General features: G+C 64.9%; 116 protein-coding genes and 1 tRNA gene (1 of these 117 only partly in view). 67 read left to right on the forward strand and 50 right to left on the reverse strand.

What is annotated here, in order from left to right:
• Positions 1-114: 114 nt before the first annotated feature.
• The 3 genes from zapE to AAFG13_RS25615 form a co-directional block, all read right to left on the reverse strand.
• Entirely contained in the window at positions 115-1,302 is a 1,188-nt protein-coding gene (zapE, locus tag AAFG13_RS25605; RefSeq protein WP_092121598.1) for a cell division protein ZapE, read from the reverse strand.
• Between the two features lie 140 nt (positions 1,303-1,442).
• Entirely contained in the window at positions 1,443-1,979 is a 537-nt protein-coding gene (thpR, locus tag AAFG13_RS25610; protein WP_092121595.1) for an RNA 2',3'-cyclic phosphodiesterase, read from the reverse strand.
• Between the two features lie 166 nt (positions 1,980-2,145).
• Positions 2,146-2,775 carry an arylesterase gene (locus AAFG13_RS25615; RefSeq protein ID WP_342713397.1) on the reverse strand — a complete coding sequence of 210 codons (630 nt, stop codon included), beginning with the start codon at positions 2,773-2,775 and terminating at the stop codon, positions 2,146-2,148.
• 85 nt (positions 2,776-2,860) lie between these two features.
• Here AAFG13_RS25615 and AAFG13_RS25620 point away from each other — a divergent pair, with 85 nt between their 5' ends.
• The 4 genes from AAFG13_RS25620 (at position 2,861) to AAFG13_RS25635 (ending at position 7,808) form a co-directional block, all read left to right on the forward strand.
• Positions 2,861-3,580, forward strand: coding sequence for an ABC transporter ATP-binding protein (locus AAFG13_RS25620; protein ID WP_212318910.1), 720 nt, complete (start codon positions 2,861-2,863; stop codon positions 3,578-3,580).
• Positions 3,577-6,147 (forward strand): FtsX-like permease family protein, encoded by a 2,571-nt coding sequence (locus AAFG13_RS25625; protein WP_342708592.1) that lies wholly within the window; start codon positions 3,577-3,579, stop codon positions 6,145-6,147. The genes AAFG13_RS25620 and AAFG13_RS25625 overlap by 4 nt, the downstream gene beginning before the upstream one ends.
• Before the next feature lie 234 nt (positions 6,148-6,381).
• Entirely contained in the window at positions 6,382-7,173 is a 792-nt protein-coding gene (locus tag AAFG13_RS25630; RefSeq protein ID WP_342708593.1) for a Bax inhibitor-1/YccA family protein, read from the forward strand.
• An 89-nt stretch (positions 7,174-7,262) separates the two neighbouring features.
• Complete coding sequence (locus AAFG13_RS25635; RefSeq protein ID WP_212318906.1) at positions 7,263-7,808, forward strand: GNAT family N-acetyltransferase; 546 nt, start codon at positions 7,263-7,265, stop codon at positions 7,806-7,808.
• A gap of 116 nt (positions 7,809-7,924) precedes the next feature.
• On the opposite strand, the gene AAFG13_RS25640 is transcribed toward AAFG13_RS25635, so the two are convergent.
• The 3 genes from AAFG13_RS25640 to acnA form a co-directional block, all read right to left on the reverse strand.
• Entirely contained in the window at positions 7,925-8,296 is a 372-nt protein-coding gene (locus AAFG13_RS25640; RefSeq protein ID WP_092121561.1) for a DUF2794 domain-containing protein, read from the reverse strand.
• Positions 8,297-8,938: 642 nt separating this feature from the next.
• Positions 8,939-9,700, reverse strand: coding sequence for a DUF1223 domain-containing protein (locus tag AAFG13_RS25645; protein WP_342708594.1), 762 nt, complete (start codon positions 9,698-9,700; stop codon positions 8,939-8,941).
• Positions 9,701-9,861: 161 nt separating this feature from the next.
• A complete protein-coding gene (acnA, locus tag AAFG13_RS25650) occupies positions 9,862-12,582 on the reverse strand; it encodes an aconitate hydratase AcnA (protein ID WP_342708595.1) in 2,721 nt (906 codons plus the stop codon).
• A 240-nt stretch (positions 12,583-12,822) separates the two neighbouring features.
• Between acnA and ccmA the strand changes: the two genes are divergently transcribed.
• The 6 genes from ccmA (at position 12,823) to AAFG13_RS25680 (ending at position 16,305) form a co-directional block, all read left to right on the forward strand.
• Positions 12,823-13,425: a heme ABC exporter ATP-binding protein CcmA gene (ccmA, locus tag AAFG13_RS25655; RefSeq protein WP_342708596.1), complete on the forward strand. Its 603-nt coding sequence runs from the start codon at positions 12,823-12,825 to the stop codon at positions 13,423-13,425.
• A complete protein-coding gene (ccmB, locus tag AAFG13_RS25660; RefSeq protein WP_212318902.1) occupies positions 13,422-14,090 on the forward strand; it encodes a heme exporter protein CcmB in 669 nt (222 codons plus the stop codon). Before ccmA ends, ccmB begins: the two co-directional genes overlap by 4 nt.
• 88 nt (positions 14,091-14,178) lie before the next feature.
• Positions 14,179-14,982: a heme ABC transporter permease gene (locus AAFG13_RS25665; protein ID WP_342708597.1), complete on the forward strand. Its 804-nt coding sequence runs from the start codon at positions 14,179-14,181 to the stop codon at positions 14,980-14,982.
• A gap of 4 nt (positions 14,983-14,986) precedes the next feature.
• The gene (ccmD, locus tag AAFG13_RS25670) at positions 14,987-15,166 is read left to right on the forward strand and encodes a heme exporter protein CcmD (protein ID WP_212318898.1); all 180 of its coding nucleotides are present in this window, start codon (positions 14,987-14,989) and stop codon (positions 15,164-15,166) included.
• Complete coding sequence (locus tag AAFG13_RS25675; protein WP_342708598.1) at positions 15,163-15,756, forward strand: DsbE family thiol:disulfide interchange protein; 594 nt, start codon at positions 15,163-15,165, stop codon at positions 15,754-15,756. Before ccmD ends, AAFG13_RS25675 begins: the two co-directional genes overlap by 4 nt.
• A 174-nt stretch (positions 15,757-15,930) precedes the next feature.
• Positions 15,931-16,305: a helix-hairpin-helix domain-containing protein gene (locus tag AAFG13_RS25680; protein ID WP_212318894.1), complete on the forward strand. Its 375-nt coding sequence runs from the start codon at positions 15,931-15,933 to the stop codon at positions 16,303-16,305.
• Positions 16,306-16,372: 67 nt separating this feature from the next.
• Here AAFG13_RS25680 and AAFG13_RS25685 read toward each other — a convergent pair whose 3' ends face one another.
• Both AAFG13_RS25685 and ftsY read right to left on the reverse strand, forming a co-directional pair.
• Positions 16,373-16,972 (reverse strand): septation protein A, encoded by a 600-nt coding sequence (locus AAFG13_RS25685; protein WP_173639649.1) that lies wholly within the window; start codon positions 16,970-16,972, stop codon positions 16,373-16,375.
• Between the two features lie 158 nt (positions 16,973-17,130).
• Positions 17,131-18,075, reverse strand: coding sequence for a signal recognition particle-docking protein FtsY (gene ftsY, locus AAFG13_RS25690; RefSeq protein ID WP_342708599.1), 945 nt, complete (start codon positions 18,073-18,075; stop codon positions 17,131-17,133).
• A gap of 49 nt (positions 18,076-18,124) precedes the next feature.
• Here ftsY and AAFG13_RS25695 point away from each other — a divergent pair, with 49 nt between their 5' ends.
• Together AAFG13_RS25695 and AAFG13_RS25700 are read left to right on the forward strand one after the other, a co-directional pair.
• The gene (locus AAFG13_RS25695) at positions 18,125-18,826 is read left to right on the forward strand and encodes an RNA pseudouridine synthase (protein ID WP_207833999.1); all 702 of its coding nucleotides are present in this window, start codon (positions 18,125-18,127) and stop codon (positions 18,824-18,826) included.
• A gap of 191 nt (positions 18,827-19,017) precedes the next feature.
• Positions 19,018-20,157, forward strand: coding sequence for a DUF2336 domain-containing protein (locus AAFG13_RS25700; RefSeq protein ID WP_212318890.1), 1,140 nt, complete (start codon positions 19,018-19,020; stop codon positions 20,155-20,157).
• Positions 20,158-20,456: 299 nt separating this feature from the next.
• Here AAFG13_RS25700 and AAFG13_RS25705 read toward each other — a convergent pair whose 3' ends face one another.
• From AAFG13_RS25705 to dapF, 3 genes are all read right to left on the reverse strand, one after another.
• Positions 20,457-21,002, reverse strand: coding sequence for a GNAT family N-acetyltransferase (locus tag AAFG13_RS25705; RefSeq protein ID WP_212318888.1), 546 nt, complete (start codon positions 21,000-21,002; stop codon positions 20,457-20,459).
• A gap of 87 nt (positions 21,003-21,089) precedes the next feature.
• Complete coding sequence (gene mtaB, locus AAFG13_RS25710) at positions 21,090-22,373, reverse strand: tRNA (N(6)-L-threonylcarbamoyladenosine(37)-C(2))-methylthiotransferase MtaB (RefSeq protein ID WP_212318886.1); 1,284 nt, start codon at positions 22,371-22,373, stop codon at positions 21,090-21,092.
• 4 nt (positions 22,374-22,377) lie between these two features.
• Positions 22,378-23,253 carry a diaminopimelate epimerase gene (dapF, locus tag AAFG13_RS25715; protein ID WP_212318884.1) on the reverse strand — a complete coding sequence of 292 codons (876 nt, stop codon included), beginning with the start codon at positions 23,251-23,253 and terminating at the stop codon, positions 22,378-22,380.
• Positions 23,254-23,439: 186 nt separating this feature from the next.
• Between dapF and AAFG13_RS25720 the strand changes: the two genes are divergently transcribed.
• Positions 23,440-24,150, forward strand: a complete 711-nt coding sequence (locus tag AAFG13_RS25720) for a GyrI-like domain-containing protein (RefSeq protein WP_342708600.1) — start codon at positions 23,440-23,442, stop codon at positions 24,148-24,150.
• 5 nt (positions 24,151-24,155) lie between these two features.
• Positions 24,156-24,896, forward strand: coding sequence for an SIMPL domain-containing protein (locus tag AAFG13_RS25725; protein ID WP_342708601.1), 741 nt, complete (start codon positions 24,156-24,158; stop codon positions 24,894-24,896).
• A gap of 144 nt (positions 24,897-25,040) precedes the next feature.
• Here AAFG13_RS25725 and AAFG13_RS25730 read toward each other — a convergent pair whose 3' ends face one another.
• On the reverse strand, positions 25,041-26,021 hold the full coding sequence (locus AAFG13_RS25730; protein WP_342708602.1) for an MBL fold metallo-hydrolase: 981 nt from the start codon (positions 26,019-26,021) through the stop codon (positions 25,041-25,043).
• A 549-nt stretch (positions 26,022-26,570) separates the two neighbouring features.
• Here AAFG13_RS25730 and ffh point away from each other — a divergent pair.
• The 3 genes from ffh to rimM all read left to right on the forward strand — a co-directional run bounded on the left by ffh (position 26,571) and on the right by rimM (position 29,075).
• Positions 26,571-28,118, forward strand: a complete 1,548-nt coding sequence (gene ffh, locus AAFG13_RS25735; protein WP_342708603.1) for a signal recognition particle protein — start codon at positions 26,571-26,573, stop codon at positions 28,116-28,118.
• A gap of 85 nt (positions 28,119-28,203) precedes the next feature.
• Positions 28,204-28,536: a 30S ribosomal protein S16 gene (gene rpsP, locus AAFG13_RS25740; RefSeq protein ID WP_050402543.1), complete on the forward strand. Its 333-nt coding sequence runs from the start codon at positions 28,204-28,206 to the stop codon at positions 28,534-28,536.
• Between the two features lie 17 nt (positions 28,537-28,553).
• Positions 28,554-29,075: a ribosome maturation factor RimM gene (gene rimM / locus AAFG13_RS25745; protein WP_342708604.1), complete on the forward strand. Its 522-nt coding sequence runs from the start codon at positions 28,554-28,556 to the stop codon at positions 29,073-29,075.
• A gap of 15 nt (positions 29,076-29,090) precedes the next feature.
• On the opposite strand, the gene gcvA is transcribed toward rimM, so the two are convergent.
• Complete coding sequence (gene gcvA / locus AAFG13_RS25750) at positions 29,091-30,002, reverse strand: transcriptional regulator GcvA (RefSeq protein ID WP_212318872.1); 912 nt, start codon at positions 30,000-30,002, stop codon at positions 29,091-29,093.
• 171 nt (positions 30,003-30,173) lie between these two features.
• Here gcvA and AAFG13_RS25755 point away from each other — a divergent pair, with 171 nt between their 5' ends.
• The 4 genes from AAFG13_RS25755 to rplS all read left to right on the forward strand — a co-directional run bounded on the left by AAFG13_RS25755 (position 30,174) and on the right by rplS (position 33,824).
• Positions 30,174-31,373, forward strand: coding sequence for an MFS transporter (locus AAFG13_RS25755; protein ID WP_342708605.1), 1,200 nt, complete (start codon positions 30,174-30,176; stop codon positions 31,371-31,373).
• A 120-nt stretch (positions 31,374-31,493) separates the two neighbouring features.
• Positions 31,494-32,576 (forward strand): zinc-binding alcohol dehydrogenase family protein, encoded by a 1,083-nt coding sequence (locus AAFG13_RS25760; protein WP_342708606.1) that lies wholly within the window; start codon positions 31,494-31,496, stop codon positions 32,574-32,576.
• Positions 32,577-32,585: 9 nt separating this feature from the next.
• Positions 32,586-33,335 carry a tRNA (guanosine(37)-N1)-methyltransferase TrmD gene (gene trmD / locus AAFG13_RS25765; protein ID WP_342708607.1) on the forward strand — a complete coding sequence of 250 codons (750 nt, stop codon included), beginning with the start codon at positions 32,586-32,588 and terminating at the stop codon, positions 33,333-33,335.
• A gap of 108 nt (positions 33,336-33,443) precedes the next feature.
• A complete protein-coding gene (rplS, locus tag AAFG13_RS25770) occupies positions 33,444-33,824 on the forward strand; it encodes a 50S ribosomal protein L19 (protein ID WP_092126446.1) in 381 nt (126 codons plus the stop codon).
• Between the two features lie 211 nt (positions 33,825-34,035).
• On the opposite strand, the gene AAFG13_RS25775 is transcribed toward rplS, so the two are convergent.
• Complete coding sequence (locus AAFG13_RS25775) at positions 34,036-34,200, reverse strand: hypothetical protein (protein ID WP_342708608.1); 165 nt, start codon at positions 34,198-34,200, stop codon at positions 34,036-34,038.
• A gap of 25 nt (positions 34,201-34,225) precedes the next feature.
• Here AAFG13_RS25775 and leuC point away from each other — a divergent pair, with 25 nt between their 5' ends.
• Both leuC and AAFG13_RS25785 read left to right on the forward strand, forming a co-directional pair.
• Positions 34,226-35,632 (forward strand): 3-isopropylmalate dehydratase large subunit, encoded by a 1,407-nt coding sequence (gene leuC / locus AAFG13_RS25780; RefSeq protein ID WP_212318862.1) that lies wholly within the window; start codon positions 34,226-34,228, stop codon positions 35,630-35,632.
• A gap of 107 nt (positions 35,633-35,739) precedes the next feature.
• Positions 35,740-35,949: a hypothetical protein gene (locus tag AAFG13_RS25785; RefSeq protein WP_092121493.1), complete on the forward strand. Its 210-nt coding sequence runs from the start codon at positions 35,740-35,742 to the stop codon at positions 35,947-35,949.
• Between the two features lie 66 nt (positions 35,950-36,015).
• Here AAFG13_RS25785 and AAFG13_RS25790 read toward each other — a convergent pair whose 3' ends face one another.
• The 3 genes from AAFG13_RS25790 to AAFG13_RS25800 form a co-directional block, all read right to left on the reverse strand.
• Positions 36,016-36,552, reverse strand: coding sequence for a hypothetical protein (locus tag AAFG13_RS25790; protein ID WP_342708609.1), 537 nt, complete (start codon positions 36,550-36,552; stop codon positions 36,016-36,018).
• 201 nt (positions 36,553-36,753) lie between these two features.
• On the reverse strand, positions 36,754-37,107 hold the full coding sequence (locus AAFG13_RS25795) for a hypothetical protein (RefSeq protein WP_212319050.1): 354 nt from the start codon (positions 37,105-37,107) through the stop codon (positions 36,754-36,756).
• Between the two features lie 127 nt (positions 37,108-37,234).
• A complete protein-coding gene (locus tag AAFG13_RS25800; RefSeq protein ID WP_342708610.1) occupies positions 37,235-37,477 on the reverse strand; it encodes a hypothetical protein in 243 nt (80 codons plus the stop codon).
• A gap of 311 nt (positions 37,478-37,788) precedes the next feature.
• Between AAFG13_RS25800 and AAFG13_RS25805 the strand changes: the two genes are divergently transcribed.
• The gene (locus AAFG13_RS25805; RefSeq protein ID WP_249132611.1) at positions 37,789-38,010 is read left to right on the forward strand and encodes a hypothetical protein; all 222 of its coding nucleotides are present in this window, start codon (positions 37,789-37,791) and stop codon (positions 38,008-38,010) included.
• Positions 38,011-38,033: 23 nt separating this feature from the next.
• On the opposite strand, the gene AAFG13_RS25810 is transcribed toward AAFG13_RS25805, so the two are convergent.
• Complete coding sequence (locus AAFG13_RS25810) at positions 38,034-38,360, reverse strand: hypothetical protein (RefSeq protein WP_212318858.1); 327 nt, start codon at positions 38,358-38,360, stop codon at positions 38,034-38,036.
• 114 nt (positions 38,361-38,474) lie between these two features.
• Between AAFG13_RS25810 and AAFG13_RS25815 the strand changes: the two genes are divergently transcribed.
• From AAFG13_RS25815 to AAFG13_RS25835, 5 genes are all read left to right on the forward strand, one after another.
• Positions 38,475-38,873 (forward strand): metallopeptidase family protein, encoded by a 399-nt coding sequence (locus tag AAFG13_RS25815; protein ID WP_342708611.1) that lies wholly within the window; start codon positions 38,475-38,477, stop codon positions 38,871-38,873.
• Positions 38,874-39,061: 188 nt separating this feature from the next.
• Positions 39,062-39,664 carry a 3-isopropylmalate dehydratase small subunit gene (gene leuD / locus AAFG13_RS25820; RefSeq protein ID WP_092121464.1) on the forward strand — a complete coding sequence of 201 codons (603 nt, stop codon included), beginning with the start codon at positions 39,062-39,064 and terminating at the stop codon, positions 39,662-39,664.
• 93 nt (positions 39,665-39,757) lie between these two features.
• Positions 39,758-40,549 carry a hypothetical protein gene (locus AAFG13_RS25825; RefSeq protein ID WP_212318854.1) on the forward strand — a complete coding sequence of 264 codons (792 nt, stop codon included), beginning with the start codon at positions 39,758-39,760 and terminating at the stop codon, positions 40,547-40,549.
• 71 nt (positions 40,550-40,620) lie between these two features.
• Positions 40,621-41,031: a DUF6455 family protein gene (locus AAFG13_RS25830; protein WP_342708612.1), complete on the forward strand. Its 411-nt coding sequence runs from the start codon at positions 40,621-40,623 to the stop codon at positions 41,029-41,031.
• 30 nt (positions 41,032-41,061) lie between these two features.
• A complete protein-coding gene (locus AAFG13_RS25835) occupies positions 41,062-41,421 on the forward strand; it encodes a cytochrome c (RefSeq protein ID WP_212318849.1) in 360 nt (119 codons plus the stop codon).
• A 25-nt stretch (positions 41,422-41,446) separates the two neighbouring features.
• Here AAFG13_RS25835 and AAFG13_RS25840 read toward each other — a convergent pair whose 3' ends face one another.
• Positions 41,447-42,325 carry a CoA ester lyase gene (locus tag AAFG13_RS25840; RefSeq protein WP_342708613.1) on the reverse strand — a complete coding sequence of 293 codons (879 nt, stop codon included), beginning with the start codon at positions 42,323-42,325 and terminating at the stop codon, positions 41,447-41,449.
• Positions 42,326-42,464: 139 nt separating this feature from the next.
• On the opposite strand from AAFG13_RS25840, the gene AAFG13_RS25845 reads away from it, so the two are divergent.
• On the forward strand, positions 42,465-43,121 hold the full coding sequence (locus AAFG13_RS25845; protein WP_342708615.1) for a carbonic anhydrase: 657 nt from the start codon (positions 42,465-42,467) through the stop codon (positions 43,119-43,121).
• An 8-nt stretch (positions 43,122-43,129) separates the two neighbouring features.
• Here AAFG13_RS25845 and AAFG13_RS25850 read toward each other — a convergent pair whose 3' ends face one another.
• A complete protein-coding gene (locus tag AAFG13_RS25850) occupies positions 43,130-43,681 on the reverse strand; it encodes a TIGR00645 family protein (protein ID WP_212318843.1) in 552 nt (183 codons plus the stop codon).
• Between the two features lie 26 nt (positions 43,682-43,707).
• Positions 43,708-44,742, reverse strand: a complete 1,035-nt coding sequence (locus AAFG13_RS25855; protein ID WP_092121443.1) for an aspartate-semialdehyde dehydrogenase — start codon at positions 44,740-44,742, stop codon at positions 43,708-43,710.
• A gap of 116 nt (positions 44,743-44,858) precedes the next feature.
• Between AAFG13_RS25855 and AAFG13_RS25860 the strand changes: the two genes are divergently transcribed.
• Together AAFG13_RS25860 and AAFG13_RS25865 are read left to right on the forward strand one after the other, a co-directional pair.
• The gene (locus AAFG13_RS25860) at positions 44,859-45,653 is read left to right on the forward strand and encodes a hypothetical protein (RefSeq protein WP_342708616.1); all 795 of its coding nucleotides are present in this window, start codon (positions 44,859-44,861) and stop codon (positions 45,651-45,653) included.
• A 178-nt stretch (positions 45,654-45,831) separates the two neighbouring features.
• Positions 45,832-46,239 (forward strand): hypothetical protein, encoded by a 408-nt coding sequence (locus AAFG13_RS25865; RefSeq protein ID WP_342708617.1) that lies wholly within the window; start codon positions 45,832-45,834, stop codon positions 46,237-46,239.
• 157 nt (positions 46,240-46,396) lie between these two features.
• Here AAFG13_RS25865 and leuB read toward each other — a convergent pair whose 3' ends face one another.
• Positions 46,397-47,509: a 3-isopropylmalate dehydrogenase gene (gene leuB, locus AAFG13_RS25870; protein WP_342708618.1), complete on the reverse strand. Its 1,113-nt coding sequence runs from the start codon at positions 47,507-47,509 to the stop codon at positions 46,397-46,399.
• 233 nt (positions 47,510-47,742) lie between these two features.
• On the opposite strand from leuB, the gene AAFG13_RS25875 reads away from it, so the two are divergent.
• Both AAFG13_RS25875 and AAFG13_RS25880 read left to right on the forward strand, forming a co-directional pair.
• Complete coding sequence (locus AAFG13_RS25875; protein WP_342708619.1) at positions 47,743-48,606, forward strand: EamA family transporter; 864 nt, start codon at positions 47,743-47,745, stop codon at positions 48,604-48,606.
• Positions 48,607-48,695: 89 nt separating this feature from the next.
• Positions 48,696-49,874 (forward strand): YbfB/YjiJ family MFS transporter, encoded by a 1,179-nt coding sequence (locus AAFG13_RS25880; RefSeq protein WP_342708620.1) that lies wholly within the window; start codon positions 48,696-48,698, stop codon positions 49,872-49,874.
• A 128-nt stretch (positions 49,875-50,002) separates the two neighbouring features.
• On the opposite strand, the gene AAFG13_RS25885 is transcribed toward AAFG13_RS25880, so the two are convergent.
• From AAFG13_RS25885 to AAFG13_RS25895, 3 genes are all read right to left on the reverse strand, one after another.
• Positions 50,003-50,788, reverse strand: a complete 786-nt coding sequence (locus AAFG13_RS25885; protein WP_212318835.1) for a molybdopterin-binding protein — start codon at positions 50,786-50,788, stop codon at positions 50,003-50,005.
• A gap of 11 nt (positions 50,789-50,799) precedes the next feature.
• Positions 50,800-51,432, reverse strand: coding sequence for a cytochrome b/b6 domain-containing protein (locus AAFG13_RS25890; RefSeq protein WP_342708621.1), 633 nt, complete (start codon positions 51,430-51,432; stop codon positions 50,800-50,802).
• A 180-nt stretch (positions 51,433-51,612) separates the two neighbouring features.
• Positions 51,613-52,164, reverse strand: a complete 552-nt coding sequence (locus AAFG13_RS25895; protein WP_342708622.1) for a fasciclin domain-containing protein — start codon at positions 52,162-52,164, stop codon at positions 51,613-51,615.
• Positions 52,165-52,492: 328 nt separating this feature from the next.
• On the opposite strand from AAFG13_RS25895, the gene AAFG13_RS25900 reads away from it, so the two are divergent.
• The gene (locus AAFG13_RS25900; RefSeq protein WP_342708623.1) at positions 52,493-53,893 is read left to right on the forward strand and encodes an MFS transporter; all 1,401 of its coding nucleotides are present in this window, start codon (positions 52,493-52,495) and stop codon (positions 53,891-53,893) included.
• A 258-nt stretch (positions 53,894-54,151) separates the two neighbouring features.
• On the opposite strand, the gene AAFG13_RS25905 is transcribed toward AAFG13_RS25900, so the two are convergent.
• Positions 54,152-54,913 (reverse strand): SDR family oxidoreductase, encoded by a 762-nt coding sequence (locus AAFG13_RS25905; RefSeq protein ID WP_342708624.1) that lies wholly within the window; start codon positions 54,911-54,913, stop codon positions 54,152-54,154.
• Between the two features lie 87 nt (positions 54,914-55,000).
• Between AAFG13_RS25905 and AAFG13_RS25910 the strand changes: the two genes are divergently transcribed.
• Both AAFG13_RS25910 and AAFG13_RS25915 read left to right on the forward strand, forming a co-directional pair.
• Positions 55,001-56,530: a malonyl-CoA synthase gene (locus tag AAFG13_RS25910; RefSeq protein ID WP_342708625.1), complete on the forward strand. Its 1,530-nt coding sequence runs from the start codon at positions 55,001-55,003 to the stop codon at positions 56,528-56,530.
• A 26-nt stretch (positions 56,531-56,556) separates the two neighbouring features.
• A complete protein-coding gene (locus AAFG13_RS25915) occupies positions 56,557-57,081 on the forward strand; it encodes a DUF3658 domain-containing protein (protein ID WP_342708626.1) in 525 nt (174 codons plus the stop codon).
• Here the strand turns inward: AAFG13_RS25915 and AAFG13_RS25920 are convergent.
• Positions 57,059-57,919 (reverse strand): sulfite exporter TauE/SafE family protein, encoded by an 861-nt coding sequence (locus tag AAFG13_RS25920; RefSeq protein WP_342713398.1) that lies wholly within the window; start codon positions 57,917-57,919, stop codon positions 57,059-57,061. The two genes, AAFG13_RS25915 and AAFG13_RS25920, sit on opposite strands and share 23 nt — an antisense overlap.
• A 130-nt stretch (positions 57,920-58,049) precedes the next feature.
• Here AAFG13_RS25920 and AAFG13_RS25925 point away from each other — a divergent pair, with 130 nt between their 5' ends.
• The 5 genes from AAFG13_RS25925 to AAFG13_RS25945 all read left to right on the forward strand — a co-directional run bounded on the left by AAFG13_RS25925 (position 58,050) and on the right by AAFG13_RS25945 (position 62,635).
• Positions 58,050-58,970 carry a LysR family transcriptional regulator gene (locus AAFG13_RS25925; RefSeq protein ID WP_342708627.1) on the forward strand — a complete coding sequence of 307 codons (921 nt, stop codon included), beginning with the start codon at positions 58,050-58,052 and terminating at the stop codon, positions 58,968-58,970.
• 228 nt (positions 58,971-59,198) lie between these two features.
• Positions 59,199-59,597, forward strand: a complete 399-nt coding sequence (gene sdhC, locus AAFG13_RS25930) for a succinate dehydrogenase, cytochrome b556 subunit (RefSeq protein ID WP_092121389.1) — start codon at positions 59,199-59,201, stop codon at positions 59,595-59,597.
• A 14-nt stretch (positions 59,598-59,611) separates the two neighbouring features.
• Complete coding sequence (gene sdhD / locus AAFG13_RS25935; RefSeq protein WP_176535291.1) at positions 59,612-59,986, forward strand: succinate dehydrogenase, hydrophobic membrane anchor protein; 375 nt, start codon at positions 59,612-59,614, stop codon at positions 59,984-59,986.
• Between the two features lie 3 nt (positions 59,987-59,989).
• Positions 59,990-61,831 carry a succinate dehydrogenase flavoprotein subunit gene (gene sdhA, locus AAFG13_RS25940; RefSeq protein WP_212318817.1) on the forward strand — a complete coding sequence of 614 codons (1,842 nt, stop codon included), beginning with the start codon at positions 59,990-59,992 and terminating at the stop codon, positions 61,829-61,831.
• Between the two features lie 18 nt (positions 61,832-61,849).
• Positions 61,850-62,635, forward strand: coding sequence for a succinate dehydrogenase iron-sulfur subunit (locus tag AAFG13_RS25945; RefSeq protein ID WP_050402509.1), 786 nt, complete (start codon positions 61,850-61,852; stop codon positions 62,633-62,635).
• Between the two features lie 22 nt (positions 62,636-62,657).
• On the opposite strand, the gene AAFG13_RS25950 is transcribed toward AAFG13_RS25945, so the two are convergent.
• From AAFG13_RS25950 to AAFG13_RS25960, 3 genes are all read right to left on the reverse strand, one after another.
• Complete coding sequence (locus AAFG13_RS25950) at positions 62,658-65,414, reverse strand: bifunctional acetate--CoA ligase family protein/GNAT family N-acetyltransferase (RefSeq protein WP_342708628.1); 2,757 nt, start codon at positions 65,412-65,414, stop codon at positions 62,658-62,660.
• A gap of 113 nt (positions 65,415-65,527) precedes the next feature.
• Positions 65,528-67,402, reverse strand: coding sequence for a ferrous iron transporter B (locus AAFG13_RS25955; protein ID WP_342708630.1), 1,875 nt, complete (start codon positions 67,400-67,402; stop codon positions 65,528-65,530).
• Positions 67,399-67,686: a FeoA family protein gene (locus tag AAFG13_RS25960; protein WP_173639959.1), complete on the reverse strand. Its 288-nt coding sequence runs from the start codon at positions 67,684-67,686 to the stop codon at positions 67,399-67,401. Before AAFG13_RS25960 ends, AAFG13_RS25955 begins: the two co-directional genes overlap by 4 nt.
• Before the next feature lie 366 nt (positions 67,687-68,052).
• Between AAFG13_RS25960 and AAFG13_RS25965 the strand changes: the two genes are divergently transcribed.
• From AAFG13_RS25965 to AAFG13_RS25985, 5 genes are all read left to right on the forward strand, one after another.
• Positions 68,053-70,197 (forward strand): hybrid sensor histidine kinase/response regulator, encoded by a 2,145-nt coding sequence (locus AAFG13_RS25965; protein ID WP_212318809.1) that lies wholly within the window; start codon positions 68,053-68,055, stop codon positions 70,195-70,197.
• Between the two features lie 252 nt (positions 70,198-70,449).
• Positions 70,450-72,513, forward strand: coding sequence for an ABC transporter ATP-binding protein/permease (locus AAFG13_RS25970; RefSeq protein ID WP_212318807.1), 2,064 nt, complete (start codon positions 70,450-70,452; stop codon positions 72,511-72,513).
• Between the two features lie 30 nt (positions 72,514-72,543).
• The gene (locus tag AAFG13_RS25975) at positions 72,544-73,401 is read left to right on the forward strand and encodes an FkbM family methyltransferase (protein ID WP_342708631.1); all 858 of its coding nucleotides are present in this window, start codon (positions 72,544-72,546) and stop codon (positions 73,399-73,401) included.
• A 238-nt stretch (positions 73,402-73,639) separates the two neighbouring features.
• Entirely contained in the window at positions 73,640-74,026 is a 387-nt protein-coding gene (locus tag AAFG13_RS25980; protein WP_212318803.1) for a VOC family protein, read from the forward strand.
• 105 nt (positions 74,027-74,131) lie between these two features.
• Entirely contained in the window at positions 74,132-74,422 is a 291-nt protein-coding gene (locus AAFG13_RS25985; protein ID WP_249132609.1) for a hypothetical protein, read from the forward strand.
• A gap of 173 nt (positions 74,423-74,595) precedes the next feature.
• Here AAFG13_RS25985 and AAFG13_RS25990 read toward each other — a convergent pair whose 3' ends face one another.
• Positions 74,596-75,345, reverse strand: a complete 750-nt coding sequence (locus tag AAFG13_RS25990) for a hypothetical protein (protein ID WP_342708632.1) — start codon at positions 75,343-75,345, stop codon at positions 74,596-74,598.
• A gap of 407 nt (positions 75,346-75,752) precedes the next feature.
• Between AAFG13_RS25990 and AAFG13_RS25995 the strand changes: the two genes are divergently transcribed.
• Complete coding sequence (locus tag AAFG13_RS25995) at positions 75,753-76,898, forward strand: OmpA family protein (protein WP_342708633.1); 1,146 nt, start codon at positions 75,753-75,755, stop codon at positions 76,896-76,898.
• 229 nt (positions 76,899-77,127) lie between these two features.
• Here the strand turns inward: AAFG13_RS25995 and AAFG13_RS26000 are convergent, their stop codons facing one another.
• Positions 77,128-77,493 (reverse strand): nuclear transport factor 2 family protein, encoded by a 366-nt coding sequence (locus AAFG13_RS26000; RefSeq protein ID WP_342708634.1) that lies wholly within the window; start codon positions 77,491-77,493, stop codon positions 77,128-77,130.
• A gap of 97 nt (positions 77,494-77,590) precedes the next feature.
• Here AAFG13_RS26000 and AAFG13_RS26005 point away from each other — a divergent pair, with 97 nt between their 5' ends.
• Complete coding sequence (locus AAFG13_RS26005) at positions 77,591-78,178, forward strand: TetR/AcrR family transcriptional regulator (RefSeq protein WP_342708635.1); 588 nt, start codon at positions 77,591-77,593, stop codon at positions 78,176-78,178.
• A gap of 213 nt (positions 78,179-78,391) precedes the next feature.
• Positions 78,392-79,225 carry an IS5 family transposase gene (locus AAFG13_RS26010; protein WP_342708636.1) on the forward strand — a complete coding sequence of 278 codons (834 nt, stop codon included), beginning with the start codon at positions 78,392-78,394 and terminating at the stop codon, positions 79,223-79,225.
• Positions 79,226-79,347: 122 nt separating this feature from the next.
• Here AAFG13_RS26010 and argG read toward each other — a convergent pair whose 3' ends face one another.
• From argG to AAFG13_RS26040, 6 genes are all read right to left on the reverse strand, one after another.
• On the reverse strand, positions 79,348-80,685 hold the full coding sequence (gene argG, locus AAFG13_RS26015) for an argininosuccinate synthase (protein ID WP_212320105.1): 1,338 nt from the start codon (positions 80,683-80,685) through the stop codon (positions 79,348-79,350).
• 79 nt (positions 80,686-80,764) lie between these two features.
• On the reverse strand, positions 80,765-81,547 hold the full coding sequence (locus AAFG13_RS26020; RefSeq protein WP_212320107.1) for a phosphatase PAP2 family protein: 783 nt from the start codon (positions 81,545-81,547) through the stop codon (positions 80,765-80,767).
• A gap of 137 nt (positions 81,548-81,684) precedes the next feature.
• Entirely contained in the window at positions 81,685-82,185 is a 501-nt protein-coding gene (locus tag AAFG13_RS26025; protein ID WP_212320109.1) for a hypothetical protein, read from the reverse strand.
• Positions 82,186-82,310: 125 nt separating this feature from the next.
• A complete protein-coding gene (rlmN, locus tag AAFG13_RS26030; protein WP_212320111.1) occupies positions 82,311-83,525 on the reverse strand; it encodes a 23S rRNA (adenine(2503)-C(2))-methyltransferase RlmN in 1,215 nt (404 codons plus the stop codon).
• A 74-nt stretch (positions 83,526-83,599) separates the two neighbouring features.
• Positions 83,600-84,157 (reverse strand): invasion associated locus B family protein, encoded by a 558-nt coding sequence (locus AAFG13_RS26035; protein WP_229166970.1) that lies wholly within the window; start codon positions 84,155-84,157, stop codon positions 83,600-83,602.
• A gap of 239 nt (positions 84,158-84,396) precedes the next feature.
• Positions 84,397-85,236, reverse strand: a complete 840-nt coding sequence (locus tag AAFG13_RS26040; protein ID WP_342708637.1) for an SDR family oxidoreductase — start codon at positions 85,234-85,236, stop codon at positions 84,397-84,399.
• A gap of 105 nt (positions 85,237-85,341) precedes the next feature.
• Between AAFG13_RS26040 and AAFG13_RS26045 the strand changes: the two genes are divergently transcribed.
• From AAFG13_RS26045 to AAFG13_RS26055, 3 genes are all read left to right on the forward strand, one after another.
• A complete protein-coding gene (locus tag AAFG13_RS26045) occupies positions 85,342-86,322 on the forward strand; it encodes an NADPH:quinone oxidoreductase family protein (RefSeq protein ID WP_342708638.1) in 981 nt (326 codons plus the stop codon).
• Positions 86,323-86,603: 281 nt separating this feature from the next.
• Positions 86,604-87,422 carry a hypothetical protein gene (locus AAFG13_RS26050; protein ID WP_342708639.1) on the forward strand — a complete coding sequence of 273 codons (819 nt, stop codon included), beginning with the start codon at positions 86,604-86,606 and terminating at the stop codon, positions 87,420-87,422.
• 18 nt (positions 87,423-87,440) lie between these two features.
• Positions 87,441-88,613 (forward strand): TAXI family TRAP transporter solute-binding subunit, encoded by a 1,173-nt coding sequence (locus AAFG13_RS26055; protein WP_342708640.1) that lies wholly within the window; start codon positions 87,441-87,443, stop codon positions 88,611-88,613.
• Positions 88,614-88,865: 252 nt separating this feature from the next.
• On the opposite strand, the gene AAFG13_RS26060 is transcribed toward AAFG13_RS26055, so the two are convergent.
• On the reverse strand, positions 88,866-89,255 hold the full coding sequence (locus tag AAFG13_RS26060) for a YkvA family protein (protein WP_342708641.1): 390 nt from the start codon (positions 89,253-89,255) through the stop codon (positions 88,866-88,868).
• Positions 89,256-89,350: 95 nt separating this feature from the next.
• The gene (locus AAFG13_RS26065; protein ID WP_092121323.1) at positions 89,351-89,656 is read right to left on the reverse strand and encodes a 4a-hydroxytetrahydrobiopterin dehydratase; all 306 of its coding nucleotides are present in this window, start codon (positions 89,654-89,656) and stop codon (positions 89,351-89,353) included.
• A 211-nt stretch (positions 89,657-89,867) separates the two neighbouring features.
• On the opposite strand from AAFG13_RS26065, the gene AAFG13_RS26070 reads away from it, so the two are divergent.
• The 3 genes from AAFG13_RS26070 to AAFG13_RS26080 all read left to right on the forward strand — a co-directional run bounded on the left by AAFG13_RS26070 (position 89,868) and on the right by AAFG13_RS26080 (position 94,277).
• The gene (locus tag AAFG13_RS26070; RefSeq protein WP_342708642.1) at positions 89,868-91,274 is read left to right on the forward strand and encodes a TAXI family TRAP transporter solute-binding subunit; all 1,407 of its coding nucleotides are present in this window, start codon (positions 89,868-89,870) and stop codon (positions 91,272-91,274) included.
• 291 nt (positions 91,275-91,565) lie between these two features.
• The gene (locus tag AAFG13_RS26075) at positions 91,566-93,128 is read left to right on the forward strand and encodes an alkaline phosphatase D family protein (RefSeq protein ID WP_342708643.1); all 1,563 of its coding nucleotides are present in this window, start codon (positions 91,566-91,568) and stop codon (positions 93,126-93,128) included.
• A gap of 150 nt (positions 93,129-93,278) precedes the next feature.
• Positions 93,279-94,277 (forward strand): N-acetylmuramoyl-L-alanine amidase, encoded by a 999-nt coding sequence (locus AAFG13_RS26080; RefSeq protein ID WP_342708644.1) that lies wholly within the window; start codon positions 93,279-93,281, stop codon positions 94,275-94,277.
• Positions 94,278-94,303: 26 nt separating this feature from the next.
• Here AAFG13_RS26080 and AAFG13_RS26085 read toward each other — a convergent pair whose 3' ends face one another.
• Positions 94,304-95,464 (reverse strand): hypothetical protein, encoded by a 1,161-nt coding sequence (locus tag AAFG13_RS26085; RefSeq protein WP_342708645.1) that lies wholly within the window; start codon positions 95,462-95,464, stop codon positions 94,304-94,306.
• Between the two features lie 94 nt (positions 95,465-95,558).
• Positions 95,559-95,933, reverse strand: coding sequence for a response regulator (locus tag AAFG13_RS26090; RefSeq protein ID WP_212320126.1), 375 nt, complete (start codon positions 95,931-95,933; stop codon positions 95,559-95,561).
• 200 nt (positions 95,934-96,133) lie between these two features.
• Between AAFG13_RS26090 and AAFG13_RS26095 the strand changes: the two genes are divergently transcribed.
• The 8 genes from AAFG13_RS26095 (at position 96,134) to AAFG13_RS26130 (ending at position 103,588) form a co-directional block, all read left to right on the forward strand.
• Positions 96,134-96,898: a Crp/Fnr family transcriptional regulator gene (locus AAFG13_RS26095; protein WP_212320127.1), complete on the forward strand. Its 765-nt coding sequence runs from the start codon at positions 96,134-96,136 to the stop codon at positions 96,896-96,898.
• A gap of 201 nt (positions 96,899-97,099) precedes the next feature.
• Positions 97,100-97,819, forward strand: coding sequence for a prolipoprotein diacylglyceryl transferase family protein (locus AAFG13_RS26100; RefSeq protein WP_342708646.1), 720 nt, complete (start codon positions 97,100-97,102; stop codon positions 97,817-97,819).
• Entirely contained in the window at positions 97,800-99,248 is a 1,449-nt protein-coding gene (locus AAFG13_RS26105) for a radical SAM protein (protein WP_342708647.1), read from the forward strand. The genes AAFG13_RS26100 and AAFG13_RS26105 overlap by 20 nt, the downstream gene beginning before the upstream one ends.
• Positions 99,245-99,493 carry a hypothetical protein gene (locus tag AAFG13_RS26110; protein WP_342708648.1) on the forward strand — a complete coding sequence of 83 codons (249 nt, stop codon included), beginning with the start codon at positions 99,245-99,247 and terminating at the stop codon, positions 99,491-99,493. Before AAFG13_RS26105 ends, AAFG13_RS26110 begins: the two co-directional genes overlap by 4 nt.
• Before the next feature lie 40 nt (positions 99,494-99,533).
• Entirely contained in the window at positions 99,534-99,797 is a 264-nt protein-coding gene (locus tag AAFG13_RS26115) for a hypothetical protein (protein WP_342708649.1), read from the forward strand.
• 21 nt (positions 99,798-99,818) lie between these two features.
• Complete coding sequence (locus AAFG13_RS26120; protein WP_342708650.1) at positions 99,819-100,052, forward strand: hypothetical protein; 234 nt, start codon at positions 99,819-99,821, stop codon at positions 100,050-100,052.
• Positions 100,053-100,341: 289 nt separating this feature from the next.
• The gene (gene typA / locus AAFG13_RS26125; protein ID WP_212320135.1) at positions 100,342-102,168 is read left to right on the forward strand and encodes a translational GTPase TypA; all 1,827 of its coding nucleotides are present in this window, start codon (positions 100,342-100,344) and stop codon (positions 102,166-102,168) included.
• Between the two features lie 169 nt (positions 102,169-102,337).
• Positions 102,338-103,588: an NAD(P)/FAD-dependent oxidoreductase gene (locus AAFG13_RS26130; RefSeq protein WP_342708651.1), complete on the forward strand. Its 1,251-nt coding sequence runs from the start codon at positions 102,338-102,340 to the stop codon at positions 103,586-103,588.
• A gap of 48 nt (positions 103,589-103,636) precedes the next feature.
• Here AAFG13_RS26130 and AAFG13_RS26135 read toward each other — a convergent pair whose 3' ends face one another.
• The 4 genes from AAFG13_RS26135 to AAFG13_RS26150 form a co-directional block, all read right to left on the reverse strand.
• Positions 103,637-104,509, reverse strand: a complete 873-nt coding sequence (locus tag AAFG13_RS26135; protein WP_342708652.1) for an HNH endonuclease — start codon at positions 104,507-104,509, stop codon at positions 103,637-103,639.
• Positions 104,510-104,597: 88 nt separating this feature from the next.
• Positions 104,598-105,005 (reverse strand): thiol-disulfide oxidoreductase DCC family protein, encoded by a 408-nt coding sequence (locus tag AAFG13_RS26140; protein WP_342708653.1) that lies wholly within the window; start codon positions 105,003-105,005, stop codon positions 104,598-104,600.
• A 59-nt stretch (positions 105,006-105,064) separates the two neighbouring features.
• Positions 105,065-106,393 carry an SDR family oxidoreductase gene (locus tag AAFG13_RS26145; protein ID WP_342708654.1) on the reverse strand — a complete coding sequence of 443 codons (1,329 nt, stop codon included), beginning with the start codon at positions 106,391-106,393 and terminating at the stop codon, positions 105,065-105,067.
• Between the two features lie 17 nt (positions 106,394-106,410).
• Entirely contained in the window at positions 106,411-106,878 is a 468-nt protein-coding gene (locus tag AAFG13_RS26150; RefSeq protein ID WP_212320199.1) for a DUF2269 domain-containing protein, read from the reverse strand.
• A 373-nt stretch (positions 106,879-107,251) separates the two neighbouring features.
• Here AAFG13_RS26150 and AAFG13_RS26155 point away from each other — a divergent pair, with 373 nt between their 5' ends.
• Both AAFG13_RS26155 and ppa read left to right on the forward strand, forming a co-directional pair.
• Complete coding sequence (locus tag AAFG13_RS26155) at positions 107,252-107,761, forward strand: GNAT family N-acetyltransferase (protein ID WP_194457662.1); 510 nt, start codon at positions 107,252-107,254, stop codon at positions 107,759-107,761.
• A 165-nt stretch (positions 107,762-107,926) separates the two neighbouring features.
• On the forward strand, positions 107,927-108,457 hold the full coding sequence (gene ppa, locus AAFG13_RS26160) for an inorganic diphosphatase (protein ID WP_223971112.1): 531 nt from the start codon (positions 107,927-107,929) through the stop codon (positions 108,455-108,457).
• A 185-nt stretch (positions 108,458-108,642) separates the two neighbouring features.
• Here ppa and folD read toward each other — a convergent pair whose 3' ends face one another.
• Genes folD through AAFG13_RS26175 form a run of 3 tightly spaced genes read right to left on the reverse strand, consistent with a single transcriptional unit; the run spans position 108,643 to position 110,179 of the window.
• Positions 108,643-109,527, reverse strand: a complete 885-nt coding sequence (folD, locus tag AAFG13_RS26165; protein WP_212320144.1) for a bifunctional methylenetetrahydrofolate dehydrogenase/methenyltetrahydrofolate cyclohydrolase FolD — start codon at positions 109,525-109,527, stop codon at positions 108,643-108,645.
• 1 nt (position 109,528) lies between these two features.
• On the reverse strand, positions 109,529-109,852 hold the full coding sequence (locus AAFG13_RS26170) for a DUF167 domain-containing protein (protein ID WP_097676855.1): 324 nt from the start codon (positions 109,850-109,852) through the stop codon (positions 109,529-109,531).
• Positions 109,853-109,888: 36 nt separating this feature from the next.
• Positions 109,889-110,179 carry a YggT family protein gene (locus AAFG13_RS26175; RefSeq protein ID WP_212320146.1) on the reverse strand — a complete coding sequence of 97 codons (291 nt, stop codon included), beginning with the start codon at positions 110,177-110,179 and terminating at the stop codon, positions 109,889-109,891.
• Between the two features lie 292 nt (positions 110,180-110,471).
• Here AAFG13_RS26175 and AAFG13_RS26180 point away from each other — a divergent pair.
• Positions 110,472-110,547, forward strand: a tRNA-Ala gene (locus tag AAFG13_RS26180).
• Positions 110,548-110,659: 112 nt separating this feature from the next.
• Here the strand turns inward: AAFG13_RS26180 and AAFG13_RS26185 are convergent.
• A protein-coding gene (locus AAFG13_RS26185; RefSeq protein WP_212320147.1) for an enoyl-CoA hydratase crosses the window boundary here: on the reverse strand, positions 110,660-110,857 show its 3' portion. The gene runs 612 nt beyond the window's last position; only the last 198 of its 810 coding nucleotides appear in the window; its start codon lies beyond the right edge, outside the window; its stop codon occupies positions 110,660-110,662.

Below are 110,857 nucleotides of genomic sequence, written 5' to 3' on the forward strand. Positions count from 1 at the left end.
TTGCCTGGAATTCGATCAGGCATGCCAGCAACATCCGTCCCGGAGACACGAAAGTTGCTCCGAACCGGACCGCGCGCAAGACCGAATTTGGAGGCCGAATTTCAAGGCTGAATTTCAGGTCTCGACCAGGCCGGTCGACGAGCCGCTGGCCGAGGAATCCTTGCGGCCGTGCGGCAGCGCCAGATAGGATTCCGAGCTCATCTCGATCAGGCGCGAGGACGTGCGCTTGAACTCCATCGCCTCGATGCCGTCGGTCGCAAGGTACAACGACACCGGATCGGCCTCAGCCGAGGCCATCAGCTTCACGGCATTGTCATAGAGCGTGTCGATCAGCGAGATGAAGCGCTTGGCGGCGTTGCGCTCGGCGTAGTCCATCACCGGAATATGGTCGATCAGGATCGTGTGGTAGTCGTGCGCAAGCCTGAGGTAATCGGACGCGGCAAGCGGCTTCTCGCAGAGATCGGCGAAGCTGAAGCGCGCGACGCCATGCGACGAGCACGGCACAGTCAGCAAACGCTTTTTGATCTCGATAAGGCGCGCCTTGCACGGCGCGTTGCCGGTCATCTTGCGCCACGCCGCATTGAGCACATCGCGAGCCGCGTCATCCGCGGGCACCAGCCACATCTTCACGCCGACGAGCTTCTCGAGCCGGAAGTCGGTACGTGCATCGAGCCGCAGCACATCCATGTGGTCGGAAATCTGCGCGATGAACGGCAGGAACAGCGCGCGATTGAGACCGCCCTTGTAGAGATCGTCAGGCGCGACGTTCGAGGTCGCGACCACGACGGTGCCGAGATCGAACAGCTTTGCGAACAGCCGCCCGAGGATCATCGCGTCGGCGATGTCGGTGACGTGGAATTCGTCGAAGCAGAGCAGCCACGCTTCGTCGAAGATCGCTTGCGCGGTGAGCGCGATCACGTCGCCGTCTGCGATCTCGCCACGCGCGATCTGCTGGCGGTAGCCGTAGATGCGCTCATGCGCCTCGGCCATGAATTCGTGGAAATGCGCACGGCGCTTGTGCTCGACCGGGCTCTGCTGGAAGAACAGGTCCATCAGCATGGTCTTGCCGCGGCCGACCTCGCCATGGACGTAGAGCCCGCGCGGCGGCTTGTCGTCCTTGTCGCCGCCGAACAGCCGTCCGAGCAGGCTTTGCTTGCGCTGCGGCTTGTAGCTCGCGAGCCGCTCCTCCAGCGCGCCGAACGCCTCGGCAGCTTGCGCCTGCGCCGGATCGGCCTCGATCGCGCCGGAGGCGACCAGGTCGTTGTAGTGCTCGAGAAAGGAACTCGGCGAGGTGGACAGCATGGGCCCACCTTACGGCCCTAGTGCGCGGAAAATTGCAAGCCGTGAATTGTGCCAATGGGGTATGCAAGCGCAAGCCCTTGCATACCACGGCCGACCGCACCGGCCGCTGCCTGACACCTCAAGCCGCGATCTGCGATCCCTCACGCGCAGAGCGCGTAGGAATCCTCGACCACATAGGGGCCGCCGCCCGTCGACGCGCGCGACGAGAACAGCACGAAGCGGTCCGCCATGAAGCTGCGGCTCGGGAAGTAGCCGCGCACCGACAGATAATCCGCGACGTCCTGGCTCGACGCGTCATGCAGACGCGCGAGCGTGACATGGGGTGTGAATTTCCTGCCCTCGGGATCGAGCCCCATCCGCTGCATCATCCGCTCGAGCTCGGCCTGCAGTTCGATCAGCGGCCGACTGGGCTCGACGGCGGCAACCACCGCGCGCGGCTTGCGTCCACCGAAGCTCGACAGGCCCTGCAGTTTGACCTCGAACGGTTTTCGGTTCACCCGAAACAGCATCGTTGCGATCTCGTTGGCCCAGAGGCCATCGATATCGCCGATGAAGCGCAGCGTGACATGATAATTTTCGGGATCGATCCAGCGTGCGCCGGGAAGGCCGCCACGCAAATTGGAAAGTGTCTGGCCGATCTCGGCCGGAATTTCCAGTCCAGTGAAGAGACGCGGCATCGCATTAATCCTCGATGCTTGGCGCGGGTTTTGGGAGCCCGCCCCTGTAACAAGCCCGGCGACGAATCACCGATGCCTATTTGTACCCGAGATATGTGACTCTGCGAAGCACGACCCGTTAACAGCTCGTAAACCTACGGGCACAACTCGGCGCGCTGCCTGCATTTCAACTGCGTTGCCCTGATAATGCGCCGAGAAATGCCTCCACCGTGGGCAGCATATTCTTGACGACGATGTCCACACCTTCCGCCGTCGGATGCATGCCGTCGGCCTGATTGAGCTTGGCATCGGCAGCCACGCCATCGAGGAAGAACGGATAGAGCGGCACGCCAAGGGACTTCGAGAGATCCGGATAGATCGCGTTGAACTTCGCTGCATACTCACTGCCATAGTTCGGTGGCGCGAGCATGCCGCACAAGAGTACGGCGATCTTGCGCCCCTGCAACTTTGTGATGATGTCGGTGAGCGCGGCACGCGTGACCGCGGGATCGATGCCGCGCAGCGCATCGTTGGCGCCGAGCTCGATGATCACGGCGTCAGTTCCGTTAGCCACCGACCAGTCGAGCCGCTCGCGACCCCCTGAGGCGGTGTCGCCGGATACCCCGGCATTGGTCATGCTGACCTTTATCCCCTTGGTCTCCAAGGCTTTTTGCAGCCGGACCGGAAATGCCGCCGCAGCCGGAAGGCCGTACCCGGCGCTCAGGGAATCGCCCAGAACCACCATCTTGATCGGTTTCGCCGAACCTTGCGCCGGGGCATTCTCCGGTGCTGGCGTCTGCGCACTTGCCGCCGTCATCAAGCCCATAAGCAACACGAGTATGTGCACGAAGATTCTCAACCGGCTCTCGACCGCAGCAGCGGAAGTGCCATATGACCGAACCATGGACAGTCTCATCGAATCCTCTTCACTGACCGACGTCGAGCCGGACACCATTGCCGTCAGGAACGTCAATCTCTCGCTCGGCACCGGCGCGGCACGGGTCCATATCCTCAAAGATATCAGCCTTCGTGTGGCAGCGGGTGAGGCCATCGGCCTGATCGGCCCGTCGGGTTCGGGCAAGTCGACCTTGCTGATGGTGATGGCGGGGCTTGAACGTCCTGACAGCGGAGAAGTGGTCGTCAACGGCACGTCGTTCAATGCCCTCGATGAAGATGCGCTGGCGCGCTTCCGCGGCCGCCAGGTCGGCATCGTGTTCCAGTCGTTCCATCTGATCCCGACCATGACGGCGCTGGAGAACGTCGCCGTGCCGCTCGAGCTCGCCGGTAATCCCGATGCCGCCGCGCGCGCCGCGCAGGAGCTGCAATCGGTCGGACTCGGCGAACGGCTGCATCACTACCCGACGCAGCTGTCCGGCGGCGAGCAGCAGCGCGTCGCGATCGCACGTGCGCTCGCGCCCGATCCCGCGATCCTGGTTGCCGACGAGCCGACCGGAAATCTCGACGAGACGACAGGAAAGCAGATCATCGACCTGCTCTTCACCAAGCACACCGAGCGCGGCATGACGCTGGTGCTGGTGACGCACGACCTTTCGCTGGCACAGCGCTGCGATCGTGTGGTGCGGCTGCGCTCCGGCCGCATCGACGGACAATCCACGACATGAGCATCGCGTCCGAAGTCGCGGTGCAGGGCCGCGCGTCGTGGCTTGCCTTCCGCTATGCGCTGCGCGAACTGCGCGGCGGCCTGCGCGGATTCTACGTGTTCATCGCCTGCATCGCGCTCGGCGTGATGGCGATTGCCGGCGTTGGCTCGGTCGCCGCGAGCCTCGGCGACGGCCTGTCGCGCGAGGGCCGCACGCTGCTCGGCGGCGACGTCGCATTCTCGTTGATCTCGCGCGAAGCCAAGCCCGAGGAGGTCGCGTATCTGCGCACCCGCGGCGAGGTTTCGGTGGCAGCCACGCTCCGCGCGATGGCCCGCAGCGGCGACGGCAAGCTGGCGCTGGTCGAGCTCAAGGCGGTCGACGGCAAATATCCGATGCTCGGCGAGCTGACGCTCGAGCCGAACATACCGGTTGCCGATCTGCTCGCCGAACGCGATGGCGTCTATGGCGCGGCCGCCGATTCAACGCTGTTGGCGCGGCTCGACCTGAAGCTCGGCGACCGCGTCAGCATCGGCAGCGCGACCTACCAGATCCGCAGCGTGGTGGCGGCCGAGCCCGACAAGCTTGCCGGCGGCGTCGGCCTCGGCCCGCGCTTCCTGATCAGTGAAGCCAGCCTGCGCGCTACTGATCTCTTGCAGCCGGGCAGCCTGGTGCGCTGGATCTACCGGGTAAAGCTGCCTGACGGCGCCAACGACGATCGCGCCACCACCGCGTTGATCGACGGCGCACGGGCTGCCGCACCGGAGGCCGGCTGGGAAGTCCGCAGCCGCAACAACGCCTCGCCGCAGCTTGAACGCACCATCAACCGCTTCACCCAGTTCCTGACCCTGGTCGGCCTCGCCGCACTGCTGGTCGGCGGCGTCGGCGTCGCCAACGCGGTGAAGAGCCATATCGACCGGCGCCGCGACGTCATCGCCTCGTTCAAGGCGCTCGGCGCCACCGGCCGCGACGTCTTCACGATCTACTGTACGCAGGTGGTGGTGCTGGCCGGGATCGGTTCGGTGATTGGGCTCGTGCTCGGCGCCGCGCTGCCGTTCGTCATCGTCGGCCTGTTCGGCAAGGTGCTGCCGCTGCCGGTGGTGCCGGCGCTGCATCCCGACGAACTCGCGCTCTCCTTCCTCTACGGCCAGCTCACCGCGCTGGCATTCGGACTGTGGCCGCTCGGCCGGGTCCACGACGTGCCGGTCGCCGCGCTGTTCCGCGAGACCGTCGCCAGCGAATGGCACCGCCCGCGCTGGAGCTATCTCGCGCTGATGACGGTGGTGGTCGCACTCCTGATCGGGGTTGCGATCGGGCTTGCCTATGACAAGCGAGTGGCCGCGGTGTTCGTCGCCTCGTCGATCTCGGTGTTCCTGCTGCTGCGCGGGATCGCCGAGATCCTGATGGCGGTGGCGCGGCGGCTGCCACGCAGCCGCATGACTATGCTGCGGCTGGCAATCGCCAACATCCACCGGCCGGGCGCGCTGACGCCGTCGGTCGTGCTGTCGCTGGGGCTCGGGCTCGCGGTGCTCGTCACCATCACCCAGATCGACGGCAATCTGCGCCGGCAATTCCTGGCCGCATTGCCGGAACGGGCGCCGTCGTTCTTTTTCATCGACATCCCCTCCACCGAAGCCGACCGCTTTGCCGCCTTCCTGGCGCAGATCGCCGCTGGTTCGACCGTCGAGGACGTGCCGATGCTGCGCGGCCGCATCGTCGCCGCGCGCGGCGTCAAGGCCGACCAGCTCAAGCCGTCGGTCGATTCGGAATGGGTGCTGCAAAGCGACCGCGGCCTGACCTACACCGGCGAAGTTCCCAAGGGTTCGAAGATCGTCGAGGGTGAATGGTGGGGACCGGACTACAGCGGACCTCCGCTGGTCTCGATGGAGAAGAAGATCGCCGACGGCCTGTCCTTGAAGATCGGCGACGAGATCGTGGTCAACGTGCTTGGCCGCGATGTTCCGGCCAAGATCGCCAATCTGCGCAACATCGACTGGCAGGGCCTCGGCATCAACTTCGTGCTGGTGTTCTCGCCGAATGCCTTCAAGGGCGCTCCGCACAGCCACGTCGCGACCCTGACGGAACCCCATGCCGGCACCACCGACGATGCGCGCATCATCAAGCAGGTCGCCGACGCGTTTCCGATGGTGACCAGCGTCCGGGTCCGCGAGGCGCTTGAGACGGTCGGCACCGTCGTCAGCAATCTGGTGCTGGCGATCCGCGGCGCCAGCGCCGTGACGCTGATCTCGGCGATCCTGGTGCTGGGCGGCGCGCTCGCCGCCGGGCACCGCCACCGCGTCTATGACGCCGTGATCCTCAAGACGCTCGGCGCCACGCGGGTGCGATTGCTCGGCGCCTACGCGCTGGAGTATCTGATGATCGGTTTTGCAACCGCAATCTTCGGGGTGATCGCCGGTTCGGTCGCGGCCTGGCTGATCGTGACGCGGCTGATGACGCTGAGTTTCATCTGGCAGGCCGGCAGCGCCGCGCTGGTCGTGGTCGCCGCGCTGGTCGTCACCGTCGGATTGGGGCTGGCCGGAACGCTGCTCGCGCTGAACCAGAAGCCGGCCTCGGTGTTGCGGAATTTGTGACAATTTGTAGCGGCGGCAGCGCCGTTTTGCCTATAAATGCTAGGCTAGAGCGACATTCGGCCGCGCGTGGAAGCTTGCGTCGGATGTGTTAATTTCCCACATACCACTCGGGTCGGATAGTCGGTTTGAATGACACGCAATTAATGTTCCGCAAACCGAGCCATCTGAGATAGATTTAGAACCGGCGCCGCAAATCCCTTGCGCTCCACCGGGACCAACCACGGGAATTCGACCATGTCGGACCTAGACCGCAACTACGCTTCTCCTTTCGGCCGGGCCGCCGGGCGCATTGACGCTGCGGCCGTCGACGCCGGTCTGCGCGCCTACATGCTGCGCATCTACAACTACATGAGCATCGGCCTCGCCATCACAGGCTTGGCCGCGCTCGGTGTCTACATGGGTGCGGTGACCAGCGACCAGTCCGCCGCCGTTGCCAAGTTCGGCAACGCCTATCTGACGCAGTTCGGCTACGCGATGTTCGTGAGCCCGCTGAAGTGGCTGTTCATCCTCGCCCCTCTGGCGATGGTGTTCGTCATCTCGGCCGGCATCAACCGCCTGCAGCCTGCGACCGCCCAGCTGCTGTTCTGGGTGTTCTCGGCGCTGATGGGCCTGTCGCTGTCGTCGATCTTCCTGGTGTACACGCACACCTCGATCGTGCGCGTGTTCTTCATCACCGCGGCGACGTTCGGTGCGCTGAGCCTCTATGGCTACACCACCAAGCGTGACATGAGCGGCATGGGCTCGTTCCTGTTCATGGGCTTGATCGGCATCATCATCGCGAGCCTGGTCAACCTGTTCCTGGCGAGCTCGGCGCTGCAGTTCATCGTCTCGGTGGTCGGCGTGCTGGTGTTCGCGGGCCTCACCGCCTGGGATACCCAGCGGCTGAAGGACGACTACATCTACGGCTACGCCTCGCAGGGTGGTGTCATGGCAGAGCGTGCGGCGATCACTGGTGCGCTGTCGCTCTACCTGAACTTCATCAACCTGTTCACGCTGCTCCTGCAGCTGCTCGGCCAGCGCGACTAAGCGCATCGAGCCAAGCGATCGATCCAATCCAAGCCCCGGCCTTGCGGCCGGGGCTTTTCTTTTGCGCGGGGCAAAATACTGTCGTGCCCATGTCCAATTCCGCGGGATCCAATCCGGAAATCAGGCCGACCGCCGAGGCGGACCTGCCCTCGATCACCGCGATCTACGAGCACGCGGTGCGCTTCGGCACCGCGACCTTCGAGCTGATCCCGCCCGACCTTGCCGAAATGACCCGCCGCTACAGGGCGGTGGTCGATGGCGGCTTCCCCTATTTCGTCGCCGTGCTCGATGGCCGCGTCGCCGGCTATGCCTATGCCGGTCCCTACCGGCCGCGGCCGGCCTATCGCTTCACCGTCGAGAACTCGGTCTATCTGGACCCTGCGGTGCATCGCCGCGGCATCGGCCTCCGGCTGATGGAGCGCCTGATCGCCGAATGCGACGCGCGCGGCTTCCGGCAGATGATCGCGGTGATCGGGGACTCGGCCAATGCCGGCTCGATCGGGCTGCACCGCCGCTGCGGATTTCAGATGATCGGGACGCACCCGAATGTCGGCCTGAAATTCGGCCGCTGGCTCGACACCGTGATGATGCAGCGCGCGCTCGGCGAAGGCGCGGCGACGGTGCCGGCGGATTAGGTGGGATACGTAGCCCGGATGGAGCGCAGCGCAATCCGCGGCAAGTTCATCCGCGCTCTCGGCGGCCCCGGATTTCGCTGCGCTTTATCCGGGCTACGGCAGTGAATTTGCCGCGCCTACACCAGCGATAGCTTGCGATCGATCACGAACAGCACCCGTTCGAGTTCGTGGCCGCGGCGCAGGATCAGACCGGTCGCCGAAATTACGCTGTACATGCCCTGCTTGCGCGCCAGCCGGGGATCCTTCTCGATCCGGTAGATCGGTATTTCGGATGCGCGCCGGAACACCGAGAACACAGCGCGGTCCTTCAGGAAGTCGATCGCATAATCGCGCCACTCGCCATCGGCGACCATGCGGCCGTAGAGATTGAGAATGCGATTGAGCTCAAGTCGATTGAATGTCACGCGGTTGGGCTGAGGGGTCGCGGCGGCGGGACGCGCCGCGGCACGATTCCCACTCGGATCACTATCCTCCGAGATCAAACTCATCGAGCGCCTCCTGTCATCCCGGTGACGATCGGGTTCCGAAGGCCGGTGCCCCCACTTCGGGATCGTCACGAGAGTGACATGATTGCGCTAAGCGACGGAGCCTGCAAGGGGCCATTCGCAATGCAACCAGCCCTTAACCAAGGCCAGGCGCGACCGATTGTCCGGAAAACCGAAGAGTCACGGGAACGTTAGAGGAATCATATTGCTGCCCCACTTCCGCCCATCGCCCGCCCCGCTGCCCTGCGAAAAGAAAATCCTGCGTTGGCCCGGTCCTTTCGGTTCCGGATTCCTCAGCCCCCAGCCCCCCGGGGCCGTCGGGATCGGGCCTGTTCGCAGGGGAATCAAATCCCAACACACTGGGCCAACGAAAGTTGGTCCTTTTTGTTTTTGGGGCCCTGCTCGATTACGCGCGATCAAGACGCGCAACGCCCCGGCGCTTCCCTCTCAGCAGATCACTGGATGCACGCTGCCGCCGCACGGAGCCGCACGACTACATGCGTGCGGCCAATGACGCGACTAGCAGAAGCCAGCGCCGCCCAGCGTTAGAGCGTTTTCGAGTGAAGTGGACACCGGTTCGCGCGAAGAAAACGCGTCAAACAAGAATCTAGAGCTTCGGTTCTGATCAATCAGAACCGAAAGGCTCTAGTGAAGCGAGGTGAATGCGGCGCCCAGCATCGGGCCCGGCTTGTCGCGATTGCCGTCCTGGACGTAGACGGCCGCAGCATCGACGCCATCGCGCGTGATGTTCTCAAGCGGCACGGTCCAGCTCCCGGACGAGCCGTTCCAGTCGCCGACCTTCAGGAGATTGCGCACCACATTATGATAGGTGATCTCGCGGCCGCGGTTCTCGCCGCGCGCGATCGAGATCGGCACCGACTTCGAGATCGAGCAGATCCAGACTTCGCCGCGCGACACCGCGGGCGATTTCGATGCGGCCACCGACACGTTGATCTGTTTGCCGGTCAGCGTCATCGTCACCGGCACCGACATCACGCTGCCGCTCTTCTCGGTGTCCTTGATGGCGTCCTCGATGCTGGCGCGGTCGCTGCCGATCACATGAGCGGAGCCGTTGATCACGGCCTGCGGCGTGTAGACGTCGCGGTCGCCGCGCATATGCGAATAGGCTTTCTGGCGCGCGCTGAAACGTGAATCGGCCAGCGTGTCCTTCCAGCCGAGATAATCCCAATAGTCGATCGGCATACTCAGCGCGATGACGTTGGGGTCCTTGGCGAGGTCACCGATGATCTTGTCCGCGGGAGGACAGGACGAGCATCCCTGCGAGGTGAAGAGTTCGACGACAGCACGCGGGTCGGCGTGAGCGGGGCGGATGATTGCGACGATCGCGCAGAAACCGAGAGCGCTGGACCATCGCGAGATAGAACTATAGGCCATCATCGCTGTCATACTGCGAACCAGTCGTGATGATTTCTATCCGTAATTGTACGGAGCATGAAGCTGTCCCTTGAACTTGCGTGCCCCAGAACGCCAGAAGGCGGCCTTGTCATAGGCCGCCTTCTTTTTAGCCGCTACTCACTAAGCAGTGAGGCACCGATCACAAATCCTCGCTAGGCCGCGAGTTTGCGCAGCACGTAATGCAGGATGCCGCCGTTGCGATAGTAGTCGAGCTCGTCCAGCGTATCGATGCGGCAGAGCAGCGGGACATCCCGCTTGCCGCCGTCGGCGGAGACGATTTCGGCCGTCAGCGTCTGGCGTGGCTTCAAATCGCCCTGCAGCCCGCGGATCGTGACCTTCTCGTCGCCCTTGAGGCCGAGCGAGGACCACGACGTGCCGTCCTGGAAGGTGAGCGGAAGCACGCCCATGCCGACCAGGTTGGAGCGATGGATGCGCTCGAAGCTCTGGCAGATCACCGCGCGCACGCCGAGCAGGCGGGTGCCCTTCGCGGCCCAGTCGCGCGACGAGCCGTTGCCGTATTCGGCGCCGGCGAACACCACCAGCGGCACGTTCTCCTGCTGGTACTTCATCGCGGCGTCGTAGATCGACATCTGCGCGCCGTCGGGCCAGTGCTTGGTCAGACCGCCTTCCGGAATATTGCCGTCGGCGCCCTTCAGCATGAAGTTCTTGATGCGGATGTTGGCGAAGGTGCCGCGCATCATCACTTCATGGTTGCCGCGCCGCGTGCCGTACTGGTTGAAGTCGGCGGGGCGCACCTGGTGCTCGCTGAGGAACTTGCCGGCGGGCGAGGTCAGCTTGATCGAGCCGGCCGGCGAGATGTGGTCGGTGGTGATCTTGTCGCCGAACATCGCAAGGATGCGCGCGTCGACCACGTCGACGATCGGCTCCGGCTGCTTCTTCATGCCTTCGAAGTAGGGCGGGTTCTGCACATAGGTCGAGCTCATGTTCCAGCGATAGGTCTCGCTTTCCGTGGTCTTGATCTTGCGCCAGTTGGTGTCGCCCTTGAACACGTCGGCGTACTTCTTCTTGAAGATCGTCGCGGTGACGTACTTCTTCATGAAGGCATTGATCTCCTTCGTGGTCGGCCAGATGTCCTTGAGGAACACCGGCTTGCCGTCCTTGCCGATGCCGATCGGCTCGACCGCGAGATCCTTGGTCACGGTGCCGGCAAGCGCATGCGCAACCACCAGCGGGGGCGAAGCGAGGTAGTTCGCCTGCACGTCGGGCGAGACGCGGCCTTCGAAGTTGCGGTTGCCCGACAGCACGGCGGCGGCGACGATGCCGTTGTCATTGATCGACTTCGAGATGTCTTCCGGCAGCGGGCCGGAATTGCCGATGCAGGTGGTGCAGCCGAAGCCGACCAGGTTGAAACCGACTTTGTCGAGATCGGCCTGCAGGCCGGAATTGGCGAGATATTCAGCCACCACCTGGCTGCCCGGCGCGAGCGAGGTCTTCACCCACGGCTTGGCCTTCAGGCCCTTGGCGGCCGCCTTGCGCGCCAGCAGGCCGGCGCCGATCAGCACGCTCGGGTTCGAGGTGTTGGTGCAGGAGGTGATCGCGGCGATCACGACGTCGCCATGGCCGAGATCGAAATTGCGGCCCTCGACCGCGAAGCGCTTCTGCTCGCCATCGGGCTTCTTGTACTCGTTGACCAGCGCGGTGGCGAAACCGGTCGAGACCGCCGGCAGCGCGATGCGGCCTTCGGGGCGCTTCGGTCCGGCCATCGACGGCACGACGTCGGCGAGATCGAGCGTCAGCGTGGTGGTGAACACCGGATCGGCCGACTTGGCGGTACGGAACAGGCCCTGCGCCTTGGCATAGGCCTGAACCAGCTTGACGCGATCGGCCTTGCGGCCCGAGGTCTTCAGGTAATCGATGGTCGCGGCATCGACCGGGAAGAAGCCGCAGGTCGCGCCGTATTCGGGCGCCATGTTGCCGATGGTCGCCTTGTCCGCGACCGACAGGAAATCGAGGCCCGGGCCGAAGAACTCGACGAACTTGCCGACCACGCCGAGCTTGCGCAGCATCTGGGTGACGGTCAGCACGAGGTCGGTCGCGGTGACGCCCTCCTTGAGCTGGCCCTTGAGCTTGAAGCCGACCACTTCCGGCAGCAGCATCGACAGCGGCTGGCCGAGCATGCAGGCTTCCGCCTCGATGCCGCCGACGCCCCAGCCGAGCACTGCGAGGCCGTTGACCATCGTGGTGTGCGAGTCGGTGCCGACGAGCGAGTCCGGATAGGCGACATCAAAGGTGCCGGTCTTCTTGCCGACCGTCATCTTCTCCTTCTTGGTCCACACCGTCTGCGCGAGGTATTCGAGATTGACTTGGTGGCAGATGCCGGTACCGGGCGGCACCACCGAGAAGTTCGAGAACGCCTTCTGGCCCCACTTCAGGAACTCGTAGCGCTCCTGGTTCTGCTTGTATTCCTCGGTGACGTTCTTCGCGAACGCCTTGTTGTCACCGAAGAAGTTGACGATCACCGAGTGGTCGATGACGAGATCGACCGGCACCAGCGGGTTGATCTTCTCGGCGTCGCCGCCGAGGTTCTGCATCGCGTTGCGCATCGCTGCGAGGTCGACCACGGCCGGAACGCCGGTGAAATCCTGCATCAGAACGCGCGCCGGGCGGAACGCGATTTCGTGCTCAAGCTGGCGCTTCTTCAGCCACTTCGACACCGCAACGATGTCTTCCTTCTTGACGGTGCGGCCGTCCTCGTTGCGCAGCAGGTTCTCGAGCAGAACCTTCATCGAATACGGCAGCTTCGAAATACCCTTCAGTCCGTTCTTCTCTGCCTGGGGCAGGCTGTAATAGACGTAGGACTTGCCGCCGACCTTCATGGTCTTGCGGCATTTGAAGCTGTCGAGTGAGGTCATGCGGAGGATCCCAATTCTCAGTTATACCCGGCAAGGGTAACTAAACACCGGCGATCGACACGGGCCGAGGGGATGGCCTGGATGGCTTGCGGCCGCCGATTGTGTGTGCTGCATCAAGTTCCGGGCTTATAGAACCTTTCTAGAAGCACCGCCACACCGACAAGCGTGCGACAGCGTTGCGCGACCCAAAAATTCTCACGCGGTAGCGAAAGATTTCAGAGGGCTGTGACAAGACGAACCATGCGGCTCTCGGGACGAAATCTGAAATGCGTGCGCGGCGGACGCGAGGTGTTTTCTGCCCTCGATCTGTCGGCCACGGCCGGTGAGGCGCTTGCCGTCACGGGACCCAATGGCGCGGGCAAGACCTCGCTGCTGCGCGTCCTCGCCGGGCTCCTGGTTCCCGCCGAGGGCTCGATTGCGCTCGAAGGCGGCGACGCCGAGCTCAGCCTGCCCGAACAGGCCCACTATCTTGGCCACCGCGACGCGCTGAAGCCGGCGCTGAGTGTCGCGGAAAATCTTTCCTTCTGGCGGGAATTCCTCGGCGGCGAGACCGTGGACGCCGGCCGCTGCCTTGCCGCCGTGGCGCTCGACCACGCCGCGCATCTGCCGGCCGCCTACCTCTCCGCCGGCCAGCGCCGCCGCCTGTCGATCGCGCGCCTGCTCTCGGTGCGGCGGCCGGTGTGGCTGCTGGACGAGCCGACATCGGCGCTCGATGCGGCCGGACAGGCGCTGTTCGTCGGCCTGATGCGCGATCATCTCGCAAGCGGCGGCCTGATCGTCGCCGCGACGCACCTTCCGCTCGGCATCGATGCGCGCGATTTGCGGATGGGAGGCGCGGCATGAGCGCGCTGGCCGCATTGATCCGCCGCGACATCCGCATTGCGCTGCGCGTCGGCGGCGGGGCGCTGATCGGCGTGCTGTTCTTCCTCACCGTCACGGTGCTGATGCCGTTCGCGGTCGGGCCCGATCTGGCGCTACTGTCGCGACTTGGCCCCGCCATCCTCTGGCTCGGCGCGCTGCTGGCGAGCCTGCTCACCCTCGACCGGCTGTTCACGGCCGATCACGAGGACGGCTCGCTCGACCTGATCGTGATGAGCCGGACGCCGCTGGAACTCGCCTGCGCGGCCAAGGCTCTGGCGCATTGGATCGCCGCGGGGCTGCCGCTGATCATCGCGACGCCGGTCCTCGGCCTGCTGCTCAATCTCGACGGCACCGCGACACTGGCGGTCGCCGCGACCCTGCTGGCGGGAACACCGGCGCTGACCTTCACCGGCATGATCGGCGCCGCCCTGGCGGTGACGCTGCATCGCGGCGGGCTGCTGCTGGCGGTGCTGGTACTGCCGCTGTCGATCCCGGTGCTGATCTTCGGCGTCGCGGCCTCGCAGGCGGCGATATCGGGGTCCCTGCCCTTCGGAACACCGTTCTCGATCCTCTGCGCGCTGTCGCTTGCCAGCCTCGTGATCGGCCCGTTTGCCGCCGCCGCGAGCCTGCGGCACGGGCTGGACTGAAATTGACCGGCAATATGAGCCCGATCAAATCTCGCCAAGAGAAATTCGGCCAATTGCTTGCGACACATTGGGCGACTATCAGGGTGCCATGAAGCTGACTGAGACGCTGACCGACCTCGCCAATCCGACCAGGTTTCTGGCGCTGACCGCGCGCATCCTGCCGTGGCTTGCCGGCGTGACCGCGGTCCTGCTCGCGATCGGGATCTACCAGTCGGCCATGGCGCCCGACGACTACCAGCAGGGCGCCACGGTGAAGATCATGTTCATCCACGTGCCGAATGCATGGCTGTCGATGTTCGTCTGGGGCGTCATGAGCGTGGCCGCGCTCGGCACCCTGGTGTGGCGGCATCCGCTCGCCGACGTCGCCGCCAAAGCCGCAGCGCCGATCGGCGCCGCCTTCACGTTTCTCGCGCTGGTCACCGGCTCGCTGTGGGGCCGGCCGATGTGGGGCACCTATTGGGAGTGGGATGCGCGCCTGACCTCGGTCTTGATCCTGTTCCTGATGTATCTCGGCCTGATGGCGCTGTGGCGCGCGGTGGAGGACCCTTCGCGCGCGGCGCGGGCGGCGGCGGTCCTGACCCTGGTCGGCGCGATCAACATCCCGATTATCAAATTCTCGGTCGACTGGTGGAATACGCTGCATCAGCCGGCCTCGGTGCTCCGCATGGGCGGATCGACCCTCGACAAGGCATTCCTGTGGCCGCTGCTGGTGATGGCGATCGCGTTTTCGCTGCTCTTCATCACCTTGCACCTCGCGGCAATGCGCAACGAGATCCTGCGCCGGCGCGTGCGCAGCTTGCAGATGATGCAAGCTAACCGCATCGCGTTTTCGAGCGACGTGGGCACCGGTTCGCGTGAAGAAAGCGCGTCAAAATCGATTGGGGCGGCGTGACACGATGTCGCTTGGCCCCTACGCCTCCTTCATCGTGACGTCCTATGCGCTGGTCGCGGCGGTCGTGCTGCTGTTGATCGTCTGGATCATCGCCGACTATCGCCGCCAACAGGCGCGCCTGAAGGAGATCGAGGCCAGCGGCATCACCCGCCGCTCCGGCCGCAGCCCGGCGGATATCAGATGAGCGAGCAGGCGACCAACAGTCCGCCGCAAGGCCGCCGCCTGCTGGTGGTGCTGCCGCTGGTGGTTTTCCTCGGGCTTGCCGGGCTGTTCCTGCTGCGGCTCTATGGCGGCGATCCCGCGAAAATTCCGTCGGCCCTGATCGGCCGGCCGGCGCCGCAGACTGCGCTGCCCGCGCTCGACGGCCTCGTGAAGGACGGCGCGCCTATCCCCGGCCTCGATCCCGCAGCCTTCAAAGGCAAGGTCTCAATCGTCAACGTCTGGGCGTCCTGGTGCGTGCCCTGCCATGACGAGGCGCCGCTGCTGACCGAGCTCGGCAAGGACAAGCGCTTCCAGATCATCGGCATCAACTACAAGGACTCGCCCGAGAACGCGCGCCGCTTCCTCGGCCGCTACGGCAATCCGTTCGGCATCGTCGGCGTCGACGGCAACGGCCGCGCCTCCATCGAGTGGGGTGTCTATGGCGTGCCCGAGACCTTCCTGGTCGGACGCGAAGGCACGATCGTCTACAAGCTGGTCGGCCCGGTGACGCCTGATAACGTCAACACCGTGCTCAAGGCCGAGATCGAGAAGGCGCTGCGCGCGAGACCGTAGCCGCATCGGCACGCCGCGACTCGCGAACATGAATCGAGCATGAACGACGCGGGAAAACACCTGCGGCATAATACTTCGACGGGTTTATCTGCGGTTCATTTCACGGCCACGGCGACGCCACGAACGCAACCCTAACTCCATGGCGTGACTTCACTCATTCCTCGGAGAGGACATATGCGCAAGACCACGCTCGCTTCACTTCTTGCTACCGCACTCACGCTCGGCCTGATGACGGCCACGCCGTCGATGGCCCAGTCGCCGCAGCCGGCCGCGCCCGCCGCCAAATCCGAGAGCCACATGGCGCCAGCGCCGAAAGCGGCGGCCCCTGATCTGAAGACGACGGGGATGGCGAAGGACGACCTGCTCGACATCAACAGCGCCAGCTCCGACCAGCTCGATGCGCTGCCTGGTGTCGGCAAGGCCTATTCGGCCGCGATCATCAAGGGCCGCCCCTACAAGGGCAAGGATGAACTGGTGCAGAAGAACATCCTGCCGCAGGCGACCTACGACAAGATCAAGGACAAGATCGTCGCCAAACAGAAGAGCTGAGCTCTGAAGAGTTGATCTCCGAAGCGTCGGACGCAGCGCGGCACAATCACCCGCGCTGCGTTCGGATTTACTTTCGCAGGTCGCCGGCGTCCGCCTCGCTGGTTTCCAGCGAGACCGGCTCCAGATGATAGCGCTTGGTCAGCGGCATCTGGGCGATGGCGAAGACCATGGTCAGCGGCGTCACGCCGAACACCTTGAAGTTCACCCAGAAATCCGTGGTCTGCGTCCGCCAGACGATCTCGTTGAGAATAGCCATGCCGGCAAAGAACAGCGCCCAGCGCATGGTGAGGATGCGCCAGCCCTGCGGCGTCAGATTGAACATCTGGTCGAACATGACGGCGATGAAGGAGCGACCGAACAGCAGCCCGCCGCCGAGCACGGCCGCGAACAGGCCGTAGATGATGGTCGGTTTGACCTTGATGAAGGTCTCGTCGTGCAGCACCAAGGTCAGGGTGCCGAACACCAGCACGACCGCGCCGGTCACCAGCGCCATGATCGGTACGTGCCTGGTCACGACATAGGATGCGATCATGGCAGCTACGATCGCGACCATGAACGCGCCGGTCGCGAAGAACAGATGGTATTTGGCGTTCGCGATGAAGAACACGAGCAGCGGCCCGAGCTCGGTTGCGAGCTTGAACAGCGGATGTGGCTGGGTCTTGTCCATCAATTCAGTCCATTGAACTCGTGTCTTGGCCATCCTTCGAGACGGCGCTCCGCGCCTCCTCAGGATGACGACCTTTCGTATCCCACCGTCATCCCTGCACAACGGCTTTGCCGTTGTTGCTGGAGGAGCGCGCACCAGCGCGCGTCTCGAAGGATGAATTATTCGATCCCGGCAATCGCCTTGGCAAAATCCTTCGCCGTGAAGGGCGCGAGGTCCTCGACGCCTTCGCCGACACCGATGAAATGCACCGGCAGCTTGTGCTTCTCCGACAGCGCGACAAGGATGCCGCCGCGCGCGGTGCCGTCAAGCTTGGTCATCACGAGACCGGTGACGCCTGCCGTACGATGAAACGCCTCGACCTGCGACAGCGCATTTTGTCCCACCGTGGCGTCGAGCACGAGCAGCACAGCATGCGGCGCCGACGCATCGACCTTCTTGATGACGCGCACGACCTTTTCGAGCTCGTTCATCAGTTCGGACTTGTTCTGCAGCCGGCCGGCGGTGTCGATCAGCAGCACGTCGCGCGCCTGCTCCTTGGCCGCGGTCAGCGCGTTAAAGGCGAGGCTCGCCGAATCCGAGCCCTGGGTCCCGGCGATGACAGGAGATTTGGTGCGCTCGCCCCAGACCTTGAGCTGCTCGATCGCCGCGGCGCGGAAGGTGTCTCCCGCGGCCAGCATGACCTTGCGGCCCTCGGCGGAGAATTTCGCGGCCAGCTTGCCGATCGTCGTGGTCTTGCCGGAGCCGTTGACGCCGACCACCAGGATCACGAACGGCTTCAGCGTCGCATCGATCTCAAGCGGCTTGGCCACTGGTGCCAGCACCTTCTCGACCTCGGTCGCAACGACGTCCTTGACCTCGTCGGCGGAGATCGCCTTGTCGTAGCGGCCCTTGCCGACCGCCTCCGCAATCCGGACCGCGACATCGGTGCCGAGGTCGGCGCGCAGCAGCACATCCTCGATGTCATCGAGCATGGCAGAATCGAGCTTGCGCTTGGTGACAAGGTCGGCGACCGCGGTCCCGATCGAACTCGAGGTTCGCTTCAGGCCGCCTTTCAGCCGCTGCCACCAGCTCTGTTTGGGAGTTCCCGCAGTGGTATCGTTCATGGCGGGGGTGTGTTAGCCGTTTCGCCTCACAAACGAAAGTCTCGACGAATTGATCGATGTTCCCCAATTGACCGCGGAGGAAATCCTGGGCCGCGTGCTCCACCGCGACGGGCTGATGCTGGTCATTGACAAGCCGGCGGGCCTGCCGGTGCATCGCGGCCCCAAGGGCGGCCCCAATCTGGAGGCCTCCTTCGACGCGTTGCGGTTCGGCCTGCCGCGGCCGCCGGTGCTGGCGCATCGGCTGGACAAGGACACCTCCGGCTGCCTCGTCCTGGGACGCCACCGCAAGGCGACCGCCTCGCTCGGGCTGTTGTTCAAGCACAGCAAGATCGCAAAGACCTACTGGACCGTGGTCGAGGGCGGCCCCATCGAGGACGAAGGCACCATCGACATGCCGCTCGGCCGGCTCAACGCCGAGCGCGGCTGGTGGCAGAAGCCGGACCCGGATGGCCAGAAGGCCATCACCAACTGGAAGGTGCTGGGACGGGGCGACGGCCTTGCCTGGCTCGCGATGGAGCCGGTCACCGGCCGCACCCATCAGCTCCGGGTGCATTCGGCGGCGATGGGCTGGCCGATCGTCGGCGACAATATCTACGGCAACGGCCCGCGCTTCGGCGAGCCGACCCTGCATCTGCATTCCCGCGAAATCGGCATCCCGATTTCCCGCAACAAGGACCCGGTGCATGTCGTCGCGCCGGCGCCGGCGCACATGCAGGAGCGGCTCAAGGCCTGCGGCTGGAACGGCGAATAGAGCGTTTTCCAGCGAAAGCCTGTCCCGGACTTGATCCGGGATGGATACCGGTTCGCGTAACGAAAACGTGTCAAAATGTAGAGCTTCCTCCGGGATTCTACTGATCATTATCCTTACGAAACGTTCAGGTCCGCCCGATAAAGCTGCAAGCCGGCTTAGAACAAGCAATCGGGACGGGCTCAGGACGAGCAATGCTGACTGCCGGGCAGGCAATTGTCGACGAGGTCGAGGCTGCGATACGCGCCGGCTCCGCCGAAAAATGCATAGCGACGGCGAAGCGCGTCACTGATCTCTTCCTCCACTCCGCCGGCAGCTTCAACAGCGAGCAGATCGAACTGTTCGACAATGTGCTCGAACGGCTGGTCAAGACCATCGAGCTGCGCGCACTCGCCGAGATCAGCGCCCGGATGGCGCTTGCCGAGATCAGCGAGCAGCTCGCCCCGGTCGCGCAGGCACCGCCCGCGATCGTTCGCCGCCTCGCCAGCAACGACGAGATCCGGATCGCGCGGCCGATGCTGCAGGAATCCTCACGCCTCAGTGCCGAGGATCTGGTCGAGATCGCGCAGACCAAGAGCGAACAGCACCTGCTCGCCGTCGCCGGCCGCTGGTGGCTGAAGGACGTCGTCACCGATGCGCTGTTGGCCCGTCGCTTTGCGAGCGTGAGCCACCGCCTCGTCACCAATCCCGGCGCCAAAGTATCGCCGGGCGGATTTGCCGTCATCCTGGCGCAGGCCGAGCACGATCCGACCCTCGCAGTCGAGACCGGCATCCGCGCGGACCTGCCGGCGGAGCTCCGTCTTCAGCTGCTGCGCCGGGCAACGGAAGAGGTTCGCGGCCGTTTGCTGGAACGCGCCCCGCCGTATCTATACGAGGAAATCCGCCACGCGATCGCCGCGGTCGCCGCCGGCGTCGAGCGCGACATGTCGCAGGTCCGCGATTTCACCGCAGCCAAGCGGCACGTCGCGCAGCTGAAGGACAGCGGCGAGCTCGACGAGGCCGCCCTGCTCGGCTTCGCCAGGCAGCGAAGATATGAAGAGACTGTTGTTGCGCTGGCGGATCTCGCGCAGTCGAACATCGAGGTGATCCGCTCCCTGATGCAAAGCCTGCGCAGTGAAGGCCTTTTGGTGCCGTGCCGGGCGGCAGGGCTGAGCTGGGCGACCACCGCCGCGGTGATGGAATGCCGCTATGCGACCGGGTCCATGGGACCCGTTGAGCTCGCCCATGCGAAGAGCCAGTTCACGAAAATGACACGCGGCGATGCCGATCGCCTGCTGCGGTTCTGGCAGGTTCGCGCGTCGCAGTCTCCCAAGCCCGGCGGCCGCGCGCACTGAGTGCATCATGCGCGAGGACGCCACGGATTTCGATTTCAACCTGTCAAACAGCTGGTTCAGCGTCATCACCCGCGCATGCGGTGATGCAGTATACAGGGACGTCGGTGCTTGAGCCGAGAGGCCGCGACTGCTTCTCCCGGCGTCGTCCCTGCGAAAGCAGGGACCCATACTCTGCAGCGGGTATTGTGAACGGGACTCGTCGTTCCGGTACCGACCATCAACAACCATTCGTGGTTATGGGTCCCTGCTTTCGCAGGGACGACATCGAGATTGTTGACGCGCTCGGGGGCAGGACCACGTCAAGACAGCCACACCTCCTGTGTCAATCGATAGAGAGCTTGCCGCCGCAACGCGTCGTTTTCCGGCATGCGAGGGTGGTCAAAGTCCTCTGCGCTATCGTGAGACATCCCAAGCTTCGCCATCACGCGCCTGGATCGCACGTTGCGGATGCTTGCATGCGCCACGATCACCGTAAGACGAATCTCTTCGAAGCCGAATTGAAGAGATACTCGCGCCGCCTCAACCGCAAAGCCCTGCCCCCAGAACTGACTTGCTAGCCGCCAACCGACTTCGATAGCTGGTGTGAAGGGGGCGACGAAGCCGATGCGCAATAGCCCGACAGCGCCCATGAATACCCCAGACTCCTTCGATTCAACGGCCCAAAGGCAGAAGCCGTGAGAGGATTGATGGCTGATTTGAAGGTCGATCCACGCGTCGGATGCATCCTGCGTTGGAAGCGGGCGAAGATATTCCATGACTTGAGCGTCTTGAGACATCTCTGCAAAGGGCAGCCTGTCCGACTCCATCCATGATCGGAGGATGAGCCGCGGCGTCGATAGCTGCATACGACTTCCCCTGGGCTGTGCGATGGCCACTCAGTGGCCGATCATACGCTGGCGGTCTCCATTGTGCGACCTTGTGAATACGCCACCCTAGATAGCCTCGCCGCGCACCCCAACGAGACGCGCACCGTCATGGCCAGTCACGACGAGCCGCCGCACCATGCCCGGCACATCGTCATCGATCGCAACCGGCAGGAAATGCTCGGTGCGGCCCTGCCTGTCGCTCTCGATCAGCACCTCGCGCGTCGCGCCGACTTCCGCAGCCAGCCGCCGCACCAGCGCAGCCTCGCCGGCCGCGCGCAGCCGCCTGGCGCGCTCCCTGATCGCACCGCCCTCGACCTGCGGCATCCGCGCCGCCGGCGTGCCCGGACGCTTCGAATAGGGAAACACGTGCAGAAAGGTGAGATCGCATTCCGCGACCAGATCGAGCGAGCGCGCAAACATCTCCTCAGTTTCGGTCGGGAAGCCCGCGATGATGTCGGCGCCGAGCGCGATGTCCGGCCGCAGCCGGCGCACCTGCGCGCAGAAATCGATCGCGTCCCGGCGTGAATGCCTGCGCTTCATCCGCTTCAGGATCATGTCGTCGCCGGACTGCAGCGACAGATGCAGATGCGGCATCAGCCGCGGATCGTCGGCGATGACGTCAAGCAGGTCGCGATCGGCCTCGATCGAATCGATCGATGAGATGCGCAGCCGCTTCAGCTCGGGCACATGGCGCAGGATCTGCCGGGTCAGCTGGCCGAGCTTCGGCGCGCCCGGCAGGTCGGCGCCATAGCTCGTGAGATCGACACCGGTCAGCACGATCTCGGCGTGGCCGCGCTCGACCAATGTGCGGACCTGATCGACCACCGCGCCCATCGGCACCGAGCGCGAATTGCCGCGGCCGTAGGGGATGATGCAGAAGGTGCAGCGATGATCGCAGCCGTTCTGCACCTGCACGAACACCCGCGGCAGCCCGCGCTCGAAGCCGTCGAGCAGATGCGGCGCCATCTCGGTCACCGCCATGATGTCGGCAACCGCGACCTTCTCGCTCGCATCGATGCCAAACGGCGCATCGAAAGCCGCACGCGTCGCCTGCCAGGCGTCGCCGCGCATCTTCTCGTCATTACCGACGACGCGATCGACCTCGGCCATCTCTGCAAACATGTCGGCTTGCGTCTGCGCCGCGCAGCCGGTGACGACGATGCGCGCCGCGGGGCGTTCGCGTTTCAACTTGCGGATCGACTGCCGGGCCTGCGCCACCGCCTCATTGGTGACGGCGCAGCTGTTGATGACGATGGTGTCGGTGAGCCCCGCCTGTTCCGCCTCGCGGCGGATCACTTCGGATTCGAAAGCGTTGAGGCGGCAGCCAAAGGTGACGACATCGACGCTCATGACGTTAAGCGACGCTGGCGAACAGCGCCGGATCGAAGCGGCCCTCATACTCGAAATCGGCGGTGCCGGTCATCAGCACGTGATCGTCGCGCTCGCGCCACTCGATGCCGAGCTTGCCGCCCGGCAGCGTGATCTCGACAGTCCGGTTGGCACGCTTCAGCCGCGCCGCGGCAACCGCGGTCGCGCAGGCCGCCGAACCGCAGGCCCTGGTGAGACCGGCGCCACGCTCCCAGGTGCGGATCGTGATGTGGTCGCGATCGACGATATGGGCGAGCGTGATGTTGGCGCGCTCCGGGAAGATCGGATGGTTTTCCAGCAGCGGCCCGAAACGTTCGAGGTCGTAGGCATTGACGTCGTCGACCCAGAAGACGGCGTGCGGATTGCCCATCGAGACCACCGACGGCGAATGCAGCACCGGATTGTCGATCGGCCCGACCTGCAACTCGATGTAGCGGGTGTCGCGAAATTCCTCAGCCAGCGGAATATCCTGCCAGCCGAACTTCGGCGCGCCCATGTCGACGGTGTAGAGATCGGGCGCCGGCCCCTGCCAGCAATTGAGCAGGCCGGCGCGGGTCTGGAACGTCGCGGATGTCTGGCCGGTCTTCTCGAAGATGCGCCGCACCACGCAGCGCATGCCGTTGCCGCAGGCCCCGGCCTCCGAGCCGTCATTGTTGTAGATCGAGATGAACGCTTCGGTGCCGTCGAGCCGCGGCGGCTGCAGCACCATCAGCTGGTCATAGGGCACGCCACCGGCCGCCGATGCCACGGCGCGCGCTTCCGCCGCCGACACCTGTGCTTTGGAATCGCGCAGGTCGACGACGACGATCTCGTTGCCGATGCCGTTCATCTTGGCGAATGCGTGATTGGCGAGCGCGCTCATCGATTTTCCTAAATTCTGCCCGGTTATATGGCGAGTGGTGGCTGATTGGCCAGTCAGAATGGCCCTATGACACATCTGTCATGGGACGAATGCAGAACTCGCGTGTTAGGAATATCGCACCTCAAGGACCGCGCGCGCCGGGACAGATCGAGCGGCCGTTTGAGGAAGGGGATGGAGAAATACCGAATGAACCGTATCAACACGCTCCGCGCGGCCCTGCTCGCGCTGCTCCCTTTGGCCGCGATCACCCTGGCAAGCCCGGCGCCTGCCCAGTCGCCGTCAGCCTCGCCCGCTCCGGCGGCAAGCCCGAGCCCAACGCCCGCGCCTGCGCCATCGGCAACGCCGGTGCCCCCGCCAGCCGAGACCAAGTCGCCGGCCGACAGCCCGGCCGCATCGCAGACCCCGGCACCGCCGCCGGCCGCCCCGGTGCAGACCGCCGACCCGTTCGGCGAGCCGTTCACGCTGGAACCGAAGAAGGTCGTGATGCTGAAGGGCACGGCCAATTGGGATTCGGCCTTCGACGCGCTGATCGAGGCGTTCAAGCAGCTCACCGCGCTGCTCGACAAGGACGGCGTCAAGGCATCGGGCAATCCGATGATCGTCTACACCTCGACCGACGACACCGGCTTCACCTTCATCGCCGAAATCCCGGTCGACCAGGACGTCAAGAACCTCGGCAAGAACATGAGCATGGGCAATTCGCCCGACGGCAAGGCGCTGAAATTCGTCCATCGCGGGTCCTACGACAACATGGACAACACCTATGAGGCGATCACCAATCACCTCGACGACAAGAAGCTCGAAGCCAAGGACACCTTTGTCGAGGAATACATCACCGATCCGCTGAAGACCGCCGAAGACAAGCTTGTGATCAACGTCTACGTACCCCTGAAGTGAGCCAGATGACCTATCGCCTCCCCGTCGGCCTCCCCCTGGGCCTCCCCATCGCTGCCACCCTCATCGCGACCACGCTGCTGGCTGCGCCCGCACTCGCCGACAGCGACTTTCCGCCGGCGATCTCGGTCACCGGCGAGGCGACCGTGTCGGCGGCGCCCGACGAGGCGCAGCTCGACGCCGGCGTCACGACCGACGGCAAGACCGCACGCGAGGCCACCGACGCCAACAATACGACGATGGGCAAGGTGCTGGCCGCGCTGAAGGGCGCCGGCATCGCGGAGAAGGACTATCAGACCTCGCGGCTGTCGCTGCAGCCGCAATTCGCCAACCGTCCGCCGTCGTCGCCGAACGCCCCGCCCAGCATCGTCGGCTATCACGCGAGCAATCGCGTCACGATCAAGCTGCACGATGTGAGCAAGGTCGCTGGTGTCATCGATGTGCTGGTGGGCGCCGGTGCCAATGATATCGGCGGGCTCAATTTCTCGGTGTCGCAGGCCTCGAAGCTACTCGATGACGCCCGCGAGCGGGCGATTGCCGACGCCCGGCGCAAGGCGGAGATCTACGCCAAGGCCGCCGGCGTCACGCTCGGCGCGCCCTTGAACATCTCGGAAGTCGGCTCGGCGCCGGTGCCGATGTTCCGCGCCAAGATGGCCACGGCAGGCTTCGCCGCACCGACGCCGGTCGCGCAAGGCGAGGAAACGCTGACGGTCAATGTCAGCGTCTCCTGGGCGATCAAGGAGAAGTAGCGATTGTCGTCCCGGCGCAGGCCGGGACCCATAACCACCGAGTTTGGTGGTGAACGGGATCGTGGCCCCAGCGTCGCGCAACAATCAATATTTGGGTAATGGGTCCCGGCCTTCGCCGGGACGACAACTCATCTCCAACACTTTCTAAATCTCGAACACCTGTCCCGGCTTCAACGCCACAAATTTCTCGCGCGGCACTCTCGCCGCATCGAGCGCGTCACCAAGTGCGGCCGCGGGCGCGTCGATCGCCTCGTCGGTCAATTGGAACGTGCCGTGGTGATGCGCCAGCGCCTGGGCGGCGCCGCAATCGGCCAGCGCCTTCACGGCGTCCTCGGGGTTCATGTGCTGGTCTTGCATGAACCAGCGCGGCTCATAGGCGCCGATCGGCAGGACCGCGAGCCGCAACGGGCCATGCGCCTCGGCCACGCGGCGGAAGTGCCGGCCGTCGCCATAGCCGGAATCGCAGACGATGTAGAGCTTGCCGGCCGGCGTCTCCAGCACGAAGCTCGCCCACAGCGCCTTGTTGCGGTCGAACAGGCCGCGCGCCGACCAGTGCCGCGTCGGCACCAGCGTCACGGCAAGGCCGCCGCCGAGTTCGACGCGCTGATGCCAGTCGAACGCCTCGGCCTTGATCGCGGCATCGGAGGCACGCATCGTGACGTCGTTGCCGAGCGGCGTGATCACGCGCGGCGCAAATGCCGCCGTCAGCCTCGACAGCGTCGCGACATCGAGATGATCGTAATGGCCGTGCGACACCAGCACGACGTCGATGTCAGGCAGCTTCTCGAAAGTGACACCGGGATCATTGTGTCGCTTGGGTCCCGCGAAGCTGAACGGCGAGGCGCGCATCGACCAGACCGGATCGACCAGGATGTTGAGACCCGCGGTCTGGATCAGCCAGCTGGCGTGGCCGACAAAGCAGAGCCGCACCTTGTCGCCGTCGACGCGGGCTGGCGGCGTATCGGCATAGGGGCTCGGCGCCCATTCCGGCCAGACCGCGCGCTGCCGCCTGTCCCCGAACTGCCAGCGCAGCAACTCGCCGAGCGATTTCGGCGGCGCGCCGTCCGGATCGAAGAAGTGCAGGCCGTCGAAGTGATCGGAGACGGGGCCTTCATAGGTTTTCATCAGGGACATCCAGATCGAGGGCACGCCGATCGCGGCAGCGGCTCCGGTCAAGGTTGCGAGAAGGCGGCGGCGGGTGATGGGCTCGCGGGTTCCCAAACAGGAGGCTGGCTCCGCTTATATGGGCGGTGACGACGAATTCGGAACCAACACGGCAAATTGACGCAATTTCAATGGTTTAGGATCTAAGCCGAGCGAATTGCGGCGAAACTTTCCTTGACTTTGCCGCCCCGGCAGCGTTTAACGCCGCGACTTTCTCGGAAAGATCCGTCTTTTCGACCCGCCGACTGGTCCTTGAGGCCAGAGGCCAACGCCCGACAGCGCGATGCGCCCTCGGGCGCGAAAGTGTTTGGACCATCGTCTCGGGCACGCCGTCTTGGCACGGTGCAGAGGCAGACTATCTGGTCATCACCCGCGAAAGCGGGTGATCCAGTATCCCAGAGCCAGCTCGGATTGAACCGGGAGGCCGCGGCGAACTGGATACCTCGCTTTCGCGGGGCATGACGAGAAGCGAGTGAAGCGCGCTTACGGGCGCAACGAAGGACAACGGCATTGTTCGACAATCTGTCGGAACGGCTTGGTGGCATTCTCGATCGTCTGACGGGGCGCGGTGCGCTGACCGAAAAGGACGTCGATGCCGCGATGCGCGAGGTGCGCCGCGCGCTGCTCGAAGCCGACGTCGCGCTCGAGGTCGTCCGCAGCTTCATCGACCGGGTCCGCGAGCAGGCGATCGGCGCCACCGTCGTCAAGTCGGTGACCCCGGGCCAGATGGTGGTGAAGATCGTCCATGACGAGCTGGTCGCCACGCTCGGCTCCGACGGCCAGACCATCGATATCAACTCCGTGCCGCCGGTGCCGATCATGATGGTCGGCCTGCAAGGCTCCGGCAAGACCACCACCACCGCCAAGCTCGCGCGCCGCATGGTCCAGCGCGACAAGCGCAAGGTGCTGATGGCCTCGCTCGACGTCTACCGCCCGGCGGCGATGGAGCAGCTCGCGGTGCTCGGCCGCGACCTCGACATTCCGACACTGCCGATCGTCGCCGGCCAGATGCCGCCGCAGATCGCACGGCGCGCGTTAGAGGCCGGCAAGCTCGGCGGCTATGACGTCGTGCTGCTCGACACCGCCGGCCGCACCACGCTCGACGAAGACATGATGAAGGAGGCGGCCGAGATCAAAGCCGCCGCCAATCCGCATGAAGTGCTGCTGGTCGCGGACTCTCTCACCGGCCAGGACGCGGTCAACCTCGCACGCGCGTTCGACGAGCGCGTCGGCCTCACCGGCATCGTGCTGACGCGCGTCGACGGCGATGGCCGCGGCGGCGCCGCGCTGTCGATGCGCGCGGTCACCGGCAAGCCGATCAAGCTGCTCGGTACCGGTGAAAAGACCGACGCGCTGGAAGACTTCCATCCGAACCGCATCGCCGGCCGCATCCTCGGCATGGGCGACGTCGTCTCGCTGGTCGAGAAGGCCGCGGCGAACATCGACGCCGAGAAGGCCGCGCGCACCGCCGAGCGGATGCGCAAGGGTCAGTTCGACCTCAACGACATGCGCGAACAGCTGCAGCAGATGGCGAATATGGGCGGCATCGGCGGCCTGATGGGCATGATGCCCGGCATCGCCAAGATGAAGAACCAGATCGCGGCGGCCGGCATCGACGACAAGATCATCAAGCGCCAGGTCGCGGTGATCGACTCGATGACGCGGCAGGAGCGCAAGAATCCGGACATCCTGAAGGCGAGCCGCAAGAAGCGCATCGCGGCAGGCGCCGGCCAGAGCGTCGAGCAGGTCAACAAGCTCTTGAAGATGCACCGGAACATGGCCGACATGATGAAGGCCATGGGAAGCGGCAAGCGCGGCCCGCTCGCTGGCATCGCGCAGGCGATGGGCTTTGGCGGCGGCATGAAACCGCCCTCGGCCGAGGAGATGAAGGCGCTCGCCGAGAAGATGCAGGGCGGCGCCGGCGGCGGTCTGCCGAGCCTGCCGAAGGATTTGCCCGTTGGCCTGCGCGGCGGCCTGCCGAATGTGCCGGGCCTGACCGGCCTTTCCGGCAAGCCGACGCTGCCGGGCCTCGGCGGCTTCCCGGGCAAGAAGAAATGAGAAATTCGTCGCGACGGCTCGCATGCAGCCGGCGCGACGCGGAATGCCAATCAATCGAACACATCGACCTTTGAAGGAGAACTAAATGTCCGTTGTTATCCGCCTCGCTCGCGCAGGCACCAAGAAGCGTCCGGTCTATCACGTCGTCGTCGCCGACTCGCGCTTCCCGCGCGATGGCCGCTTCATCGAGCGTCTCGGCCACTTCAATCCGCTGCTGCCGAAGGACAACGAGGCCCGCCTGAAGCTCGACATGGACAAGGTGAAGGCCTGGCTCGCCAAGGGCGCGCAGCCGTCGGATCGCGTGACCCGCTTCCTCGACGCCGCCGGCGTCGTCAAGCGCGCCGCGCGCAACAACCCGGAAAAGGCCGTGCCGCGCAAGGAGCGCAAGGCGCAGGCCGAAGCCGCCGCCAAGGCTTAGACTGAACGGCGACCACGGTGACTGCACCGGTCTGTGTCGCCCGTATCGGCGCTGCGCATGGTGTGCGCGGCGCCGTCCGGCTGTGGACCTTCACCGAAGATCCGCTGGCCGTGAAGGACTACGGCCCGCTGATGACCAAGGACGGCACCCGCCAGTTCGAGGTCACCCATGCGCGCGAGGCCAAGGACCATCTGGTGGTGACGCTGAAGGGGGTCGCCAGCCGCGATGACGCCGAACGGCTCAATGGTCTCGAGCTCTACGTTCCGCGCGACCGGCTGCCGGAAACCGACGACGGCGAATATTACCACACCGACCTGATCGGCCTCGCCGCGGTGACGACGACAGCGCAGCCGCTCGGCAAGGTGATCGCGATCCATAATTTCGGCGCCGGCGACATCATCGAGATCGCCCCGCCGCAGGGCGCGACGATGCTGCTCCCTTTCACCAATGCCGTGGTGCCGACAGTCGATCTCGCTGGCGGCCGCGTCGTGATCGAGCTGCCGCAGGAAATCGACGGCGACGATCCGTCGGTAGCTTGATCAAAACATTTTCCCTCAGCCCGTCATCCGGCCCTGCTGCTCGAGCCAGTCGCAGAACACCGCGCTGTGCGGATCGTTGCTGCGACCTGCCGGAAAATACGCGAAGTAACTTCGCGCCGGCAGGCTAACGTTCGGAAAAGGCGTCACCAGACGCCCGACCGCGAGATCGTCCGAGATCAGCGCGGTCGGACCCATCGCAACGCCGAGGCCATCGAGCGCAGCCTGGATGGTCAGATAGAAATGATCGAAGGTCAGCGAAGCTGCCGGCTCCAGCGCGGAGTGCCCGGCCTCGGTCAGCCAGTCGCGCCAAAGCCTCGGCATCGACGTGACGTGCAGCAGCGTGTGCCTGGAGAGATTCGCAATCTCATGCAGCGGCAGTCGTTCGAGCAGCGACGGACTGCACACCGGCAATCTCCGCTCCGACACCAGGAAGCGCGACGAGAAGCCATGAAACGTATCCGGACCACCGCGGATCACGACGTCGAATGATTCCGGCAACGCGTCCACCGGATCGTTCGACGTGCTCAAGCGCACCTCGATGTCCGGATGCTCGGCGCGAAACCGGCTCATCCGCGGCAGTAGCCAGCGCAGGCTGAAGGTCGCGAGCGCATTGACCCGCAACACCGCCACCGCGGCATCGCCGCGCCGCTCGCGGTGCTGTTGCACGGCGGCCGAGATCCGGTCGAGCGCCGGAGCGAATTCCGCAAGCAGCGCCGCGCCCGCCGGCGTCAGCACCACGCGCCGCACCGATCGCCGGAACAGCGCCGGCGCGCCGAGCCATTCCTCGAGCAGCCGGATCTGCTGGCTGACGGCGCCATGGGTCACGCTGAGCTCGGCGGCGGCTTCCTTGAAGCTGCCGAGCCGCGCGGCGGCCTCGAAGGCGCGAACCGCATTGAGCGGCGGCAGGCTGCGGCGGGGGACGAACATGATGCCTCAATACCAGATTTTCTAACGCATGATCCGATTATTACTGATTTGTGACAGCACCGGTTCGAGCGCATATTGCGCAGCAAGCCACTTACTTATCTTCACTTTTTGAAAGTCTCGTCCGATGCACCGTCGCCCTATCTATAGATTTTCTTGCTCTGGATGGCGCCGATGAGCGTGTCCACGGAAGCCGGCACATCCCGTCCCGCCCAGACCCAGGCAACGCGCACACTCACGGTGACCGGGCTCAACCACGCCCTCCATGACGGCTACACCGACCTGATCTACGTGCTGCTGCCGGTCTGGCAGGCGGAGTTCGCGCTGAGCTACGGGCTGCTGGCGCTGCTGCGCGGGCTCTATGCCGGCGCCATGGCCGGGCTGCAGATTCCGGTCGGACGCATCGCGGAGCGGATCGACGGCAAGATCATCCTGATCGCGGGCACGGCGCTGTCGGCGCTCGGCTATGTGTTCGCCGGATTGTCCGGCGGCGTCATCGGACTTGGCCTGGCGCTCGCGCTCTCCGGCGCCGGTTCGAGCACGCAGCATCCGATCGCATCATCAGCGGTGTCGCGCGCCTATGGCGCGGCGGCGCGCGGCCCGCTCGGCATCTACAATTTCTCCGGCGATCTCGGCAAGGCGGCTATCCCGGCCCTGACCTCGATCCTGCTCGTGATCATGTCGTGGCGGCACACGCTGCTCGTGCTCGCGCTTGCAGGCCTGCTCGTCGCGATCTGCATCGCGCTCTGGATGCCGTCGGTCGGCAAGGGTGCCGAGCACAAGATGGCCGCCGCGGCGCGCCGTGACGGTGCCGGCGGCGGCTTCCACTGGCTGCTTGCGATCGGAATCCTCGACACCGCGGTCAGGATGGGCTTTCTCACCTTCCTGCCGTTCCTGCTGCGCGACAAGGGCGCCTCGCTGCCGACCAATGGCCTCGCGCTGGCGCTGGTCTTCATCGGCGGCGCCGCCGGGAAATTCACCTGCGGCTGGCTCGGCGAACGGGTCGGCACGCTGCGCACCGTGCTGATCACCGAAGGCGGCACGGCGGCGCTGATCGTGGCGGTGCTCGCATTGCCGCTGGCGCCGGCCATCGTGCTGCTGCCGCTGCTCGGCGTGATGCTCAACGGCACCTCCTCGGTGCTCTATGGCACGGTGCCCGAACTCACGCCGCCACATCAGACCGAGCGCGCCTTCGCGCTGTTCTACACGGGGACGATCGGATCGGGCGCGATCGCGCCGGTGCTCTATGGCCTGCTCGGCGACGCGCTCGGTCCGACGCTCGCCACCACGGCGACCGCGCTCACGGCGCTGGCGATCTGCCCGCTCGCAGTGGCGCTTGCGCGGCATCTTGCGGACGATCCAACGACGGCATGAAGTCCGTAGCCCGGATGGAGCGCAGCGAAATCCGGAGCCGCTCCCCGTTGCTTGCATGCTTCCCGGATTGCGCTTCGCTCCATCCGGGCTACCTAAGCAAAGGTGCCACGGAGGACAACAATGACAAGCACGCACAAGGCCTGGCGGCTGCACGCCCACAATGATCTCCGCTTCGAGGATGTCGCAACGCCCGGGCCCGCGCCCGATGGCGTCGTGGTCCGGGTCGAAGCCAGCATGGTGCTGTCCTATACCAACAAGCTGCTCTCCGGCGCGCTGCCATACAGCTTGCCGCCGATGCCGTTCGTGCCGGGCACCAACGCGATCGCGCACGTCGTCGCCACGGGCGAGAACGTCACGCATGTCCGAAGTGGCGACCGCGTGTTCCTCAGCCCGCATCTGCGCGGCGACGTGCCGGATCGCGATCCGCCGCAGATCCTGATCGGCCTCACCGCCACCGTGACGACGCCGGAGGCGCTCGCGCTGCAGGCACGCTGGCGCGACGGCGTGTTCGCGGAGATCGCGCATTGGCCGGCCGCCTGTGTCACGCCCCTTGCCAATCTCGACGACAAGCCGGCGACCGAGCTGATCGGGCTGGCCAAACTGATCGTGCCGTTCGGCGGATTGCAGCGCACCGGCCTGCGCGGCGGGCAGACCATCATCGTCAACGGCGCGACCGGCTATTTCGGCTCGGGCGGCGTGATGCTCGCGGTCGCAATGGGCGCGGGCCGCGTCGTTGCGGTCGGACGCAAAGAGGCCGCGCTCGAGCAGTTGCGCGATGCATTCGGCCCGCGCGTCATTCCCGCCGTCGTCACCGGCGATGCCGCCGCCGATCTTTCGATCATCCGCCGCGCCGCCGGCGGCAGCGCCGATGTCGCGCTCGACCTGCTCGGCGCCGCCAAGAGCACCTCGACGACGCTGTCCTGCCTGCGCGCGCTCCGGCGTGGCGGCCGGATGGTGCTGATGGGCAGCGCCGAGGTGCCGCTCGAGCTGTCGTTCCGCGAGATGCTGGCCAACGACTGGGAGGTGGTCGGGCAGTTCATGTACGATAGGACCGCGCCGGGCCAACTGGCCGGCCTTGCCGCCGAAGGCCTGCTGGATCTGCGCAAGATCAATGTCGCGACCTTCAAGCTTGCCGACTTCAGTCGTGCCGTGGATGCGGCCGCGATGATGCAGAGCCTCGACCTCACGGCCGTGGTGCCGTAACCAGAGGCCATGACGACACCGCAAGAGCCCCCCTGGCGCGCCACCGTGCTGACCCTGTTCCCGGACATGTTTCCGGGACCGCTCGGCGTGAGCCTGGCCGGCAAGGCGCTGGCCATGGGTCTCTGGGCGCTGGAGGCGCGCGACATCAGGGCGTCGGCGACCGACAAGCACCGCAGTGTTGACGACACGCCGGCCGGCGGCGGCCCGGGCATGGTGCTGCGGGCCGATGTGCTGGCGGCGGCGATCGATGCGGCGGGCGTCGCGGCTGACCGCCCGCGCCTCTTGATGAGCCCGCGGGGTCGGCCATTGACCCAGACCCACGTCGCGGAGCTCGCGGCCGGGCCCGGCCCCCTGATCGTCTGCGGCCGCTTCGAGGGCATCGACCAGCGGGTCATCGAGGCGCGCCGGCTCGAGGAGGTCTCGATCGGCGATTATGTGCTGTCCGGCGGCGAAATCGCCGCAATGGCGCTGATCGACGCCTGCGTTCGCCTGTTGCCGGGGGTGATGGGCAAGCTGGCCTCCGGAACCGAGGAGAGCTTCTCCGAAGGACTACTTGAATACCCCCAATATACCCGTCCGCAGGAGTTCGAGGGCCGCCAAATCCCGGAAATCCTGATTTCCGGCGATCACGCCAAGGTCGCGGCCTGGCGGCTGGCCCAGTCCGAGGCCCTGACGGCGGCCCGGCGGCCCGATCTCTGGGCCCGGAAGGCCAGCCAAAAAGCGGCCCGGCGAGGGACAAAAAACACGACAGACGGGTGACAAACCCTGCGCTTTGCCTTATAGGCACGGCCTAATCCGCACACGCGCAGGATAGATGGACGTTTGCGCAGCCCGCACAGGCTGGGCGCGCCGCCGATGGAGATTTCGATGAACCTGATTCAGCAGCTCGAAAAAGAGCAGTTCGACAAGCTCGCCGCCACCAAGACCATTCCGGAATTCGGACCCGGCGATACCGTCATCGTCAACGTGAAGGTGGTCGAAGGCGAACGCACCCGCGTGCAGGCCTATGAAGGCGTCTGCATCGGCCGTTCCGGCCATGGCCTCAACGAGAGCTTCACCGTGCGCAAGATCTCCTACGGCGAAGGCGTCGAGCGCGTCTTCCCGGTGATGTCGCCGATGATCGACTCGATCAAGGTCGTGCGTCGCGGCAAGGTGCGTCGCGCCAAGCTCTATTACCTGCGCAGCCTGCGCGGCAAGTCGGCCCGCATCGTCGAGAAGCAGGACCGCCAGACCGCCGTCGGCGAGTAACGTTTCCCTTCATAGCGTTTCGAGCGAAGTGGGGACCGGTTCGCGTCAAGAAAACGCGTCAAACGACAACCGGATGTGACCAAAAGCGCGGGGCCTGCTCCGCGCTTTTTCGTTGCGGCATACCTATCTGATGGACAGGCCCGCGCATCGATCGATTGTCGCGGGCGCAAGCCCTGTGTTAGAAATTTAGAATGGTTCCGGATCAAGCAAGTCAGACCTGCCAGCGCGTCGTGATCGACGATCGCTCGCGGCTGCCCGGCCGCTTCTTCGGACGCTTTGCGACGTCGGCAACATCAGGGCTTACGCGCGCAGCGTAACGCTGCCTGGACGCTGTCGCCTGCTCGCGCGCCGAGATGCGCTTAACGCCATTCACCACTGAATTTCTTCTGGAGCTGAAGCTCATGTCCAAACCGACCACGCTGTACGACAAGATCTGGAACGACCATCTGGTCCACGAGGCCGAGGACGGCACCTGCCTGCTCTATATCGATCGCCATCTGGTGCACGAGGTGACCTCGCCGCAGGCGTTCGAAGGCCTGCGCGCCGCCGGCCGCAAGGTCCACGCCCCCGAGAAGACGCTCGCCGTCGTCGACCACAACATCCCGACCACCGACCGCTCGAAGCCGAACCCCGATCCGGAAAGCATCGAGCAGATGCGGGTGATGGCGGAGAACGCCAAGGAATTCGGCATCGAGTATTACAACGAGTTCGACAAGCGTCAGGGCATCGTCCACGTCATCGGCCCGGAGCAGGGTTTTACGCTGCCCGGCACCACCATCGTCTGCGGTGACAGCCACACCTCGACGCATGGCGCGTTCGGTGCGCTCGCGCACGGCATCGGCACCTCCGAGGTCGAGCACGTGCTGGCGACACAGACGCTGATCCAGAAGAAGGCCAAGAACATGCGCGCGATCGTCGACGGCAAATTGCCTGAAGGCGTGACCGGCAAGGACATCATCCTGGCGATCATCGGCGAGATCGGCACCGCCGGCGGCACCGGCTATGTGTTGGAATATGCCGGCGAGGCGATCCGTGCGCTTTCGATGGAAGGCCGCATGACGGTTTGCAACATGTCGATCGAAGGCGGCGCGCGCGCCGGCCTGGTTGCGCCCGACCAGAAGGCGTTCGACTTCCTGCGCGATCGCCCGAAGGCGCCGAAGGGCGCCGCCTGGGATGCCGCGATGCGCTACTGGGAGACGCTGCGCTCGGACGAGGGCGCGCATTTCGACCACGAGCTGCGGCTGGACGCCGCAAAACTGCCGCCGATCGTCACCTGGGGCACGAGCCCTGAGGACGTCATCTCGGTGACCGGCTTCGTGCCTGATCCCGACAAGATCGCGGATGAGGCGAAGCGGCTCTCCAAGCACCGCGCGCTGAAATATATGGGCCTGACCGCCGGCACCAAGATCACCGACATCAAGCTCGACCGCGTCTTCATCGGCTCCTGCACGAACGGCCGCATCGAGGACCTGCGTGCCGCCGCGAAGATCGCCGAGGGCAAGACCGTCAACGCCAACGTCAACGCGATGATCGTGCCGGGCTCGGGCATCGTGAAGGAGCAGGCGGAGGCCGAAGGCCTCGACAAGATCTTCCTCAAGGCCGGCTTCGAATGGCGCGAGCCGGGCTGCTCGATGTGCCTGGCGATGAACCCGGACAAGCTGAAGCCGGAGGAACGCTGCGCCTCGACCTCGAACCGCAACTTCGAGGGCCGCCAGGGCTTCAAGGGCCGCACCCATCTGGTGTCGCCCGCGATGGCCGCGGCCGCTGCGATCGCCGGCCACTTCGTCGACGTCCGCGACTGGCGGTAAGGTAAGCGCGGTTTTCGCCTCAAGCTCGAGCCGTTTCGGAAACGGCTCGTTAACGGGGCGCACGCACACTGGCTCCTTGCGAAGACAAGCTTCGTGGGGAGCCGGACGTGGCCGACAAGAGCGAATTCGTCGACATGATCAGTGAGGCGACGCGGCAGAAGCGCCGCCGCGCCGCACCACGCATCATCGATCCACTTCCCGAGGTGAAGGAAACCTCGCGCCTCAGCCACTGGCCGCCGGAGCGCTGGACGCAATGGCGGATGGAAAACCTGACGCCGTGGAAGATAAAGTCCTGGAAGCTTAAGAACTGGGACTAGCGCGCTCTCGAGCGAGAGTGACCTGAAAAAACGGGCGCCGCATGGCGCCCGCTGTCGTTTTAGCCCTTACCAATAGACCCCGTACGGCCGCCAGTAATGGCGGTGATGCCAATACGGCCGGCAGATCCGGCGCGGTCCGTCATAGGTCCAGACCACGCGGCAACGGCGGTGATGATAATAGGCCGGGTAATAGTAAGACGATCCGTAGAAGTAGCGCCGGTGATGGAAGTGCCGGCGGGAGCCGTAGCGATAACCGCCGCCATAGAAGCGGTGGTACCCGCCGTAGTGGCGATGGTAGCCGCCATGGAACGCCGGCGCGGCACGGAAGCCGCCACCATGGAAGCCGCGGAAGCCGCCGCCGTGAAATCCACCGCCGTGAAAGCCGCCACCATGGAAACCACCGCCATGAAAACCTCCACCGCCGTGGCCGCCGCCACCGCCGTGCCGAACCTGGGTCGTCATGGCATCGGCCGCGGACTTTGCCGCAGGCACGGTGCCCGGACTCGCGAGCGACAGCGATTCGGCGCGTTGCTGCGAAGCGATCGACAATGCGAAGACCGCGGCCGCGGCAACACCAAGGCGGCGCAGCGGTCCACGCCGCAAAGAGCTCCCCCTCATCTCGGAACCTACCTGACAACAGCGCTGAGAACCGCGCTGCATGGCAGCCGGTCTCATTGCGTTCATCGCAGTCGCTCCCGGCAGGACGCTAGAAAGCCCTGAGTGAATGCGCCATGAACGCGCGAAACCGTGCGACGAAAAGTCCGAGCGGGAATGTCGGCGACGATCGCAGTGCGGCCAGCTGCATCACCAGAACGGGCCGAACCCGAAGCCAAAGGTGAACGGCGCCGGCACCGCATATGGGTACGGCCGATAGTAGTAAGGCCGTCCGTAATAATAGGAGCCGTACGGCCGGTAATAGGAATAGGGCTGGTAGTCCGGCCGGTAATAAGGCCGGTAGCCTTGGTGATAGTAGCCTTGGTGATAATGGTGACGATGGTAATGGCGATGATGGCGCTGCGCGCTGAAGTCGGTCGCCTGGCCCGCCGGCCGCTGCTGTGCCGCGGCCCGCGGCGTGGCTGATGCCGCGGCGGTTGCCGATGCCGGCGCCGTCAATGCGAACGCACAAGCGACCGCGGCAACACCGATCCATCTCATCATGATCAACTCCTGCAGATTGCGATTGATCTCATCTCGCGCGCGCGAATCTGCCGGTTTGATGGCTGAGAACGACAACAGGCCCGCTGCTCACGGGCCTGTGTCTCAACTGCGCTGATCCGTCGCGCGATCAGCGGCGCCAGTGGCGACGATGGCCCCAGCCCCAGCCACGGTGATGTCCGCGACCCCAGCCACGATGCCAGCCATGACCATGACCATAGCGGACCTGCGTGGTCGTCTGGTTCGCATGGTCCTGAACCGTTGCGGCGGTGCCCGGAGTCGCAAGCGACATCGCGTTCGCGCGCTCCGTTGGCGCCGCCAAAACCAGCACGGCACCGACGGCCGCAAGCCCCAGAACCTTCATCACCTTCATGCGTTTTCTCCTTGATCCCTTGATGTCACGTCTTGCAACGACGACTCGAGCTTCTTGCCTTGACGCGTTTTCTTCGCGCGAAGAACTTCGCTGGAAAACGCTCTGGCATTCGAATCGACCCCCGTTGCCGCGACGCAGATCGCAAGCAGAATGCAGGCGACGTGAATGGGATGTGAATGACTGCGCCACGATGGTGAATGCCGCTGGCGCACGCAGGTTCCAACGCAGCCGCTGGAATTTTCGTGTCTGTGCGTAAAACCGGCATAGACAATGGTCGTATCTTGTGAGGAGCCTCTCGCAGGAGATCGCCGATGACACAACAAGGCCCGCGCAGATGGCTGGCGCTCGGCACGGCAGCGCTCGCTGGTTCCATGATTTCAGTTGATGTCGCGCTCGCCTCGCAAGGACCGGGCGGCGGCATGGGAACGGCGAGCCAGCTCACGCAAATGCTGATGGCGCTCGCGGTCTATGGAACGGTGGGAGTGGTCGTCGCGGCCGGACTGATCGGCGCAGCGCGCCGACATTTGCACTAGCTTCCGCGTCGCGCGAAGCCGCTCTAGCCCGGCCGCCAGAAGCAGTTCATGCGCGGCGTGATCACGGTGCCGCTCGGTCGGTGCTCCTGCACATAGGTCGCGGTGCAATCGCGCACGGCGTTCGGACCGGGATTGTAGCGCGGGATGACATCCGGTTCCCAATGATCGGGCCGCGACCGGTAGATCGGCACCCGCCTGAGCCGGCGGTGCTCGACGACCCGCTCGCGCACGGCCGGCGCCGTCTCACCGATGCGCGCTTCGGCCGCCGCGCTCTGTGCCCGCGCCTCTCCCACCGGAAGCGAAAGCCCGACTGCTACCGCCAACAGCGTTGCCGCCACGATCCGTTTCATCACGCCACCCAAGCCCCGTTCTTGAGCCTCAATCTTGGGCCGCACGGTCTCCCATTGCACCGCCAAGGTCAACTGCGCTGGCGCCGGCTGAGCCACTCGCGCTAAAGGAGTGTCATGTGGACCACAGAAAAAGCCCCCTCGCTCGCCGAGATGGAGGCCATGGCGCACGAGGTTTTCGAGCGCCTGCCGGAGGCGTTCCGGGCCCTCTGCGAGGGCGTGATCATCCGTGTCGACGACTTCCCGACCGACGAGGTGCTCGACGAGATGCAGGCCGAGAGCGAGTTCGACCTGCTCGGCCTGTTTCACGGCATCGGCCTGCCGCAGCAGAGCCATGGCGACGTGGCCCGGCTCCCCAACCTGGTCTGGCTCTACCGGCGGCCGATCCTGGATTACTGGGCGGAGCACGACGAAACCCTCGGCCACATCGTCCGCCACGTCCTGATCCATGAGATTGGGCACCATTTCGGCCTCTCCGACGCCGATATGGAGGCAATTGAGGCCGATGCGGGATGAAGCGTTTTCGAGCGAAGTGGACCCCGGTTCGCGTCAAGAAAACGCGTCAAAACAAGGAAGCTGGAGCCCCCGTTGCCGATCCAATCGGAACGGGGGCTCCAGCTTTGCAGAAATGGCCCTTTTACCGCTGTCACATTCGCGATAAACATCCGGCCCCTATCCCCTATTTTTGCCCGGGAAGAGCACCGATGGACAAGTTCACCACGCTGGAAGGCGTCGCGGCACCGCTGAAGATCATCAATGTCGACACCGACATGATCATTCCGAAGCAGTACCTCAAGACCATCAAGCGCACCGGCCTTGGCAAGGGGCTTTTCTCCGAGCAGCGCTACAAGGATGACGGTAGCGAGAACCCCGATTTCGTCCTCAACCAGTCCGCCTATCGCAACGCGAAGGTGCTGGTCGCCGGCGACAATTTCGGCTGCGGCTCGAGCCGCGAGCACGCGCCCTGGGCGCTGCTCGACTTCGGCATCCGCTGCGTGATCTCGACCTCGTTCGGCGACATCTTCTACAATAACTGTTTCAAGAACGGCATCCTGCCGATCCGCGTGTCGCAGGAGGACCTCGACAAGCTGTTCGACGATGCCGAGCGCGGCGCCAATGCGACGCTGACCATCGATCTCCCCAACCAGGAGATCCGCGGCCCCGACGGCGGCACGGTGAAGTTCGAGATCGATGCGTTCCGCAAGCACTGCCTGATCAACGGCCTCGACGACATCGGCCTGACGATGGAGAAGAAGTCGTCGATCGACACCTACGAGGCCAAGCTCAAGGAGCGCGCCTGGGCTTGAGGCGCAGCCTGTCATCGCGCCCCGGTGCCTTCAGGCGCCGGGGCTTTTCTTTGCGAGATCGTCTTCTCACGAACCTGCTGATGGCTGACGCCCATGCTGCCTGACATCGTCACCTTCTGGCACGGCTCGATGGACGGGCTGCGCCGGACCTGTCTGCGCTCGCAAGTGGCGGCCGGGCACAAGGTCACCGTCTACAGTTTCGATCCAATTCCCGGCCTGCCGGATGGCATCGGCAATGCCGAGGCCGAAGCGGTGCTGCCGCATGCATTCTCGGAGAGGCTGCGCCCGGCCGAGCGCGACGGGTCCTGGCGCGACTGGACCATCCTGCAATTCAGCGACTTCTTCCGCATGCGGCTGATGACACAGCGCGCCGGGCTCTGGCTCGACGCCGATGTGCTTCTCTTGAAGCCGGTCGAGATCGATCCGGCAAAGCCGTATTTTGCCTGGGAACGGCCGCGGCAGCTCGGCAACTCCGTGCTGTACCTGCCGCACAATGATCCGATCGTGCGCGCATTCGAAGCGCTGATGCAGCAGGACGAACTGACGCCGGACTGGCTGGCGCTGCGTCACCGCCTGACCTTTGCGATGCGCAAGCTGCGCGGCAAATCCAATCGCCTGTCCGACATCCGCATCGCGATCTACGGCCCCGCAGCGCTCACCGCGCTCGCGCGCCGCGAAGGCGAGTTGCAGCACGCGCTGCCGAAGCGCTCGTTCTACGCGGTACACGCCGAGCCGGGTCTGTTCTTCGAGCCGTCGGATTTTTCGAGCTACCTGAACGATCCCGAAATTGTCGGCCTTCACATTTCCCCGAAGGGACGCGGCAAGGAGGCGCCGATCCCGGGCAGCCTCTACGCGTGGGCGACGGAGCGCTTTGGCCAGGCCTGAGCCGATTTGATCTGCCGCAAGGTTGGATTGCGCAGAAGGCGTCATATGGGTAGCCATTCCAGGAGGCGCCCATGAGCACCGAAACCCACTACCCTGTCGTCGAGTACCTGGTCGATGTGTTCGGCAACTGGCTGAAGCATCGGCGGGACCTTGATGAACTGCGCGAACTGGACGACGCAAGTTTCAGCCAGATCGCGGGCGACCTGCGGGTCAGCCCCGACGACCTCGCCGCGTTGGTGCGCCAGGGACCGCACAGTGCCGACGAGTTACCCAAGCTGCTCAAGGCACTCGGGATCGATCAGGAGAAGCTGGCGCGCACCGAGCCCCTGGTGTTGCGCGACATGGAGCGGGTCTGCAGCTTGTGCGATCACAAGCGGCAGTGCGACCATGACCTTGCCGCCGGCACCTCCGGCACGCGCTATCAGCAATACTGCCATAACGCTCCGACGATCGAAGCGCTGGGCGAGACAGCACGCCGCTAGCCACGGCGCAGGGGTCATGAGGGTGCATCGATGCTGAATCCGCACGCCGTCTGGCGTCCTGCACTGCCGATCTTCGTGGTCGTGATGGCCGCGCTGTTGCTGCTGCGCCTGCATCAGGCCAACGGTGCGGGGCAGCCCTCGGAGAGCATCGCTGCCGGACATCGGTTGGCTGAAGCCTGGTGCATGGAATGCCACGTCATCGGCGCCATCGCCCGGGGCGCGAAGAAAGCCCCGCCGGACTTCGCCGCCGTCGCAAACCGGCCCTCGACCACCATGCTCTCGCTGAAGGTATTCCTGAAGACCAGTCATCCAACGATGCCGAACATCATCATCGGACCAGGCGAGGCCGATGATCTCGCGAACTACATCATGAGCCTGAAGCGCGAATAGAGCGCAAACACCAGGTCGATGGTCGTCACTGCCCCATCGTCGCGATCGCATCGGCGATCGCGATCGTGCGTCTGGCCATCTCGGCATGCAGGCGCTCCACCATGCGGCCGTCGAGCTGGATCGCGCCGCGCGAGGCGTTCTCCGGCTGCTCGAAGGCGGCGATGATCCTGCGGGCCTCGGTGACCTCGGCCTCGGGCGGCGTGAAGATCGCGTTGCAGGCGTCGATGTGGCTCGGATGGATCAGCGTCTTGCCGTCGAAGCCGAGATCGCGGCCCTGCGCGCATTCCTCCGCGAAGCCGTCGATATTGCTGATGTCGCCGTAGGGTCCGTCGAGGATCTCGAGCCCGTGCGCGCGGGTCACCAGGATGCAATGCGTGATCATCGGGATCATCGCCGCGCGGCCCGGCTTCATCCGGATCCGGGTTTCGCGCGCAATGTCGTTCGGCCCGAACACGAAGCCGGCGAGCCGGACTTCGGAGTCCTTCGATGCCGCGGCGAGCTTGTCGGCGTCGAGCACGGCACGTGCGGTCTCGATCATCGCCCAGACCCGGATCGAGGCAGGGGCATTGATGTCGCTGAGGCGATCAGCGACCGCGTTGAGATCGTCGACAGTGGAAATCTTCGGAACCAGAATCCCGTCCGGCTGCGCCTTGCCGGCCATGCCGATGTCGTCGACCCACCACGGGCTGTCGAGCGCGTTGATGCGGATCAGGACCTCGCGCTTGCCGAAGCCCCTGGCGGCGACCGCCTTGGCAATCTGCTCGCGGGCCACCGCCTTGGCGTCGGGGGCAACGGAATCCTCGAGGTCGAGGATGATGCCGTCCGCCGCCAGCGTACGGGCCTTCTCCAGCGCCCGCGCATTCGATCCCGGCATGAACAACAGGCTGCGGCGCGGACGGGTCATCGGCATTCTCCTGGGGGCTCGGGCTCTGCTGTCCATTGTTTGGGCATTGGGCGGAACCATCTTTCAACGCTGCCGTATCATCTCAGGATGCACACCGAAAGTCTTGTTCCCGTCACCGGCATGTGGTTAGCCAGAGGCCATGAAATCCTTTCCGAAGCAGTTGATCGACGGCTACCGGACCTTCGCGACCCAGCGGTTGCCGACTGAACAGTCGCGATACCGGGACCTGTCCGAGCGCGGCCAGTTTCCCGAGACCATGGTGATCGGCTGCTGCGATTCCCGCGTCTCGCCGGAAGTGATCTTCGATGCCGGCCCCGGCGAGTTGTTCGTGGTCCGCAACATCGCCAATTTGGTTCCGGTCTATCAGCCCGACAGCAATGCCCACGGCGTCTCGGCCGCGCTGGAATATGCCGTGACCGTGCTGAAGGTAAAGAACATCGTGGTGCTGGGCCATGCCCAGTGCGGCGGCATCCGCGCCTTCGTCGACAAGATCAAGCCGCTCACGCCCGGCGACTTCATCGGCAAATGGATGCAGATGTTCATCAAGCCCGGCGAGATCGTCGAGCAGCGCGACCATGAAAGCATGCAGGACTTCGTCATCCGCATCGAGAAGGCCGCGGTGTTCCGCTCGCTGGAGAACCTGATGACGTTCCCGTTCGTGCGCGAGCGGGTCGAGAGCGGCGAGATGCAATTGCACGGCGCCTATTTCGGCGTCGCCGAGGGCTCGCTGTTCGTGCTCGACCGGGTCGCGAAGGAATTCATCAGCGTCGCCGATGCCATGAAGGCCGGCGCGTAGCCGCTCGGCTACTCATCACCGTGATAGCCGCCCCAGCGATCCGAGAGTGCCAGCAACAGCGCTGAGATCACGAACACCAGATGCACGGCGACGAGCCAGGTCATCCGCGTCGCGTCGAACGCGGCATCGATGTTCAGGAACGCTTCCAGCACGTGGATCGCGGAGATCGCGACGATCGACGCCAGCAGCTTCTGCTTCAGCCCGGCAAAATCGATCTTGGTGATCCAGATCGGCCAGTTCGGGTTGCCCGACGTGTCGATGCGCGAGACGAAGTTCTCGTAGCCCGAAAACACCACGATCAGAATGAGGTTGGCGACCAGCGTGACGTCGATCAGCGCCAGCGCGTCGAGGATGACTTCCGTCGATTTGTAGCCGGACGCATGCAGGACGAACTCCCAGAGCATGCGCCCGAATTTCAGCAGCAGCACGGCAAGCGCCACCACCAGGCCGACATAGAACGGCGCCATCAGCCAGCGGCTGTTGAACAGCACATATTCGAAGCCGCGCATGATGCGCGGCGTCGGGGGGCTCGATGGGGTGGGAGCCAGCTGTTCCGACATGGTTGCGCCCCCCGTTGGTCCCGCCTTTAGGCCGCTTTCTTCTTCGCGGTGATCAGCTTGCGGTTGATCAGGACTTCCGCGATCTGGATCGCGTTCAGCGCGGCACCCTTGCGCAGATTGTCCGACACGCACCAGAACGACAGGCCGTTCTCAACGGTCGCATCCTCGCGGATGCGGCTGATATAGGTCGCGTCCTCGCCGGCCGCCTCATAGGGCGTGACATAGCCGCCCGGCTCGTGCTTGTCGATCACGAGGCAACCCGGCGCATTGCGGAGGATGTTGCGCGCCTCGTCCGCCGTGATCGGGTTGGCGAACTCGACGTTCACGGCCTCGGAGTGGCTGACGAAGACCGGCACGCGCACGCAGGTCGCGGTCAGCTTGATCTTGGGATCAAGGATCTTCTTGGTCTCCGCCATCATCTTCCACTCTTCCTTGGTGTAGCCGTCTTCCATGAAGACGTCGATCTGCGGAATGATGTTGAAGGCGATGCGCTTCGGAAACTTCTTATTGATCAGCTCGTCATTGGTGTAGACGGCCTTGGTCTGCGAGAACAGCTCGTCCATCGCATCCTTGCCGGCGCCCGACACCGATTGATAGGTCGCGACCACGACGCGCGTGATCGTCGCCTTGTCGTGCAGCGGCTTCAGCGCCACGACGAGCTGCGCGGTCGAGCAGTTCGGGTTGGCGATGATGTTCTTCTTGGTGAAGCCGGCGGCCGCATCCGCGTTCACCTCCGGCACGATCAGCGGCACGTCGGGGTCCATGCGCCAGGCCGAGGAATTGTCGATCACGACCGCGCCGGCGGCACCGATCCTGGGCGACCATTCCTTGGAGACCGAACCGCCGGCCGACATCAGGCAGATGTCGACATCGGAGAAGTCATAGTGCTCGAGCGCCTTCACCTTGAGTGTGCGGTCGCCATAGGAGACCTCGACGCCGACGCTGCGGCGCGAGGCCAGCACGACGACCTCGTCGGCGGGGAATTTGCGCTCGTCGAGAATGTTGAGCATTTCGCGCCCGACATTGCCGGTCGCTCCGACCACCGCGACTTTGTAACCCATCGTTCACTCTCCGACGAAAAATGCCCGTTCTCCCGCAAGCTGCGGAAAGGGAAGAGGCAGCGCTTCTATGCGAGAAACCCCGTCAAGACAACGTTGCGTAGCTTTTGAGCGTTTTGATGCGTTTATTTCGGGCCGATCCGGCCGCCCCCCATCATACGAGAAATCCGTCAGCACTGACGAGCTTCGTCGACGAGGTCTACGCCACGCTCTCCCGGCTGTTCGCCTATGTCGCCGTGCTTGCGCTGTTCGCCGCCCTCGGCACCTATCTATGGAAGCAACTGCCGGACGCAACCGCGATGGCAGCACCTCCGGCCGCAGGCTGGAGCCTGGCCGTCCGCTCGGCACCGGCTTTTGCCATCAGCCGGCTTGATCCGCGAGATAAAACAGAGACTTACGAAATCATCCGGCATCCCGAGGGCGGCCGCAAGGACGTCTTCCGCTGGACCGACGCCAATGGCACGCCGGCAGCCGAGCTGGAAATCTACCGCCCCGGCGGCGAGGCCATGGGACCTGCGGTCACCGAGATTGCCGGGCGGCTCGACCGGGGCGGCGTCCGCGAGCTCGAGGCCGCCGGGATCGTCGACAGCAAATTCGGCGGCGTCACCCTGCTGCGTCCGGCGCGGCAGGACGGCAGCCGTGCCTGTCTCGGCTTCCTCAAGCAGGCCGACGCCCCCGATCTGCGCATCTCGGGCTGGACCTGCCAGGGCGCCAGCCTGCCGGCCCAGCGCGCCGCGATCATTTGCATGCTGAACCGGCTGACCTTGCTGGCCGCTGGCAACGACCCACGGCTCGCCGCGCTGTTCGCGCATGCCGAGCTGCGGCGCACCGACTGCGTTACCTCCGGCCCGCCCGCCCTGTCGGCCGACTGGGTGATGGGCAGCGAGAACCCGCTTCTGCGCGGCGCGCTTTGATGGCGAGACCGTGGCAAGGCACTGGTTTTCATGAAACTTTTGCGCTTGGACACGCATTATCTCTGCTGGTGTGGCGCAATTGACCTAGTGACGCCCCACCCTCCATGGCTACAATGTGTTCCGAGTGATTTTGGCTGATGCGCCAGCCCCCGATGGGGGCCGTAATGACGAGGATGCGATGACCTTGAAATTCCCTGCCGCGAAAAAGCTCGTGGTGTTGCTTGCCGCGGCTGCCGTCACCGCAACCGCGTTTGGCATGACCGCGGCCAGCGCGCAGCAGAGCCCGAGCAAGCGCAAGCAGCAAGAGCAGTATGACCGCGACGGCCGCCGCTACTACGGCGCGCAGGGTCCGAACCGGGTCTATCAGCAGGGTCCGCGCACCCGCGTTTACGTCACCACGCGGTCATGGCTCGACGCCGGCACCGAAGTGCTACCGGGCGACCGCAAGTTCAACGACTACGCGTATCCGCCGGATGTCGGCTACCCGTCGTTCGCACGCGAGAACAACAACCGTCCGATCGACCGCCAGCCGCTCAGCCCGCCGGCCGACCTCGGCGGCTATCCGCGGAATTTCCCGCTGTACTGAGAATTTCGGCTGATAGCCGATATGAAAATGCCCGGCTCCGGCCGGGCATTTTTTGTTTTGGGCTTCGTCATTCCGGGGCGATGCGCAGCATCGAACCCGGAATCTCGAGATTCCGGGTCTGGTGCTAACGCACCATCCCGGAATGACCGCATAACCCTTACGCGTGCAGCTTCTGCAATTCCTTCAGGATCGCCTCGCCCATCTGCGCCGTGCTGACGGACGTGGTGCCGGCCGACTTGATGTCGGCGGTGCGCAATCCACTGGCAAGCACGGCAGCGATCGCTGCATCGACCTTGTCGGCGAGATCGCCCATGCCGAAGGAATAGCGCAGCGCCATGCCGAACGAGGCGATCATCGCGATCGGATTGGCGAGGCCCTTGCCGGCGATATCAGGCGCCGAGCCATGCACCGGCTCGTACAACGCCTTGCGCTCCTTGGTCTTGGCGTCCTCCTTGCCGAGCGAAGCCGACGGCAGCAGGCCGAGCGAGCCCGTGAGCATCGCCGCGATGTCGGACAGCATGTCGCCGAACAGATTGTCGGTCACGATGACGTCGAACTGCTTCGGCGTCTTGACCAGGTTCATGCCGCCGGAATCGGCGAGCTGATGCTCCAGCGTGACGTCCTTGTATTCGCGCGCATGCACCTGGGTCATGACCTCGTTCCAGAGCACACCCGACTTCATGACGTTGCGCTTTTCCATCGAGGTCACCTTGTTCTTGCGCTTGCGCGCCAGATCGAAGGCAACGCGGCCGATGCGCTCGATCTCGAAAGTGTCGTAGACTTGGGTGTCGATCGCGCGCTTCTGGCCGTTGCCGAGATCGGTGATGGTCTTCGGCTCGCCGAAATAAACGCCGCCGGTGAGCTCGCGCACGATCATGATGTCGAGGCCCTCGACCACCTCGCGCTTCAGGCTCGAGGCATCCGCCAGCGCCGGATAACACACCGCCGGACGCAGATTGGCGAACAGGCCGAGATCCTTGCGCAGCCGCAGCAGGCCGGCCTCCGGGCGCACTTCGTAGGGCACGCTGTCCCACTTCGGACCGCCGACCGCGCCGAAGATCACGGCATCGGCCGCATTGGCCTTGGCCATGTCGCCCTCGGAGATCGACACCTTGTGCGCGTCATAGGCCGAGCCGCCGACCAGGCCCTGCTCGGTCTCGAACTTCGCGATGCCCTGTGCGTTCAGCCAGTCGATCACGCGCTGCACCTCGGCCATCACTTCGGGGCCGATGCCGTCGCCGGGGAGAAGCAGCAGTTTATGGGTCGCCATGGTCTATCACCTTGTCCAACTCGTCATGCCCGGCCTTGTGCCGGGCATCCACGTCTTTCCAGCCTCAAGCTGGCAAGGCGTGGATGGCCGGGACAAGCCCGGCCATGACGACCAATTTGTTGCGGGCGGAGTGCTAAAACGCCCCGGGCGGATTGGCAAGGCACCCCGGACAGGGCCAAAATGGCCCGCCAAGAGCCAACCGCGCCCCAAAAGAAGCCAACAAGACGGACCTCATGACCGCAGCCATTATCTACGCCTTCGCCTCGGCCATCTTCCTCGGCGCTGGCGTCGTGCTGGCACAGCTCGGCCTGCGCACCGTCGAGCCGCTGTCGGGCGCCGCGATCAGCGTGCCGTCCTTTACCCTGCTGTTCCTGGTGCTGTCGCCGCTGATCCTGCATGGCGAGCCGGTGGTCTGGCGCGGCCTGCCGATCTTTATGGCGATCGGCCTGTTCTTCCCGGCCTCGCTGACGCTCTTGACCTTCGCCTCGAACCGGGCGCTCGGACCAGTGATCACCTCGACATTGGGCAATTTGGCGCCGCTGCTTGCGGTCGCCGCCGCCGTGGTGCTGCTGCACGAGCCGCTCGCGCCGCAACAGCTGATCGGCCTCGTGGTCGCGGTGGCCGGTGCCGCAATCATTACCGTGACCCGGCCCCGCGACCTCGGTCATTGGCGGAGCTGGGCCCTGCTGCTGCCGCTTGCGAGCGCGCTGGTGCGCGGCATCGTGCCCCCGATCGCCAAGCTCGGGCTGGCGATCTGGCCGAGCCCGCTGTGGGCCTGCCTGATCGGTTACATCATGTCGTCAATCGTGGTGCTGACGGTCCAGCGCGTCCGCAAGGGCAGCTTCATGGTGCAGGCGCCGCGTGACGGCCGGTTCTGGTTTGCATTGACCGGGATCAGCAACGGGCTCAGTGCGCTCAGCCTGTTCGCCGCGGTCCGCAACGGCCCGATCACATTGGTGGCGCCGCTCGCTGCAATCTACCCGCTGGTGACCGTGACGCTGAGTGCGATGATGCTCAAGCATGTCGAGATCACCGCGCGGATCGTCGCCGGAACCCTGCTGACCGTCGCCGGCGTCGCGCTGGTCCTGATCGCCTGATTGCCCGATACGCAAGACGGTGTTGCTGCCCGTGGCGCTGGGCAGGACCGGCGCGGCCTGCCACAATGGCTCCATTGCCGGAGTGAATAGTGAGAGCCCCCGCCCCATCCTACCCGCATCCCGCGCGGCTGATCCTTATTTTGTCGCTCGCACCAACGGTCGGTCTCGGCATCGGCCGTTTCGCCTATTCGCTGGTGCTGCCGGACATGCGCGACTCGCTGGCCTGGTCCTATTCGGCCGCCGGCTTCATGAACACGATCAATGCCGCCGGCTATCTGGTCGGCGCGCTGTTCGCCTCGCGCCTGATCCAGCGCTTCGGGCTCGCCGCCTCGGTGCGCTGGTCGACGCTGGCCTGTGCGCTGTCGCTGGCGCTGTGCGCCATCTCGGGCAATTTCGCCGTGCTGAGTTTCGCCCGCCTGCTGGTCGGCTTCGCCGCTGCGATCGGCTTCGTCGGCGGCGGCGCGCTGGCGGCAACCATCGCGCAATCGCGGCCGGAGCGCGCCAACTTCCTGCTCAGCCTGTTCTATGCCGGGCCGGGCGTCGGCATCCTGGCCTCCGGCCTGATCGCGCCCTTCGTGCTGCACGGCTTTGGCGCCGGCTCATGGTGGATCGTGTGGTGGGCGATGACCTTGCTCTCTGCGATCATGACCGTGCCGCTGCTGCTTGCGCCATTGCACGCCAATACTGCCGCCGGCGGCATCGTGCGGACCAAATTCGCTGTGATGCCGGTCCTGATCTACCTCGCCGCCTATTTCCTGTTCGGCGCCGGCTACATCGCCTACATGACCTTCATGATCGCCTATGTCCGCGACGGTGGCGGCGGCGCGGGTGCACAGAGCGCGTTCTGGAGCCTGATCGGCGTCAGCGCATTCGTCACCCCTTGGGTCTGGCGGCGGGTTTTGGCGCTCGACCGCGGCGGGCTCGCGACCACCATCATCCTCGGCGTCAACGCACTCGGCGCGGCCCTCCCGATCTTCGGGCATTCGCCGCTGCTGCTCGCGATTTCGGCACTGGTGTTCGGCGTCGCGTTCTTCGCCGTGGTCGGCTCGACCACCGCCTTCGTGCGTCTCAATTACCCGCCGGAAGCCTGGCCGACCGCGATTGCGGCGATGACCATCGCCTTCGGCATCGGCCAGACGCTCGGGCCGATCGTGGTCGGTGCCATCACCGACGCGGTCGGCAGCCTGTCATTTGCGCTGAACGTCTCGGCCGCGATGCTGGCGTTGGGAGCGGTGCTGTCGGCGTTTCAGAGGAAGGTCGGGCCTTAATGACCACTCGTCATTCCGGGCTCGCGAAGCGAGAGCCCGGAATCCATCGTGACGCAGCGCATGCGGCCAAATGGATTCCGGGCCTGCGCCTTCGGCGCATCCCGGAATGACGAGGGGACGACAGAGCGTTAGCTCCCGCTGAACGAATTGTAGCCCTGGTCTTCCCAGTAGCCGCCCTTGTAGTCGTTGGTGACTTCCATCGAGAGCACGTATTTCGGGTTCTTGAAGCCGAGCTTGGTCGGCACCCGGATCTTCATCGGGAAGCCGTAGGCGCGCGGCAGGATCGCGTCGCCGAATTTGAAGGTCATCTGGGTCTGCGGATGCAGCGCCGTGCGCATGTCCAAAGGTGAATTGTAGCCGTCCTTGTCGGCGCACTGGAACCAGACATATTTGGCGCGCGTGTCGGCGCCGACCAGCTTGAGGAAATCGCGCAAGGGCGTGCCGGTCCAGCTGCCGATCGCGCTCCAGCCTTCGACGCAGATGTGGCGCGTCACCTGCTTGACCTGCGGCAGCTTGTACAATTCGTCGAGCGTCCACGATTTCTTGTTCTCGACCAGCCCGCGCACCTCGAGCTTCCAGTCCGCGCCTGCGATCTCCGGCGCATCGTCGAGATCGTAATAGGCGTTGAACGGGAACGGCTTGGTGATCATGCTCTCGGGGAAAGTCGGCGCCAGCGCATCCGGATTGAACATCCAGGCCTGCACCGCGTCGTTGAACTTCGAGACCTTCTTCAGCAATTCCTCCGCCGAGGACGAATCGACCACGTCGCAGCCGGTCAGCAGCGTCAGCGCACCGAGGCTGGTCCCCGCCGTGATGAAGCGGCGGCGTGTCAGCTCCGGCATCGTCTTCACCGCATCACGCACGAGCAGCTTCTTGTCGACGCCGGGGACCAGGAGTTTGCGAAGACGACCCATGACACTCTCCCTCAACGTCCGATGATCATCGCGCGCAGGCTCTTCGGCACCAGCAGCGCGAGCGCGACATGGATCACCAGGAAGGCCACGATCAGCGCCATGCAGGTGAAGTGGACATAGCGGGCGATGTCGTAGCCGCCGAACAGCGACACCAACCAATGCAACTGCACCGGCTTCCACATCGACAGGCCGGACAGCACGATGACGACGCCGACGGTGATGATGCCGGTATAGAGCAGCTTCTGCACCGAATTGTACTTGCTGAGATCGTCATGCGACAGCTTGAGGGTCAGCGCCGCCTTGGTGTCGGCAATCACGCCGCCCGGGGTGATCGGCAGCAGCTTCTTGCGGAAGCGGCCGGTGGCGAAACCGAGCGCCAGATAGATCAGGCCGTTGACCATCAACAGCCACATCGCGGCGAAGTGCCAGAGCAGCGCGCCGCCGAGCCAGCCGCCGAGCGTGATGTTCCGCGAGATGGTGAAGCCGAACAGCGGTGAGGCATTGTAGATCTGCCAGCCGGACATGATCATCAGGATCATCGCGAATGCGTTGATCCAGTGCACCATGCGTACCCAGACCGGCTGGATCAGCTTCGCGGGCGCCGCGGTCTCTGCCTGGTGGTCGCTGACGGCAAGGCTTGTCATGGAATGTCTCTGCTCGTGGTCGTTACCGGCTTATACGCCCGGAACCGGCGTTCCGTTACGGGGTCGCGCATCATCAGTTCGATATACGCCACTCCATCTGGTCACAAAAATGCGAGCCGGGGCGAGGCTCCGGCTCGCATTCACGTAAGGCGTTCAGGGACTAGATCGGCCCGCCGGGTGTTAGGTCGCCGGCATCAGCACGGTGTCGACCACATGGATGACACCGTTCGACTGGTTGACGTTGGAGATCGTCACCATCGAGGTGCCGCCCTTGGCATCGACGATCCAGACCTTGCCGTCCTGCTTCTTGACGGTCAGTTCCTCGCCCTCGGCGGTCTTCAGCTTCTTGCCGTCGGTGAGGTCGGAGGCCTCGAGCTTGCCCGGCACCACATGGTAGGTGAGGATCTTGGTCAGCGTCGCCTTGTTCTCGGGCTTCACCAGGTTGTCGACGGTTCCGGCCGGCAGCTTGCCGAACGCGGCGTTGGTCGGCGCGAACACCGTGAACGGACCCTTGCCTTCCAGCGTGCTGACCAGGCCTGCGGCCTTCACCGCGGCGACGAGGGTGGTGTGGTCCTTCGAATTGACGGCGTTCTGGACGATGTTCTTGGACGGGAACATCGCGGCGCCGCCGACCATCACGGTCTTTTCCTCGGCGCGGACCGGCGCCACGACTGTGGCGGTGATCGCGAGCGCGCTGAAGGCGGCGGCAAGATAGGCAATACGCTTCGACATGGTTCGTCTCCCGATGGGTATCTGGCCGGCTCAGTCTCCGCCGGCGATGAAGGGGCAACAACGGCGCGTGTTGATTGATGTGAGCGTCGTCGTTGGCCTGAGCTACGGGAGGTTTTCCGGGCGGTTTCCGGAAATAACTCTTTGTGATTCCTGAAACCGGTTGGCGCGCGCTCCGTACATGTGGCGCTTCACGCAGCCGTTGCGCATTCCATTCGACGGAATGGACGGGTGCGCCGCCGCGAGCAATTTGCTTGCCGCCGTTGTTCGATTGGTTCAGCCTGAGATTGCGGTGCAGCTTCACAACGGGCGGTAGTGGGGAGAAGCAATCATGAGCAGCATCACGGCTGACGGCCGCGCCACGCCTATCGTGAACGATGCCGGCAGCGACATCGGCCCGCTCGAGCAGAAGCATCTGCAATACGCCAACTATCGCGCGGTCGCAGACACCACCGAGATCACGAAAACCCATTGGCACATCGCCACCGCCAACGCGCTCGGCTGGGGCTTCGACGGCATGGACGGCGTGATCTTCGCGCTGATCTCGCCGATGGTGATCAAGGAATTCCAGCTGAGCTTGCCGGAATACCGCTCCGGCATGCAGATCGCGCTGTTCGTCGGCATCGCCGGCCTCTATTTCTGGCCGTGGCTCGCCGATCGCTACGGCCGCCGCACGCTGCTCGCGGTCAACATCGCGCTGTTCTCGCTCCTGATGCCGGTCGCGGCGCTGTCGCCGACCTTCACGGTCTTCGTGATCGCGCGCTCGCTGTTGTTCTTCGCGCTCAACGGCGAATGGTCGCTCGGCTCGATGCTGGTGGCGGAGACCTGGCCGGCCCGGCTGCGCGGGCGCATCATCAGCATCACGCGCTCGGCCTGGTGCCTCGGCGCCACGCTCGCCGGCGCGATCACCGGGCTGGTCGCCGCCAATTTCGGCTGGCGAATCGCCGTGATGGTGCCCGGCGTGATCGCGCTGCTCGCGATCTATATCCGCTCCACTTGTCCGGAATCGCCCTATTGGGTGCGCGCGCAGGACCGCAAGCGGCGCATCTCGGAGACGCTGGCGCGCGGCGGCACCGTCAGCAACGAGGACGGCGCCTGGTTCGGCAAAGCCAAGTCGGTCGGCATCCGCCAGGTGTTCATGCCCGACGTGCTGCCTTCGACATTGGTCGCGCTGTTCGTGGCCTGCGCCAGCACCTGCATCTACGGCACGGTCGGCGCTTGGATGCCGCTGTATCTTTCGACCGAGAAGCATTGGTCGACCACGGAATACAGCCTGTTCTACGTGTTCTACGGCCTGTGCGGCTTCCTCGGCCTGTGCCTGGTCGGCTGGCTGATCGACAAGATCGGCCGCCGCCGTACCTTCATCGTGACCCTGATCGAGGGCGCGATCTTCATGACGCTCTGGGTCTATTCCGAGGACCGCGTCCTGCTGTGGGCGTTCGGGCTTCTCTGGTGTCTCGGCTTCCTCGGCTTCTGGGGCCCGAGCACGACGCTGACTGCGGAGATCTTCCCGACCCGCATCCGCGGCGCCGCCAACGGCGTGGTCTGGGCGATCGCCTATTTCGTCGGCTTCGTGCTGTTCCCCTTCGTCTCGATCGCGCTCCAGCAGCACACCGGCTCGTTCGCGCTGTCGTTCCTCTGCATCCCCGTGCTGATGATCGCGATGGCGGTCGGCGTGTTCCTGTTCGTGCCGGAGCATTCCGGCAAGGAGCTGAACGAGATCAGCGAGTGAGGCGCCGGTAGACCGTAGCCCGGATGAAGCGCAGCGAAATCCGGGGCCGCTGTAACCACGGATGGGCCTGCCCCGGATTACGCTTCGCTGCATCCGGGCTACGCACTTCAACCTCCCCTTGAAAAGGGGAGGTCGCTTTGCTCGCCAGAGCAAAAGCGGGTGGGATCCGCTCTCTCTGTAGACGGCATTGCCTGCGGCTGACCCCCATCCCGACCTTCCCCCTTTCAGGGGGAAGGAGAAGACAGATGGTAGCCCGACCTAATCCCTGTTCGCCGGGGTCTGAATAAATCCGCGATTATGCGTCGGGCTGATCAGGATCTCGTTCATGCAGACCCGCGCCGGCATGCCGGCGACGAAGGCGATGGTGCGGCCGCAATCCTCCGGCTGCAGCATCCTGGCCTGCTCGGCTTCGCTCGGCACCACCGGCCGTTGCTTCAGAATCGGCGTTGCCACCTCGCCCGGCGACAGGCAGCAGGCCCGCAGGCCGTTGACGCATTCGTCCATGTTGAAGGAATGGGTCAGCGCCAGCACCGCGTGCTTGGTCGTGGTGTAGGCCGGGCCCGGCATCTTCGAGACGTGGCGGCCCGCCCAGGAGGCGACGTTGATGATGCAGCCGTCCTGCTGCTTGCGCATCGTCGGCAGCACCGCGCGCATGCAGTAGAGCACGCCGTTGAGGTTGACCTCGACCAGCTTGTCCCAGCCTTCCAGCTCCATGTCGGCCCAGCTGCGCTTCGGCACGTTGATGCCGGCGCTGTTGACCAGGAGGTCGATGCGGCCGTGTTTGCGGACGATCGTCTCGGCGGCCTTGTTGACGTCGGCCTTGTTGCTGACATCGAGCGGAATCGCCTCGGCCTTGCCGCCCTTTTTGGTGATGTTGGCCACCACGCGGTCGAGCTCTTCCTTGCGGCGGCCGGAGACCACCACCGTCCAGCCGTCCGCAGCCAGGAATTCCGCCCCGGATTCGCCGATTCCGGTGCCGCCGCCGGTGACCCAGGCCACGCGTTTCCCATTATTTGTCATGCAAACTGTCTCCGTTGCTTTCCGAAGGGCGTTTTTGCTAATCCAGCCGGACTCTTACCGGCCCTTTCGCCCTTCGGGGGATGTTGCATGAACACGACCACCAACGCCAACCTGTTTTCCCGCCTGTTCGACGGCCTCGACGACCCCAACCGGCTCGCGATCGAGCAGCTCGACGGCAGCCGCATCTCCTATGGCGACCTGATCGCACGCGCGGGCCAGATGGCGAATGTGCTGGTGGAACGCGGCGTCAAGCCGGGCGACCGCGTCGCGGCGCAGACCGAGAAGTCGGTCTCGGCCCTCGTGCTCTATCTCGCCACCGTGCGCGCCGGCGGCGTCTATCTGCCGCTCAACACCGCCTATACGCTGAACGAGCTCGAATACTTCATCACGGATGCCGAGCCGTCGCTGGTGGTCTGCGATCCCTCCAAGCTGGACGGCATCAAGGCGATCGCCGCCAAGGCCGGCGCGAAGGTCGAGACGCTCGATGCCAGCGGCAAGGGTTCGCTGACCGAGGCCGCCGACAGGGCGCCGAAGGACTTCGCCACCGTGCCGCGCGGCAATGACGACCTCGCCGCGATCCTCTACACGTCGGGCACCACCGGCCGCTCCAAGGGCGCGATGCTCTCGCACGACAATCTGGCGTCGAACTCGTATTCGCTGGTCGACTACTGGCGCTTCACCGACAAGGACGTGCTGATCCACGCACTGCCGATCTATCACACCCACGGCCTGTTCGTGGCGAGCAACGTGACGCTGTTCTCGCGCGCCTCGATGATCTTCCTGCCGAAGTTCGATCCGGACGCGGTCCTGAAGCTGATGGCCCGCGCCACCGTGATGATGGGCGTGCCGACCTTCTATACCCGCCTGTTGCAGAACCCCGGCCTGAACAAGGACACGACCAAGCACATGCGGCTGTTCATCTCGGGCTCCGCGCCGCTGCTCGCCGACACCCATCGCGAATGGTCGGCGCGGACCGGACACGCCGTGCTCGAGCGCTACGGCATGACCGAAACCAACATGAACACGAGCAACCCCTATGACGGCGACCGCGTGCCCGGCGCGGTCGGCTTCGCGCTGCCCGGCGTCTCGGTGCGGGTCACCGATCCCGACACCGGCAAAGAGCTTCCGCGCGAAACCATCGGCATGATCGAGGTCAAGGGCCCGAACGTGTTTAGGGGTTACTGGCGGATGCCGGAGAAGACCAAGTCCGAATTCCGCAGCGACGGCTTCTTCATCACCGGCGACCTCGGCAAGATCGACGACAAGGGTTATGTCCACATCCTCGGCCGCGGCAAGGATCTCGTGATCTCCGGCGGCTTCAACGTCTATCCGAAAGAGATCGAGAGCGAGATCGACACCATGCCCGGCGTGATCGAATCAGCCGTGATCGGCGTGCCGCATGCCGATTTCGGCGAAGGCGTCACCGCCGTTCTGGTTTGCAGCAAGGGCGCCGATATCAGCGAGGCCTCGGTGCTGAAGGCGCTCGACGGGCGGCTCGCCAAATTCAAGATGCCCAAGCGCGTCTTCGTCGTCGACGAATTGCCGCGCAATGCGATGGGCAAGGTGCAGAAGAATATTTTGCGGGATACGTACAAGGATATCTACGCAAAGGGATGAAGCCGGAAGAACGTCGTGAGGGGTAGATGGAGCGGGAGCAGGCTATCCAGATTAACGATCAACTCGTCATCGCGCACGAGGCGATGAAGAAGGCTCGAATCGCGATTGCGGAGCTCGGAAAGCAGGAGCGGCTTGAATTGGATGGCCCGCTTTATGACCTCCTACTCGAGCTGGAATGGCAGGTGATGCTGCCGCTCTACGAACAGTTTCGTGACCTGATGAAGCTGGAGTTGCACGAAAAACTCCCTGCTCCGAGCTCCGAACTGAAGTGGAGCGACGTGCGTCTTCCCCGCGAAGCTACGGAAGCTACGCTGGACGACATCATCATGTCGGCCCTGACATCACGATGGCAGAAGGTCGCGATGATTATAGGGGTCGCGTTGAAAGACTGCGAGAAACTGAAATTGCCGATAGCTCCTGAAATGATCGGAGCACGCTTGCGCTTCCTGTCCCACGCCGGTCGGATCGAGGGCGTCGGAGACCTCCGACGGTGGGGTCACAGCGAAGTACGGCTGAAGGATGAGCCGATCAGTGCCCTCCAACGAGGCTGATCACGAACCGTCCGCCGACAATGAAAAGATAGGCCCCGAACGCCACCTCCAGCGCACGCTTCGACAGCGCGTGGGCCACCTTGACCCCGAGCGGCGCGGTGACGAGCGTGGTCGGCATCACCAGCAGCGCGCCGATCAGCGAGACGTAGCCGAGTGCGAACGGCAGTTGCAGCGCCGTGACCTCAGGAAAGCGTGCGGCGGCGGGCCAGCCGGCATAGACATAGCCGAGCGCGCCGGGGATCGAGATCAGCACCGCGAGCGCGGACGAGGTCGCGACCGCCTGATGGATCGGCCGGCCATAGAAGGTCATCAAGAGGTTGGCGAACAGGCCGCCGCCGATGCCCATCAGCGTCGACAGCAGGCCGACGAAGAAGCCATAGACGCGCATCAGAAATCCCTTCGGCACGTCGTCGCCGAACTTCCAGGTCTCGCGCGCCAGCAGCAGCCGCGCCGCCGCCGACCAGGCCACCACGACGAACACGATCTTGAACAGCCGCTCCGGCGCAAAGCGCGCGGTGACGCTGCCGGCGGCGACGCCGATCACGATCGGCAGCCACCAGCGCTTCAGGATCTCCATGTCGACCGCGCCGCGGCGATAATGGGCACGGAACGAGCTCAGCGAGGTCGGGATGATGATCGCGAGCGAGGTGCCGATGCAGAGCGGCATCCGCACCTCGAGCGGCACGCCGGCGAGACGAAAGCATTCGTAGAACACCGGCACCAGGATCGCGCCGCCGCCGATGCCGAACAGCCCGGCGAGAAAGCCGGACAGCGCGCCAACCGCAATCAGCAGCAGTGCGAGCTCGAGCAATTCCCTGGGATCGAGGCCGGCCATCATATCCTTCGCAGTGTCGACGTACGGCCGCACCACCCGCCCCCGCCTTCACGGAGATCAATAGCCCCTTTTGGGATTCGGGAGTATCTATGCTGTTGAGCAGGCTCTCTTGCGAAATGCGGAAGGATCGAGCTTGGACCAGCTTGCTGCGATGGCGGCCTTTGTCCGCGCGGTCGAAACCGGCAGCCTGTCGGCGGCGGCGCGGTCGCTGCCGAGCTCGCTGACCTCCGTCAGCCGCCAGATCAGCGCGCTCGAGGAGCATTACGGCACCCGCCTGCTGCTGCGCACCACCCGCCGGCTCGCACTGACCGACGACGGACGCATCCTCTACGAGCGCGCGAAATCCGTTCTCGGCGAGGTCAGGGAGATCGAGGCGGCGCTGGCGCGCGACCCGCATCAACCGTCAGGCCGGATTCGGCTGAGTTCGCCGAGCCTGATCGGGCGGCTGGTGATCGCGCCCCTGCTGGTGGAGTTTCTGCGCCGCTATCCGGCGCTTTCCATCGACCTGCTGTTGATCGATCGCGCGGTCGACATGGTCGAGGAAGACATCCATTTGGCCATTCGGATCGGGCGGCTGCGCGACTCGCAGCTCGTCACGCGCCGGCTCACCGACCTACAGATGATCGTGTGCGCGGCACCGGCCTATCTGGCCCGGCGCGGTGAACCGCGGACACCGGGCGAGCTTTCGTCGCACGACTGCCTGGTGTTCTCCGATTCGCCTGGGAGTGCGGAGTGGCGCTTTGCCGACGGCACGAAGACGGGTCGCAAATTCCGCATATCCGGTCGGCTCTGGATGAATAGCCTCGAGGCGCTGGTCAGTGCAGCGCGGGATGGCGTGGGCATCGTCCGCGTGCCGTCGTGGCAGGTGCAGTCCGATCTCGCCAGCGGCCGCCTGCAACGCCTGCTGATCGATCATGAGCCGGCCCCGACGCCGCTGCATCTGATGCTTCAGCCGTCACGCCTGGCATCGCCTAAGATCAGGGCATTCGTCGATTATCTGGTGGAACAATGGAGCAAAATCGACGCCTTCCGGGCCCCATCAGCGCGTCGCTAAACGTACCAATCGATGTTCGGATTTCAGATTCATTCTTTTGTTCACTCGACCTTGCATCTGGTATACCACACTGCGGATCAACCAGAATTCGGCAAGTCTAACAATGAACTTCGGTTCGACCGAAGGCTATTTGGCCGTTGCGCGGGCTGATCCGACTCCGTAAATAGAACTCCTCTACCGCGTTCCCCGATGGGCCGGCCGCGGTCCCTCACAACATGAAGCCCGCCGATGACCGCCAGGATCGAACGACCGCTTTCACCCCATTTGCAGACCTACCGGTGGACGCTGACGATGGCGCTGTCCATCGTCCACCGCGCCACAGGTGTGGCGCTCTATTTCGGCACCCTGCTGCTCGCCTGGTGGCTGATCGCAGCCGCCTCCGGTCCGACCGCCTACGCCAACGTCCAGGCCTTCACCGGCAGCGCGATCGGCAAGCTGATCGTGTTCGGCTACACATGGGCGCTGATGCACCATCTGTGCAGCGGCATCCGGCATTTCGTCTGGGACCTCGGCTACGGCTTCAAGGCCAATGAGCGCGAAGCGCTGACCTGGGGCGCGCTGGTCGCCGGCATCGTGCTGACCGTGCTGGTCTGGATCATTGCCTACGCGGTTGGAGGTGGACGATGAGCGGCCCCTCTTCGATGCGCACGCCGCTGGAGCGCGTCCGCGGCCTCGGCTCCGCGCATACCGGCACGGGCGATTTCTGGCGCCAGCGCCTCACCGCGGTTGCGATGACGCTCCTGATCGTTCCCGTGATCGTCGTAGTGATCATGCTGATCGGCCGCAACCATGCCGGCGCGGCCCAGATCCTCGGCTCGATCCCGATCGCCATCATCCTGCTGCTCTTCATCGTCGCCAGCACCTGGCACATGAAGATCGGCATGCAGGTCGTGTTCGAGGACTACATCCATAACGAGAAGCTGAAGATCGCCTGCGTGATGGCGAACAACTTCTTCTGCGTCGCGGTCGCTTTGGCCTCGATCTACGCAATCCTCAAATTGTCGTCGGGAGTATAACCCATGGCCGGTGAAGGAAACGGCAAGGCCACCAACGGCAGTGGCCCGGCTACCAATGGCAAGGCCTACCCGATCCAGGACCACACCTACGACGTCGTCGTGGTCGGCGCCGGTGGCGCGGGCCTGCGCGCCGTGGTCGGCTGCTCGGAAGCGGGCCTGCGCACCGCATGCATCACCAAGGTGTTCCCGACCCGCTCGCACACCGTTGCGGCGCAGGGCGGCATCTCGGCCTCGCTCGGCAACATGCATCCCGACGACTGGCGCTGGCACATGTACGACACCGTGAAGGGGTCGGACTGGCTCGGCGACCAGGACGCGATCGAATACATGGTGCGTAACGCGCCCGACGCGGTCTACGAGCTCGAGCATTGGGGCGTGCCGTTCTCGCGCACCGAGGACGGCAAGATCTATCAACGTCCGTTCGGCGGCATGACCCTGGACTATGGCAAGGGCCAGGCGCAGCGCACCTGCGCCGCGGCCGACCGCACCGGCCATGCCATGCTGCACACGATGTATGGCCAGTCGCTGCGCCACGCAGCCGAGTTCTTCATCGAATTCTTCGCCATCGACCTGATCATGGACGACCAGGGCGTCTGCCGCGGCGTGATCGCGCTGAAGCTTGACGACGGCACGCTGCACCGCTTCCGCGCCCAGACCACGATCCTGGCGACCGGCGGCTATGGCCGCGCCTATGCGTCCTGCACTTCGGCACACACCTGCACCGGCGACGGCGGCGGCATGGTGCTGCGCGCCGGGCTGCCGCTGCAGGATATGGAGTTCGTCCAGTTCCATCCGACCGGCATCTACGGCTCGGGCTGTCTCGTCACCGAAGGCGCCCGCGGCGAAGGCGGCTATCTCGTCAATTCCGAGGGCGAGCGCTTCATGGAGCGCTACGCGCCATCGGCCAAGGACCTCGCCTCGCGCGACGTCGTCTCGCGTGCGATGACGATCGAAATCCGCGAAGGCCGCGGCGTCGGCAAGAAGAAGGATCACATCTTCCTGCACCTCGATCACCTCGATCCGAAGGTGCTGCATGAACGGCTGCCGGGCATCTCCGAATCGGCGAAGATTTTCGCCAATGTCGACGTCACCCGCGAGCCGATCCCGATCGTGCCGACCGTGCACTACAACATGGGCGGCATTGCCACCAACTATCACGCCGAGGTGCTGACCAAGCGCAACGGCGACGACAATTCGGTGGTGCCGGGCCTGATGGCGATCGGCGAAGCCGCCTGCGTCTCGGTGCATGGCGCCAACCGCCTCGGCTCCAACTCGCTGATCGACCTCGTGGTGTTCGGCCGCGCCGCCGCGCTGCGCCTTGCCGACAAGCTGACGGCAAACGCCAAGCAGCCGGAGCTGCCGAAGGATTCGGCCGACCGCGCACTCGGCCGGCTCGATCACTTCCGCTACGCCTCCGGCGGCACGCCGACCGCGAAGCTGCGCGACAGCATGCAGCATGTGATGCAGAACAATTGCGCGGTGTTCCGCACCGGCGACGTGCTGCAGGAAGGCCAGAACCTGATCCACAAGGTCTATGGCGGCGTCGGCGACATCTCTGTGTCGGACCGCTCGCTGGTGTGGAATTCCGACCTGATCGAGACGCTGGAATTCGACAATCTGATCGTGCAGGCGATCGTGACGATGGATTCGGCGGCGAACCGCACCGAGAGCCGCGGCGCGCATGCGCGCGAAGACTTCTCGGCGCGCGACGACAAGAACTGGATGAAGCACACGCTGACCTGGATCGATCCGGCCGGCAAGACCGCGATCGATTATCGTCCCGTCCACGACTACACGATGACCAATGATGTGCAGTACATCCCGCCGAAGGCGCGGGTCTACTGAGAACGAAGGCGCGCAAGCATGGTTGAATTCGCACTTCCGAAGAATTCGAAGATTTCCGGCGGCAAGACCTGGCCAAAGCCGGCCGGGGCCACCGAGACGCGCGAGTTCCGGGTGTATCGCTGGAACCCGGACGACGGCAAGAATCCGAGCGTCGACACCTATTATGTCGACACCCATGATTGCGGTCCGATGGTGCTGGACGGCCTGATCTGGATCAAGAACCACATCGATCCGACGCTGACCTTCCGCCGCTCCTGCCGCGAAGGCGTCTGCGGCTCCTGCGCGATGAACATCGACGGCCAGAACACGCTGGCCTGCACCAAGTCGATGCACGACGTGGGCGCCGGCGGCGCGGTGAAGGTCAATCCGCTGCCGCACCAGCCGGTGGTGAAGGATCTCGTCCCCGACCTGACCAATTTCTACGCCCAGTATGCCTCGATCGAGCCGTGGCTGAAGACCACGACGCCGACGCCGCAGAAGGAGTGGAGGCAGAGCCACGAGGACCGCGAGAAGCTCGACGGTCTCTACGAGTGCATCCTGTGCGCCTGCTGCTCGACCTCGTGCCCGAGCTACTGGTGGAACAGCGAGCGCTTCCTCGGTCCCGCCGCGCTGCTGCAGGCGACGCGCTGGGTCACCGATTCCCGCGATGAAGCGACCGGCGAGCGGCTCGACAATCTCGAGGATCCGTTCCGCCTCTATCGCTGCCACACCATCATGAACTGCGCCAAGGCGTGTCCGAAGGGCCTCAACCCCTCGGAAGCGATCGCCGAGCTCAAGTTCAAGATGGTCGAACGCCAGATCTGATCCGACGCAGCCGCGGCTGGCGCTATGATAGGCGGCCAGCCGCCGCGGGGCGGATCAGGATATCGGCACCGACCGCATCGACCGCCGATCGATCGAGGTCGAGCACGACATCGACGATGCTGTGATCCTCCGGATCCATCGTGACGGTGAAGCCGAGATCGCGGCACATCCCGATCATCGTGGTGTTCTCGGTCAGCACCTGGCCGGACAGCCGCTTCAATCCCTCCGACCGCGCATAGTGGATCAGGAGCTGCATCAGCGCCCAGCCGAGCCCTTTGCCCTTGAGATCGGACTGCAGCAGGATCGCGTATTCGGCGTTCTGGTACAGCGAGTCCGAGTGCAGCCGGACCGCTCCCATCATCTCGCCGGTGCCCGGATCGAGCGCCACAAAGGCCATCGCGCGCGCATAGTCGAGCTGGGTGAGGCGCGCGATGAAGGCGTGCGAGAATTCCTTCATCGCGTGGAAGAAGCGCAGCCTGAGGTCTTCGGCGGTGACGCGCTTGAAGAACTCGGCGACCATCGGCTCGTCCTCCGGTCGCATCGGGCGCACCGTGACGCGCGAGTCGTCGCGTAACGCCAGCTCGCCCTCCCATTGCGACGGATAGGGCCTGACCGCCAGTCTGGTTTGACCGGCGAACAGCCGCGCCGGCTTGCGGATCGCCACCCGCGCATCGAGCGCAAGCACGCCGGTCTCGTCCGCCAGCATCGGATTGATATCGAGCTCGGCGACCTCAGGAATGTCGGCCGCCATCTGCGCCAGCTTGACCAGGGTGAGCGGCACCAGTTCGGCCGGGACGGCGGGCACATCGCCATAGCCGCCGAGCAGCCGCGAGACACGCGTCCGCCCGACCAACTCATGGGCGAGATTCATGTCGAGCGGCGGCAGCGCCACCGCCTTGTCGTTGATCACCTCGACCGCAGGGCCGCCGCGGCCGAATACCATCACCGGGCCGAAGGTCGGATCGTCGGCGATACCGAGGATCAGTTCGCGCGCCGCACGCCGCACGATCATCGGCTGGATCGTGACGCCTTGCAGCGTCGCATCCGGCCGCGCGCTTCGGGCGCGTTCGAGCACCGTCCTTGCCGCTTCGACGACGCTGTCCTTGGTGCGCAGGTCGAGGATCACGCCGCCGACTTCGGACGCGTGCCTGATGTCGCGCGAGAGCACCCGGACCACGATCGCGTGCCCCTCGGCGAGGAACGGCAGCGCCTTCTCGGCGGCGTCCTCGGCACTGTCAGCGACGACCGTCGTCACGATCGGAATGCGATAGGCCTCGAACAGCGCGACGATCTCGGCGGGATCGAGCCAGGCGCGCCCTTCCGACAACGCCTTCACGACCACATGCCGCGCCGCGGCCGTCTCCGGCGTGAACACCGATGCGACGCCCGGCGGGGTCGCCGCGAGCGCCGTGGAGGCCTCGCGATAGCGCACCAGATACATGAAGGCGCGCACCGCATCGTCCTCGGTCGGGAAATGCGGGATGCGCGCCGCCTCGAAGATCGCGCCGGTGCGCTCGTCGGCGCCGACCCATGCCGCAAGCGCCAGTGCCGCGACCGCACTCCGCTTCGTCCTGCGGTCACGCACGCACTGCGCCACCGCTTCGGCAATGCCCTCGGCCGGCGCCACCGCGGTTTCGACATTCGCGACCAGCACTGCGTCGTTATTGGCGTCATCGAGCAGCGCGTTGAGCGCCACCACGTAACGGGCGGCATCGGCATCGCCTGCGATGTCGACGGGATTGGCTGACGACCAGCCCTGCGGCAGCAACTCGTCGAGCCGCGCAATGGTCTGCGGCAGCAGCGTCGCGGGAACGCCGCCGAGTTCGGCCAGCCGATCGGTGGCGAGGATGCCGAGCCCGCCGCCATTGGTCAGGATCGCAAGCCGGTTGCCGCGCGGGACGAAGCCGCGGCCGAGCAGCTCGGCGCAATCGAACAGTTGGCGCAGGTCGTAGACGCGCAGCATGCCGGCGCGGCGGAACGCGGCGTCATAGACCGCATCGGAGCCGGCCAGCGCGCCGGTGTGGGTCGCGGCGGCCTTTGCCCCCTCCGCCATCCGCCCCGACTTGACGACGACGACCGGCTTCATGCGGGCCGCGGCGCGCGCCGCCGACATGAACTTGCGCGCATCCTTGACCGCTTCGAGGTAGATCAGGATCGCGCTGGTATGATCGTCGAGCGCGAAATAATCCAAGAGGTCGGCGACGTCGACATCGAGCTGGTCGCCGATCGACGCGATACCGGAGAAGCCGAGCCGCCGCTCCGCCGCCCACTCGATCATCGCCGACGCGACCGCGCCGGACTGCGAGATCAGCGCGACATGGCCCTCGGACGGTTGATGCGAGGCGAAGCTCGCATTGAGCTTCGCGCGCGGCACCATGACGCCGAGGCAGTTCGGCCCGACCAGGCGCATGCCGTGCCGCCGCGCCGTCTGCTCCACGATCTCCGCGAGCGAGCCCGCGCCATGGCCGAGACCGGCCGACAGGATCGCGGCGCCGGCAACGCCGGCGAGCCCGGCCTCCGCCACGATCTCCGGGATCGCCGCCGCCGGTGCGCTGATGACGACGAGGTCGGGAACGAACGGAAGCGATTTCAGGTCGGCAACGGTCGGCTCGCCATCAACGTCCGCATAGTGCCGGTTGACGACGCCCAGCCTGCCGGCGAAGCCGCTCGCCTTGAGGTTTCGGAGCACCGCCGCGCCGAGCGACGACGGCCGCGGGCTGCCGCCGACGATGGCGATGCTTCGAGGCGAAAATACTCGCTCCAGGCCGAACGTCGACATTGCGTGGTCTCGCAGGGAACCCGTGGATGCGCGAGAGGCGCCTCCGAACGAACTCTACTTCGTCGCCCGCCCGGTTGCACCCATTGCCGCCGCGACAGAACGCGACGGCCCGGCTAATGCAGCCCCAGCGCCTGCGCCAAATTGAAGGTCAGGAAGCTCGCGACATAGGCCAGCGCGAGCATGTACAGGAACGTCACCACCATCCACTTCGCGCCGCCGGTCTCGCGGCGGATCACCGCGAGCGTCGAGGCGCATTGCGGGGCGAAGATGTACCAGACCAGCATCGACAGCGCGGTCGCCAGCGTCCATTTCTGCGCCAGCACCTGGCCGATCTGCTCCGCCGCCTCCTTGCCGCCCTCGATCGAATAGACGGTGCCGAGCGCCGCGACCGCGACCTCGCGCGCCGCCATGCCCGGGATCAGCGCCACCGCGATCTGCCAGTTGAAGCCGATCGGCCGCAGCAGCGGCTCGAGCGCGTGGCCGATCATCGCGGCGAAGCTGTAGTTGATCGCCGGCCCCTCGGCGCCGGCCGGCGCGGTCGGGAACGAGGCCAGGAACCAGATCAGCACCATCATCGAGAGGATCGTGGTGCCGGCGCGATACAGGAACATCTTCGCGCGATTGAGCACGCCGATCGCGATGCTGCGCAGCCGCGGCACCTTGTAGTCGGGCAATTCCAGCATGAACGGCGCCGGCGCGTGGTCGCGCCAGAGAAAGAACTTTGCGATCGCCGAGACCGTCAGCGCGCTGGTGATGCCGGCGGCATAGAGGCCGAACATCACGAGCCCCTGCAGATTGACGAAACCCCACAGCGAGGTCGACGGAACGAAGGCCGAGATGATCAGCGTATAGACCGGAATCCGCGCCGAGCAGGTCATCAGCGGCGCGATCAGGATCGTGGTCAGGCGGTCACGCCGGTTGTCGATCACCCGCGTCGCCATGATGCCGGGAATGGCGCAGGCAAAGCTCGACAGCAACGGAATGAAGGCGCGGCCGTGCAGCCCGGCGCCGCCCATGATGCGGTCCATCAGGAATGCGGCGCGCGCCATGTAGCCGAAATCTTCCAGCAGCAGGATGAACAGAAAGATGATGATGATCTGCGGCAGGAACACGATGACGCTGCCGACGCCCGAGATGAGGCCGTTCTGCAGGAAGCTCTGCAACAGGCTCCAGCTTTCCGGCAGCAAATCGTGGATCAGCTGGCCAAGCGCGGAGAAGCCGTCCGACAGCAATTCCATCGCCGGCTGCGCCCAGGTGAACACCGCCTGGAACATCACGAACAGGATCACGGCCAGGATCACGAGACCCCAGACCGGATGCAGCACGACCGAATCGATCCGGTTGGTCAGTGTGTCGGGTTTGGTCGGCAGCGTGACGGCTGCCGCGATGATGCGGTCCGCCTCGCGCTGCGCCGCCTTGAGGTCGGCGATCGTCGGCGCCGCCCACTCGCTGGCCGCCGCCTCATGCGACTTCGCCAGGAATTCGTCGGTCCGCTTCAAGAGCTCGTCGACACCGCCCTTGCGGACCGCAACCGAGGTCACGATCGGCAGGCCGAGCTCCTGCGACATGCGATCGAGATCGATCGTGACGCCGCGGCGCCTCGCGATATCGATCATGTTGAGCACAAGCATCATCGGCCGGCCGACGCGCTTCAGCTCGAGCACCAGCCGCAAGGTCAGCCGCAGATTGGTGGCGTCCGCGACGCAGAGCACGAGATCGGGCACCGCCTCGCCGTCAAAGCGGCCGAGCACGATGTCGCGGGTGATTTCCTCGTCCGGGCTGCGGCCGCGCAGCGAATAGGTGCCGGGCAGGTCGAGCACCGTCACGCTGCGGCCCTCCGGCGTGACGAAGCCGCCGGATTTGCGCTCGACCGTGACGCCCGGATAATTGGCGACCTTCTGGCTGCTGCCGGTCAACCGGTTGAACAGCGACGTCTTGCCGGTGTTCGGCGCGCCGACCAGCGCCAGGCGCAGGGATGCAGTTGTCATTCGACGATCACGGCCATGGCTTCGCTCCGGCGCAGCGCGATCGTGATGTTGTCGACGCGCACCGCGATCGGATCCCGTCGGATCGTGCCTTCATGCAGGATTTCCACGCGTGCGCCCTCGACAAATCCCATCTCCACCAAGCGCTGCTCGAGCTCCTGCGGAGAGAGCGATGAACCCGTCACGAGCGCATCGAGCCTGATGATTTTTCCGACAAAACCGCGATCCGCATGTCCGAGCCGGATGTCCCGTAAGTTATCCTGGGAGGAGTTTGGATCGCCTGTCATGCGGCCTGTGTTTCAGCAGGTAGTCACAGGGTCAAGCATTTGCCCGTGAGTGGTTTTAGAACTCCTAAAAACAGTGCCCGCGATCGTCATCCCGGCCGATTTTCCGCTTGACCGCCGCGCCCTCGCTAACGAGGTCGTGATCCCGCCGGGCGGCATCGGCCTGGCCGGCACAATTGGGTTGACCACGCGGGCGGCATTGCCCCTCCGCGGCGGGCCCGAGCGCGGACCGGCTGCCGGCCGATCGCTCTGGACACCCTTCTGCTGCCTGCGGACGGCGGATCGCCATCCGCACGGCCATCCGGGTCGGGGTTTCGCTTCCTCCGGCGCGACGGTTTGCGTTAAGGTCCGCAAGAAGCCGGAGCGCCCGTGCCGACCGCACACCGCAATTCGCTGAGACTGCTGCAATGGATGATGGCCGCTTCGCTGGCCCTTCCGCTGGCGCTGTTCGTGTTTGCTTCCGCGATGTCCCGGATCTCGACCAGAGAGGCCGCCGACCAGGAAATCCAGCGCACGCTCGACGTCGCCCACGAGCACGCGCTCAAGGTGTTCGAGACCATCGACCGCAGCCTGGGCGAGATCACTGAGGTCGTCCGCGGCATGAGCGACGCCGACATCGCCGCGCGCGAGAAGAGCCTGCACGAGCGGCTGCGCCGGGTCGCCGACACGCTCCCCCAGGTGAAATCGATCTGGGTGTTCGATGCCAACGGCCATGCGCTGGTCAACAGCCTGGTGCAACCGGCCCCCGACATCGATTTCTCGGATCGGGATTACTTCCGCATCCACGCCGAGCGCGACATCGGCACCTATATCGGCGAGGTGCTGACGCCGCGGCCACCCTATCAGGGTGCGCGGTTCTTCAGCGTCGGCCGCCGCCGCAACAACGAGGACGGCAGCTTTGGCGGCGTGATCCAGGCCTCCGTGCTTCCGGAATATTTCGAGAATTTCTACGCCAAGATCGGCCGCGAGCCCGGCAGCTTCCTGGCGCTGATCCGGACCGATGGCTCGATACTGGCGCATTTCCCTGTCATCGACCACGACGCCAGGTTTGACCCGAGCGGGCCGCTGGGGCGACAGGTCGTCGCCAATCCCGAGACCGGCGGCATGACGATCCGTTCCCCGGCCGACGGTATCGAACGGCGCATGCGCTATCAGCGGCTGGCCGAATACCCGATCTATGTCAGCGCCGGGCTCGAAACCTCGGCGATCCAGGCGCGCTGGATCTCGACCATGGCGCAGCACCTGATCTTCGGCATACCGGCCACCGCGCTGCTGTTTGGCCTGCTCGCGCTCGCCTTCCGGCGAACCGAGCGCCTGCAGGAGGAGGCCGACCGGCGCATCGAGGCCGAGGACGCGTTGCGGCATGGCCAGCGATTGGAGGCACTCGGGCAACTCACCGGCGGCGTCGCGCATGACTTCAACAATCTGCTCACCGTGATCCGCGCTTCGGTCGACATGTTGCGGCGGCCGGACTTGCCGGAGGCGCGGCGGCAGCGCTACATCGATGCGATCTCCAACACCGTGAACCGTGCTGCCAAGCTGACCAACCAGCTGCTCGCGTTCGCGCGCCGGCAAACCCTCAAGCCCGAGGTGTTCGACGTCTGCCAGAATGTCCGCACCCTGAGCGAGATGATCACCACCCTGATCGGCTCGCGCATCGAGATCACAGCGCAGGTGCCGGACGAGACCTGCCTCGTCAACGCCGATGCCGGCCAGTTCGAGACCGCCATCATCAATATGGCGGTGAATGCGCGCGACGCGATGGACGGCGTCGGCCGGCTCACGATCGCGGTCCGCGCCGTGAAGAATTTGCCGTCCGAGGCGGTCACGCCGCCGAGCCCGCACGGCCATATCGCGGTGTCGGTGGCCGATACCGGCGTCGGAATTCCGCAGGAGCTGTTCGGCCGCATCTTCGAGCCGTTCTACACCACCAAGGAGGTCGGTCACGGCACCGGCCTTGGCCTGTCGCAGGTGTTCGGCTTCGCCAAGCAATCCGGCGGCGAGGTCACCGTGACCAGTGAAGTCGGCAAGGGCTCGACGTTCACGCTGTATCTCCCGCGTGTGGTCGGCAGACACAACGCACAATCGCCGCTCACGGAGGATGCGCCTTCGATCGATCAGACCAGCGCGTCGGTCCTCATCGTCGAGGACAATGCCGAGGTCGGAAAGTTCGCCGCCGACACCCTGACCCAGCTCGGCTGCACCTGCGTTCTGGTCGAGAACGCAACCCACGCGCTGGAAGAGCTGGCCGTCGACCCCGACAGGTTCGACCTGGTGTTCACCGATGTCGTAATGCCCGGCATGAGCGGCATCGAGCTTGCGGAGGAGATCCGCCGGCAGCGGCTCGATCTGCCGATCGTGCTTGCCTCCGGCTACAGCCAGGTGCTGTCGCAGCAGGGCAGCGGCGGCTTCGAGCTGTTGCAGAAGCCGTATTCGGCCGAGCAGCTGGCGCGCGTGCTGCACAAGGCCACCCGCTCGCGCCGGCTGAAGCGGGACCAGGCGCCGGCGTCGTGAGGTGATGGCGTGCGCGCGCCACAAACGCGATGTCGTCCCTGCAAAGCAGGGACCCATAACCACAGGATCGGGCTGTTGAGTAGGCTGTGGCTCCAGCGACGCCTGATGACGACCATTCGTGGTCATGGGTCCCGGGTCGCGCTGCGCTCGCCGGGACGACACCGAATATTTGGCTCCGCCGGTGAGTCATATTCTGTCGCGCCGCGTCGGAACAACATCGGAACCTTCTGATTTCCCTCGCGTTGTCGCGCTATGGGCAAAGCCGAGGCAAAATCCAGATCGTCGAACAGGCCCTCGCCGGCGAAGGCCAACTCGGCCCGGAAAGCCAGTGCGACGCGCAGCGATACCGAAGACAGCGACGCCGCACCGGGCGAGGCTGGCGACAAATCCGAATTCGTCGAGATCATTGCCGAAGACGGCGAGCATGTCGAACCGCCGCCGCCGGAAATTATCGAACCCGATCCCGAACTGTCGCCCGAAAAGGCCGAACAAGCGCGCAAGGACTATTTGCTGACGCGATTCTGGATCACCGCGCGCGGCTACTGGGGCCAGAGCGGCGACCGGCTGGCGTGGCTGTTCACGATCGGCCTGCTGCTGCTGATCGTCGCCAATGTCGCCGTGCAGTACGGCATCAATGTCTGGAATCGCGCGATCTTCGATGCGATCGAAAAGCGGGATTCGGTCAGTGTCTTTCACCTGACTGCCATCTTCTTTCCGCTCGCGATCGGCAGCGTGCTGCTGGGCGTCGCCCAGGTGTTCGGCCGCATGGGCATTCAGCGGCGCTGGCGCGCCTGGCTGACCAACGCCGTCGTCTCGCGCTGGCTGGCGAACGGCCGCTACTACCAGCTCAATCTGGTCGACGGTGATCACAAGAATCCGGAATACCGCATCGCCGAGGATCTGCGGATCGCAACCGACTCGCCGGTCGACTTCATCGCCGGTGTGACTTCGGCGCTGCTGTCCGCCGTCACGTTCATCGTCGTGCTCTGGACGATCGGCGGCGCCTTGACGCTGACGGTCGGCGGCTCCTCCGTCAGCATCCCGGGCTTCCTGGTCATCGCCGCGATCATCTATGCCGCGATCGCGTCCGGCTCGATCATGGCGATCGGGCGCCGCTTCGTGCAGATTTCGGAGGAGAAGAACCAGGCTGAGGCCGAATTCCGCTATGTGCTGACCCGCTTGCGCGAGAACGGCGAAAGCATCGCGCTGCTCGGCGGCGAGGCCGAGGAACGCGATGGCATCGACAAGACGTTCTCGAACGTGTTGCGGCAATGGGCGCGGCTCGCCGGGCAGCACATGCGCACGACGCTGGTGTCGCAGGGATCGAATCTCATTGCGCCGGTGGTGCCCTTGCTCCTGTGCGCGCCAAAATTCCTCGAGGGCAGCATGACGCTCGGCCAGGTGATGCAGGCAGCCTCCGCCTTCACCATCGTGCAGACCGCATTCGGCTGGCTGGTCGACAATTATCCGCGGCTCGCCGACTGGAACGCCTGCGCGCGCCGGATCGCCTCGCTGATGATGTCGCTCGACGGGCTTGAACGCGCCGAGACCGGTGACGGCTTCGGCCGCATCAAGCGCGGCGAGACCGGCGGCGAGGCCATGCTGAGCCTCAACGACCTCTCCGTCACGCTCGACGACGGCACGGCCGTGGTCGGCGAAACCGAGGTCGCGATCGAGGCCGGGGAACGGCTGCTGGTCGCCGGCGAATCCGGGACCGGCAAGAGCACGCTGGTCCGCGCCATCGCTGGCTTGTGGCCCTGGGGCGGCGGCAGCGTCAGCCTGCATGCGGACCGCCGCCTGTTCATGCTGCCGCAGAAGCCCTACGTGCCCTCGGGCACGCTGCGGCGCGCAGTGGCCTATCCTGGCGCGGCGGAGGACTGGAACGTCGATGAGATCGGCGACGCCCTGCACAAGGTCGGCCTCGACCATCTCAAGGAGAAGATCGAGGACGACGCGCCATGGGACCAGACGCTGTCCGGCGGCGAGAAGCAACGACTCGCCTTTGCCCGCCTGCTGCTGCACAGCCCCGACATCGTCGTGCTCGACGAGGCGACCTCGGCGCTCGACGAAAAGAGCCAGGACAAGATGATGGAAATGGTGACGACGGAATTGCCAAAGGCGACCATCGTCAGCGTCGCCCATCGCGTCGAGCTCGAAGCATTCCATAGCCGCAAGATCGTGCTGGAGCGCCGCAAGGGTGGTGCGAAGCTGGTCAGCGACGTCGACCTGATCCCGCGCAAGGGCAAGCGAAGGCTACTCGGACGCTTCCTGCGGCAGCGGCGAAGCTCCACCAAGGCGTCGGACAAGGCAGCATAACGGGCGTTGGCGCTCCGATCAAAACCGGCTATGCATGCCGCGCTTTCGATGAGGCCATGCGTGATCCCGAGCAACGACATTTCGCCGCCGCCGTTCGGCGCCCTGGCGCCCAATGCGGCGCAGGCCGCCATCATCCGGCTTGCGCATGGCAGCGGATTGAAGCGCGGCGCGTTCCGGCCCTGGCTGTCGCGGCTGGTCAATCTGTTCGGTTCGGGACCGCTTGATGTGACCTATCAGGGCGCATCGTTCCGCTTCTATCATCAGGCGAGCGCGACCGAGCGCGGCGCACTGTTCAATCCCGATTACAATCTGGAAGAGCTCGCCTTCCTGCGCCGGCATGTCGGCGCCGGCGGCACCTTCGTCGATCTCGGCGCCAATGTCGGCACCTATGCGCTGGCGCTGGCGCGCGACGTCGGGCCCAATGGCAAGGTGATCGCGATCGAGCCGCATCCGATGACGCATGCGCGGCTCAAATTCAACACACAGGCCTCCGGATACCCGCAGGTGCAGCTGGTTGCAGCCGCCGCAGGTCCGACCGACGGCGAGCTGATGATCGAGACCGACGGCGACAATCTCGGCGCCAGCCACATCGTCACCGGCACGCCCACGGGCAATGCGTTCAAGGTGCCGTCGCTGCGGCTGCAACGCATCCTCGAAGAGGCCGGCGCGACCAGCGTCGATGCACTGAAGATCGACGTCGAGGGGTTCGAGGACCGCGTGCTCACCGGCTTCTTCCGCGACGCGCCGGAGCAGCTGTGGCCGCGCGCGGTCGTGATCGAGCATCTGTCAAAGGACGAATGGACCGACGACTGCATTGCGGACATGCACACGCGCGGTTATGTCGATCAGGGCCGGACGCGGAGCAACACGCTGCTTGTGCGCGGTTGAGGTGTAACCGCGGCCCAGGTCGGCCGCACCGGACGACGGACTTGCGTTCTCCTTTCCCTGAAAGAAGACGGACCGTAGCCCGGATGCAGCGCAGCGAAATCCGGGACCAGACCATCCGCGGCTAGAGCAGCCCCGGATTGCACTGCGCTGCATCCGGGCTACATCTTCATTTCCCCTTTCCAAGGGGAGGTAAAACGAGAGCGCGGATGCCAATGCGGCACAACGAGGGAAGCTCGCAATGATCGACCCTATCGGCTTTTCGGTCTCCGACTACGAACGCGCGAAGACGTTCTACCAGACGGCGCTGGCGCCGCTCGGTTACGGCCTGATCATGGAAGTGCCCGCGGAAGTGACCGGCCACGCGCCTGCGGCGGGCTTCGGCGCCAACGGCAAGCCGGACTTCTGGATCGGCGGCGAAGGCGCGATGAACAAGCCGGTGCATATCGCGATCATAGCCAAGGACCGCGCCACCGTCGACGCCTTCTACAAGGCTGCGATGGCGGCCGGCGGCCGCGACAACGGCGCGCCCGGCATTCGCGCGCATTATCACCCGAACTATTACGGCGGGTTCGTGCTCGATCCCGACGGCCACAACATCGAGGCGGTCTGCCACACGCCCGGATAACGCGCACAGGAACGGCGCAGCGCGCGATTCGTTGTCGCTTCGAGATTCGATGGAGCGATCGATGCGCGCGATGCGACCTGACATCGGCAACAGGGTCTCGATCTAATGCCGATCGAGCCCCCCGAGATTCCCCCGGCGACGCCGGGCACGCCGAGTGAACCACCGCCTGGAATTCCGCCCGGCAATCCGCAGCCGGAGGTTCCGCCGCCGGTGCGCGAACCCGGCGAGCCGGCGCGACCGGACGAGCTGCCCGGCAAGACGCCAGACGAATCACCGGTGCGCGGACCGCCCGGACCAACCGGCCCGCCGCCTGCGACAGATCGCCCGCCGTCCCCTGATTCGCCGTCGCGCCCTGGTTCCAGATCGATTGCGAGTGTGTCCGAGCGTTTCTTCTGAACGCGCAGTGAACAAGCGCACACGCAACCCGTTATAATGTCGAAATAAACTTCGCCGATGATTCGGCGCTCGCCACAATCCGGCCTAACGGCTGGCAATTCATCGTCCTGCCGAATTGTTCGGCTCTGACTTCCTTTCCTTCCTGCCCAGACTTTCCGCCGGGGACTCCAAGATTATGACAAAGCTTCGTCTCGTGCTGCTTGCCACGACTGCGCTGACGGTGATGCAATTCGCCACCTCAGCGTCGCACGCACAAACTTCGCCGCTGGTCGTCGCACAGGCGCAGCCAAAGGAAGAGCTCGGACCTGACGGAAAGCCGAAGCCACGGCCCGCGCCGGGCGCGCCCGCGCATCCGGCACCGCCCGCAGCTGCACCGCCCGCCGCCGCACCGCATCCGCAAGCGCCGCCTCCGGCAGCCGCGCCGCATCCGGCTCCTCCGCCGGCCGCAGCGCCCGCGCGTCCGACACCGCCACCTCCGCCACCAGCCGCTGCTCCGCCGCACCCGACGCCGCCGGCTCCGCCGGCAGCCGCGCCTGCGCGCCCCGCTCCGCCGGCCGCACCCGCACGGCCCGAACCGCCCGCCGCGCGCCCGGCTCCGCCTCCGCCGGCAGCCGCGCCTGTACGGCCCGAGCCGCCTGCCGCGAAGCCGGCACCATCGCCAGCACCTGCACGGCCGGAGCCGCCCGCGGCTGCACCGGCGAAGCCGACCCCGCCACCGCCGGCGGTAGCGCCCGCACATCCCACGCCGACCCCTCCGCCGCCCGCTGCAGCACCGCAGCGGCCGGGCACGCCACCGCCTGGCGCAGGACCCGCGCACACGCTGCCGACCCCAGCACCGGCTGCCGCGCCGGCAGCGCGCCCAGGCACGCCGCCCGCGGCTGCAACGCCGACGCCGGCCGCACCGGCAGCTCCGGGAGCTGCAACGCCGGCGCCGGCCGAGCGCCGGTCTGGTGATCGTCCGGGTGGTGAACGTCCTGGCGGCGCCAAGCAACCGCCGGGCACGCCGCCCGCGGTGACGCCGCCCGGCGCGACGTCGCCGGCAACGCCTACTCCATCGACAACGACAACGCCTCCCGCAGCAGGCGGACAGCCGCCCGCACGGCCTGGCACGCCCGGCACCCCACCCGCCGTGACGCCTCCCGGCGCGACGCCGACGCCACCGGCGCCGGGTCAGCAGGGACGTCCCGCCACACCCGGAACGGCTCCGACCCCGGGAGCAGCAATGGGCGCTCCCGGCGCCGCGACACCGGCTCCGGGTCAGCCGGGACGCCCGGGCACTCCGCCGGCCGCTGGTGCTGCGCCCGCAGTGCCGTCGGCCCAAGGAGCGGCCATGGGCGCCCCCACGCGTCCGGCCGGCCCCTCGGCGCCGGGTGTCGTGCCCGGCTCGGCGGCCGCAACGCCCCCGCCCGGCAACGCGCAATATGCCCCACCGACGGTTTCCTCGGCTTTCCGGACCGCGCCGACCGTCGCCGCGCCGCTTCCGCCGGCTCCGCGGCATGACAACGTCTCGCCGCTCGCGATCGGTGCCGCCGTCGGCGTCGGCGTGGTGGCCGGTGCGATCATCGGCGGGACCATCGCCGACCTGCACAACCAGCGGCAGGAAGTCGTCGAAGACGGCCGCACCATCTACACCGAGCCGGACCGCATCATCATCCGCGATCCGGGTGGACAGGCCTATGTGCGCGGCGACGACGTCTATCGCTTCCGCTATGGCGCGCGCGACATTCGCACCGAGACGATCGGCGGCGAGACTCGCACCATCGTGGTTCGTCCCGACGGCAGCGAGATCATCACCGTGGTCGGTCCCGATGGCCAGATGCTGCGCCGGATCCGCAGGGATCCCGGTGGCCGCGAGCTCGTCATCATCGACAACAGCTATCGCGATCCGGGCGCGGTCGGCGGCTTCTATGTCGACCTGCCTCCGCCGGTGGTCCGCATCCCCTATGATCGCTACATCGTCGAGTCCGACAGCGCGGCGCCGGACGTGATCTACGACACCATGGAGGCCCCGCCGGTGGATCGGATCGCGCGACGCTATTCGCTCGACGAAATCCGCTACAGCCCGAACGTCCGCATGCTGATGCCGTCGATCGACGTCAACAGCATCAACTTCGACTCCGGCTCCTGGCAGATCCCGCCGGATCAGGCGGCGAAGCTGCAGGCGATCGCCGACGGCCTCAACCGGGCCATCCAGCGCAATCCGCGCGAGGTGTTCCTGATCGAAGGCCACACGGATGCGACCGGCAACGACACCGACAATCTGTCGCTGTCCGACCGCCGTGCGCAGTCCGCCGCCGAGCTGCTGACGCAGCAATTCGGCGTGCCGGCGGAAAACCTGACCTCGCAGGGTTACGGCTCGCAATATCTGAAGGAGCAGACCGACGGACCGAGCCGTATCAACCGGCGCGTCACCGTCCGCCGCATCACCCCGCTGCTCAACGGCGGCACCGCCTCCGCCGCGCCGCCGCCGCGCTGAGCCGGCGCGACATCGCGATACGAAATGGCCGGGAGCGACCCCGGCCATTTTTTGTTTCTTCTCCTTCCCCTGAAAGGGGAGAGGTCGGGATGGGGGTCAGCCACAGGCGACGCTGCGCATGGAGAGAGCAGATCCCCACCCGCTTTGCTCCAACGAGCAAAGCAACCTCCCCTTTTCAAGGGGAGGTTGAAGCTGCGTAGCGCGGATGAAGCGCACCTCCAATACGTTGTCAGCGCGCCATCTGCTGCGGGTCGTAGAAGAAGCGCTCCTCGACCAGTTCCTCGCCGCGCCAGGTCTGCCAGGCGACCTCCTCCATGCGGCGGACCTTGCCGTCCTTGCCGGTGAATTCGAAGCGCCAGCAGATCGCCGAATGATCGCCGTCGAGCAACAGCGGTCCGAGCCGCGTGGTCTTCACACTGGTGACCGCGGCCAGCACCGCTGCCTCGCGCGCCGCCAGCGCCTCGCGGCCGACGCGCCATTCGCCGTCGTTCTCCTGGGTGCGGGCATCGGCGGTATAGAAATTCCTGATCGCGCCGACATGGTCGTTGGATTCGACCGTGTCGGCGAAGGCTTGCAGCGTCTCGAGCGAGGGCATCGGGTAATCTCCATTTACCGACTGATAGTCGGTATTTATCGACTGAGAGTCGGTAAGTCAACTGGCGCCGACCCGGAACCTGGGCTAGACATTCGCTATGGCAACCCAGGCCGAACGGCGCGAGAAGACCAGAGCCGCGATCGTCAAGGCGGCGCGGCGCATTTTTGGCGAGCGCGGCTTTGCGGCGGCGACGATGGATGACATCGCCAGCGGGGCGCGCGTCGCCAAGGGCGCGGTCTATCATCACTTCGCGACCAAGGAGGCGGTGTTCGAGGCGGTGTTCGACCAGGTCTCGATGGACCTCGTCGCCGATCTCGACCGCATCTCGCGCGCCGAGAACGATCCGCTCGCGGCGATGGCGGCGGGAACGCAGGGCTATTTCGCGGCATGTTCAAAAGGCCCGACCGGCCAGATCATCTTGCGCGATGGCCCGGCCGTGCTCGGCTGGGAACGCTGGCGCGAGATCGACGCCAAGCATTTCGGCGGCAAATTTCCGCGCGCGTTGACCGCCGCGATGGATGCCGGCGTGATCGCCAAGCAGCCGGTCGAGCCCCTGGCGCGGCTGCTGCTCGGCGCGGTGACGGAAGCCGCGGTCGCGGTCTCCGCGGGGCCCGACACCGGCAAGACCGGCACGGATTACGCGCGCGCGTTCCGTTCGCTGCTCGATGCGCTCAGGGCGAAATGAAATTGTACAGCAGCTTGCGCTACAAGCTCATAGTCCCGTCATCCTGAGGCGCGAGCTCTTGCGAGCCTCGAAGGATGAATCGGCCACCAGCCGGGCCGCGCATCCTTCGAGGCTCGCTCCGCTCGCACCTCAGAGCCTGACTGATAAATGGGGGTGAGTGATCCCAGCGAGGTGTGATTCCATCGGATTTGCAAAGATTCGAAGGAGATCACGATGCCCTGGACTGAAATCACTCGAAAGCAATATCGGCGGGACGACCTGCGTTATGCAAGCGATATGACAGATGCGGAATGGAGGCTGATCAGGCGCCTTCTGCCGCGAGCACACCGGCGTGGCCGACCGCGCCGAACCGATCTTCGTAGTGTTGTGGAGGCGGTTCTCTACATTCTATCGACAGGATGCCAGTGGCGGGCACTGCCGCAGGAGTTCCCACCCTATTCGACGGTGCAGGGTTATTTTTACGCGTGGCGAGATACGGGTCGATGGCAGAAGATCGCCAGCGTTCTTGTTCAGCGGGCGCGAAAAAAGCTGGGACGTGCTTCAAAGCCGACAGCTGCCGTGATCGACAGCCAAAGTGCGCCGACCACGCAGGCCGGCGGGCCTCGTGGCTACGACGCGGGGAAGCGCATCTACGGCCGCAAGCGGCACATTGTGACCGACACCAATGGCCTGCTCCTCGGAGTTCATGTGCATCCGGCCAACGTCCAGGACTGCCATGGTGCGGTACCGTTGCTGAAGATGGTACGGACGCAATTCCCTCGGCTGGGACACGTTTTTGCCGATCGGATCTATCGTGGGAAGCAGCTTCTCGACGCCCTCTCGGACTGCGGTCCATGGACCATCGAGATCGTCGAGCGGCCTCAAGGCGTCAAAGGCTTCCAGCTGCTGCCGCGACGATGGGTTGTTGAACGGACATTCGCTTGGTTCGGCAGATGTCGACGTCTCGCCAAGGACTTCGAGGCCGCCACAGCCACCGAAGTCGCATGGTTACTCCTCGCCCACATCAGGCTCCTGACCCGCAGACTTGCCGCCGCTCATAGCGATTGACGGCATTATGAGTCAGACTCTCAGGATGACGGAGATGGATTGCCTCTTTGTCGAGTTGCGAACGAACTCGCCGAGGGCGGACCCGTTCGCCTGCCCGGGACGACACCGAGTTTTTGGCGACCTCAATCCTTGTCGTTCTCGAGCTGAAAAATCTGCGAGCCTTCGCCGCTCGAGAGCAGGCCGGTCTTGTTGTACAGCCCGAGCTTGGCGCGGGTATCGGCGATGTCCAGGTTGCGCATCGTCAGCTGGCCGATGCGGTCGGCCGGCGAGAAGGCGGCGTCCTCGACCTTCTCCATGCTGAGGCGCTCCGGCGCATAGGTCAGGTTCGGACTCTCGGTATTCAGGATCGAGTAGTCGTTGCCGCGGCGCAGCTCGAGCGTCACCTCGCCGGTGACGGCGCGCGCCACCCAGCGCTGCGCGGTCTCGCGCAGCATCAAGGCCTGCGAGTCGAACCAGCGGCCCTGATACAGCAGGCGGCCGAGCCGCATGCCGCTGATGCGATACTGCTCGATCGTATCCTCGTTGTGGATCCCGGTGACCAGCCGCTCATAGGCGATGTGGAGCAACGCCATGCCAGGCGCCTCGTAGATGCCGCGGCTCTTGGCCTCGATGATGCGGTTCTCGATCTGGTCGCTCATGCCGAGGCCATGGCGGCCACCGATCGCGTTGGCCTCGAGGAACAGCGCGACCGGATCGGCGAACGTCTTGCCGTTCAGCGCGACCGGCTGGCCTTCCTCGAAGCGCACCACGACCTTCTCAGGCTTGACGTCGCAATCGGCGCGCCAGAACGGCACGCCCATGATCGGATTGACGATGGTGATGCCGCTCGCAAGGCTCTCGAGATCCTTGGCCTCATGGGTCGCGCCGAGCAAATTGCTGTCGGTCGAATAGGCCTTCTCGGCGCTCATCTTGTAGGCAAAGCCCTGCGCGGTCATGAACGCCGACATCTCGGCGCGGCCGCCGAGTTCGTCGATGAATTGCTGGTCGAGCCAGGGCTTATAGATGCGCAGGCTCGGGTTGGTCAGCAGGCCGTAGCGATAGAAGCGCTCGATGTCGTTGCCCTTGAAGGTCGAGCCGTCACCCCAGATGTTGACGCCGTCCTCCTGCATCGCCGCGACCAGCATCGTGCCGGTCACCGCGCGGCCGAGCGGCGTGGTGTTGAAATAGGTGATGCCGCCGGTCGAGATGTGGAACGCGCCGGACTGGATCGCGGCGATGCCCTCATGCACCAGCTGGGTGCGGCAATCGACCAGGCGGGCCTTCTCGGCGCCGAAATCCATCGCCTTGCGCGGGATCGCGTCGTAATCGGCCTCGTCGGGCTGCCCGAGATTGGCGGTGTAGGCGAAGACCTTGGCGCCCTTCAGCTTCATCCAGAGCAGCGCCGCTGACGTGTCGAGCCCGCCCGAGAACGCGATGCCGACTTTCTCGCCGGTGGGCAGGCTTTTCAGAATCGTACTCATGGGACGGTCCAATCGGTCGAAATCGATGAGGTTTCTGGGGTGGCGATATCAAATTTCGGAAGGCGGAGCACGCCTTTAATCAGGCTTCCGTACCGCCGGGCTCGGCCTTGCCGTCCCGGCGCCAGCGCTGCATCAGGCGGTAACCGGGCATTGCCAGCCGTGTCAGCGCGGCATCGACCTGGGCGTCGGTCAGCCGGGTCGCGGCCCAGCGGTAGATCAGCGCATAGAACAGCCAGACGGTGAAGAACGACACCAGGCCCGCAATCGCCACATCGGTGAAGAAGTGCCCGCCAAAGGCCATTCGAAGCCCGCTGGTGACGATGCCAAACACGGTTGCCCCGGCAAAGGCCAGCGGCCGCCAGGCGGGCGGCGTCAGCGCCGCCGGCGCATAGGTCCAGAATGCGGTGGCGCCCTCGCCGGAGAAGAACGAGCAGTTGCGCGGGCAGCCGCCGCGCGGGTCCCACCACGGCATGAATTGCAAATCGCCGCCGAACTGCGTCACGAACACCGGCCGCGGCCGGCCCCAATAATTCTTGAAGGTGAGGTTGGTGAGCACGCCGGCCGAGAGCAGCATCGTGGTGAGCAGGAACACCGCGGCGCGGCCGGACATCAGCATCGGCCGATCCGGCCGGATGAATTTCCAGACGATGGTCACGATCGCCGGCAGCACCAGCGCCCAGGCGATCCACATCGCCGCGTCGCGCGCGAATGACGCCACCGCGTCGAGCTTCAGCGGGAAGGTGTTCTGCGCGGCATCGTAGAACAGCGCCGCCAGCTTCAGGTCAAGCTCGGGATAGATCCCGAACACGAGGCCAATGATGAGCGCGAGCGCCAGCGCGATGAAAAGTCCGGTCCGGTTCATGGCGCGCGGTTTAGCCGAGGCGATGGGGCATGGGAAGTGTGGGTTATCGTCGTCCTGAGGTGCGAGCTCTTGCGAGCCTCGAAGGACGTGATCTTGCTGCGGCCCATCCTTCGAGACGCCGTGCTGCGCACGGCTCCTCAGGATGACGGCGGTGTTTGCGGCCGCGATTGCGACGGCAAGGGCGGGGGCGGTGGCAAGCGGCGCGGCGGCTCGCGCCAGGCGCCGGCGCTGCGGCCGGCGATCAGCCAGTAGACCAGGCCGGCGACGATGCCGGCGCCGGTCATGATCTCCATGTGACGGCGCACGATGCCGTGGAACTGCATCATGTCAGGATCGAACGGAACGAGGCCGAGATAGCAGGCCGCGCCGACGATGGCGCCGCCGACGGCGTAGGCCAATACGCTCCTGATGAAAAGGGCCTCGGTGATCAGCACCACGATCAGCGCGGGCAAGAATGCAAAGCCTGATATGAAGATGAAGCCGAAGCCGAGCACGACGTTGACAGCGCTCTGGTCGATCTGCCCGCCGAAATCGCTGATCTCGGGATACAGCACCGCAACGACCACGATGATCCCGGCCACGAAGCAGGCCATCAGGAAGCCGAAGGCGACGACGAACAGGCGGCCGATCAGGGCCATGCTATAGACTCCCCGTCATTGCGAGGAGCGAAGCGACGAAGCAATCCATCCTTCAGCAAGCTCGGACATGGGTTGCTTCGCTTCGCTCGCAATGACGACGTGGAGAGCGTTGTCGATCACAGCACTCAATCCGTCATCGCCATCGCGCGCAGCGCCTGGCGCTCGCGGGCGGAGAGCTTTTCGGTCTCCGATTTGAGCTGACCGCAGGCGGCGAGGATGTCGCGGCCGCGCGGCGTGCGCACCGGCGAGGAATAGCCGGCGTTGAAGATGTATTCGGAGAACTTTTCGATCTGCTCCCAGTCCGAGCATTCGTAGGCGGTGCCCGGCCACGGATTGAACGGGATCAGGTTGATCTTGGCCGGAATGCCCTTGAGCAGCTTCACCAGGAGCTTGGCGTCGTCGAGCGAATCGTTGACGCCCTTGAGCATCACATATTCGAAGGTGATGCGCCGCGCGTTCGACGCGCCGGGATAGTCGCGGCAGGCCTGCAGCAATTCCTTGATCGGATATTTGCGGTTCAGCGGCACCAGCTCGTTGCGCAGCTCGTCGCGCACCGCATGCAGCGAGATCGCGAGCATCACGCCGATCTCGTCACCGGTGCGCTGGATGTTCGGCACCACGCCCGAGGTCGACAGCGTGATACGGCGACGGGAAATGCCGATGCCTTCATTGTCGCCGACGATCAACAGCGCATCGCGCACCGCGTCGAAATTATAGAGCGGCTCGCCCATCCCCATCATCACGATGTTGGTGACGCGCCGCGTGCCGTCCTCGCGGTCGGCCCAGTCGTTGAGCCGGTCGCGCGCCACCATCACCTGGCCGACGATCTCGCCGGCGGTGAGGTTGCGCACCAGCCGCTGCGTGCCAGTGTGGCAGAACGAGCAGTTCAGCGTGCAGCCGACCTGCGAGGAAACGCACAGCGTGCCGCGGTCGGTCTCGGGGATGTAGACGCACTCGACCTCGTGCGGCCGCTCGACCTTGTCGCCGCTCGGCAGCCGCAGCAGCCATTTGCGCGTGCCGTCGTTGGAGATCTGCTCGGCGACCACCTCGGGACGGTCGACGGTAAAATGCTTCTCGAGCTCGGCGCGCATGTCCTTCGAGACGTTGGTCATCTCGCCGAAGTTCTTGGCGCCGCGGAAATACATCCAGTTCCAGAGCTGCTGGGTGCGCATCTTGCGCTGCGCGGGCGCCACCCCGATTTCGCCGAGGCGATCGGCGATCTCGGCGCGCGACAGCCCGATCAGCGACGGCTTGGCCGGCGGGACATAGGTCTCGAGCGGAACCTTTTCGACCAGCGCGCTGGCGCCGGACACGGCATGGGTGGTCACGGTGTCGGTCATGAAACCTCAAATAGGCCTTCCAGCCGGTGCTGGAAAGCCGCCAAATACCTCAATTTTGTCCCTCAGAGCCGGTCTTAACGCCGGCAGTCCTGCCCCAGCCGGTCGAGCGCCTGCGCCAGGCCCTTCAGCGAGAAGCTGTCGATCGTCTCGGTGCCCTTCGCCGAGACAGCTTTTACCGTCAGATCGGCCGATTTGCGCATGGCTTCCACCATCCGCTCCTCCTCGGCCGCATTCTTGATCCAGAGGCCGTCGCCCTGGGTGTACATCGCATAGGTCCCGCCGCCGACCTGGAGCGTCGATTCCGAGCCCGGCTTCACGGTGTAGCCGATCATGATCGAGACTTCGTTGACGACCTTCTCGGCCGGGCGGGTCGAGATGAAGGCATAGGCCGGATCGCGCGGCCGGTTCGGCGGGTTGGTCTTCGACGACGACGGCTTGGCGAGCGCAAAGCACACCTTCTTGCCGTTGGGCGATGCGGTGTAGGCGCCCCAGGTGCCGAATTGGCCGATCAGCGTCGGCTCCGCGCCGCCGGCGGCAGCCGCGGCGGCCGAAGGCGCCGGCTTGGCCGCTTCTTTCGCCGCATCTTTCTTGGGCGCAGCCTGCGCCGGCGCGAGGGAGACGATCCCGCACACGACACAAACAGCCAGTGATGTCAGAATCTGCCGCACGGCCAACTGGTTCCCCCATCATTGTGACTGGAAGATGGCCCGGCGATTCCCCTCCGCCGGCTCGGATGGATAACCGGGAAACGCTTTCTTGGGAAGGCAGTTGGGCCCGGACACGCGCGCCGGCCCAGCCTCGCGCGCGTCCGTTGATTCTCAATTCTTGCTCAGCGCTTGTTGTCGCGCATCAGCGCTTGATCAGCTCTTGGTCACCCCTTGGCGCGCGCCGCGCGCTGGCTCTCCCACTGCGCATCGGTCCATTGCAGCAGGTCCTCGGCACCGGAACTGCGCAAATGGGCGCCGCCGTCCTGCACCACCATCTCGCCATTGATGTAGCCGGCCTGATCCGAGATCAGGAAGGCCGCGAGATTGGCAAGCTCGGAATGCTCGCCGGCGCGGCCGAGCGGATTGCGCTGCGACCAGGTCTCGCCGCGCGCTTCGGGACGCAACTGCCCGGTCGCGCCTGGCGTCGGGAACGCGCCGGGCGCGATCGCCACGGTGCGGATGCCTTTCGGGCCCCACTCGACGGCAAGGCTCTTGGTCATCGCCAGCACCGCGGTCTTGGCCATCGACGACGGCACTGTGAAGGCACGGCCGGTGATTGTGGAGGTCGAGAGGATCGAAAGCACCACGCCCTTATGCTTGCCTTCGATCCAGCGCCGGCCGGCGGCGAGCGTGCAGTACATCGTGCCATGCAGCGTCGGCGCGAGGATTGCGTCCGCGGCACGGAATGACAAATGTTCGCTCTGCGCAATAAAGGTTGCGGCAGCATTGTTGACGAGAACGTCGATCGGCGCGTCCTGCCAGACCTGATCCATCATCGCCTCGACCGCGGCGCCGTCGCGGATGTCGCAGCGCGCGGTCGAGACCTTGGCGCCGAGTTCGCTGCGGAATTTGCCTGCGGTTTCCTCCAGCAGCCCCTCGCGCCGCCCGCAGATGATCAGTTCGGCACCGAGTTCGGCAAAGCGAGCGCCCATCGCCGCGCCAAGACCGGAGCCGCCGCCGGTGATCAGGATGCGCTCTTTCGCTAGCAGGCCTTTTTCAAACATAGTTTGATCCCTCCGCACTGTATTGTCGCTCCGCCGCAAATCCGGCATGAAGCTTGTAGTCCAAGATCTTGCAGCTCTTTCTGCGTCCGAAACTCAGGTGTGTCCATGAAAGCCATCCTCTGCTCGCAATACTGTCAACCCGACGATCTCGTGCTGGCTGACGTGCCCGATCCGGTTGCGGGTCCCGGCGAAGCCGTGATCGCGATCAAGGCGGCGGCGCTGAATTTCTTCGACATCCTGATGATCCAGGGCAAGTACCAGATCAAGCCGCCGTTCCCGTTCTCGCCGGCCGCCGAAGTCGCCGGCGTGATCGAGAGCGTCGGCGCGGGCGTCACTGACCTGAAGATCGGCGACCGCGTCGTTGCGTCATGTGGCCACAACGGCGCGCGCGACAAGATCGCGCTGCCGGCGAATACGATCGTGAAGATTCCCGACAATCTCGATTACGACCGCGCCGCCGGCATCATCATCATCTACGGCACCGCGCTGCACGCACTCGAAGATCGCGCGAGCCCGAAGCCGGGCGAAACGCTCGCGGTGCTGGGCGCCGCCGGTGGCACCGGCCTTGCCGCGTGCGAGCTCGGCAGGTTGATGGGTCTGAAGGTGATTGCCTGCGCATCGTCGGACGAGAAGCTCGCATTCGCCAAGCAGCACGGCGCCGAGCTGACGCTGAACTACGCCAAGGAAGATCTGAAAGAAGGCCTGCGCAAGCTGACCAACGGCAAGGGCGCCGACATCGTGTTCGATCCGGTCGGCGGCTCCTATGCCGAGGCCGCATTGCGCTCGACCGCATGGGAAGGCCGCTTCCTGGTGATCGGCTTTGCCGCCGGCGACATCCCGAAGATTCCGCTCAACCTCGCGCTGCTCAAGGGCTGCGACATCCGCGGCGTGTTCTGGGGCGCGTGGGCGCGGCTGAATCCGGAGAAGAACCGCAAGAACCTCGAGAAGCTCGTGCAGTGGACCGCGGAAGGCAAGATCTCCTCGCATGTCGACCGCACCTTCCCGCTGTCGCAGACCGCGGAAGCCTTGAAGGTGCTCGCCGGCCGCAAGGCGATGGGCAAGGTGATCCTGCATCCGGGAAGCTGACGACAGACGGCCGCGCACTCTCACCGTCACCCCGCCGCAACGGCTTGCCGTTGCGCCGCGCGCGCAATCGTGAGCAAACCCTGTGAACTTTCTCCGAATTTGCGCGCGTTGCCGCAATCAAACCCAAATTTCTCCCGATTCGCAGCGACCGGGGCCGCTTTTTGGGCCCAATCGCAAGGCGATTAAGAGTTCGTAACGGGCGCTCAGGGACCCCAACAAAAACAACAACCAGACACCAGAGATGCCCGATTGTTGCGTCATAGTATCGGGGAAGCATCATCATGGTGGGGAATCTAACACGCGTTCAGGGCAGCGATCCGCCACGCGACGCGATCAACGCGCATATCAACGATCCCGAATTTGCACCTTATCGCTACCGGCGACCACATCGGGCAGCGATCGACATCGGCGCGGACGAACCCGCTCCGCTTTTTCTTTCAAGCCAAATCGATGACGCGGATTGGCACGGGCGCGCCACGATTCCACGTTCGCGCCTTCGCACCGGCCTGCTGACAATTTCGGCCGGCGCACTTGTCGCGGCTGCGGTGGTCGGGCTGTGGTCCATCGGCAGCGTGCGCGACGCGGTCCTGAGCGCGAAGGCCGCGCTGGTCGGCGTCTCGCCGATCGAGGCCCGCGCAGAAATCGCGGACGCGGTTCGCGCCGTGGCCACCGAGGTGTCGCCCGCCACTACAACCCTGCCGTCACGCGCGCAGATCGCAGCCGCCTATCAGGAAGCGATCAAGAGCGAAGTCGTTGCCCGCGAAACTCCCGCGGCAGCGCCGATCGAGCCACCACCACCGGCGGCGCCACCGGCAAGACGCCTCGATCCGGATGACGTCGCAGGCCTCCTGAAGCGCGCCAACAGCCTGCTTGCGATCGGCGACATCGTATCGGCGCGGCTCTTGCTCGAGCGGGCCGCGGATGCGCAGGACGCGGACGCGGCGCTGTTGCTGGCTCGCACCTACGATCCCGACGTGCTGGGGACCTTGGACAAGCGGAGCATCACGCCCGATCCGGAGACCGCGCGCCTCTGGTATCGCAAGGCCGCCGAACTCGGCTCGCAGCCCGCACAGCAACGCCTCGCGCAATTGCAAAACTAGGCTCATCTCGAGGGACACATGCGACGCTTGTTTGGATTGGTACTTTTCGCAGGCATGATGATTTGGGGCCCGGCGGCACGGGCCGAGCAGACCGAATTCGACCCGGCCAAGGTCAGCGACAGCCTGAAGGCGATCTTTCAGTTCGGCTCGGTAGGCACCAAGCAGAGCCTCAACGCCAACACGGTCACGCTGATCTCCGGCACGATCGGCGGCACCTATGTTCAGTTCGGCGCCGATCTCGCCTCCGTGCTCGACGATGGCAATAAGTTGCGCATTCTGCCGATCGTCGGGCGCGGCTCGGTGCAGAGCGTCGCCGACATCCTGTTTCTGCAGGGTGTCGATCTCGGCATCGTTCGATCTGACACGCTCGACTATCTCGAGCGGAAGGGCATCGCGAAAGATATCAAGAAGCAATTCACCTACGTGACCAAGCTCTACAACGAAGAGATGCATGTGATCGCGTCGAAATCGATCGGCAATCTCAGGGACCTTGAGGGCAAGACTGTCAGCGTCGACCTTCCCAATGGCGGCACCTTTGTGACCGCGCTGACCGTGTTCGAGCGGCTCGGAATGAAGCCGAAGGTTGTCTATGTCGAGCAGCGCATCGCGCTGGAGAAACTGAAGGCCGGCGAAATCGACGCCGTGATCGTGTGTGGCGGCAAGCCTTACAAGTCCGTGAGCGGCTTCAAGGACGATCGGTTCCACCTGGTGACGGTCAACTACGAGAAGCCGTTGCAGGGCGACTATCTGCCCGCGAGCCTGTCGGCCAAGGACTATCCCAACCTGATTTCGGGCGAGGAGCGCGTCGACACGATCGCCGTTCCTGCCGTGCTTGCGGCCTACAACTGGGCACCGAAGACGGAGCGCTACAACAAGCTGGCCAATTTCGTGGATGCGTTCTTCACAAAATTTCCGACGTTCCAGAATCCGCCGTTCCATCCGAAGTGGCGGGAGGTCTCGCTGTCGGCGCCACTGCCGGGTTGGCAACGCCTGCCGGTAGCCCAGCAATGGCTCGACCGCCATGGCGTCGAAGCCGTCTCGCGCAGCCGTTTCGATGAATTCCTGAAGCAGAGCCCAGCGGCCGCACGTCTGCAGAGCGATGCGGATAAGGAGGCGCTGTTCAAGCAGTTCCAGGCGTGGGACGCGGAAAAAAATACGCGTTCTCAGCTGCGCACCGGCGAGAAACGGTAGCCCCCCCGAACCCGGATGGAGCGCAGCCTGACCCGGGGGCCTCGTGCGTGAGCTGACGCTCTCACCCCGGATTACGCTGCGCTCCATCCGGGCTACGCCTCCAACCTCCGCTTGAAAAGGGGAGGTCGCTTTGCTCGCAGAGCAAAGCGGGTGGGGATCTGCTCTCTCCGCAGATACAGCGTCGCCTGCGGCTGACCCCCATCCCGACCTTCCTCCTGTCAGGGGGAAGGAGAAGAGAGAGCGAAAGTCACTCTACGCCTGCGGTGCTGCCTCTTCCGGCACTCCGCGCTTCAGCGCGGCGCGCGCGGCTTCACGATGCTCCGGGGTGATGTGGCTTGCCACCATGCGGATCGCGGTTGCGAGCACGGCGGCATCGTCGGTGAAACCGAGCACCGGCAGCATGTCCGGGATGAAGTCGAACGGCAGGATGAAATAGGCGATCGCGCCGAGCAGCGCGGCCTGGACATGGCGCGGCGTCTGCCGGTCGAAGGCGCAGTAATAGGCGGCCAGCAGATCCTCGGCGAACGGCAGCCGCGCCACCACTTTCTTGAACTTGATCCAGAAGCGGCGGCGCACGCTTTCCGGGTCCTGCGCCAGCCGGTCGGCAGGCCCGAATCCCGCGCCGGTATCGGTCGATGGCATCGCGAGGTTCCCTTTGGCGCCGCGCGACGGATCGGCGGCGGACGATGCGAATCTGGGGATGTCAGCCAACCGGCGCAAGGTTGCGCGCAGCCGGGTCAATTGACCCCGAACTGCCTCGCGATCGCGTTCATGGCCTTGGCGAGGTCGATATCGCGCTTGGTCACCCCGCCGACATCGTGGGTCGCCAGCACGACCTCGACCGTCTTGTAGACGTTCTTCCATTCGGGGTGATGGTCGCTCTTCTCGGCGACCAAAGCGGCGCGCGCCATGAAGCCGAAGGCCTCGTTGAAGTCCTTGAACACGAAGGTCTTTGCGATCGCCTCCCGTCCGGCCAGCTCCGACCAGCCGGCCAGTTCCCAAAGCGCGGCCTTCCTTGCTTCCGCTGACAGCCTTTCGACCATGGCAACCCTCCCGTTTGACGCCGACCTTAGCCTAACAACCGGCCTCCGGGTGGGATCCATGCCGAAAATAAGGCCGAAATAGCGTCCTATCGCCGCTGGTAACCATGACGCAGATGTAACATCTGTAGCCCCAGGAATTTGCTACAAATGCCTTATCTGTGCGCGTTGGTAGTTTTGCGAGATTGAGCCCCGACGATTGTTTGCGAGATCGATGACAGACGGCTCCGCCAGCATATCGCCAAAGCCGCTGCGCTCTGCAAAGCGACGGCTGATGTTCGTCTTGATCGCGGGCGCTCTCGCCATCACCGGCGCGACGATCGCCGGTTATTATTTCGCGGTGCGTCCGGTGACGCTGCGGATCGCGGTCGGCCCCGCAAGCAGCGATGACCTCAGGGTCGTGCAGGCGCTGGCGCAGGCCTTCAACAACCAGCAGCACACCCAGGTCAAACTGAGACCGGTGCAGACCGACGGCGCCAGCGCCAGCGCGCAGACGCTGGCCGACGGCAAGGCCGACCTCGCCATCATCCGCGGCGACCTCGAGGTGCCGAAGAATGCGCAGGCGGTCGCGGTCCTGCGCAAGAATGTCGTCGTGATGTGGGTGCCGCCCGCAGCCAAGGGCAAGGGCCGCAAGGCCGCAAAGATCACCAAGATCGCGCAGCTTGGCGGCCGCAAGATCGGCGTCGTCGGCCGCACGCCTGCCAACGTCAATCTGCTGAAGCTGATCCTGCAGCAATACGGCGTCGACCCGATGAAGGTCGAGATCGTGCAATTCCCGGCCAATGAAGCGGTCGAGGCCATCAAGAATCTGAAGGCCGACGCCTATCTTGCCGTCGGTCCGGCCAACAGCAAGCTCACGATCGATGCGATCACGGCGTCGACCAAAGACGGCGGCGAGCCCACCTTCCTGCCGATCGATGCGTCCGAGGCGATCGCGCAGAACCATCCGGCCTATGAGGCCGCGGAAATTCCCGCCGGCTCGCTCGGCTCGGCCGACCGGCCCGACGACGAGGTGAAGACGATCAGCTTCTCGCACCATATCGTCGCGCGAAAGGGCCTGTCGGACGCGACGGTCGCGGCCTTCACCCGGCAATTGTTTGCGATCCGGCAGTCGCTCAAGAACGATTTCCCGCTCGCCGCCAAGATCGAGACGCCCGACACCGACAAGGACGCCACCATTCCGGTGCATCCCGGCGCGGCCGCCTTCGTCGACGGCGAGGAAAAGACCTTCCTCGACCGCTACAGCGATTACATCTGGTGGAGCCTGATGGCGTTCTCGGCGATGGGCTCGGCCGGTGCATGGTTCGCCGGCTATCTCAAGCAGGACGAGCGCAACACCAACACCTCGCAGCGCGAGCGCCTGCTGGAGATGCTGAAGGCCGCGCGGCAGAGCGATTCGACCGATGAGCTCGACCAACTGCAGGCGGAGGCCGACGACATCCTGCGCCACACGCTCGACTGTTTCGAGCATGGCGCCATCGAGGAGGGCACGCTCACCGCGTTCAACATCGCGCTCGAGCAGTTCCACAACGCGGTGGCCGACCGCAAGGCGCTGCTGCTCAGCATGCCGCAGAATTTGCAGCGGACTGCGAGCCAGTTCAGGGCCGCGGGCACGGCGTAGAGCCGCCACCACTCTATCCGCGAACTCTCTTCGCCTCTCCCGCTTGCGGGGGAGTCCGACGCGCGCAGCGCGGCGGGTGGGGGCTCTCCCCGCGATACGACTCGTGGAGAGAGCCCCCACCCCGCCCTCCCGCGCAAGCGGGAGAGGGAGCTTGGGGCAGGTGCTCCCCTCACGATCTCTGCTGCTCAGACATTCCCGCCCTCCATCCCCCTGTAATCTCTCCGTCATGGAATTTTTCTAGGTCTGTGCTGGCCCGCGGCGCATTGTCGCTGTGACCTGAGGAGGCTCCCCATGACGATCCGGTTCTCGCGAAATCTGACCCGCCGACGCTTTCTCTCCACGGCTGCTGCGGCCGGCGCCGGCGTGATCGCGATGCCTTATCTGTCGCGCGCGGCCGATCGCCCCGTGATCACCCATGGCGTGCAGTCCGGCGATGTCGGCGTCGACGGCGGCGTGGTGTGGGCGCGCGCTGACCGTCCCTCGCAGATGATGGTCGAGGTCGCGACGTCAGACTCGTTCAAGAATGCCCGTGCGCTGCCGCCGATCACGGCGCTGCCGGAAAGCGACTTCACCGCCAAGATGCTGCTGGAGAACCTGCCGTCCGGCCAGGACATCTTCTACCGCGTCCGCTTCCGCGACCTCGCCCATATCGACGTTGTCGGCGAGCCCGTGGTCGGCCGCTTCCGCACCGCGCCGAATGACCGCCGCGACGTCTCCTTCGTGTGGGGCGGCGACGTCGCCGGCCAGGGCTGGGGCATCAATCCCGACGACGGCGGCATGATCACCTTCGCCGCGATGAAGAAGCATGCCCCGGACTTCTTCCTGCATTCCGGCGACACCATCTATGCCGACGGCGTCATCACCGCCGAGCAGAAGCAGCCCGACGGCAAGATCTGGAAGAACATCACGATCCCGGAGAAGGCCAAGGTCGCCGAGACGCTCGACGAATACCGCGCCGCGCACAAGTACAATTTCCTCGACACCAATCTGCGCGCCTTCAATGCCGAGGTGCCGATCTTCGTGCAGTGGGACGATCACGAGGTGACCAACAACTGGTCGCTGTCGAAGCAGCTGCCGGCCGCCTACAAGGAGCGCGACATCAACGTGCTCGCGGCGCGCGCGGCAAAAGCCTTCCACGAGATGTATCCGATGCGCGAAAGCATCGTCGAGCCGGGCCGGGTCTATCGCACGCTGAGCTACGGCCCGCATCTCGACGTGTTCATGCTCGACGAGCGCAGCTATCGCGGCCCCAACGGTCCGAACCTGCAGGAGACCTACGGCCCCGATGCCTATTTCATCGGGCCGGACCAGATGGCCTGGCTGAAGCGCGCGCTGCTCAACTCGCGCGCCACCTGGAAGGTGATCGCCTCCGACATGCCGCTGTCGCTGATCGTCTATGACGATGCCGCCAACAAGAAGGGCTCGGAAGCCTTCGCGCAGGGCGACGGACCGGCGCGCGGCCGCGAGCTCGAGATCGCCGACATCCTGCGCTTCATCAAGACGGCCGGCATCGCCAACACGGTGTGGCTGACTGCCGACGTGCACTATGCGGCTGCGCACTACTACAACCCGAACAAGGCCCAGTTCCAGGAGTTCGATCCGTTCTGGGAATTCGTCTCCGGCCCGCTGCACGCTGGCACGTTCGGTCCGAACGAGCTCGACAACACGTTTGGCCCCGAGGTGAAGTTCGTCAAGGCGCCGGGCGAAGCCAACCAGAACCTGCCGCCGTCGGCCGGCATGCAGTTCTTCGGCCACGTCAAGATCGACGGCAGGAGCGGACAGATGACGGTCAGCCTGCGCGACCGCGTCGACGCCGAGCTGTGGGCCATCACGCTCGATCCAAAGCCGGTGTAATCAGGTCGCAGCCGCGACGGAACCGGCCTCTCTGTGCTGAACGCCCTTGCCTCAAGGCAGGGGCGTCGCGATTGACGGGGGATGGACCTCGCCGGCCTCTTCCGGTACCGATATCAGAGCCGTTATGCTGGGGGCCCGGAGGGGCGGAGCATGAGGCGCTGCGAATTGATTCGCGTGCTCGGTGGCATCGTCGTGGGGCTTCGGCCGCACCGCTTGCTTGTCGTCGCGATCGCTATGTTCGCGCTGCTGCCGATTGAAGTCAGCGATGCCGGCTGGCTGCCTGATCTCTTCAAGAGCTCATCGAAGCACCCCAAAGCGCCAAAGCGCGCGAAATCGGCAAAGCCGGCCAGATTGGCAAGGCACCACGCGCCGTCAAAGCCACGCGCCACGCGGCTTGCCGCCCTTGGGCCGGTCGCCCTGCCGCCTTCCGTTCCCAAGTCGGCCGCAGCGAAATGCGATCCCTCGACATTGCGGATCGTGCTCGATGTCGGACATACCGCTGAATCGGAAGGCGCGATCAGCGCGCGCAATGTCGCCGAGTTCACCTTCAACCTGCGCCTTGCGCGGCTGATCGAGGAGAAGCTGAAGGCCGACGGCTTTGCCGAAACCAGGCTGCTGCTGACCGAAGGCAAAGCGAGACCCAGCCTGTTCAGGCGGGTCGCCGCCGCCAACAATCTGCACGCGGATCTCCTGCTGTCGATCCATCATGATTCCGTACCCAACAAGCTGCTCGAGGACTGGGAGTTCGAGGGAAAGAAGCGCCATTTCAGCGATCGCTTCAGCGGCTACTCGGTGTTCGTCTCCCGCAACAATCCGGACTTCAAGACCAGCCTGCTGTTCGCCGAGCTGGTCGCCAGGGAAATGAAGGCCGAGGGGCTGCAATATGCCGAGCAATACAGCCAGCCCGTCATGGGCCACGACCAGCATCCCCTGCTGAACAAGGACACCGGCGTCTACAGTTACGATAAGCTCATCGTGCTGCGCAGGACCGCGATGCCCGCCGTCCTGCTGGAGGCGGGCTCGATCATCAACCGGGATGAGGAACTCAAGATGGACTCGCCCGAGCGCCGCAACGCGATCAGCAGCGGCGTCGCGTCTGCCGTCAAGGAATTCTGCGAGCCGCGATGGGCGCTCCTCGGCCCGCTCTGACCGCCGAGCGATCAGCTCCTCCCGGCTCAGCCTGGTTTGCCGGCCTTGATCTCCGCGAATTTGGCCAGCGCCTGTTCGAACTTGGGGCTGAAGAGCCACATCGCGTCGAGGATTTCGCGGAAGCTCGCGGATGTCCTTGCCCTGTCGGCTCGACCGAAAGCGAAGACACTGTTGTTTCGCAGATATCCCATGATCCTGGGCTCGGAAATTCTGTAATTGACGAGGTCCCCTGACTTCAGCGCGGACCTGGTTGGGCTGGGAATGATCTGGATGAGCTCGAAGAGCTTCATCTGATCGATCGAATTGGGCAGCGCCTTTGCGATCGCCGGGACCTGCGGGAAGATATCCGCGTGCTCGTTCATGAGCGCATCGCGCACCGCGGTCCAGTGATTGAACCGGTGATCGAGATTGCCGACGCGCGCTTCTTCCATGTCGTCGCGACGGCTGAGCGCAGGATCGAGGGCCGCGATCGATTGCTTGATGGCGGCCCACTTCTTTCGACCGTTGCGATCTTCGGACGGGCCGGTCTGCAGGCTACCCTTGTAGGTGTTCGACCGCGCATTTCCGGCATTTTGCTTGCCGCTTGTCTCGGCAAAGAACAGGCCGAGACTGATGCGACCGGCGACCGCGGCGCCAGCGGCATCCAGACCCCTGGCGCGCGCGATCACCGTCGCCAGCTCGACCACGTCCTTGAACGGCGTCTCGGAGCTTTGCGCGTTCGCGGGCGGCGCCTCCATCACATCGAAGAGCTTCCTGTACTCATCGAGCAGCGGCTCATTGTCGGCGTCGAAATAGGCCGGAGGGATCCCGAATCTGTTGGGTCGTCCAATCCTGGACGGAAGCGCATCGGTGAGATCCTTGTATGCGCTCATCATCTCGACACGGGCAAGGTAGATGGCCTGGCCCGGCAAGTCGGGCAGCGGCTGATGGGAATCGATCTGCGCCCGTCGCTGGCGCAGGATCGAGACGAAGTTCTTCAGGGCATCGTCGTAGGCCTTGAGCGCGGCCGATTGCTCGCTCGTGAGCGCGGCTGGCTCGGCGATGGCTGGAGACACGAAACCGATGGCGACAGCCGAGGCCACCGACGACGGCACCGCACCAGCCATCGGATGCGTTGCAACCGGCGCGAGGAGCAGCCCGAGAGAGAGCGCCGCTGCGGGCGCAGCGGCAGATGTCCTGATCGCCATGACGGCTTTCCCGATGCCTGTGCGTCGCCGAATCCGACAGGTCGGATGGTAGACGACAGACGCACCGACGGCGAGGCCGAAGCCCGGCGATCGGTCAGTGTCCGTTTTTCAGCGCGGCTTCCAGCGCTTCGCTCGAACACGGCTTGGTCAACCGCGGCTTGCCGGCGAGCGATTCCGGCAGCCTGATATCAGCGCCATAGCCGGTGACGAATGCGAAGGGCACTTTCAGCGCATCCAGCCGCTCGGCAACCGCGAAGGTCTTCTCGCCCCTGACGAGGCCGACATCGAGCAGCGCGAAATCCGGTGCGCGCTCGGCGATCAATTCGAGCGCGCGGGCGACGTTCGCAGCGGTGCGCACCGTCCGGGCGCCGAAGCCCAGGATGGCGTCCTCGAAATAGAGCGAGATGATCGGATCGTCCTCGACCACGAGAACGTCACCGGGCATGCCGGCATTGGGGGCGGATTCCATAGCTCGGTGTCCATTGCTTCGATGATGGATGAGAGGACCGGATCAGTCCGGCCGGATGGCCCGCGACCGGCGCCCGAAGGCACGCCGGCTGTTCCCGAAATGAAACCCATCACATCGTAAGCTGCGGCGTCTGTTCACTAGTGCACATAAACCCGGGAACTTTTTCAGTATGGTCGGCGTTGGATTTGCAGGATTTCCCGATGATTGCGAAACGGACCGATTTGGCCGGGACGAATGACCGGCCGTTCAACAACCTGTTGCGCCGGCTCAACGCCGCCGACTACGAACTGATCGCGCCGCATCTTTCGGTGGTCGAGGCGGCGGCCGGCGATCTGCTCTACAATCCCGGCGATGACGTTCAGATCGTCCATTTCCCATGCGGACCGAGCCTTGCGTCCTATCTGGTGGCCAACGAGGACGGCCGCGACGTCGAGACCATCCTGGTCGGCCGCGAGGGCGCCGTCGGCGGCATCGTCAGCCAGGGATTTCTGCCGGCCTTTACCCGCATCACCGTCAAGTTCGGCGGGCCGTTCGTGCGGCTGCCGATCAGCAAGCTCGACGCCGCGAAGCTGACGTCGATCTCGGTGCGCAACATCTTCGCGCGCTATGCCGACTGCATGCTGGCGCAGATCTTCCAGTCGACCGCCTGCAACGCGATCCACTCGATCGAGCAGCGCGCCGCGAAATGGATCATCTCGGCGATCGAGCGCACCAATGGCGATGGCGTGGTGCCGCTGACGCATGAGCAGCTCTCGACCCTGCTCGGCGTCGGCCGCAGCTACACCAGCCGCGTGATCCAGAACTTCAAGGCGGAGGGCGTGCTGGACACGCGCCGCGGCGCGATCGTGATCCGCGACCCCGACAAGCTCAAGCTGCGCTCGTGCCTGTGCAACGACGCAGTGAAGGATCACTTCGAGGAAGTGCTACGCGGGGTGTATCCGAGCGAGGACAACCCGACGAACTAGGCTGGCACACGGCTCACCTCGCCCCGCTTGCGGGGAGAGGTCGGATCGCGCGAGCGATCCGGGTGAGGGGCGAGGCACACGACTCAACAAGCCGCGAGGTGCTCGCCGGATGGAAGCCCCTCACCCCAACCCTCTCCCCGTAAGAACGGGGAGAGGGAGAACCTATATCGCCCAACGCGAAAATCACGCTACACTCGCCCCATGAGTGGGGCTGAACTTCACGCCGTCTTCGACGTCGCAGCATGGTGCGCGGCCGCCGTCGCGATGTGGTGGCTGTCGCGGGTGCGGGGGCTGCAATTCCCGCGGCAATCCTTCGAGCTGCCCTACATCGCCGCGCTGGTGTTCGGCGCCGGCATCGGCGCCTACATCTTCGGCACGCTGAACCTGTGGTTCTCGGGCGTGCCCGGCATCGCCCGCTCGGTCGAGGGCGCGCTGGCCGGCGGCATCGTTGCGATCGAGCTCTACAAATGGCTGCATGGCATTTCGCTACGCACCGGGGCGCGGTTCGCGCTGCCGCTTGCGATCGGCGTCGCGGTCGGCCGGCTCGGCTGCTATTTCGCGGGGCTCGAGGATTTCACCTATGGCACGCCGACCACGCTGCCCTGGGGCCATGATTTCGGCGACGGCGTCCTGCGCCATCCGGTGCAGCTCTATGAAAGCCTGGCGATGGCGGCGTTCGCGGCCTTCTATGTCTGGGCCGCGTTGAACCGCAACGCCGCATTCATCACCAATGGATTCTACCTCGTGCTGTTCTACTACGGCCTGCAGCGCTTCGTGTGGGAGTTCATCAAGCCGTATGGCGCGCTGATCGGTCCATTCTCGCTGTTCCACCTGCTGTCGCTATTTGTCATGGTTTATGCCGCCGTCATGCTGGCGACGGCCCCGAATTTGAGCTTGAAGCATGAACGCGCCGCTGCGTAAGTCCCGCCCTTACATCTTCTGGGGCCAGACCCAATCGCTTTGCGAGACCTGCCTGACCCCGGTGCCGACCAAGATCCAGATATCAGGCAACGAGGTCTGGTACGAGAAGCGCTGCAAGCAACACGGCGTGCAGTCGACCTTGGTCTCGACCGATGCGGCCTATTGGCGGCTGTGCAAGGATTTCATCAAGCCCGGCGACCGGCCGCTGGCCTTCCAGCGCCACACCGAATTCGGCTGTCCCTATGATTGCGGGCTGTGCCCGGACCACGAGCAGCACTCCTGCCTGGCGCTGATCGAGATCACCGAGCACTGCAACCTGACCTGCCCGGTGTGCTTTGCGGAGTCCTCGCCGGCGCGCACCAGCTTCACGCCGCTGGCGAAGATCGAGAAAATGCTCGATGCGCTGGTGGCGAGCGAGGGCGAGCCCGACCTGGTGCAGATCTCCGGCGGCGAGCCGACGCTGCATCCGGATTTCTTCGCCATTCTGGACGCGGTGCGCGCCCGCCCGATCCGTCACGTCATGATCAACACCAACGGCCTCAGAATCGCGCGCGAGCCGGACTTCGTGGCCAAGCTCGCCGAGAACAAGCGCGGGCTGGAAGTCTATCTGCAGTTCGATTCGCTGAAGCGCGAGGCGCTGGTCAATCTGCGCGGCGCGGACTTACGCAAGATCCGCCAGCAGGCGCTGGAGAATCTCGAGCGCGAGGGCGTCTCGACCACGCTGGTCGCGACCATCAAGCGCGGCGTCAACGACGCCGAGATCGGCGATATCGTCCGCCACGCGCTGACCTGGACATGCGTCCGCGGCATCACGCTGCAACCGGTGCAGGACGCCGGCCGCAACGAGGATTTCAACAAGGACGCCGACCGCATCATGCTGTCGGAGATCCGCCAGCACGTGATCGAGACCGGGGTGTTCGGCGACAAGGATATGATCCCGCTGCCGTGCAACCCCGAGAGCATCTCGATCGGCTACGGCCTGCGCAACGGCGACAAGGTGCTGCCGCTGACCTCGCTGATCCCGCAGGAACAGCTCGTCGCCGTGATGCCCAACACGATCAGCCCGGAGAAATATCCGGTGTTGCGCGAGAAGTTCGTCGACCTGTTCTCGCTGTCGTCGGGGCCGCTGAACACCAGCGAGCGGGTCTGCGAATTGCTGTGCTGCCTGCCGAGCTTCGAAGTGCCGGACGGCCTCACCTACGAGAACGTGTTCCGCGTCACCATCGTGCAGTTTCTCGATCGCTTCAACTTCTGCGTCGGCAACGTCAAGCGCAGCTGCATCCACTTCGTCACCGAGAGCGGCGCGATCGTCCCGTTCGACACCTACAATCTGTTCTATCGCGACGGAAAGATCGACGGCATCCGCGCGAGCCTGGCCGGGCAGACCTACCGCGAGGCGCGGCCGACGGAGGCGGAGGTGCCAAGGTGAGCGATACCGGCGCGCGCCCCTCGCCTCCGTCACGTCCTCCGGAGCAGCGCAGCGGCTGCGTGACGGCGCTGATGATCGTCGCTGGCGTCATTCTGTTGCTGCCCGGCCTCTGCGCGCTGCTCTTCGTATTTGCCGGCATCGCCAAGACAGCATCTGATGATCTTCAGTTCGTTGCCGCCTGCCTGCTTGTGGCGTGCTTCGGCGTGGCCCTGATCTGGTGGGCCATCCGCAGACCTGGCTCCTAGAGACGGCTCGCATCACGAACCCACTGGTGGACCAACAGCCATGAGCGAGACCAATCCCCCTCCCGTGCCGCCTGCACCAGCGCAGCCGCCCGCGCTGCCCCCGCCACGCAGCGGCTGCGCGACCGCGTTCATGGTGGTGTTCGGGCTGGTCCTGCTGCTGCCCGGGCTGTGCGCCCTCCTGTTCGGGATCGGTTCGCTGACCAACTCGAGCCTGGAGCCCGGCCTGCTGTTCCTGATCCTGCTCGGCCTTCTGGTCGGGTTCGCCGGCATCATGCTGATCCGGGCTGCGATCAAGGGGCGGTAGCCGTAGGAGGCGCGACGAATCATGAGCAGCCTGGACCAACCGCCGCCGAACAGCCGTTGGCAACCGCGCCAAAGCAGCGGCTGTCTGACCTCGTTCATGCTGTTTCTGGGCGTCATCCTGCTGCTGCCCGGCGTGCTGTGTGCAGTCCTGATCGTCACCTCGGTCGAACCGGGCAGGGACCCATTCACGCCGGTGGTGATGTTGATCGCGCTTGGCGGCGTCGTATTGATCGTTTTGGCCCGTTCCCGGAAATGACGCCGGATTCGACCCGCAAATGCCCCCCAAAACAGGGTTCTGGCGCGAAAATCAGGCACTTAAACCGCCAATAAACCGTTGTTTTTTGGCGTTTTCTGACTATATTGCGCCGCAACGCGCAAGGTGCCCGGTCCTCTGACCGGGCTTCCTTTTTGGGGTGATGCGTCCCCGTCAAATTTCTTGGGTATGAGCGTGATCCGGGCCCCGATTGGGCCACGTGAGCGAGCGGCCGGCCAAACTGGTCCGGCGAGATCGCGCATCTGACCATTGCACGACCAGAAGAAGAGCCATGAACCTTCGTAACGTCGCCATCATCGCCCACGTCGACCACGGCAAGACCACGCTCGTCGACCGCCTGCTGCAGCAATCCGGGACCTATCGCGAGAACCAGAAGGTCACCGAGCGCGCCATGGACTCCAACGATCTGGAGCGCGAGCGCGGCATCACCATTCTGGCCAAGGCGGCCTCGGTGCAGTGGAAAGATACCCGCATCAACATCGTCGACACCCCCGGCCACGCCGATTTCGGCGGCGAGGTCGAGCGCATCCTCAACATGGTGGACGGCGCGCTGGTGCTGGTCGATGCCGCCGAGGGCCCGCTGCCGCAGACCAAATTCGTGGTGTCGAAAGCGCTCAAGGTCGGACTGAAGCCGATCGTCGTGATCAACAAGGTCGACCGCCCCGACGCGCGCCCGACCGAAGTCATCAATGAGGTGTTCGACCTGTTCGCCGCACTCGATGCCTCCGAGGAGCAGCTCGACTTCCCGATCCTGTACGGGTCGGCCAAGCAAGGCTGGATGGGCGACAGCCCGGAAGCTTCGCATGACGCCGGCATGCAGCCGCTGTTCGACCTGATCGTGCGCCACGTCGCGCCGCCGAAGGTCGAAGAGGGCCCGTTCCGCATGATCGGCACCATCCTCGAAGCCAACCCCTATCTCGGCCGCATCATCACCGGCCGCATCTCATCGGGTTCCATCAAGCCGAACCAGGCCGTGAAGGTGCTTGGCGCCGACGGCAAGACCATTGAGCAGGGCCGTATCACAAAAATCCTGGCCTTCCGCGGCATCGAGCGCACCCCGCTGGAGGAAGCCGACGCCGGCGACATCGTCGCGATCGCGGGCCTCACCAAGGGCACCGTCGCCGACACCTTCTGCGACCCCACGGTCGAGACACCGCTGCCGGCGCAGCCGATCGATCCGCCGACGGTGTCGATGTCGTTCATCGTCAACAACTCGCCGCTCGCCGGCACCGAAGGCGACAAGGTCACCTCGCGCATGATCCGCGACCGCCTGCTGCGCGAGGCCGAGGGCAATGTCGCGCTGCGCGTCGTCGAGGCCGCCGACAAGGATTCGATGGAAGTCTCCGGCCGCGGCGAATTGCAGCTTGCGATCCTGATCGAGACCATGCGCCGCGAGGGCTTTGAGCTCTCGGTGTCGCGCCCGCGCGTCGTGCTGCAGAAGGACGAGGCGACCGGTGCGTGGCAGGAGCCGATCGAAGAGGTCGTAATCGACGTCGACGAGGAGCATTCCGGCGTCGTCGTGCAGAAGATGAGCGAACGAAAGGCCGAGATGATCGAGATGCGCCCGTCCGGCGGCAACCGCCTGCGGCTGGTGTTCTACGCACCGACCCGCGGCCTGATCGGCTACCAGGGCGAACTGCTCACCGACACCCGCGGCACCGCGATCATGAACCGCATCTTCCACGGCTATGCCGCCTACAAGGGCGAGATTCAGGGCCGCCGCAACGGCGTGCTGATCTCCAACGACCAGGGCGAAGCGGTGGCCTATGCGATGTTCAAGCTGGAAGATCGCGGCCCGATGATGATCGAGCCGGGCTGGAAGGTCTACAAGGGCATGATCGTCGGCGAGCACACCCGCGACAATGATCTCGAGATCAACGTCCTGAAGGGCAAGCAGCTCACCAACATCCGCACCACCTCGAAGGACGAAGCCGTGCGCCTGACGCCGCCGATCCGGATGACCCTGGAAAAGGCGCTCGCCTATATCGAGGACGACGAGCTCGTCGAGGTGACGCCGAAGTCGATCCGGCTGCGCAAGAAGCATCTCGATCCGAACGACCGCAAGCGCGCCGAAAAGGCCAAAGAGGCCGTAGCTTAAGCCCGTCTGTCATGCCCCGGCTCGACCGGGGCACCCAGTACGCCGCGGCCCATCGGCTCTATCATCGCCGTCTCTGGAATACTGGATCACCCGCATACGCATGCGCGGGTGATGACAGTTATGCGCGTGGTGGCTTCAGGCGTCTTTCCAGACGTGCTAGAGCCGGGACATGAGTTCGCTTCCCTCCACGGTCGATGTTGCCGTCATCGGCGCCGGCGCTGCGGGCCTCGGCGCCGCGCATGCGCTGAAGGGCACCGGCCTCTCCGCCATCGTCCTGGAAGGCCGCGACCGTCTCGGCGGCCGCGCGCATACGATCCAGGCCGCGCCTGAGGTGGTGTTCGACGTCGGCTGCGGCTGGCTGCATTCGGCCGACCAGAACAGCTTTGTCGGCATCGCCGAACAACTCGGCTTCGAGCTCAACAAGGACCTGCCGCCGTGGCGCGAGCGCGCCTATGGCAAGGCGTTCCCGCAGGCCGATCGCGACGCATTCATGCTTGCGCTCGACCAGTTCTACGATCGCATCGAGCAGGCCGCGCGCGGCGACAAGGACGCATCCGCCGATCGTTATCTCGAGCCCGGCAACCGCTGGAACCCGATGATCAATGCGATCTCGACCTATGTGAATGGCTGCGAGCTCGACCAGCTCTCGATCCTCGACTTCGACGCCTATGAGGACAGCAACGTCAACTGGCGCGTCAGGCGCGGCTATGGCGCGCTGGTCGCGGCCTATGGCGAGCAAGTAGCGGTCGCGCTGAACTGCGAGGTCCGGCTGATCGACCACGCCGGCAAGCGCCTGCGCATCGAGACATCGCGCGGCGTGATTGAGGCGGACAAGGTGATCGTCACCGTGCCCACCAATCTGATCGCCGACGAGGCGATCCGCTTTTCGCCTGCGCTGCCGGGCAAGCTCGATGCCGCGCGCAGCCTGCCGCTCGGCCTCGCCGACAAGGTGACGCTGGCGCTCGCCGAGCCCGAGGCGCTGCCCAAGGAAGGCAATCTGCGCGGCGCCACCATGCGCACAGAGATGGGCACCTATCACATCCGCCCGTTCGGCCAGCCCTGCATCGAGGGCTTCTTCGGCGGCCGTTTTGCGCGAGAGCTCGAGGACGCTGGCGACGGCGCCATCGCCGCCCACAGCATCGACGAGATCGTCTCCTTCCTCGGCAATGATTTCCGCCGCAAGCTGAAGCCGCTCAGCGAATCCCGCTGGGCGCACGACCCGTTCGCCCGCGGCTCCTACTCGCACGCGCTGCCCGGTCACGCCGACAAGCGCGCCGTGCTGGCCGCACCGGTTGACGGCCGGCTGTTCTTCGCCGGAGAAGCCACCTCGCCGCATTTCTTCTCGACCGCGCATGGCGCGCGGGACAGCGGAGAGAGGGCAGCGAGGGAAGTGATGGCTCTAACTAACCAACGAAAATAATCCCCCGACACCCGTCTCACTTCTTGAAAACGACGTCTCTGTGAAACTTTAGATAGTGCGGGTTTGGATAGAGGGTTTGATCTTCGGGAGGTTTATCAGTCCGCTTTGATTAAGAAGCCTAACGGCGTCTTCGGGAACGTGGTTCTTAGAAACTAGTATCTTGTAATCATCGCCAATCGAAATCAGCCCTCGATCAAACATCCAGTGCACCGTTCCGGACAACGCCAGCCCATTCCGAACAGAGTCAGGTCCGTTTGATGCCACTGGCTGAATGTGTGCCGCCTGCACTTCAGGGCGGCCTCCACCGTTGATCAATCGCAAGCCCGTGATGGCACATCTATTGGAGTACGCCGCTCGCACGCTGTGCATAAAGGATTTCTCTCGAAACGGCCGAGAGATAACCATTTCGACAATTGGTCGTTCAAATGGCGTGGGCGGTTCTGAGTATCCGGGCGGCGACGGCACCTGCAGCGAAGGAACCTCGCTAAGAATCGGAGCAAAGCCAGCTCGCAAGATTCGGTCAAATTCGCTATCCGGGATCAGACGCACAGCCCGACCAAAAGCACCTTTGTTGGTGCTGCCGTCTTCTTTCTCGAGTGCGCTCTCGTAGTACTCGCCTTGCTCTTGAAACGGGACGACCGTATCGAAGTCCAGATACGTGGCGCTATCGATGATTGCAAAGTAGTGATCGGGTAATTCGACATCCTCGATCACCGAATTGACGCGAGCTACACCGAAATAGGACTGGCGACCTCCCCTACTCGATAGCTCGGCGCTTGACCTTCGTGGTTCGTAGTAGACGATGTAGTCACCGACGGTCTGCTGAACATAGTTAAGATATGTGCGCGGAAAGTGGTACCTCTCCTCAGGCAGGTCCTTATAGCTCGGAGTAACCTTGGACGTGAAAACTGCCTTGGTCATAAAACAAAACCTTCGCGCCTAACTATCTCAGCCTCCTTCAATCTAAAGTGGCTCTCGCTATTTGGATAGCCGCCGACGCTTCGGGCCTCTACTCCAACACCCGCGCCCGCATGTCCGCATCCGGCACAAAGCACGTCTCGTACTTCCCGAAGATCTTGTAACGGTTGCGGGCGATGAGGCTGTAGACCGCATCGCGCAGCGGTTTGGGCACCGCGAACAGCTCGCGGGTCCAGCGCCAGCCCGGGAGATGGCTCAGCACCGTCAGTGCTGCGTCCGACTTCATCCGGGCGATGCCGCCATGGACCACGGCGTTGGTGTCGGGGTCATCAGGGTCGATACCAAAAGTCTTTGCCAGCCGCGTGCCGTAGTCGGACTGGATCGGCGTGAAGCGGAAGCGGCGCGTTGTGTCGCGGGCGATGACGAAGCGAACCCAGCGTGAGCAGAAGATGCAGACGCCGTCGTAGAGGATCACGTCGTCATCCGGCCACTTGCTCATCTTGATTTCCTTCGACGCGTTTTCTTCACGCGAACCGGTTCCCACTTCGCTCGAAAACGCTACCGGTTATCCAACATCAGCAGCGCGACCAGCATCAGCACGATTGCAGGCCCGGTCTTCACCAGCGCGCCGAGCGGCTCGATCCACAGATCGGGCGTCAGGATCGCCGATCCCGCCATATAGCCGAGCGAAGCGATGATGCCTGCAACAAGACCGAACGCCGCGCTGCGACGGAAGGCGATCAGCACGCCGATGCTCATGTCCATCAGGCTGGTCCAGACCGTCACCGGTCCGACCAGGGCAGGCGGGAAATGGTGCGCGCTCAGGATGCCGGCTGCGGCGTCGTAGGAGATGACCAGCGCGATGAAACCGGACGCGACCCAGAACAGCACGAGGCTTGCGAAGATCAGCGCCTTGATCAGGAACAGCCGGGCAAACCATTTGTCCTGGATGGTCGCCGGGCGGCCGCCGACGACTTGCGCGATGGTCTTCGGCACGATGCCGGTCGCGGTCATCCAGGCTGTGGGATCGCCAGTGACGCCACGGCGCAGCTCGGCGATCGCATTGGAACGCAGCGGCGGCATCCAGCCGAGGCGGCTTGTCAGATCGCCGAGGCGGGCGCCGAGATCGATCAGGAACGGCGGCGTCGGAAGACGGACATATTTCGTCGTGCCGAACGACCAGCGGAACTGAGCGATGACGCCGCCAAGCGAGATCGGCTGCGGCTGCATCAGATCCCATGTCACCGATCGCACCGCTTCATCGGTGACGTCGCGCGCCGCGAGCCAGGCGATGGTGGCGGCGATATCCTCGACCGCAACCGGCTGGAACGGCGTCGCCGCCTCATCGGCCGGCAAATCGACCGGCAGCGCCGCCAGCGCGCGCAGCATGGCGCTGCCGCCATAGGCCGACGGCGCGATGACAAAGCCCGGGCGCAGGATGGCATACGCGATCCCCGACGCCGCGATCAGCCGTTCGGCCTCGCGCTTGGTGGTGCTGAAGGCCGTGCGATCCTCACTATCCGTGCCCGGAATCGAGATGTGCACGAGACGGATGGCGCGGTGGCTGTCGCTGACAGCCTGCAACAGCCGCGCCACGAAGTCGCGATGCACCGCGCTTGTGTCGCTGCCCAGACCATCCTGCAAAACGCCGACGCAATTGACGACAATGTCCGCCTCGTGGGTGCGAAGCAGCTGCGTCAGCGCAGCGGCATCCATCGACATCACGGGCAGCTCGAGGTCGGCCGCGCTCATCTTTTGTGCAGGCGTGAAATGCCGTGCGACCCCGACCGCGTGAAAACCGCGCGCCCTCAGATCGTCGGTGATGGTGCGCCCGATCAGGCCCGACGCGCCGAGCACGAGGATGTTGTGAGATACGTCGTCACTCATGGGAATAGGATCATGCGTCAAAATGGCTTCGCGATCATCAGCCACAGGATGATCATCACCGATCCGAAACCGGGAATCCCGAACAGGAACCAGCGGCGAAACAGCGCAAAGTAGCGCGGCGGCAGCGGCAGACCTTTTTCGGCGGCCGCCCGCGCGAGGTCGCGCATCTCCATCTGCATGAAGATGACGGGAACCCAGAACGCGCCGGCCAGCGCGTAGAGCGCCAGCGAAACCAGCAGCCAGCGCTCGGTCAGGCTTGTGGCCGACAGCATCATGAGCAGTCCACCGCTCACCGGCTGCAGCAGCACGGCGCTCAGCGTGAAGATCATGTCCGCGATCACGACGGTCGCCGCCGTGCGCGCGATGAAAGCCGCATCACGCGTGCGATGCGCCGCCAACATGAAGAAGGCGATGCCGGTCCCGGTGCCGAGGATCACGATGGCGCCGAGCAAATGCAGATATTTGATCAGGAAGTAGAGCGTCATCGCAGTCCGCTCGTGATCAGGCCGGTCCCGGCGCGCAACAATACCGCCGCTGCCATAGGCCGGGTACGCGCGGAAATCCACTGCGGCGGCGCGGAAGCAGAACGCGCGATGCACCCGCGTTGCGCCTGGATTCGCTCGCAAAATTCCTGCGACGAATCAGCGCCGAACGGCCTATTTCCGAGCTGCGGCATTGTCATACAGCGCTCGCGATCCACGCTTTGCACAGGCCGGGATCGGCGATCGGTCCCGCGAACCCGGCGAGTGTCCTCTTTCGGTACAAGTTTTCATGACACTGATGCAAAAAATCCACACGTTAACCGATAATTAACGATGGACCTTGAAGGCGGCCCTCCGACTTGCTTTGATTACAAGCATGAGCACAACGCTAATCGAGGTCCGGCCGGCCAAAGCTGCAGACGCAGCCTCGGTGGCGTCTACCCATGACGAAGCCTGGCGCTCGGCGTATCAGGGAATCATCCCCGGCGCCGAACTTGAAAAGCTGATCAATCGCCGTGGCCCGCAGTGGTGGGACAGCGCCATCCGCAAGGGCAGCCGCGTCAGCGTGCTGGTGTTCGGCGACCGGATCGCGGGCTACGCCAATTACGGCCGCAACCGCGCCCGCAGCCTGCATTTCGAAGGCGAGATCTACGAGCTTTACCTGCGGCCGGAATTCCAGGGTCTCGGCTTCGGCCGGCGCCTGTTCGCCGCCGCCCGCCGCGACCTCCTGCAGAGCGGCCTGAAGACCATGGTGATCTGGGCGCTCTCCGACAACGAGCCGGCGACCGAGTTTTACCGGGCGCTGGGCGGCCGCATGGTGGCGCGCTCCTCGGAGCGGTTCGGGCCGAAGTCGCTCGACAAGGTCGCTTTCGCCTGGTCCAACTGAAAATCCTGCTTCTCTCGCAGCTGCAGCAAGGCTAAACAGCCTGAGCGTTTGCGCGTGACGGTCAGCCCGGCTCCCAAGGCCAGGCTTGAAGCTGTTTCGCGGCCTGGCGGCGCCAAGCAAAAAATCACATCCTTCTCAACTTCCAAAGGCCACGCGGAGCAATCCATGCGTATCGACGCCATATCGATCGGAAAAAATCCGCCCCACGACGTCAACGTCATCATCGAGGTTGCCGTCGGCGGCGAGCCCATCAAGTACGAAATGGACAAGGAGGCCGGCACACTGGTGGTGGACCGCTTCCTCTACACGCCGATGCGCTATCCCGGCAATTACGGCTTCATCCCGCACACGCTGTCGGGCGACGGCGATCCCTGCGACGTGCTGATCGTCAACACCCGCGCGATCGTGCCGGGTGCCGTGATGAGCGTCCGCGTGGTCGGCGTGCTGCTGATGGAGGACGAGGCCGGCGGTGACGAGAAGATCATCGCGGTGCCGTCGTCGAAGCTGACCCAGCGCTACGACAAGGTGCAGAACTACGACGATCTGCCCGACATCACGCTGCAGCAGATCCAGCACTTCTTCGAGCACTACAAGGATCTCGAGAAGGGCAAGTGGGTCAAGGTGCTGCGCTGGGGCGACGCCGAGGAAGCCCGCAAGCTGATCCTGGAAGGCATCGAGCGCGCGAAGAAGAAGTAGGCACGCTGCCTAGACTCCCTCGCCCCGCTCTTGCGGGGTCGAGACGAGCGAAGCTCGCTCTTAAAGGGCTGGGGTGAGGGGCCGCCTCCGCGAGTTGCGAACGTCGGGAGACCTGTACCCCCTCACCCGGATTGCATCTGGCGATGCGATCCGACCTCTCCCCGCAAGCGGGGCGAGGTAAGAACTCACACCGCAGGCGCCGGCAGGCCGGCAATCGCGCAGGCGGCGCGCAGCGTGTTGACCAGGAGGCACGCCACCGTCATCTGGCCGACGCCGCCAGGCACCGGCGTGATCGCGCCGGCGACGCCGAGCGCTTCCTGGAATGCGACGTCGCCGACCAGCTTCGGCTTGCCGCCGGGGACCGGAATGCGGTTGATGCCGACATCGATCACGGTCGCGCCCGGCTTCAGCCAGTCGCCACGCACCATCTCCGGACGGCCTACCGCCGCATAGACCAGATCGGCCTGGGCGCAGAGCTTTGGCAGATCGCGCGAGCGCGAATGCGCGATCGTCACCGTCGCGTTCTCGTTCAGCAGCAATTGCACCAGCGGACGGCCGACCAGATTGGAGCGGCCGATCACGATCGCGTTCATGCCCTCGAGCGAGGGGTGCACGCTCTTGGTCAGGATGATGCAGCCGAGCGGCGTGCAGGGGGACAGCGCGGCAAGGCCGCCGGCGAGCCGGCCGGCATTGTTCGGGTGCAGGCCATCGACGTCCTTGGCCGGGTCGATCGCGTTGATGATGGTCTCGGTGTGCAGCGATTTCGGTAGCGGCAGCTGCACCAGGATGCCGTGCACCTTCGGATCGCGGTTGAGCTGTGCGATCAGCGCCAAGAGATCGGGCTGCGACACATCCTCCGGCAGCTTGTGCTCGAACGAGGCCATCCCTGCGGCCTGGGTCTGGGTGTGCTTGCTGCGGACATAGACCTCGCTCGCCGGATCATGGCCGACCAGCACGACGGCGAGCCCCGGCGTGAGCGCATGGTCGCGCTTGACGCGGGCGACCTCGTCGGCGACGCGGGCGCGAAGCTCGGCGGCGATGGCTTTTCCGTCGATGATGCGGGCAGTCATGTCAGTCCCTTGTTTCCTGCTGGGTCAGCTTCCTCAACATTTCGCCAAGCCCTTTCGGGTCGCCGTCCACCGCCACCTGCTTCAGCCGCGAGGTGGCGCCGGACAACAGCTTCACCCTGGCCTTGGGCACGCCGAGCGCCTTGGCCAGCAGCTCGGTCACCGCACGGTTGGCCTCGCCGCCTTCCGCAATGGCGCGGACCCGCACCTTCACCACCGAGCGGCCATTGGCCAGCGTTTCGATCCCGTCGATGTCGTCGCGGCCGCCACGCGGCGTCACGCGCAAGGCGATACTGATGCCCCCGGTGGAATAGCGCCAAGGATCCATCGCCAGGGCTCCATCAGCAAGCGTCGATCGCGAGGATCAGATCACGTTGGGATAGATGTAATAGGCGATCACCCGCTGGATGAACATGATGATGAGGATCACGATGATCGGCGAGATATCGAGACCGCCCAGATTCGGCATCACGTTGCGAATCGGCCGCAGCACCGGCTCGGTGATCCGGTACAAGAACTCGGCCACCGCGGAGACGAACTGGTTGCGCGTGTTGACCACATTGAAGGCGATCAGCCAGGACAGGATGGCGGAGGCGATCAAGAGCCAGACATAGAGGTCGAGGACGATGATGACGATGTCGAGAACAGCGCGCATATGATGGGGGCTCGCGGGTGGGACGACCAGGTGAAGCGCAACGAGACCGGACTGAACCGCCAGCGCGCTTCTCGTTTGAGCAGGATCTTTTCGGAAAGCCGCCATTTTCGCTGGCGCGGCCCGCCGGGTCCGGATCATGCTCTAAATATCGGTTCATCCCCCCGCAAACAAGGGAAGTTCCCGGCGGGACGGGCCGAAAACCGTTGTTTCACCGTTCTTGACTTGACCTTGGGCGGGACTGTAAATGGCGCCCGACTGACGGCCGGGATACTCAGCAACACCCGGCCGCAATGGGGCCATAGCTCAGCTGGGAGAGCGCGTCGTTCGCAATGACGAGGTCGGCGGTTCGATCCCGCCTGGCTCCACCACGCTTCGCCCTTCGGGCTACGCGTGGCGCAGCCGCGCAGACCCGAAGGGTGAAGCGTGGTGTCCGGCGAAGCCCAAAGGGCAAAGACGGACCTTATCGTCGCCAATCCCCTCTCACGTCCCCGTAAACCGCGGCGGGCGCTTCTCCACAAAACTCGCGACGCCCTCCCTGAAATCATTGCCCTTGAGCGCGATCTGCATTTCGCGGTTGGCATCGATGGTGGCTTCGGCGAGCGTCTGGAACGGCACGTCGTAGACCTGGCGCTTGATCACCGCGATCGCGCTCGGCGAGACGAAATCGGCGAGATCGCG

Source organism: Bradyrhizobium sp. B124, assembly GCF_038967635.1.
Lineage (GTDB): Bacteria > Pseudomonadota > Alphaproteobacteria > Rhizobiales > Xanthobacteraceae > Bradyrhizobium.

Bases quoted from the DNA above. Each gene is read 5' to 3' on its own strand.
- zapE (WP_092121598.1), bottom strand. From the start codon at position 1,302: ATGCTGTCCACCTCGCCGAGTTCCTTTCTCGAGCACTACAACGACCTG.
- thpR (WP_092121595.1), bottom strand. From the start codon at position 1,979: ATGCCGCGTCTCTTCACTGGACTGGAAATTCCGGCCGAGATCGGCCAG.
- AAFG13_RS25615 (WP_342713397.1), bottom strand. From the start codon at position 2,775: ATGACGGCGGCAAGTGCGCAGACGCCAGCACCGGAGAATGCCCCGGCG.
- AAFG13_RS25620 (WP_212318910.1), top strand. From the start codon at position 2,861: ATGGACAGTCTCATCGAATCCTCTTCACTGACCGACGTCGAGCCGGAC.
- AAFG13_RS25625 (WP_342708592.1), top strand. From the start codon at position 3,577: ATGAGCATCGCGTCCGAAGTCGCGGTGCAGGGCCGCGCGTCGTGGCTT.
- AAFG13_RS25630 (WP_342708593.1), top strand. From the start codon at position 6,382: ATGTCGGACCTAGACCGCAACTACGCTTCTCCTTTCGGCCGGGCCGCC.
- AAFG13_RS25635 (WP_212318906.1), top strand. From the start codon at position 7,263: ATGTCCAATTCCGCGGGATCCAATCCGGAAATCAGGCCGACCGCCGAG.
- AAFG13_RS25640 (WP_092121561.1), bottom strand. From the start codon at position 8,296: ATGAGTTTGATCTCGGAGGATAGTGATCCGAGTGGGAATCGTGCCGCG.
- AAFG13_RS25645 (WP_342708594.1), bottom strand. From the start codon at position 9,700: ATGACAGCGATGATGGCCTATAGTTCTATCTCGCGATGGTCCAGCGCT.
- acnA (WP_342708595.1), bottom strand. From the start codon at position 12,582: ATGACCTCACTCGACAGCTTCAAATGCCGCAAGACCATGAAGGTCGGC.
- ccmA (WP_342708596.1), top strand. From the start codon at position 12,823: ATGCGGCTCTCGGGACGAAATCTGAAATGCGTGCGCGGCGGACGCGAG.
- ccmB (WP_212318902.1), top strand. From the start codon at position 13,422: ATGAGCGCGCTGGCCGCATTGATCCGCCGCGACATCCGCATTGCGCTG.
- AAFG13_RS25665 (WP_342708597.1), top strand. From the start codon at position 14,179: ATGAAGCTGACTGAGACGCTGACCGACCTCGCCAATCCGACCAGGTTT.
- ccmD (WP_212318898.1), top strand. From the start codon at position 14,987: ATGTCGCTTGGCCCCTACGCCTCCTTCATCGTGACGTCCTATGCGCTG.
- AAFG13_RS25675 (WP_342708598.1), top strand. From the start codon at position 15,163: ATGAGCGAGCAGGCGACCAACAGTCCGCCGCAAGGCCGCCGCCTGCTG.
- AAFG13_RS25680 (WP_212318894.1), top strand. From the start codon at position 15,931: ATGCGCAAGACCACGCTCGCTTCACTTCTTGCTACCGCACTCACGCTC.
- AAFG13_RS25685 (WP_173639649.1), bottom strand. From the start codon at position 16,972: ATGGACAAGACCCAGCCACATCCGCTGTTCAAGCTCGCAACCGAGCTC.
- ftsY (WP_342708599.1), bottom strand. From the start codon at position 18,075: ATGAACGATACCACTGCGGGAACTCCCAAACAGAGCTGGTGGCAGCGG.
- AAFG13_RS25700 (WP_212318890.1), top strand. From the start codon at position 19,018: ATGCTGACTGCCGGGCAGGCAATTGTCGACGAGGTCGAGGCTGCGATA.
- AAFG13_RS25705 (WP_212318888.1), bottom strand. From the start codon at position 21,002: ATGCAGCTATCGACGCCGCGGCTCATCCTCCGATCATGGATGGAGTCG.
- mtaB (WP_212318886.1), bottom strand. From the start codon at position 22,373: ATGAGCGTCGATGTCGTCACCTTTGGCTGCCGCCTCAACGCTTTCGAA.
- dapF (WP_212318884.1), bottom strand. From the start codon at position 23,253: ATGAGCGCGCTCGCCAATCACGCATTCGCCAAGATGAACGGCATCGGC.
- AAFG13_RS25720 (WP_342708600.1), top strand. From the start codon at position 23,440: ATGAACCGTATCAACACGCTCCGCGCGGCCCTGCTCGCGCTGCTCCCT.
- AAFG13_RS25725 (WP_342708601.1), top strand. From the start codon at position 24,156: ATGACCTATCGCCTCCCCGTCGGCCTCCCCCTGGGCCTCCCCATCGCT.
- AAFG13_RS25730 (WP_342708602.1), bottom strand. From the start codon at position 26,021: ATGAAAACCTATGAAGGCCCCGTCTCCGATCACTTCGACGGCCTGCAC.
- rpsP (WP_050402543.1), top strand. From the start codon at position 28,204: ATGTCCGTTGTTATCCGCCTCGCTCGCGCAGGCACCAAGAAGCGTCCG.
- gcvA (WP_212318872.1), bottom strand. From the start codon at position 30,002: ATGTTCGTCCCCCGCCGCAGCCTGCCGCCGCTCAATGCGGTTCGCGCC.
- AAFG13_RS25755 (WP_342708605.1), top strand. From the start codon at position 30,174: ATGAGCGTGTCCACGGAAGCCGGCACATCCCGTCCCGCCCAGACCCAG.
- AAFG13_RS25760 (WP_342708606.1), top strand. From the start codon at position 31,494: ATGACAAGCACGCACAAGGCCTGGCGGCTGCACGCCCACAATGATCTC.
- trmD (WP_342708607.1), top strand. From the start codon at position 32,586: ATGACGACACCGCAAGAGCCCCCCTGGCGCGCCACCGTGCTGACCCTG.
- rplS (WP_092126446.1), top strand. From the start codon at position 33,444: ATGAACCTGATTCAGCAGCTCGAAAAAGAGCAGTTCGACAAGCTCGCC.
- leuC (WP_212318862.1), top strand. From the start codon at position 34,226: ATGTCCAAACCGACCACGCTGTACGACAAGATCTGGAACGACCATCTG.
- AAFG13_RS25795 (WP_212319050.1), bottom strand. From the start codon at position 37,107: ATGATGAGATGGATCGGTGTTGCCGCGGTCGCTTGTGCGTTCGCATTG.
- AAFG13_RS25800 (WP_342708610.1), bottom strand. From the start codon at position 37,477: ATGAAGGTGATGAAGGTTCTGGGGCTTGCGGCCGTCGGTGCCGTGCTG.
- AAFG13_RS25805 (WP_249132611.1), top strand. From the start codon at position 37,789: ATGACACAACAAGGCCCGCGCAGATGGCTGGCGCTCGGCACGGCAGCG.
- AAFG13_RS25810 (WP_212318858.1), bottom strand. From the start codon at position 38,360: ATGAAACGGATCGTGGCGGCAACGCTGTTGGCGGTAGCAGTCGGGCTT.
- AAFG13_RS25815 (WP_342708611.1), top strand. From the start codon at position 38,475: ATGTGGACCACAGAAAAAGCCCCCTCGCTCGCCGAGATGGAGGCCATG.
- leuD (WP_092121464.1), top strand. From the start codon at position 39,062: ATGGACAAGTTCACCACGCTGGAAGGCGTCGCGGCACCGCTGAAGATC.
- AAFG13_RS25825 (WP_212318854.1), top strand. From the start codon at position 39,758: ATGCTGCCTGACATCGTCACCTTCTGGCACGGCTCGATGGACGGGCTG.
- AAFG13_RS25830 (WP_342708612.1), top strand. From the start codon at position 40,621: ATGAGCACCGAAACCCACTACCCTGTCGTCGAGTACCTGGTCGATGTG.
- AAFG13_RS25835 (WP_212318849.1), top strand. From the start codon at position 41,062: ATGCTGAATCCGCACGCCGTCTGGCGTCCTGCACTGCCGATCTTCGTG.
- AAFG13_RS25840 (WP_342708613.1), bottom strand. From the start codon at position 42,325: ATGACCCGTCCGCGCCGCAGCCTGTTGTTCATGCCGGGATCGAATGCG.
- AAFG13_RS25845 (WP_342708615.1), top strand. From the start codon at position 42,465: ATGAAATCCTTTCCGAAGCAGTTGATCGACGGCTACCGGACCTTCGCG.
- AAFG13_RS25850 (WP_212318843.1), bottom strand. From the start codon at position 43,681: ATGTCGGAACAGCTGGCTCCCACCCCATCGAGCCCCCCGACGCCGCGC.
- AAFG13_RS25855 (WP_092121443.1), bottom strand. From the start codon at position 44,742: ATGGGTTACAAAGTCGCGGTGGTCGGAGCGACCGGCAATGTCGGGCGC.
- AAFG13_RS25860 (WP_342708616.1), top strand. From the start codon at position 44,859: ATGCGTTTATTTCGGGCCGATCCGGCCGCCCCCCATCATACGAGAAAT.
- AAFG13_RS25865 (WP_342708617.1), top strand. From the start codon at position 45,832: ATGACCTTGAAATTCCCTGCCGCGAAAAAGCTCGTGGTGTTGCTTGCC.
- leuB (WP_342708618.1), bottom strand. From the start codon at position 47,509: ATGGCGACCCATAAACTGCTGCTTCTCCCCGGCGACGGCATCGGCCCC.
- AAFG13_RS25875 (WP_342708619.1), top strand. From the start codon at position 47,743: ATGACCGCAGCCATTATCTACGCCTTCGCCTCGGCCATCTTCCTCGGC.
- AAFG13_RS25885 (WP_212318835.1), bottom strand. From the start codon at position 50,788: ATGGGTCGTCTTCGCAAACTCCTGGTCCCCGGCGTCGACAAGAAGCTG.
- AAFG13_RS25890 (WP_342708621.1), bottom strand. From the start codon at position 51,432: ATGACAAGCCTTGCCGTCAGCGACCACCAGGCAGAGACCGCGGCGCCC.
- AAFG13_RS25895 (WP_342708622.1), bottom strand. From the start codon at position 52,164: ATGTCGAAGCGTATTGCCTATCTTGCCGCCGCCTTCAGCGCGCTCGCG.
- AAFG13_RS25900 (WP_342708623.1), top strand. From the start codon at position 52,493: ATGAGCAGCATCACGGCTGACGGCCGCGCCACGCCTATCGTGAACGAT.
- AAFG13_RS25905 (WP_342708624.1), bottom strand. From the start codon at position 54,913: ATGACAAATAATGGGAAACGCGTGGCCTGGGTCACCGGCGGCGGCACC.
- AAFG13_RS25910 (WP_342708625.1), top strand. From the start codon at position 55,001: ATGAACACGACCACCAACGCCAACCTGTTTTCCCGCCTGTTCGACGGC.
- AAFG13_RS25915 (WP_342708626.1), top strand. From the start codon at position 56,557: ATGGAGCGGGAGCAGGCTATCCAGATTAACGATCAACTCGTCATCGCG.
- AAFG13_RS25920 (WP_342713398.1), bottom strand. From the start codon at position 57,919: ATGATGGCCGGCCTCGATCCCAGGGAATTGCTCGAGCTCGCACTGCTG.
- sdhC (WP_092121389.1), top strand. From the start codon at position 59,199: ATGACCGCCAGGATCGAACGACCGCTTTCACCCCATTTGCAGACCTAC.
- sdhD (WP_176535291.1), top strand. From the start codon at position 59,612: ATGCGCACGCCGCTGGAGCGCGTCCGCGGCCTCGGCTCCGCGCATACC.
- sdhA (WP_212318817.1), top strand. From the start codon at position 59,990: ATGGCCGGTGAAGGAAACGGCAAGGCCACCAACGGCAGTGGCCCGGCT.
- AAFG13_RS25945 (WP_050402509.1), top strand. From the start codon at position 61,850: ATGGTTGAATTCGCACTTCCGAAGAATTCGAAGATTTCCGGCGGCAAG.
- AAFG13_RS25950 (WP_342708628.1), bottom strand. From the start codon at position 65,414: ATGTCGACGTTCGGCCTGGAGCGAGTATTTTCGCCTCGAAGCATCGCC.
- AAFG13_RS25955 (WP_342708630.1), bottom strand. From the start codon at position 67,402: ATGACAACTGCATCCCTGCGCCTGGCGCTGGTCGGCGCGCCGAACACC.
- AAFG13_RS25960 (WP_173639959.1), bottom strand. From the start codon at position 67,686: ATGACAGGCGATCCAAACTCCTCCCAGGATAACTTACGGGACATCCGG.
- AAFG13_RS25970 (WP_212318807.1), top strand. From the start codon at position 70,450: ATGGGCAAAGCCGAGGCAAAATCCAGATCGTCGAACAGGCCCTCGCCG.
- AAFG13_RS25975 (WP_342708631.1), top strand. From the start codon at position 72,544: ATGCATGCCGCGCTTTCGATGAGGCCATGCGTGATCCCGAGCAACGAC.
- AAFG13_RS25980 (WP_212318803.1), top strand. From the start codon at position 73,640: ATGATCGACCCTATCGGCTTTTCGGTCTCCGACTACGAACGCGCGAAG.
- AAFG13_RS25985 (WP_249132609.1), top strand. From the start codon at position 74,132: ATGCCGATCGAGCCCCCCGAGATTCCCCCGGCGACGCCGGGCACGCCG.
- AAFG13_RS25995 (WP_342708633.1), top strand. From the start codon at position 75,753: ATGGGCGCCCCCACGCGTCCGGCCGGCCCCTCGGCGCCGGGTGTCGTG.
- AAFG13_RS26000 (WP_342708634.1), bottom strand. From the start codon at position 77,493: ATGCCCTCGCTCGAGACGCTGCAAGCCTTCGCCGACACGGTCGAATCC.
- AAFG13_RS26005 (WP_342708635.1), top strand. From the start codon at position 77,591: ATGGCAACCCAGGCCGAACGGCGCGAGAAGACCAGAGCCGCGATCGTC.
- AAFG13_RS26010 (WP_342708636.1), top strand. From the start codon at position 78,392: ATGCCCTGGACTGAAATCACTCGAAAGCAATATCGGCGGGACGACCTG.
- argG (WP_212320105.1), bottom strand. From the start codon at position 80,685: ATGAGTACGATTCTGAAAAGCCTGCCCACCGGCGAGAAAGTCGGCATC.
- AAFG13_RS26020 (WP_212320107.1), bottom strand. From the start codon at position 81,547: ATGAACCGGACCGGACTTTTCATCGCGCTGGCGCTCGCGCTCATCATT.
- AAFG13_RS26025 (WP_212320109.1), bottom strand. From the start codon at position 82,185: ATGGCCCTGATCGGCCGCCTGTTCGTCGTCGCCTTCGGCTTCCTGATG.
- rlmN (WP_212320111.1), bottom strand. From the start codon at position 83,525: ATGACCGACACCGTGACCACCCATGCCGTGTCCGGCGCCAGCGCGCTG.
- AAFG13_RS26040 (WP_342708637.1), bottom strand. From the start codon at position 85,236: ATGTTTGAAAAAGGCCTGCTAGCGAAAGAGCGCATCCTGATCACCGGC.
- AAFG13_RS26045 (WP_342708638.1), top strand. From the start codon at position 85,342: ATGAAAGCCATCCTCTGCTCGCAATACTGTCAACCCGACGATCTCGTG.
- AAFG13_RS26050 (WP_342708639.1), top strand. From the start codon at position 86,604: ATGGTGGGGAATCTAACACGCGTTCAGGGCAGCGATCCGCCACGCGAC.
- AAFG13_RS26055 (WP_342708640.1), top strand. From the start codon at position 87,441: ATGCGACGCTTGTTTGGATTGGTACTTTTCGCAGGCATGATGATTTGG.
- AAFG13_RS26060 (WP_342708641.1), bottom strand. From the start codon at position 89,255: ATGCCATCGACCGATACCGGCGCGGGATTCGGGCCTGCCGACCGGCTG.
- AAFG13_RS26065 (WP_092121323.1), bottom strand. From the start codon at position 89,656: ATGGTCGAAAGGCTGTCAGCGGAAGCAAGGAAGGCCGCGCTTTGGGAA.
- AAFG13_RS26070 (WP_342708642.1), top strand. From the start codon at position 89,868: ATGACAGACGGCTCCGCCAGCATATCGCCAAAGCCGCTGCGCTCTGCA.
- AAFG13_RS26075 (WP_342708643.1), top strand. From the start codon at position 91,566: ATGACGATCCGGTTCTCGCGAAATCTGACCCGCCGACGCTTTCTCTCC.
- AAFG13_RS26080 (WP_342708644.1), top strand. From the start codon at position 93,279: ATGAGGCGCTGCGAATTGATTCGCGTGCTCGGTGGCATCGTCGTGGGG.
- AAFG13_RS26085 (WP_342708645.1), bottom strand. From the start codon at position 95,464: ATGGCGATCAGGACATCTGCCGCTGCGCCCGCAGCGGCGCTCTCTCTC.
- AAFG13_RS26090 (WP_212320126.1), bottom strand. From the start codon at position 95,933: ATGGAATCCGCCCCCAATGCCGGCATGCCCGGTGACGTTCTCGTGGTC.
- AAFG13_RS26095 (WP_212320127.1), top strand. From the start codon at position 96,134: ATGATTGCGAAACGGACCGATTTGGCCGGGACGAATGACCGGCCGTTC.
- AAFG13_RS26100 (WP_342708646.1), top strand. From the start codon at position 97,100: ATGAGTGGGGCTGAACTTCACGCCGTCTTCGACGTCGCAGCATGGTGC.
- AAFG13_RS26105 (WP_342708647.1), top strand. From the start codon at position 97,800: ATGAACGCGCCGCTGCGTAAGTCCCGCCCTTACATCTTCTGGGGCCAG.
- AAFG13_RS26115 (WP_342708649.1), top strand. From the start codon at position 99,534: ATGAGCGAGACCAATCCCCCTCCCGTGCCGCCTGCACCAGCGCAGCCG.
- AAFG13_RS26120 (WP_342708650.1), top strand. From the start codon at position 99,819: ATGAGCAGCCTGGACCAACCGCCGCCGAACAGCCGTTGGCAACCGCGC.
- typA (WP_212320135.1), top strand. From the start codon at position 100,342: ATGAACCTTCGTAACGTCGCCATCATCGCCCACGTCGACCACGGCAAG.
- AAFG13_RS26130 (WP_342708651.1), top strand. From the start codon at position 102,338: ATGAGTTCGCTTCCCTCCACGGTCGATGTTGCCGTCATCGGCGCCGGC.
- AAFG13_RS26135 (WP_342708652.1), bottom strand. From the start codon at position 104,509: ATGACCAAGGCAGTTTTCACGTCCAAGGTTACTCCGAGCTATAAGGAC.
- AAFG13_RS26140 (WP_342708653.1), bottom strand. From the start codon at position 105,005: ATGAGCAAGTGGCCGGATGACGACGTGATCCTCTACGACGGCGTCTGC.
- AAFG13_RS26145 (WP_342708654.1), bottom strand. From the start codon at position 106,393: ATGAGTGACGACGTATCTCACAACATCCTCGTGCTCGGCGCGTCGGGC.
- AAFG13_RS26150 (WP_212320199.1), bottom strand. From the start codon at position 106,878: ATGACGCTCTACTTCCTGATCAAATATCTGCATTTGCTCGGCGCCATC.
- AAFG13_RS26155 (WP_194457662.1), top strand. From the start codon at position 107,252: ATGAGCACAACGCTAATCGAGGTCCGGCCGGCCAAAGCTGCAGACGCA.
- ppa (WP_223971112.1), top strand. From the start codon at position 107,927: ATGCGTATCGACGCCATATCGATCGGAAAAAATCCGCCCCACGACGTC.
- folD (WP_212320144.1), bottom strand. From the start codon at position 109,527: ATGACTGCCCGCATCATCGACGGAAAAGCCATCGCCGCCGAGCTTCGC.
- AAFG13_RS26170 (WP_097676855.1), bottom strand. From the start codon at position 109,852: ATGGATCCTTGGCGCTATTCCACCGGGGGCATCAGTATCGCCTTGCGC.
- AAFG13_RS26175 (WP_212320146.1), bottom strand. From the start codon at position 110,179: ATGCGCGCTGTTCTCGACATCGTCATCATCGTCCTCGACCTCTATGTC.